The following is a 115,343-nucleotide window of genomic DNA, read 5'->3' on the forward strand; positions in this document are numbered from 1 at the left end:
CAATCAGAGCAATATTGTGCGCTGACGCCGAATCTCTAGCCGGGTCGAAATACTGAGAATGCGCATCGATGGAGAACCCGCCGGCGCCAACAACATGAGGCCCGTCATCAACGTGAAAGCGCTTGGCGCCAAATGCCTCGCTTGCCGGGTCCTTGCCAAACCAGAGATCGTCATCTCCCTGGTCGGCAATATCTCCCACCACATAGGCGAAGGGTCCGGTCGCTGCACCAACGGCGGCCTGCTGTTTGGACGGCAACTTGGTCACGACATCATTCTCTGCCGCACCAACAAAGACGTGCCCCTTCCCCACCCCAAGATCCTCTGCGCGATCAACTCCGACCCCGGGACTTCCCACCAGAACAATGTCGTCGACTCCCGGGATTCCCCCATCGTGCTGCGTTGCTGCACCTACGGTTCGCGACCCGTACGAATGCCCAATCGCTGTGAAGTGAGGGTCCCCACTCTCATTCGTGGCAAGCATTCCACTCATGAACTCATTGAGAGACCTACCCCCTGCCTCCGCATTCTCCTCGCCTGAGACAGCCAAACTACGCAAACCGTCTGGCGCCTGCGGTGCGTCGTATCCAAGCCAGACGATTGCCGCACTGGAAGAATCGTGATACCGGGCCCCTTTGGCGGTATCAAGGGCACGCTTAAGATCATTCTTCGCGAAATCTTCATCCAGGGATGTATTCAACCCAGGCACATATGTCGATACGTTCCTAGCCGTATCCGGGTTGCCATACGAGACAATCGCCCTGCCGTTTCCCTCATCGCTGATTCCGAGCAGAAACATCGGTGGCTCCCCCGGCTTCGGAGCCGCCTGCAACTGCCGATCGATCTCCCGCAGCCCCGCCAGCTGCGTCACCGACCGGTCATCATCCCGCCCCTCCAGCTTCCCGATCAGCAGCTGCAGGTTGTCCCGGTTCGCCGCGTCCCTCACGACCGCCGGGATCCCGTCCAGGTTGCCGATCCGGTCCGGATACACCGCCAGGTACTCCTCGCGCTGTTCCTGCGTCAGGCCCGCCCACCAGGCGTGCCGTTCGGCCGGGGTCGCGTCATGCGGGATGCCGTTGCTCAGGTACGACCGCGCCGCGTCCCGGACCGCCGCCGCGTCCCCCGCCGCGTCCTTCCACGTCGCGGCCGGGACCTTCAGGCCCTCCTCGGCCTTCAGGCGTCGCAGGATCCCCGCGTACCGCCAGTCGATCTCGGCCGCCGCCCTCACCGCCCCCACCACCCGGTCCGCGATGTCCTGCGCCTTGGCCGTGTGGGGGTTGGGCGCGACCAGCCCTGATGGCGCGACCAGCCCCGGCAGCCCGCCCGACGACGCCGTACCGCCCCGGAGCGGCTTGCCGTCGATCAGTCCCTCGCCGGCCGCCGGGTACGTCACCGAACCGTCCGGATGCACCGTGAACTTCAGGCCGGCCGCATCGTCCAGCGCATCCGCCAGCACCCGCTGCTGCGCCCTCATCTCGTGGGCCAGGCTGTTCAGCGTCGTACGGAGCAGCCCGCACTCCGTGTACACGTACTGGAAGTTCCGGCTCAGTTGCCGCAGTCGCGCCACCGCCGAGTCCGCTGCTTCGCCCTGCTGCGTCTCGCGCAGCCCGTTCAGGAGCTGCTTGTCGATCCGGTCGCGCGCCGCGTCGGCCCGGTTGCTCGCGCGGCCCCAACCGTCGGCCGCCCCTTCCAGTTCGGCGCACTTCAGGTCCCGTAACGCCGCCCAGGTCAGTCCCCCCGTCTTCTTCACTGCGCCCCTGCCCTGCCTGCCGCCGGCGCGAAGGACGACCTCACGGCCTCGTTCGTCGCGCCCTGGATCCGTGCGACGGCCCGCAGTTTGCCCGCGAGGCTCGCGCACTCGCCCTGCGCCGCCGCGATCCGCCGCTCCCACGACGTCCGTACGGTGCCGAGTTCGGCCAGCGCCGACAGGTCACCGGCCCCCGCCGTCAGCCCTTGGTGCGCCAGCGCCAGCTCAGAGGGCACGGGACCCAGGTGCGTACGCAGCGCCTCCGCACCCCCCGCGGCCCGCAGCCACGGCCCGTCGCTGTGCCTCAACTGCTCCCGACCGCCACCACCACCACCCGGACCCACCGGTCCCCCCGGTTCACTCAGCCCCTGCACCCCAGCCACACCGCTCACCCCGCTCCTCGATCATGGAGCGGCACTGTGCCAAACCCGGCGTAGGCGACACGCCGGGCCAACCTCCGCCGGAGCCCCCCGCCCCGGCCCCCCAGGGGCACCACCACCCCGGCATTCACCCGAACGCGCGACGAGTCGATCCGGGAGTGCCATCCGGCCGCGGAACCAAGGTGATCCCCCGCAACGTCCACCACCGCGTCCCCAGGATCGCGCCGCAGCAAGAAGGACCGCACCATGACCGCAACCCGCTACCTCTACCTCGCCCGCCACGGCGAGGCGTCACCGGACGAGACCGAGCTGACGGCGAACGGGCGGCGTCAGGCGGCGCTTCTCGGCGAACGGCTCCGGGACAGCCCTCTTTCCGCGATCCATCACGGACCGCTTCCTCGCGCCGCGCAGACGGCCCGGCTGGTCCGCGACCAGCTCGACGACGTCCCCCTGTACGCCTGCGAGCCGGCCGGGGACTACCTCCCGTACCTCCCGCAGCGGGACGAGCTCCCGCCCGGGTCGGCGGACCGGCTCATGGCGTTCGTCGAGCAGTTCCCCGCCGAGGAGCGCGAGCACGGCCCGGAGCTGGCCCGCGCCGCGACGGCACGCTTCACCGGGCCCGTCGAGGGCGACGAGCCCCGCCATGAACTGGTCGTCACCCACGCGTTCCTGGCCGCCTGGTTCGTACGGGACGCCCTCGACGCCCCCGCCTGGCGCTGGATGGGCCTGAACCACTCCAACGCGGCGCTGACCGTGATCCGTTACACGCCCGGCCGGCCGGCTGCCGTGGTCATGGTGAACGACATGGGGCACCTTCCGGCCGACCTCCGCTGGACCGGCTTCCCGCCGGAGCTCCGCCTCTGACCCCGTTCGAGCTCGGCACAGCGGATGGTCGCCCCTCGGTCCCCCGGACGGATGGTTTATCGAGCCCTGTGTACCCAGCACGGGTGGGCGCACAGCGGAATTCGTGACCATGCACCACGTGACCTCCCTCCAGCGCAATGCATCGCGCACCCGCCGGTTGTTGCTGATGACCGCCGGACTCACCGCAGCCGCCCTCGTCTCGTCGCTGCCCGCCGGACCGCCGGCCCGGGCCGCCGCCCCCGCCCCTCCCGTACCGCCCCGGCCCACGACGGCCGCCGAGACCCGCACCGCCGCATGGCTGGACGCCCACGGGAAGGGCGCGGGGGCGGCCGATCGGTTCTTCCGGGACCTGCCCAAGGGAGGCGACCTGCACAATCACCTCTCCGGTGCGGTGCGGACCGAGTACCTCATCCAGCTCGCCGCCGACGACGGCCTCTGCATCGACACCACCCTGACCGCCGTCGCCCCACCGTGCGGCCCCGGCACCCGGCCGGCCGCAGACGCCCTCACGGATGCCGGGTTCCGGCAGGCCGTCATCCGCGCCTGGTCCATGCAGGACTTCCCGCAGGGAGAATCGGGGCACGACCACTTCTTCGCCACGTTCGGCAAGTTCGGTGCCGCGACGGCACACACGGGAAAGCTGCTGGCCGACGTGGCCGGCTCCGCCGCCGTACAGAACCAGTCGTACCTGGAAACCATGGTCACCCCCGTCGCGGCTGCCACGAGAGAGCTGGCTACCGACATCGGATGGGATCCGGACCTCGCCGCCCTGCACCGCGAACTGCTCGCCGGAGGCCGGCTGGACCGGCTCGTCACCGCCGCCGAGCAGGAGTCCGACACGGACGACGCCGAGTTCCGCGCGACCGCGCACTGTGGGAGCAGCCGCCCCGGTCCGGGCTGCCGGGTCACGGTGCGCAGGATCTTCCAGGTGCTGCGCGACAACCCTCCGGAGTACGTCTTCACCCAGATCGCCCTGGGACTGCGCCTGGCCGAACGCGACCCGCGCTTCCTCGCGGTGAACCTGGTCCAGCCGGAGGACGCCGAGATCTCCCTGCGCGACTACCGCCTCCACATGCGCATGCTGAACTACCTGCACACGGTCCACCCGCACGCCCACATCACCCTGCACGCCGGCGAACTGGTGCCCGGCCTGGTGAAGCCCGAAGACCTGACCTTCCACATCAATGACGCCGTACGCACAGGGCAGGCCGAGCGGATCGGGCACGGCGTCGACCTCGTACACGAGGACAACTGGCCTCGTCTCGCCCGTGAGATGGCCAGCCGGCAGATCGCCGTGGAAGTGCCGCTCACGAGCAACGCGCAGATCCTCCAGGTGGAGGGCGAGGAACACCCGTTCCCCGTCTACCGGGCCTTCGGAGTTCCGGTGGTGCTGGCCACTGACGATCCCGGTGTTTCACGCACCGACATCAGCCATGAGTACCGCCGCGCGGCGCGCACGTACGGGCTCGGCTATCCCGAACTGAAGGACCTGGTCCGGGCGTCTCTGGAGTACGCCTTCCTGCCGGGCCGCAGCCTGTGGCGACCCGACCCCGTCCGTCGGGGCTTCAGGCCGGTCGAGGAGTGCCGGGTCCTGGACTCGGCACGCTGCGAACGACTGCTCGTAACCAGCCCGAAGGCGCGGCTGGAGGCCCGCCAGGAGCGGTCCTTCCGGATGTTCGAGGCCCGGTACGGGGGCTGAAACACCCCGACTCGGGGCGGGGAGGCAGCCCCGGCACGCCTCACGCCCCGCATCCGACCCACAGCATCACCGGCCGGCCGCCCGCTGGTGAAAGAATCCGATGATGACCTCATCCTCAGAGACGATCGACGCGTCCGTGGCCGGCACCTGGAAGCTCGGTGACCTGACGGTCAACCGGATCGGCTTCGGCGCCATGCGCCTCCCGCAGAACGGGCCGGCCCTGGCACGCGGCGATTCCAGCGACCGGGGCCGGGCCATGCGTGTCCTGCGCCGTGCGGTCGAGCTCGGCGTGAACCACATCGACACCGCCGCCTTCTACTTCTCACCCCTGCGGTCCGCCAACGAACTCATCAACAGCGCGCTCGCCCCGTACACCGAAGATCTGGTCATCACGACGAAGGTCGGGCCCGGACGTGACCCCTCCGGTGCGTGGCTTTGGGCAGACCCGGACCAACTGCGCGGGCAGGTCGAGGAGAACCTGCGCCAGCTCGGCCGCGACCACCTCGACGTGGTGAACCTGCGCATCGCCCGCAGCCACACGTCCTCGTCCGTCGCCGAGCACTTCGGCGCACTGGCCGAGCTGCGTGAGGCCGGGCTGATCCGCCACCTGGGCATGTCCAACACCTCGCCGGAACAGCTCGCCGAGGCCCGGGCCATCGCACCCGTGGTCTGCGTACAGAACATGTACGGCATCGGCTCCCCGCCCGAGCACCACGCCCTTCTGCGCCACTGCGGGGAGCAGGGCATCGCGTTCGTGCCGTTCTACGCGATCGCCGGTGCCGGGCGCGAGGCGGGGGCCGGCACCGCCGCCGAGAGCGAAGCGGTGCTCACGGTCGCACGCAACCACGGCGCGACGCCGACCCAGGTGCGCCTGGCGTGGACCCTGCACCAGGGACCGCACGTGCTGGCCATCCCGGGCACCGGCAACCCCGACCACCTGACCGAGAACGTGGCCGCGGGTGCGCTGCAGCTGACGGCCGACGAGCTGGCCCTGCTCACCGTATGACCGGACAGATCCTCCGCTGGAACTTCTTCATCGGCGGCCATCTGAGCACATCCGTCCCCGTACGCCTCGTCGAACGCACGGTCGAGGGGCAGCTGGTGTGGCTGGAGACCGGCACCCCGATGTGGCGTACGGAGCTGCCCGGCCGCGCCCACCTCAGGGACATCCCCCCGCACGACCGTCCCGCCGGGGGCTACCCGGCGAAGGCCGACCGGTGGCCCCTGGGCAGCGCCCTCATCCACCAGCCGGCCGGGGCGGACCACGCGGTGTTCTGGTTCTTCGGGCGGCGGCAGAAGTTCCGCGGCTGGTACGTGAACCTCGAGCACCGCGTCCACCACGGCGAGGACATCGACGTCGCCGACCACGAACTCGACATCAACGTGGCGCCGGACCGCACCTGGCAATGGAAGGACGAGCGGTCGTTCGCCGAGAAGACGGGGCACCCCGCCTACTGGTCGGCCGACGAGGCGGCAGCGATCCGCGCCGAGGGCGAGAGGATGGCCGGGTTTGCCGAAGCGGGAGCCTTCCCGTTCGACGGTTCCTGGTGCGACTTCAGGCCGCCGAAGCACTGGACGACCCCGACCCTCGCCGCGGCCCCGACCCGGACCGTCCTGTGATCCTGCGGGAACCTCGAGCCCCTTCCCCGTACGTCACCTGATGAAGCGTCGGCCGAGAGCCACCGGCGCACTCACGGCTCTCGAACAGCGCATACGAACACTCCACAACCGGCGAACGCTGCAACCGCACCCGTAACCCATGGCCACCGTCGTTGCTAGCGGTCACATAGCGTGATACACAGAGTAACCATGCATATGCGCTCAGATCTCCGCACGAGCCGCAGGTCAGGGCGGCCACCCCGGTCAAACGTGCGAGATCCGGGTAAAGAGACACGGGAAGGCGTCGTGCTGAGCCGGATTCATCAGCGAAGATAGAGGGCGACCCGTGTCGTACGGCACGGGCGGCGAACTACCCATCAGGGGCGGTGACTTACATGATCCTGGCAGCTGAAAAGGGCGACATCACCACCATCATCGGCGGAATCGCCCCGAACTGGGGGCCGTTCGGGACCCTGGGCAACGAGGCACGCATCATGATCGAGGTGGTGATGGCGGTAGCCATCCTGCTCTGCCTCGGCATCGCGATCTGGGGTGCGGCGAAGCAGCGCATCGGTGCGACGGCCCTGCGCGACACGTTCAGCGCGGAACAGGGCAAGGGCCTGATCGTGGCGGGCCTCACCGGAGTCTTCATCATCGGCTCCCTCGGCACCCTGTTCACGATTGTGTACGGGATGGCCGTCTGACCTGCTCGCCGGCCTCCCTGCCCCCGGGCTGTCCCGCCCGCCCCACACCACCCGTCCGTCGTGCCCACCGGCAGAGGTTGCGTCCCCTGATGTCGAGTCACCACACCGCGCCCACGCGGGAACCAGCACAGCTACCGTCGTACTACGCGGAACTGCACACGGCTGAGGGGGCGTACGCGGCATGAGCCAGGGCGACGATCGCGGATACGGTGACGAACCGGGCGGCCGTACGGATGATGCGTACAGCACGCTCGGCGGCACGCGCCAGACCCGTACGCGGCTTCCCGGCGGTGACGAAGGCGACGGCTACGGACGCCGGCCCGCCCGGAACTCCCGCTCCCTGGTCATGATCGTGGGCGTGGTCGTCCTCCTCATCGCTGCTATCGCGTTTGCGAACCAGGGCGGGAACGGGGACGAAGGATCCGGCGGCAGCGGAAAGGAACCGGCCGCCGCCGGCACCGGACCCACGGCTGCGACGGGCACGAAGCCGGTACAGGGCAGGAACGGCACGATCGCGTCGGGCTTCGCGCATGACGAGCAGGGGGCGCAGAGCGCGGCGGCGAATTACGCGGTGGCGCTTGGGTCTGCGGGAATGTTCAACAAGGACAGCCGCCACAAAATCGTCGATGCGATCTACACCTCGAAAGCTTCGGCCAACCTGACAGGCCCTCAGGATGCGGCGTATTCAGCTGATTTCCTGGCCAAGCTGGGCTTGGACCCTGAAGGCAATGCGCCCCAGGGCAGCACATTTGTATCGCGGACGATCCCTGTAGGCACCAAGGTGACCAGCTATCGGGGAGACACAGCCACGGTCGAAGTCTGGTACACGGGCTTGATCGGTATGTCCGGGCAAGAATCAACGGACCCTGTGAGTACCTCATGGAAGACCTGGACCGCCGAGCTGGCCTGGGCCAATGGCGACTGGAAGATTGTGAGTGACACGCAGAAGGACGGTCCTGCGCCGGTCCCCGGTGATGTCGCTGCTTCCAGTTCGGACGAGATCAGCAAGGCCGTTGAGGAGTTCGGAGGCTTCACTTATGCCAGGTAGCCGTCCGCTTCGTATGCGCTCGCTCCTGTCCGTGGTGGCGGCGCTGCAGGCAGCTTCTGTACTCGTTGCAACCCGAGCTGCTGCCGCACCGTCCCCGACCCCCTCACCGAGCGAAAGCAACAGTCCCTGCGACCTTCTCATTGGCCCGGCCAAGGAATACTGCGTAGATGGCGACTCAGCCCGCGGGGGCCGCCGCGCTCCCACCGTCACCGACGACGCCCTCGACCCCCTCTCCTCCCTGGCCCGCGGCTGCGCCGACGCCGCGTCCTGGACCGTCGGCAAGCTCAGTGAGGCCGTGGAGGGCACCGCCACCGTCGACTTCACGAACCAGCGGTTCCTGCAGCAGTACGCCGTCGTCTTCGCGGCCTCCACCATCCTCACGCTCGTCCTGTGGCTCCTCGCCGTGGCCAAGCGCGCGATCCGCGGCGTTCCGCTGACCACCGCGATCTCCGAGGCCATCGGCTTCCTCTGGCTGACCGTCCTGGCCTCCGCGTTCACTCCGCTCATCCTCTACACCGTCGTCTCCGCGACCGACGGCGTGACGGAAGGCATCGCGACCGCCACCGGCGGCCAGACCGACGTCTTCTTCGGTTCGTTCGCCGAGGCGCTCAAGAAGGGGACCGACATCGGCGGCGGCCCGATCATGCTGATCGTCGTCTCGCTCGTGTCGATCCTCGCCGCCGGAATCCTGTGGCTGGAGCTCGTCATCCGGGCCGCCCTGCTCTACGTCGGAGCCCTGCTGGGCGTCGTCGTCTACGCCGGGCTCGTCGACAAGAACATGTGGGGCCACGTCCGCCGCTGGGCAGGCATCATGATCGCCGTGATCATGGTCAAGCCGGTCATCGTGATCGTGCTCGGCCTGGCCGGTGCGCTCTCCGAGGACGACGGCCCGAACGCCATGTCCGCGGTCGTGTCCGGGCTGGCCATCATCCTGCTGGCCATCTTCGCGTCCGCCATGATCTACCGCTTCGTCCCCGGTTTCGGCGACGAGATCCAGGGTGCACGTACCAACCGCAAGCAGGCCACCGACGGCTCCCAGGCCGCCGCGCTGATCAGCTCCCCGGCCGCGCTCGTCTCCCAGGGGATCAAGACCCACAGCGGACGCGGCGGCGAGGGCGGTGGTGGAGGCGGCGGTGCCCGCCCCTCCAACCCCGCCAGCGGCGGCGTGGCCGCGCACAGCTCCCGCGGTTCGGGGAGCGGGGTCGGCGGCGGATCTGTCCCCTCCGCCGCACCTCCGCCCCGCAGCGGGTCCGGGCCCACCTCCGGAACCCCCCACGGCAGCCGCTCCTCGCGAGGCGGCGGTTCAGGCAGCACAGGTAACACGAGCACAGGAGGTGGAGGGCGTTGACGACCCAGTCCCACACGATCGCGCCCCGCCGTACGTATCTCATCGGCCGCGCCAGGCCGAACGCGATCGTCGGCAAGAACCGTGAGACGGGCGAGATCGCGCTGATCATCGTCGGCGCGTTCCTCGGCATGATGAGCGGGCTCCTCGTCCCGGTCCTCTCCTTGCGGATCGTGGCCCTCATGGGCTTCCCCATGCTGGCCCTGGCAGTCGTGTACGTCCCCTTCAAGGGCCGCACGTTCTACAAGTGGTTCGAGATCAACCGCAGCTTCAAGCGCACCCTGCGCCGCGGTACGACCTACCGTTCCCCCGCCATGGAGGCGGGTGTCAGCGCAGACGGGCGTGAGGTGGAGATCGGCCCGCCGCCCGGCATCGGCCGGATCAGCTGGCTCGCCGCGCCGTTCGGGCCGGACGAGATCGCCGTGCTCCTGCACGCCGATCGCCGTACCGTCACCGCCGCGATCGAGATCGAGGGCCCCGGGGTCGGCCTGCGCGACAGCGAGGACCAGGAGGCCCTGGTCGACAGGTTCGGCACCCTGCTCAAGCATGTGGCCAACGGCGACGGCTTCGTGACCCGCATTCAGATGCTGGCCCGGACACTCCCCGCCGACCCCGACGCCCACGCGAAGGATGTCGCCCAGCGCGGCGACAAGGCCGCGCCCGGCTGGCTCCAGGAGTCCTACGACCAGCTCCAGTCGATGGTCTCCACCTCCAGCGAGCAGCACCGCGCCTACCTCGTCGCCTGCATGCACTACAGCCGCGATCTGGCCGCAGAGGCCAACGCCATGGCCCGTGCGGTCCGCCCCCAGGGCCGCCGCAAGCTCGACCGCGACGCCGGGCTCGCCGTCGTCATGGCACGCGAGCTCACGGACATCTGCGCACGTCTCGCCGAGGCGGACATCCGGGTGCGCCAGCCGCTCGGCCAGAGCCGGCTGGCCTCGCTCGTGCACTCGATGTACGACCCGGACCACCCGATGGACCACATCCAGGCCATGACGAAGCGCAACGCCTGGCCGGCCGAACTGGACGCGGTCGAACCCACGTTCCTCCAGGCCAAGACCCGTGAGTCGACGACCCGCGCCCCCTGGTGCCATGCCACGGCCTGGGTGAAGGAATGGCCGATGACGCCGGTCGGCGTCAACTTCCTGGCCCCCCTCCTCGTCCACACGCCCGACGTCATCCGTACGGTCGCGGTCTGCATGGACCTCGAGCCCACGGAGGTCGCCATCGAGCGGATGCTTACGGAGAAGACGAACGACGAGGCCGAGGCGAGCCGCCAGGCCAAGATGAACCGCACCGTCGACCCGCGCGACATCGCGGCGCACGGCCGGCTCGACCAGCGGGGTGAAGATCTGGCGAGCGGTGCGGCCGGGGTGAACCTGGTGGGGTACATCACCGTGTCGTCCCGGTCGCCCGAAGCCCTCGCCCGCGACAAGCGGACGATCCGGGCCTCGGCCGGCAAGTCGTACCTGAAGCTGGAGTGGTGCGACCGTGAACACCACCGCGCCTTCGTGAACACCTTGCCGTTCGCCACCGGCATCCGCCGCTGACCACCAACCGAGAGGCAGGGCAGTCACGCCATGCGAGACCCGCTGTCCGCGTTGTCGGATGCCTTCACCGCTTTCCTGTTCGGGAAGGTGGAGACGACCCGGCTGCCGGTCCGTACGTCGACGGGCCAGGCCCAGGCCGTCTACCTGCCGACCGCCGCGCCCGGCCTCGGCGACTCCGGCGTGATCATCGGGCGTGAGGTGTACTCCGGCAAGGGCTACATCTACGACCCCTTCCAGCTGTACGGCCAGCAGCTCCCCGCCCCGCACTGGCTGGTGCTCGGCGAGTCCGGCAACGGCAAGTCCGCGCTGGAGAAGACGTACGTCCTGCGCCAGCTCCGCTTCCGCGACCGCCAGGTCGTCGTCCTGGACGCCCAGGGCGAGGACGGTGTCGGCGAGTGGAACCTCATCGCCCAGGAGCTGGGCATAACCCCCATCCGGCTGGACCCGACCGCCGCGCTGAACGACGGGATCCGCCTCAACCCGCTCGACCCGTCGATCACCACGACCGGCCAGCTCGCCCTGCTCCGCACGATCATCGAAGTCGCCATGGGCCACGGCCTCGACGAGCGTTCCGGCTTCGCACTCAAGGTCGCCCACGCGTACGTGAACGAGACCATCACTGAGCGCCAGCCGGTCCTGATGGACATCGTGGAACAACTGCGCCATCCGAAGCCCGAGTCCGCCGAGGCGATGAACGTCGACATAGACGACGTACGGGCCTGGGGCCTGGACGTGGCCCTCGTCCTGGACCGGCTGGTCGACGGTGACCTGCGTGGCATGTTCGACGGCCCGACGACGATCGGCATCGACCTCGACGCACCGTTGATCGTCTTCGACCTCTCGCACATCGACCGCAACTCCATCGCGATGCCGATCCTGATGGCGATCGTCGGCGTCTGGCTGGAGCACACCTGGATCAGGCCCGACCGCAAGAAGCGCATCTTCCTGGTCGAAGAGGCCTGGCACATCATCAACTCGCCCTTCGTGGCACAGCTCTTCCAGCGCCTGCTGAAGTTCGGACGACGGCTCGGGCTGTCCTTCGTGGCGGTGGTCCACCACCTCAGCGATGTCGTCGACGGGGCCGCGGCGAAGGAAGCGGCGGCCATCCTGAAGATGGCCTCGACGCGGACGATCTACGCGCAGAAGGCCGACGAGGCCAGAGCGACGGGCAAGGTGATCGGCCTGCCCAGGTGGGCGGTCGAGATCATTCCGACGCTGACCCCGGGCATCGCCGTCTGGGACGTCAACGGCAACGTACAGGTCGTCAAACACCTGATCACCGAGGCGGAACGCCCCTTGGTGTTCACCGACCGTGCGATGACCGAGGGTTCGACGTCCGACATGCTCCCCGAGGACGTACGGGCCGCGGAGCTGGAGGCGGAGCAGCGGGCGGCGCGGATCGAGCACCAGCACCGGCTGAACGAGTCGTCCGAGTCAACGGTGGCATGACATGGCACGCCAGGCACCATCCCGTACGGAGCGCGGCGGCGAGGGACAGGGCGGCATCCCGGACGGCCTGCTGATCGGCCTCCTGGCCTTCCTTTCCGGGCTGACCGTGCTGGCCTGGACGGCCACGGGGCTGGCCGGTCTGTTCGCGCACGGGGCCTGGCCGACGGGCGTCACGTTCACGCGGACGCCGCCGGCCCTGCGCGCGCTGGCCCTCGAACCGCAGGACCTCCCGGCGGCCTGGCCCGGCACACCGGCGGGCGAGCTCTCCGGGTACGGCTTGTTCTGGGGCCTGTTCATAGGCGAACTGATGGTGCTGGTGGTCCTGACGGTGTTCGCCGTGGGGGTGGTGGCCCGCTGGCGGATGGTACGGAAGCGGAGGACCGCGGCGGCCGGCACGTACGAGCCCGAACGCGAGGCCGTTCGCCACGCGGAACCCGAGCCCGAGCCGGTCCGTCCCGTCGCACCGGCACCCGTGTTCGTCGAGGCGGCCCCCGCCCCCGTACGCGCGTACGAGCACGAGCCCGCTCCCGCGTCCGTCCCCTCGCCCCGCACACCCCTCCTCGTCTACGGCACCGCCGCCACCCGCCGCCCCACCGTCGTCCAGGCCATCCGGGAAGCCGACGGCCCGGCTCTCGTCATCACGTCCGACCCCACGGTCTGGGCCGAGACGAAGGACGCCCGCAGCAAGCTCGGCCCGGTCCTCGTCTACGACCCGGGCCATCTCTGCGACACCCCGGCCCGCCTCCACTGGACACCCACCGCCGGCTGCGAGGACCCCGCCACCGCAGCCGCCCGGGCCGCCGCCCTGCTCGCCCCGGTCCGCCCGTCGGCCAGGGCCGACAGCTCCATGGCCGACACCGCCGAAACGCTTCTGCAGTGCTGGCTGCACGCCGCGGCCGTGGACGGCCGCCCCTTCCGCCAGGTCCACCGCTGGGCCTCCGGAGGCAGCGCCCATGAACCGGTGCGCCTGCTCCGTACCCACCCCAGGGCCGCCTCCGGACTCGCCGGACTGCTGGAGTCGGCGCTCACCGCGTACCCCGAACGCCGCGAGAGCGCACAGGAACTGACCGTACGGGCCTTCGCGGCGCTCTCCTCGGTCCACATCCGCGAGGCATGCACACCCAACCGATCCGATTCGCTCGTACTGGAATCTTTTGCGCGTGAGGGGGGAACGCTCTTTGTGGTCGGCGAACCCATCGAGGATCCTCGCCACCGTCCCGGTGCGATGCCCCTGCTCACCGCACTCGCCTCACACGTGGTCGAGCACGGCCGCCGCATGGCCGCACGGTCAACCGACGGTCGGCTCGACCCACCAATGACCCTCGTCCTCGACGACGTCGCAGCCGTGGCTCCGCTTCCCCAGCTCCCGGAGCTGCTGTCGACCGGCGAGGACCAGGGGATGCCGACCCTGGTCCTGCTCCGCTCACAGGAACAGGGCCGGGCCCGCTGGACACAGGGACTGCAGCTCCCCGGCACCGGCATCCGCTGAGCCCGCCGCCTGAGGCCGCTGGGCCGCTAAGCCCGCTCGATCACGAACTCCATTTCGCGCGCGGCCGGATCGTCCGGCGCGGGCACGGTGCGCCCCGACGGCACGAAGCCGAACCTCCGGTAGAACGCCGCAGCCCGGGGGTTGTGCTCGTGGACGTACAGCCGCACCCGCTCGACACGGGGCGCGGACAGCGACCAGGCCCAGTCGACAGCCGCCCCGAACAACGCGTCGGCCACCCCGCCGCCCCGCGCCTCGGGCCGCACGAACACCCCGACCACGTGCGCCTGGTCGACCTCGGCAGCCTCCCCGAAGCGCACTTCCTGCGCGGGCCGCTCCACGAGCACCGACGCGGTACCCACCCACCGGCCGTCGGGGGCCTCGGCGACGAACTGCCGGACCTGCACACCGTCGGCGGCATCCGTCGTCCGCTGCTGCCAGAACGTGTCGGGCATGGCCAGCGCATGCTCGTACGTCTCCGCGAAGGCGACCGAAGCGACGGGATCCTGCAGGGCGGCCAGCCGGATCTCCCTGGCCAGGGGCCAGTCCTCGGCCCTCACCGCTCGTATGACGTGTTCCATCCGGCGATGGTGCCCCGCCGCATGCGTCCGGGCAAACGGGATACCACCGTCACCTCAGCCGTCCAGTGCGAAGGCGTTCTTGGCCCGCGTGACGGACTCCTCGGAGGCCGGGCCGCCGGGGTTCTCGGTGGCCAGGTCCTGGTTGAGGGTGACGAAGGGCCGCATCCGCTCCTCGTAACGGGCGTACGCGGCGGCATGGTCACCGTGCGCCCGGGCCAGACTGTCGGCCAGCACATGGGCGCCGACGAGAGCCAGGCTGGTTCCCTGCCCGGAGAGCGGGGAAGGGCAGTAGCCGGCGTCGCCGAGCAGGGCCACCCGGCCCCGCGACCAGTGGTCCATACGGATCTGCGCCATGGCGTCGCAGTAGAAGTCGGGCGCCTTTTGCGCGGCCTCGGCCAGGCGTGGCCCCTCCCACCGCAAGGACGCGAGCCTGTCCACCACGATGCGCCGGAGAGCGCCGGTGTCATGGGCGAGCGGACCGGACTCGAAGCCGAAGGCGATCCTGAGCTCGGAGTTGTCACGTACGGGCATGATGCCGAAACCCACGTCGCCGTCGCTCAGCCACATCTGCCAGTTGTCCAGGTCAAGGAAGTTGGCCGCGCTGAACACCGACAGATAGCTGCCCAGATGGTGCACGAAGCGTTCCTCAGGGCCGAAGGCCAGACGCCGTACCGCCGAGTGCAGACCGTCGGCACCGACCACGAGGTCGAAGCGACGGGACGGCCCGTGCGCGAAGCCGACCTGGACACCGGACCCGTCCTCGTCGAGCGCGGTGATGCTGTTGCCGAAGAGGTACTCGACGCCTTCCTGCGTGTGCGCGTGCACGAGCTCCACCAGGTCCTCGCGCAGCAACTCGATGTCGTCGCTGTCGAGCCGTCCGCTGCTGAAGGTCGCCTCCGTGGACCGGTCGACCTCCCGGCCCTCCGGGTCGAGGACCGACATCCCCCGCATGCGGGTACGGAGCTGCCTCGCCCGCTCCAGCAGGCCCATCCGCTCGACGACGTCGAGCGCGACACCCCGCACATCCACGGCCTGCCCGCCGGCGCGGGGACCCGTCCCGCGTTCGACGACGGTGACCCCGAAGCCGTGGCCACGCAGCCGGTGGGCGAGTGCCGGACCGGCGATGCCGCCGCCGGAAATCAGAACAGTCCGCATCAGAAGCTCCTCTCGTACGGTGTACGCACCGGAACGTACGCCGTACGCGCGATCGCTTCAACTGGGCTCATAACCCCTCTGTACTAGGGCAGTTGCCCATCGCTCCCCATCCTCGCTGCTACCCTCTGCACTAGTACAGGGGAGAGAGGTACGAGAGCGTGACGAAGCCCACAGCCGCGAGGGAGGAGCCGCCGTACCTGCGCATCGTCGCCGAGATCCGGCGGCGTATCCGCGACGGCGAACTCGCCCCCGGGGACCGGGTCCCCTCGACCCGTCAGATCGCCAAGGACTGGGGCGTCGCACTCGCCACCGCAACCAAGGCCCTGACCACCCTGCGCCTGGAGGGACTGGTCGAGGCCCGGCCGAGGACCGGCACGGTCGTCGCCGCGGCAGCTCCTCTCACACCGCCCCGCAGGCGTCCCGCAGCTGCCCCGTCCTCCTCGACGCCGGCCTCCTCCGCCCCGTCCGACGATCAGGAACTGACCCTCGAGCGCATCGTCCGCACCGCCGTCGCCATCGCCGACACCGAAGGGCTCCCCGCGCTCTCCATGCGCGGCATCGCGGCCCGGCTCGGAGTCGCCGCCATGACGCCCTACCGGTACGTGCCCAGCAAGGACGATCTGGTCCTGCTCATGGCCGACGCCGCATTCGGCGAGACGTTCTACCCCGCCGACGTTCCACAGGGCTGGCGTGCCCGAGCGGAACTCGGCGCGCGGACCCTGTGGGCCCTGCACCGCAAGCACCCGTGGCTGGCCCAGCTCGACTCCCTCACCCGCCCCCTGCTGGTGCCCAATCTGATGGTCCACGGCGAATGGTCCCTGAGCGCCCTCGACGGCCACGGCCTTGCGCCCACCCAGCTGTTCGACATCCACGTACTGCTCTACAGCCACGTCCAGGGCCTGGCGGTGCACCTCGAGCGGGAGGCGAACGCCGCGGCCACCACGGGCCAGTCGGAGGACCAGTGGATGGACAGCCGCGCCCCCACCCTCCAGGGCCTGGTGGACTCCGGCCGCTTCCCGACCTTCGCCAAGGTCGTCGGGGCCTTCGAGGACGGCTACGACCTGCGCCTCGACACACTCTTCGAACTCGGTCTCCAGGCCCTCCTCGACGGACTCACTCCCGTCATCGAAGGACAGTCCGGCCACCAGGAGTAACGCCCCGCCCCGGCCGCCCCGCGCGTCGTACCCCGGTACTACGCCGGCATCCGCGTCCCGCCCCCGGTCCGACGACCCACAGGCAGCCCGCTCCGTAGCGTCAGCCGCATGATCAGGGCATACGAACTCAGCAAACGCCACGGAGACACCACCGTCGTCCAGGACCTCGACTTCACGGTCCGGCCCGGCACCGTCACCGGCTTCCTCGGGCCCAACGGCGCCGGGAAGTCCACGACCATGCGCATGCTCCTCGGCCTGGACGCCCCCACCCGCGGCCGTTCAACGGTCGGCGGGCGCGCGTACGCCACCCACAGCGCGCCCCTCACCGAGGTCGGCGCCCTGCTGGAGACCCGATCCGTCCACCCCGGCAGGACCGCCTTCAACCACCTCATGGCGCTCGCCCACACCCACGGCATCCCGCGCCGCCGCGTCGAACACGTCCTCGACCTGGCCGGCCTGACCGCGGTCGCCCACAAACGCGTCAAGGGCTTCTCGCTCGGCATGGGCCAACGGCTCGGCATCGCCGCCGCACTCCTCGGCGACCCGGCCACCCTCATCCTGGACGAGCCCGTCAACGGCCTCGACCCGGAAGGCGTGCTCTGGATCCGCAACCTGCTCAAGTCCCTCGCCGTACAGGGCCGCACGGTGTTCGTCTCCTCGCACCTGATGAGCGAGACGGCCCTCACCGCAGACCACCTGGTCGTCATCGGACGCGGCCGGCTCCTCGCCGACACCACGGTCGCCGACTTCGTGGCCACGGCGGGCGGCGCCTCCGTCAAGGTCGTCACCCCACAGGCCCCGGCGCTGCGCGCACTCCTCGGGGGACCCGGCATCGACATCACCCCCACCACGGGCGCGGAACCCGGACACCTTGAGGTCCGCGGCACCGACGCGGCACACATCGGCCGCCTCGCCGCCGCACACTCCATCCCGCTGTACGAACTCACCCCGCACACCGCCTCCTTGGAGCAGGCCTTCATGGACCTCACCCAGGAGTCGGTCGAGTACCGGATCACCGCCCCCGAACCGACGGGAGTCCCCGCATGACCACCGCCCCCGCCACCACCCAGGCGTACCGCGTCACCCCGGCCCGGGTCCTGCGCTCCGAAACGCACAAGCTCCGGACCCTGCGCTCCAGCTGGATCACCCTGGGCTCCGCCGCCGCCCTCGTCCTGTCCGTCGGCATCATCATGGGCACGACCTACACGTCCGACGGCGGCGACTCGGACGTCGACACGGTCATCCTGGTCCTCTTCGGCTCCACACTCGGCACGCTCTGCACGGTGGTGCTCGGCATCCTGGTCACCGCGGGCGAGTACTCGACCGGCATGATCCGCGCCTCGCTCACCGCCGTACCCACCAGACTCCCCGTCCTGTGGGCCAAGGCGGCGGTCTTCAGCGTCACCGTCTTCACCGTCATGGCCGGCACCGCACTCATCACCTTCGCCGCAGCCCAGATCTTCCTCCACGACACCGACCAGGCCGCCTCCCTCACCGAACCGGCCGTGCTCGGCGCGGTGCTCGGCAACGCCGCCGGAACCACGTTCCTGAGCCTGATCGCCCTGGGGCTCGGCTCCCTGATCCGCTCGGTACCGGGCGCGATCGGCGCCTTCATCGGAGGCGTGATGGTCCTTCCGGAGGTCCTGACCATGCTCCCGTACGACGCGGTCGAAACCGCCGTCCGCTACTTCCCCACCCAGGCCGCAGGCGTCCTCGGCTCCTCCACCCCGCTCCCCGACGCCGCGCCCGTCGGCGGAGCGCTGCTCGCCCTCGTGCTGTGGTGCGCGGCAACCCTCGGAACGGCAACCCTGCTCCTACGACGCCGAGACGCATGACGCCCGTGAGACCGGAGGCGAGGATGTACGGGTGACGGACGACGACGACACGAACCGGCTCGCGGGCCCCACCCCGCTCACCGGGCACATCCAGCGCCTGCTCCAGCGCGTCCGCGCATACGACCGGCGCCGGCCCACCGTCTGGAACGGGCTGACGGCGGCGTTCTGGGTGCTCTTCGCCGTACTCGACATCTCTTCGGGCGGCTGGCGCACCGTAGCCGTCGACCCGGACGTGCCCGCGCCGCTGGTGCTCACGATGAGCGTCGCGTTCTCCGCCCCGCTGCTGTGGCGCCGCAGCCATCCTCTGGCCGTGCTCGTGTTCATGGCCCCGTTCTCCCTGGTCAACGTCTGGACGGGGGCGGTCATCCAGGCCGCTTTCCTCCAGGAGATCGTGGTGTTTAACATCGCGGTCCGGCTGCCGCTACGCGCCCTGGCCTGGTCGGGCGCCATCGTGATCACCCCGCTCGTGATCGCCTCGGGCCACTTCCCGGACGGCTGGGACCGGCTCTTCCTCCCGCATCTCTGGGCGTTCGCGTTCGCGGCCCTGCTCGGCATCGTGGTCCGTACGCGCAAGGAGTACACCGAGGCCCTCGTCGACCGCGCCAACCGCCTGGAACTCGAACGCGACCAGCAGGCCCGCCTCGCGGCAGCCGCCGAACGCACCCGGATCGCCCGGGAGATGCACGACATCATCGGCCACAACCTGTCCGTCATCACGGGCCTCGCCGACGGCGGCTCCTACGCCGCGGCCAAGAGCCCCGAACGGGCCGCCCAGGCCTTGGACGCCATCGGAACGACGAGCCGTCAGGCCCTCTCCGAACTCCGCCGACTGCTCGGCGTCCTGCGCGACCACCCCGCCGATGCCGACCGTACCCCGCAGCCCACCCTGGACGACATCGACGCCCTGCTCGCGGGAGTACGGCGAGCGGGCCTCCCGGTACGTCTTCACCGCCGCGGCACACCACCGCCCGAAGCACTCACCGCAGGGCGGCAGCTGACGGTCTACCGGGTGGTGCAGGAGGCCCTCACCAACACGCTGAAGCACGGCGCCACACACCCGGGCCTCGCGGCGGAGGTCACCCTGACCTACCGGGCGACGGAGCTGGAGGCCCTGATCACCGACAACGGAACCCCGCGACACGAACCCGTCCCGCCCGACGGCACCGCGCAGGGAATCACCGGGATGCGCGAACGCGCTTCCCTCTACGACGGCACACTCGAAGCGGGCCCGCCCACCACATCCGGCTGGCAGGTACGGCTCCGGCTCCCTCTGGAGGACTCCCCCTCGTGACGACCGTGCTCATCGCCGACGACCAGGCGATGCAACGCTTCGGCTTCCGCATGCTGCTGGAGAGCCAGGACGACATGACGGTCGTCGGCGAAGCCGCCAACGGCCACGAGGCCCTCCAACTCGTCGCCCGGCACCAGCCGGACGTCGCGCTGATGGACATACGAATGCCCCTGCTCGACGGCATCGAAGCCACCCGGCGCATCGTCAGGGCCGGCGCCCCCACCCGCATCCTGATCGTCACCACGTTCGACCTGGACCGGTACGCGTACGACGGGCTGCGCGCAGGCGCCAGCGGCTTCCTGGTCAAGGATGCCCTGCCGGAGGAACTCCTCTCCGGCATCCGTGCCGTGGCCGGCGGTGACGCGGTGGTCGCCCCGAGCCTGACCCGCCGGCTCCTGGACGCGTACGTACAGCATCTGCCGTCCGCCCCCGGCGGACCCGCCACCCAGGACCCGCGGATCGCCGCACTCACCGGGCGGGAAAGGGAAATCCTCACCGTCATCGGGCAGGGCTGGAGCAACACGGAGATCGCCGAACGCCTCCACCTCGCCGAATCGACCGTGAAGACGCACGTCTCGCGCATCCTCGCGAAGACGGGAGCGAGAGACCGCGTCCAGGCGGTCATCCTCGCCTACGACACGCACTTGGTGACCGCGGCCTGACCACCCGAAAGGGTTTTGAACGCAGGAAAGCCCCGTGCCACAAGGGCACGGGGCTTTCCCGGAATAATTGTTCGGCGGCGTCCTACTCTCCCACAGGGTCCCCCCTGCAGTACCATCGGCGCTGAAAGGCTTAGCTTCCGGGTTCGGAATGTAACCGGGCGTTTCCCTAACGCAATGACCACCGAAACACTATGAAATTAACCAACACCGGATGAAAACACGGCCGTTCGTTATTTCAGAACTAACACAGTGGACGCGAGCAACTGAGGACAAGCCCTCGGCCTATTAGTACCAGTCAGCTCCACCCGTTACCGGGCTTCCACATCTGGCCTATCAACCCAGTCGTCTACTGGGAGCCTTAACCACTCAAGGTGGTGGGAATACTCATCTCGAAGCAGGCTTCCCGCTTAGATGCTTTCAGCGGTTATCCTTTCCGAACGTAGCCAACCAGCCATGCCCTTGGCAGGACAACTGGCACACCAGAGGTTCGTCCGTCCCGGTCCTCTCGTACTAGGGACAGCCCTTCTCAATATTCCTACGCGCACAGCGGATAGGGACCGAACTGTCTCACGACGTTCTAAACCCAGCTCGCGTACCGCTTTAATGGGCGAACAGCCCAACCCTTGGGACCGACTCCAGCCCCAGGATGCGACGAGCCGACATCGAGGTGCCAAACCATCCCGTCGATATGGACTCTTGGGGAAGATCAGCCTGTTATCCCCGGGGTACCTTTTATCCGTTGAGCGACAGCGCTTCCACAAGCCACTGCCGGATCACTAGTCCCGACTTTCGTCCCTGCTCGACCCGTCGGTCTCACAGTCAAGCTCCCTTGTGCACTTACACTCAACACCTGATTGCCAACCAGGCTGAGGGAACCTTTGGGCGCCTCCGTTACTCTTTAGGAGGCAACCGCCCCAGTTAAACTACCCATCAGACACTGTCCCTGATCCGGATCACGGACCTAGGTTAGACATCCAGCACGACCAGAGTGGTATTTCAACGACGACTCCACAACCACTGGCGTGGCCGCTTCAAAGTCTCCCACCTATCCTACACAAGCCGAACCGAACACCAATATCAAACTATAGTAAAGGTCCCGGGGTCTTTCCGTCCTGCTGCGCGAAACGAGCATCTTTACTCGTAGTGCAATTTCACCGGGCCTATGGTTGAGACAGTCGAGAAGTCGTTACGCCATTCGTGCAGGTCGGAACTTACCCGACAAGGAATTTCGCTACCTTAGGATGGTTATAGTTACCACCGCCGTTTACTGGCGCTTAAGTTCTCAGCTTCGCACACCCGAAAGTGCACTAACCGGTCCCCTTAACGTTCCAGCACCGGGCAGGCGTCAGTCCGTATACATCGCCTTACGGCTTCGCACGGACCTGTGTTTTTAGTAAACAGTCGCTTCTCGCTGGTCTCTGCGGCCACCCCCAGCTCAGGAAGCAAGTTCCCTCACCAGTGATGGCCCCCCTTCTCCCGAAGTTACGGGGGCATTTTGCCGAGTTCCTTAACCATAGTTCACCCGAACGCCTCGGTATTCTCTACCTGACTACCTGAGTCGGTTTAGGGTACGGGCCGCCATGAAACTCGCTAGAGGCTTTTCTCGACAGCATAGGATCATCCACTTCACCACAATCGGCTCGGCATCAGGTCTCAGCCTTAATGTGTGACGGATTTACCTGCCACACGGCCTACACCCTTACCCCGGGACTACCACCGCCCGGGCTGGACTACCTTCCTGCGTCACCCCATCGCTTACCTAATACAAGTCTGGTTCATCGGCTCCACCACTACCCTCAACTCCGAAGAGATCGGGCCGGCTTCACGGACTTAGCATCGCCTGATTCAGTATTGGGCGTTTCAAAGCGGGTACCGGAATATCAACCGGTTGTCCATCGACTACGCCTGTCGGCCTCGCCTTAGGTCCCGACTTACCCTGGGCAGATCAGCTTGACCCAGGAACCCTTAGTCAATCGGCGCACACGTTTCTCACGTGTGTATCGCTACTCATGCCTGCATTCTCACTCGTGAACCGTCCACAACTCGCTTCCGCGGCTGCTTCACCCGGCACACGACGCTCCCCTACCCATCCCAGCCCCCGTTGGGGGTATGTGCTGGAATGACACGACTTCGGCGGTACGCTTGAGCCCCGCTACATTGTCGGCGCGGAATCACTTGACCAGTGAGCTATTACGCACTCTTTCAAGGGTGGCTGCTTCTAAGCCAACCTCCTGGTTGTCTCTGCGACTCCACATCCTTTCCCACTTAGCGTACGCTTAGGGGCCTTAGTCGATGCTCTGGGCTGTTTCCCTCTCGACCATGGAGCTTATCCCCCACAGTCTCACTGCCGTGCTCTCACTTACCGGCATTCGGAGTTTGGCTAAGGTCAGTAACCCGGTAGGGCCCATCGCCTATCCAGTGCTCTACCTCCGGCAAGAAACACACGACGCTGCACCTAAATGCATTTCGGGGAGAACCAGCTATCACGGAGTTTGATTGGCCTTTCACCCCTAACCACAGGTCATCCCCCAGGTTTTCAACCCTGGTGGGTTCGGTCCTCCACGAAGTCTTACCTCCGCTTCAACCTGCCCATGGCTAGATCACTCCGCTTCGGGTCTTGAGCGCGCTACTAAATCGCCCTATTCGGACTCGCTTTCGCTACGGCTTCCCCACACGGGTTAACCTCGCAACACACCGCAAACTCGCAGGCTCATTCTTCAAAAGGCACGCAGTCACGACTGCATGTGCAAGCACATACAGCGACGCTCCCACGGCTTGTAGGCACACGGTTTCAGGTACTATTTCACTCCGCTCCCGCGGTACTTTTCACCATTCCCTCACGGTACTATCCGCTATCGGTCACCAGGGAATATTTAGGCTTAGCGGGTGGTCCCGCCAGATTCACACGGGATTTCTCGGGCCCCGTGCTACTTGGGTGTCTCTTAAACGAGCCGTTGATGTTTCAGCTACGGGGGTCTTACCCTCTACGCCGGACCTTTCGCATGTCCTTCGCCTACACCAACGGTTTCTGACTCGTCTCACAGTCGGCAGACCATGAAAAAGAGATCCCACAACCCCGCATGCGCAACCCCTGCCGGGTATCACACGCATACGGTTTGGCCTCATCCAGTTTCGCTCGCCACTACTCCCGGAATCACGGTTGTTTTCTCTTCCTGCGGGTACTGAGATGTTTCACTTCCCCGCGTTCCCTCCACACTGCCTATGTGTTCAGCAGTGGGTGACAGCCCATGACGACTGCCGGGTTTCCCCATTCGGAAACCCCCGGATCAAAGCTTGGTTGACAGCTCCCCGGGGACTATCGTGGCCTCCCACGTCCTTCATCGGTTCCTGGTGCCAAGGCATCCACCGTGCGCCCTTAAAAACTTGGCCACAGATGCTCGCGTCCACTGTGCAGTTCTCAAACAACGACCAGCCACCCATCACCCCGCCCTCACAGGCGAGTTCACTGGGGCCGGCAACCGAAGATCCAGACTCAACGAGCCCGTACCTTCAGATACCCAACAGCGTGCCCGACCCGATCAACAAGTTCTTATTTTCCACGCCGAAGCAGTACTCATAACAACCAGCCAACCGTGCCGAATAGTCAACGTTCCACCCATGAGCAACCACCGTCGAACATTTGCCGACGAAATGGTCTCTGGATTCCCCGAAGAGAACCTAGATGCTCCTTAGAAAGGAGGTGATCCAGCCGCACCTTCCGGTACGGCTACCTTGTTACGACTTCGTCCCAATCGCCAGTCCCACCTTCGACAGCTCCCTCCCACAAGGGGTTGGGCCACCGGCTTCGGGTGTTACCGACTTTCGTGACGTGACGGGCGGTGTGTACAAGGCCCGGGAACGTATTCACCGCAGCAATGCTGATCTGCGATTACTAGCAACTCCGACTTCATGGGGTCGAGTTGCAGACCCCAATCCGAACTGAGACCGGCTTTTTGAGATTCGCTCCGCCTCGCGGCATCGCAGCTCATTGTACCGGCCATTGTAGCACGTGTGCAGCCCAAGACATAAGGGGCATGATGACTTGACGTCGTCCCCACCTTCCTCCGAGTTGACCCCGGCAGTCTCCTGTGAGTCCCCATCACCCCGAAGGGCATGCTGGCAACACAGAACAAGGGTTGCGCTCGTTGCGGGACTTAACCCAACATCTCACGACACGAGCTGACGACAGCCATGCACCACCTGTATACCGACCACAAGGGGGGCACCATCTCTGATGCTTTCCGGTATATGTCAAGCCTTGGTAAGGTTCTTCGCGTTGCGTCGAATTAAGCCACATGCTCCGCTGCTTGTGCGGGCCCCCGTCAATTCCTTTGAGTTTTAGCCTTGCGGCCGTACTCCCCAGGCGGGGAACTTAATGCGTTAGCTGCGGCACCGACGACGTGGAATGTCGCCAACACCTAGTTCCCAACGTTTACGGCGTGGACTACCAGGGTATCTAATCCTGTTCGCTCCCCACGCTTTCGCTCCTCAGCGTCAGTAATGGCCCAGAGATCCGCCTTCGCCACCGGTGTTCCTCCTGATATCTGCGCATTTCACCGCTACACCAGGAATTCCGATCTCCCCTACCACACTCTAGCTAGCCCGTATCGAATGCAGACTCGGGGTTAAGCCCCGAGCTTTCACATCCGACGTGACAAGCCGCCTACGAGCTCTTTACGCCCAATAATTCCGGACAACGCTCGCACCCTACGTATTACCGCGGCTGCTGGCACGTAGTTAGCCGGTGCTTCTTCTGCAGGTACCGTCACTTGCGCTTCTTCCCTGCTGAAAGAGGTTTACAACCCGAAGGCCGTCATCCCTCACGCGGCGTCGCTGCATCAGGCTTTCGCCCATTGTGCAATATTCCCCACTGCTGCCTCCCGTAGGAGTCTGGGCCGTGTCTCAGTCCCAGTGTGGCCGGTCGCCCTCTCAGGCCGGCTACCCGTCGTCGCCTTGGTAGGCCATTACCCCACCAACAAGCTGATAGGCCGCGGGCTCATCCTTCACCGCCGGAGCTTTTAACCCCGTCCCATGCAGGACAGAGTGTTATCCGGTATTAGACCCCGTTTCCAGGGCTTGTCCCAGAGTGAAGGGCAGATTGCCCACGTGTTACTCACCCGTTCGCCACTAATCCACCCCGAAGGGCTTCATCGTTCGACTTGCATGTGTTAAGCACGCCGCCAGCGTTCGTCCTGAGCCAGGATCAAACTCTCCATGAATGTTTTCCCGTAATCGGGAGAGCACCATAAAAGAGCGGGACAACCAACCGGAATAGGGCTGGTCATCCACAGCGTCCTCGCTGATGTTGCCTACCCGCCACATGGGCCAGTAGGACTTCAAAGGAACCACCAACCCACCGAAGTGGGCCGGGGTATCAACAAATTTGGCGTTGACTTTTGGCACGCTGTTGAGTTCTCAAGGAACGGACGCTTCCTTCGGTCCCGTTTCACCGGGGCCCTCCGGGCGCTTCCCTTCGTTCTTGCGTTTCCGACTCTATCAGACTCTTTCGTGTCCGATTCCCGGCCGAAGCGGGCCCCCTGCGAAGCAGGAGAATTGTTACTGCGCTTTCCAGTTCTTCGCTTTCGCGTTTCCCTTTCCGGCGAGTCCGACTCTATCAGATCCTTTCGGGCCTGATTCCCAGTCAGTGGGGCTTGTCTTCCCGGCTGTTGGGCCGTTCCGACGCTCAAACTCTAGCGGGTTTCCTCCGCGGCTCATAATCGAGCTTTCGAATTGAATTTCGGCATACCGAAATTCTCCCCGGCGGGAGATCGTGCTGAGTTTGGTTGCCGCATTCGCGGCGGGATCGGCTGCCTCGGGACCGTTCCGGCTCCGTGGCAACTCGGAGAACCTTACGGATCGGGGCGGAGCGTGTCAACCCCCTCCCCTGGGGGCCCGTCGGACCCATCAGTCCAGGTCGGTGAGCCGGCCGCCCGCGTCCGGCTGGGCGTGTTCCACACGGCGCAGGAGGCGGATCAGCATCTCGCCCAGGACCCCGCGCTCGTCTCCCGAGAGGTCCTGGAGAAGGTCCTCCTCGAAGTCGGTGGCCATCCGCATCGCCTCGAGCCACTTCGTCCGGCCCTCGTCGGTCAGCTCGACGATGACGCGCACCCTGTTGTTCTCGTCCCTGTCCCGGGTGACCAGGCCTTCGCCCGCCATCCGGTCGATTCGGTGGGTCATCGCGGCCGGTGTGAGACCGAGTCGCTTCGCCAGCTCGCCGGGGCCGAGCCGGTACGGGGCGCCGGCCAGGACGAGGGTCTTGAGGACCTCCCACTCGGCATTGCTGATGCCGAGGGCGGCGACCTGCCGGCCGTACGCGACGTTCATCCGGCGGTTCAGCCGGCCCAGCGCGGAGACGACCTGCTCGACCTGCGGGTCGAGGTCGCGGAATTCGCGCTGGTAGGCCGCGATCTGCTCGTCGAGGCTCGGCTCCTGGAGCTCGGGCTGCTCGGGGGTGTCAGACATGGCGGGCAGTATCGCACGCTCCCCATCGCCGTCGAAGTCCTTCTATGTGTAGCGTTAAGGTTCTAATTTTAGTGCTAAAGTCTACGAGTCTGTGTTCTTCAAGGTTCTTCGAAGTCTGAGGTAGGTGAGTGTGACCAGGGAGATGGGTGCAGCGCTGCGGCGGATCCAGGTGGGGAGCGCGCTGAGCGCGTTCGGCCTCGGGTTCACCGTTCCGTATCTGTACGTCTACGTGGCGCAGGTCCGGGATCTTGGCGCCGGTACGGCAGGTGTCGTTCTGGCTGTCTTCGCCATGGCAGCGTTGGGGGTTCTGCCGTTCACGGGGCGGGCCATCGACCGCCGCGGGCCGCTGCCCGTACTGATCGTCGCCGCCGGCCTGGCGGCCGTGGGTGCTGCCGCGCTGGGTGTGGCGGGCAGCGTGACGACCGCAGTGCTGTCGGCTGCCGTCCTCGGAGCCGGTACGGCGGTCATGCAGCCGGCACTCGCCACGATGCTGGTGTGGTGCTCGAGCACGACCACCCGTACCCGCGCCTTCGCCACACAGTTCTTCCTGCAGAACCTGGGCCTCGGCGTCGGCGGGCTGGTCGGCGGGCAGATCGTCGACGTCGACAAGCCGTCGAGCTTCACCCTGCTCTTCCTGATCGAGGCGGTCATGTTCGTCGTGCTCGCGGTGGTCGCGGCCACCGTGCGCATGCCCCGTACCCCGTCCATCTCCGGTGCCCGGCCCACCGACGGCTCCGCCCCCGGGTCCGGACTGCGGGTCCTGCTCTCCCACAGGGCCATGGTCCAGCTGTGTGTCCTCGGCTTCGTGCTCTTCTTCGCCTGCTACGGACAGTTCGAGTCCGGGCTCGCGGCCTACGGCACCGAGGCGGCCGGGATCGAACCGTCGACCCTGGGCATCGCGCTGGCCGCCAACACGGCCGTCATCGTCGTCGCACAGTTCGTCGTGCTCCGTCTGGTGGAGCGTCGGCGGCGCAGCCGGGTCATCGCGTGGGTCGGTCTGATCTGGGCGTTCGCCTGGATCGTGGCCGGATACGCGGGCCTGGGGCACGGCAGCCGGACCATGGCCACGGCCGCGATGGTCTCGACGTACGCCCTGTTCGGGCTCGGTGAGTCGATGCTGTCGCCGACGGTGGCGCCGCTCGTCGCCGACCTGGCGCCCGAGGCGATGGTCGGTCAGTACAACTCGGCGTTCGCCCTGGTGAAGCAGTTGGCCCTGGCGGTCGGACCGGCCGTGGGCGGGCCCATGGGGGCGACGCTGCACGGGCTGTACATCGTGACGTTCGTGCTGTTCTCGCTGGGCATCACCGTGCTGGCCCTGAGACTGGGCCGGCAACTCACTCCCGTACAGGACAAGCCGTCGCTCGTGGCGGTGCCGTCGCGGGTGGTGGCGGTGTCACTCCCGGAGGGCGGGCCGGTGACCGCTCCCGCGACCGCTCACTGAGGAAGCGCGAACTCGCACCAGACCGCTTTGCCGCCGCCCGGTGTGCGGCGGCTGCCCCAGGACGAGGCGATGCTCGCGACGATGGAGATGCCGCGTCCCGCCTCGTCCGCGGGTTCGGCTCTGCGGCGGCGCGGCAGGTGGTCGTCGCCGTCCGTCACCTCGATGATCAGGCGGCGGTCCGTGCGGCGCAGGCCCAGACGCATGGGCGGGGTGCCGTGCTGGAGCGAGTTCGCGACGAGTTCGCTCGCGGCGAGCACGCCCAGGTCGCAGAGTTCGACGGGGAACCGCCAGGAGGCCAGGACCCCGGTGGCGAAGGCGCGGGCCCGGGGAGCGGCTTCGACGCCGCCGAGCAGATCGAGCGAGGCGTTGTGGAACAACTCCGCGTTCGTCCCCGTGCGGGCGGGGTGCTGCACCACCAGGACCGCCACGTCGTCGTCGTGCTCGGCGGTCACCCCCAAGGAGCGGATCAGCCGGTCGCAGACCACCTGGGGCGACCCCTTGGCACCGGACAGCGCGCGCTCCAGGGAGGCGACGCCCTCGTCGATGTCCTCGCTGCGGCGCTCGACCAGGCCGTCGGTGTACAGCACGGCGGTGGAGCCGGGCGGCAGGGCGATCGTCCCCGAGGTATGAACCCAGCCGCCGGTGCCGAGCGGCGGGCCGGTCGGTTCTTCCGCGCGGTGCACCGTGCCGTCCTCGTCGCACACGAGGATCGGGAGGTGGCCGGCGGAGGCGTAGACGAGATGCCCCTCGTTGGGATCATGGACCGCGTAGACGCACGTGGCGATCTGGCTGGCGTCGATCTCGGACGCGATGACGTCGAGGAGCTGGAGCACCTCGTGCGGCGGCAGGTCCAGGCGTGCGTAGGCGCGGACCGCGGTGCGCAGCTGACCCATGACGGCGGCGGCACGGACCCCGCGCCCCATCACGTCGCCGATCACGAGAGCGGTGCGGCCCGCGCCGAGGGTGATGACGTCGTACCAGTCGCCGCCGACCGCCGCGTCCGTGCCACCCGGCTGGTACGTCGCGGCGATCCGCAGGTCGTCGGGCTGTTCGAGGTCCTGCGGGAGCAGGGAGCGCTGGAGTGTCACGGCGGTTTCGCGGTGGCGGCGTTCGCTCGCACGGAGCCGTTCCGCCGCTTCGGCGTGGTCGGTGACATCGGTGGCGTAGACGAGCACGCCCTCCTCACCCGGGGCGCTCTTCGTGTGCTCGGGATAGCCGGCGGCCACAGGTGTGCAGGTCACGGTGTACGAACTGCCGCCCTGGACCTTTCGGGACTTCACCGTGCGGGGCGTGCCGCTGCGCAGGACCTGGTCCATCAGGGGCAGCAGGCTGAGCTCGGTGAGCTCGGGCATGGCGTCCACGGCGCGCACGCCGCGGGGGCGGGGGCCGAATGTCGCCGTGTAGGCGTCGTTGACGTACGTGATGCGGTGCTCGGGGCCGTGCAGCAGCGCGACCGGGGCGGGGAGCCTGCCGAGGATGTCGCGGGCCGAGAGGGTTTCGTGAGCGGCGCCCGGGAGCGTGGCAGCGGGCGTTTCCGGTGTGTTGTCCGGCGGCGTGGGTGCGCTCTTCGGCCGGGCGGACTCGGCGCGGGCGGCGGGTACGGAACTGTGGTCGTCCCGCGCGGCGGTTCTACGCTGCGTTCCGGGAAGGCGGGCGCTCCAGCGCGTGAAGTTCACGGAATTTCTGGCCTCGTGTGTCGGTCTGGTCCGCTCGGGCGAGCTGCTTCTTCTACCGGTTTCTGTGCCGGTTCTTCTGCCGGTGCAGGGGCATCCGGGGCCGGACCCCCGGGAAGGCGCAGCCGGGCCTCTTCGTGCTGTCGATCGTCGCTTTCGGTCACTGTAGGTGACTGTCGGCCGGGTCACTCTGTGCAGGTGTGGGCCCACCTATGGTCACACGCCCAGTGTGACCGACCGTACTGACAGTTGTGGTTCGGCTGTCCGTCCGGTGGCTGAACTGCGGCCGTCGTACGGCGGCAGAACCGCTGTCCGCAGTGGTCGGAGGGCCCGGCCCCCGTGGGGCCGGGAGATCAACCGGATGTCTTCGGCGGACTGTCGTCCTTCGGCGGGTTGTCCTCGGGACGTGTCCGGTTTCCCTCGCTTCCGGGGTGCCCCGGGTGGGCGTGGCCGCCGGCCGCGAGGGCGAACTCGGCGCGTGGGTGTTCGAGCGAGCCGAGGGAGACGATCTCGCGTTTGAAGAGTCCGGCCAGGGTCCATTCGGCGAGGACGCGCGCCTTCCGGTTGAAGGTGGGCACCCGGCTGAGGTGGTACGTGCGGTGCATCAGCCAGGCCGGGTAGCCCTTGAGCTTGCGGCCGTAGACGTGGGCGACGCCTTTGTGCAGCCCCAGCGAGGCGACGGATCCGGCATAGGAGTGCCGGTAGTCCTTGACCGGTCGTCCGGCGAGCGTGGCGACGATGTTCTCGGCGAGGACCTTGGCCTGCCGTACCGCGTGCTGGGCGTTCGGCGCGGTCTCCCTGTCCGGCTCGGAGGAGGTGAGGTCGGGTACGGCCGCCGCGTCACCGGCGGCCCAGGCGTGCTCGACGCCCTCGACGGAGAGCGCGGCGGTACAGCGGAGCCGGCCGCGCCCGGTGAGGGGCAGGTCGGTGGCGGCGAGGAGCGGTGCGGGCTTGACGCCTGCCGTCCACACGAGCGTGCGGGTCGGGAAGCGGGAGCCGTCGCTGAGCACCGCGACCCGGCCCTCGCAACTGTCGAGACGGGTGTCGAGGCGTACGTCGATGTTGCGGCCCCGCAGTTCCCGGACGGCGTACTTCCCCATCGCCTCTCCGACCTCGGGCAGGATGCGGCCGGTGGCCTCGACCAGGATCCATTTCAGGTCCGCGGGCTTGATGTTGTGGTAGTACCGCGAGGTGTAGCGGGCCATGTCCTCGAGCTCGGCGAGCGCCTCGACGCCTGCGTAACCGCCTCCGACGAAGACGAACGTGAGGGCGGCGTCGCGGATGGCGGGGTCACGGGTGGCGGAGGCGATGTCCATCTGTTCGATGACGTGGTTGCGCAGGCCGATGGCCTCCTCGACAGTCTTGAAGCCGATGCCGAAGTCGGCGAGGCCGGGGACCGGCAGGGTGCGCGAGACGGATCCGGGCGCGACGACGACCTCGTCGTACGGGATCTCGACGGCGCCCGTGCCGTCCTCACCGGTGGCGAGGGTCGTCACGGTCGCGGTGCGCTTGGCGTGATCGATGCGCTCCGCCTCACCGATGACGATCGTGCAGTCCTTGAGGACCCGACGGAGCGGTACGACGACGTGCCGGGGTGAGATCGAGCCGGCCGCCGCCTCGGGCAGGAACGGCTGGTACGTCATGTAGGGCTCGGGCGTGACCACCACGATCTCGGCATCGCCGCTCTTCAGTCTCTGCCGCAGCTTCCGCTGGAGACGCAGAGCCGTGTACATCCCGACGTAGCCACCGCCTACGACGAGAATGCGCACACTTGGCCGGGTGCCGGGGGTCGTCCGCCGGGAATCTGGAGCCATCACCATCCCATGACGCAACGGAGTCCGGTGTTTGTCCACAGGCCCGACAAATTGTGTGACCGGAGGTCTTCGATCACCGGAGGGCGCCCGCGCGCCGGGCATTTCGACAAGCGTGCAGGTCAGGCAGGTCGGGAGAGCCTGGGAAGAGGGGGTGAATCAGGGGCCAACCGGTCCTTGCTCCGATCGGGGGGCGCTCCATGCGGAACTACCCCCTTCTGAATTGACCCGGGCTCAACTATGTTCGTACCCCGTCGGGGTGTCGGATTCGGACGATGATCCGCACAACGACTGACACGGCGGGGAAGTCTCCGGGGGGAGACGTCATAACCGGGGGAAGTTATGCACATTCAGGATTTGCATGGGCAGACCGCTGTCGCCTCTTCTACGGAGGGCCACGGGCGGCTGACTGCGGTAGGAGCGGTGGGAACGGTCGCTGCGGTGGGGAACACACCCCGCTCGGCGCCTCTCCGCGTGGACGCACAGCGCAATCTGGAACACGTCCTGCGCGCCGCACGTGAGGTGTTCGGCGAGCTGGGTTACGGCGCGCCGATGGAGGACGTGGCGCGGCGCGCCAGGGTCGGGGTCGGCACGGTCTACCGCCGGTTCCCGAGCAAGGACGTGCTGGTACGACGGATAGCCGAGGAGGAGACCTCCCGGCTGACCGATCAGGCGCGGACGGCTCTGGGGCAGGAGGAGGAGCCCTGGTCGGCGCTCTCCCGTTTCCTGCGGACCTCCGTGGCATCGGGTGCGGGGCGGCTGCTGCCTCCGCAGGTCCTGCGGGTCGGGGCCGACGCGGACGAGCACGGCACGGCCGGCCAGGGCGAGACGCGGGTCCCGCACCAGCGGCAGGGAGTGGGCCAGGCCGATCTCCGGGTGGTTCCACCGCGTCCGTCGGCCGAGGAGGAGTTCGACGACGACTCGGGTGCGGCCGAGCTGCTCGAGGTCGTGGGCAGGCTGGTCGACCGGGCGCGTGAGTCCGGTGAGCTGCGGGGCGATGTGACGGTGGCCGATGTGCTGCTGGTGATCGCCACGGCGGCTCCGGCCCTGCCGGATCCGGCTCAGCAGGCCGCGGCTTCGGCACGGCTGCTGGACATCCTGCTGGAGGGTCTCCGCTCCCGTCCCGCGTAGGCATACGGCCGGTGTCCGTCCAGCACTCCGTCCGGCGCCGGACGGACACCGGTACGCCCGCATCCGCACCCGACGACCGGGGGTAGCAGTCGTCGGCGCTTCCCCCCGGGGTGACGCCGCGGCCCCTGTTCAGCAAGAAAGCCCCGGACGAGTGGTTGACGGGGCTGAGGGTCCGTCGCGACGACGCCCTGTGGCACGCTTGCCCGGTATTCGGGTCCGAAGCGCATACGGGGGCTTCCGCGATGAGCGGTGACGGGCAGCAGGAAGAACCGTTCGACGATATCGCTGCCGCAGGCGGTGGCACGGAGACCGGTGTGCCGTCCGGTCACGTGCCGGGCCAGGCAGGCTCCGGAAACCGCGAGGACCGGCAAGGGCTCGCCGAGGGCGGCACTGTCCTGCCCGGTCCCTGGCCGGCACGGCCCGACGTCACCGCGGGCCCCGGGACGGATCTTTCTACAGGAATCGAAGCGGGGCACGCAGCGGGAGACGAAACCGTCACCGCTACGGAGACCGACGCGGCGTTCGCCGTGCCCCTGCAGCGTGAGGGCCGCGGCAGTTCCGCCGAACTCGCGCCGTCGGACGCCCAGTTGATCCAGGGCATGCGGACCGGCGACGACCGTGCGTACGAGGAGCTGTTCCGCCGGCACTCGGGAGCCGTACGCCGGTACGCCCGCACCTGCTGCCGCGACGCGCATACCGCCGACGACCTGACGGCCGAGGTGTTCGCACGGACACTTCAGGCGGTCCGCGGCGGGAAGGGACCGGAGGAAGCGGTCCGGGCGTACCTCATGACCGCTGTCCGCCATGTCGCCGCCGCCTGGACGAAGAGCGCGAAGCGGGAGCATCTCGTCGAGGACTTCGCGGTGTTCGCCGCACAGGCCACGCGTTCCTCCGAGCTCTCCGACGCCGACACCCTCGATCTCGGTGCCGATGTGATGGCCATGCACGAGGCGGACCGGTCGATGGCGATGCAGGCGTTCCGCAGCCTGCCGGAGCGCTGGCAGGCCGTGCTGTGGCACACCACCGTGGAGGAGGAGTCGCCGAGCGAGATCGCCCCGCTGTTCGGGCTGTCGGCCAATGCCACGGCGGTCCTGGCCGTCAGGGCACGCGAAGGGCTCAAGCAGGCCTATCTGCAGGCGCACGTGAGCGAGACCCTGACGTCCGGGGGAGACTGCGCGCAGTACGCCGACCGGCTCGGTGCCCATGCCCGGGGCGGCCTGCGGACCAGGGCCGAACGGGGGCTGCGCAAGCATCTCGACGCGTGCGCGAAGTGCCGTATCGCCGCAGGTGAACTGGCCCATGTGAACGCGGGGATTCCGGCACTGCTCCCGGTCGCCTTCATCGGCTGGTTCGCCGCCGGCTACGCGGTCAAGGCCGCCGGCATCGTGGCGGGCGGGGCAGCCGGTGCGGCCGGTGCCGGAGCCGCCGCGGCGGCGACGGGCAGCACGGCGTCCGGCGGCGCGGCCGGCGGTGCCGCGGCCGAAGGGCTCGGCGCGCCGGCGAAGGCAGGGATCGCTGCGGCGGTCGCCGTGGCGGCCGCGGCCGGACTGGTGTGGGCGCTCGTCGGTGACGACCGGCCCGCCCCGGAGACAGCGCCGCCGGCGAAACCGCCGGCGGCCGCTCCGGCGGTGCCCGCGCCAGCTCCCCCCTCGAAGCCGAAGCCTCCGGCACCGGCCGCACCGGCACCCGAAGCTCCCCCGGAGCCGACGCCCACGCCGAAGCCGGAACCCACACCCACGCCCACACCCACGCCGGAGCCGCCGCCCGCTCCGAAGCCCACACCCACTCCCGAGCCCGCCCCGCCGAAGCCGCCGGCACCGGAGCCTCCCCGGCCACCGGCTCCCGAGGTCTACCGGGTCAGCGAGTTGACGTACTCCGTCTTCGGCGACCACAGCGAGCCGGAGATCGTGCTGGGTGAGAGCCGGGGGGCGGTCTGGCAGCGTTCCGGGCTGTCGATCGGCTCCACGACGTACGCCCACGGGGTGACCGTCCACCCGCGCTCGTCCTTCACCGTCCGGCTGAACCGCGAGTGCAGCACCTACGAGGCGATGGCCGGTGTCGACGATCTGACCAAGTGGACCGGCGCCATGCGCTTCTCCGTGTTCAACGGCGACGGTGCCCGGTTGTGGCAGTCGCCGGTGATGCGGGGCGGTGACCCTGCCGTCGCCATGCGCGTCGGTATCGGCGGCCGGCGGACGATCCGGCTCGTCGTGGAGCCCACGGAGCCGTTCGGCGCGGCGGCACTGGCCGACTGGGCGAACTCGAGGATCAGCTGTCGCTGAGCTCCTCGGTGATGCCGGTCAGGAGTTCCACCGCCTCCTGCGGGGTCAGGGCGCTGCCTGCGGCGCGCTCCTCGTCGTACAGGAGAGGCCCCAGCTTCTCGCGCAGCTCCTCCAGCACCTCTGCCACCTCCGCCTCCTCCAGCACCGACCGCGGACCGCCGCCCCGCCAGGTGCGGGAGGCCGCGAGAAGGCGGGCCGCCGCCGCGTACTGTCCGAGCCGCGGCAGTGTGATGCCCGCCGCCTCCCCCAGATAGGCGGTGAACACGTTCGCGCAGCCGGCTTCGACGGCCATGCGGAGGCCGTCGGTGATGCCGCGCAGTCCGACGGCGGGCCCGCCTGACGGTTCGTACACGCTGATGCGGGCCGACAGGCACAGGAGGGCTGCCGCGAACTGCGGGGGCGGGCCGTAGACCTGCGCGCCGCGCGCCGAGTCGGCGAACCGCCGCGCCGCCGGGATCTCCCCGGCCGCCAGCGCGATCGAGGCCCGCAGGAAGTTCACGAAGGCGTGGGCGTCCAGCACGTGCTGCCGTTCGGCTTCGGCCTCCGCCTCGTCCAGTCCCTTCCTGGCCGCGTCCAGGTCACCGGTCAGGTAGTCGAGTTCGGCGAGGCGGCCGAGCAGGAACGGGGCCTCCGCATGGGCTCCGACCTCCCGTGCCAGCTCCAGCGCCTCCTGATAGGCGACGCGGGACTCGTCGTACCTCCCCCGCATCATTCCCGCCTCCGCGGCGGCGCTGGCGACCTGGGCGCGCAGGTAGCGGTCGCCGATGCGTCGGCTCAGTGTGCGCAGCTCGGCGAGGTCCTCGTCGATGCCGGTCATGCCGTGCGGTGCGTCGACGAGCATGTGGGTACGGAACATCAGGGTGACGCCGTACTCCCAGTCGCCGCCGTACTCACGGGTGTTGGCGACGGTCGCGTCGAAGTGCCCGCGCACGTCCTCCGTGAACTCGCCGCGCATGTACGAGGTCAGCGGCCAGAACAGCCCCGGGAAGCGGGCGGCCTGCGGGCCGCCGGATCCGAAGGCCTCGGTCACACACCTCACCAGTGCGTGGATCTCTTCGTCGTCCCGGGTCTCCGCGACTGCCTTGGTCTCCATCGTGAGGAAGAACCGCAGCATGTGCAGGTGCTTGCGGGGCCAGTAGCGGGGGTCGGCCGGATCGTCCGGGTCCTCGCCGAGTCCGGCGGCCCGGTCGGCCCAGGCCGCACCCTCGTTGCGGAAGTTGCGCAGCCACCAGAACCAGCCCATGTTCAGGACGAGTCGCAGCGCGTCCCGCTCGGAGGGTTCGGTGGCTACCGTGCGGTGCAGGGCCGCGCGGATGTTGTCGAGGTCCGCCTCCAGCCGGCTGATCCACGGGAGTTGTGCGCCGGAGCGGAGCAGGGAGTCGGCCTTCTCGGCCAGTGCGGCGAAGCACGCGGTGTGTGCCGCCGCCGCTGCGGCCCGTACGTCCGGTGTCTCGGCGGCGCGCTCGGAGGCGTACTCGTGGATGGTCTCCAGGAGGCGGTAGCGCATCTCGCCGGCGTCGGTGGGGGTCGCGACGACGAGGGACTTGTCGACGAGCGCACCGAGCAGGGACGCGGCGTCCGGGCTTCGGGTCACCGCCTCGGCGGCGCTCAGGTCCCAGCCGCCCGCGAAGACGGAGATCTGCCGCAGGACGGTGCGCTCGCCCTCCGAGAGGAGGTCCCACGACCAGTCCACGACCGCCCGCAGGGTCTGCTGACGGGGCAGAACGGTGCGGCTGCCGCTGGACAGCAGACGAAAGCGGTCGTCCAGGCGGTCCGCGATCTGGCGCGGCGTGAGCATTCTCAGCCGGGCGGCCGCCAGTTCGATGGCGAGCGGAAGCCCGTCGAGCCGCCGGCAGATCTCCGCGATGACCTGGGAGTCCTCGGCGTCCTTTCCTTCCGTCCCCTCGTCGGGACGGAAGTCGGGCCGCACCGCGCGGGCCCGTTCGGCGAAGAGGCGGTGGGCGGGGTGCGGGGGCAGCGGACCCACGGGGCGCACGGCCTCGCCCGGTACGCCGAGTGGTTCGCGGCTGGTGGCGAGGATGCGCAGCCGCGGGCAGTGCGTGAGGAGGGTCTCCGCGAGTGCCGCCGCCGCGTCGACGACGTGCTCGCAGTTGTCGAGCACGAGGAGGAACGGGCGGTTCCGCGACCGGTGGGAGAGGTGTTCGACGAGCCGTTCGGTGGGGTCCGCGGCCGCGGTGGGCCGGTCGTGGGCGCTGTCCCGCAGGAGGGTCGTCTCGCGCAGACCGAGTGCGGAGAGCACGGCTCCGGGTACTGCGGAGGGGTCGTCCAGCGGGGCGAGTTCGGCGATCCAGGCGCCCTGGCCCGCCGCGGACTCCTCGGCCAGCCTGGTCTTCCCCGAGCCGCCCGGGCCGGTGAGGGTGACGAGGCGGGCACGGGTCAGGTCGGCGCGGATCGCCAGGAGTTCCGGCTCCCGGCCGACGAAGGAGGTGAGCCTGGGACGGAGGTTGCCCTCCGGGGGGTGCGGGTGGGCCGGAGCTCCGAGGGCTGAGGGCCCCGCGTGGTCGAGGAGCTCCCGGTGCAGGGCGGTGAGTTCCGGTCCCGGGCCGGTGCCCAGGCCGTCCGCCAGGGCCCGGCGTGCCTCCTCGTACGCGACGAGCGCGTCGGCCTGTCTTCCCTCGGCGCGCAGGGCACGGAGCAGCTGCGCGTGCAGGGGCTCGTCGTAGGGGTGGGCGGCTGTGAGCTCTCTGAGCTCGGGTACGAGGCCTCTCGGAACTCCGCGCCGGAGATCGGCCTCGATGCGCTGCTGGATCGCCGCCATCCGGTCGGCCTCGGCCCGTATCCCGTGGTCGCGCTCGCGGAGGTCGGCGAGCGCGGGTCCGCGCCACAGGGCGAGCGCGGCGCGCAGGGTGCGGGCCGCGGACTCGGGGTCGCCGGAGTCGAGTTCGGCGGCTCCCTGGCGGGCCAGCCGCTCGAAGACGTACAGGTCGACGTCGTCGCGGCCGGCTTCGAGGCGATAGCCGCCGGGGGTGCCGGTGACGGCCGCCCGGCCCAGGGCGCGCCGCAGCCTGCCGACGAGGGCCTGGAGGGCGGCCGGCGCGTCGTTCGGGGGATCACCGGCCCATACGTCGTCGACGAGCGCGGCGACGGAGACGGGGCGGCCGGCGCGCAGGGCGAGAGCGGCGAGGAGGGCGCGCAGCCGCGTACCGCCTACGGGCAGCGGGTCGCCTTGCTCGTCGCGCGCCTCCGTGGCGCCCAGGATCAGGTACTGCACCGGCCCATTGTGCCGGTGCGGGTCTTCCGGAGCGCGGGGCTTTGTCCTCGAACGCCCGACGAGTCGGCCCGCGGCCCGGTCCGCGGGCAGTCCGAGGGCCCGACGTGCCGGGCCCTCGGTGCCTGGTCCGCGGCCGTCGTGCGGCGCCTCGGTCGCCGGTCCGCGGGCCCACGTGCGGCCCTCGGTTGCCGGTGTTACGGCTGGAGCGTCCTGCGGGACGGGACCACGCCGCCGGCGACTGCCCGTTGGCGCGGGGCCGCCGTGCCCGTCCAGCAGGTGCCCCGGCGGGTGACCAGGCGGCGGAGCCAGAGTTCCGTGGAGGCCAGGTCGGCCAGGCCGTCCAGGGGAAGCGGTTCGCCTTCGGACGCCGCACGCAGCGCCTTGCGTACGACGCGGGCCTCGATCAGGCCCGCGTCGGCGAGCAGGGGTGCGTCGAAGAGTGCGATCAGGTCCGGGAGAGCGGCGCGCAGGCCGAGGCGGCCCGCCGCGGCCGAGGTGGCCTGGGACGGGGTGCCCCAGCCGGGCGGCAGGTCGTGGATGCCCGCGCCCGCGAGCACCCTGCGCAGGATCGCGGCCCGGGCTCCCGGCTGGACGCGCAGCGATTCGGGCAGAGCCCTGGCCGCCCGTACGACCTGGTTGTCGAGGAACGGGGCGTGCAGCCGCTGGCTGCGGATCTCCGCGGCCTGTTCCAGGATCCGGTGGTCGGCCGCGTGCCGGGCCAGTGCCGCGCGGGCGCGGGCCTCTCCCGGGCGCTGCACCGACGTCGGTCGGATCGCCGCCTCCTGCAGCCGGACCGCTACTTCCGCGAGCGCCTCCCCGGTGAGCCAGCGTGCGGCCGGGCCCGGACGGGACCAGGCGAGGGAGGCGAGGGAGGCCTCTGCCGGGGTGTCGAGGTCGGGCGCGTAGCGGTTGGCGTCCGGCAGCAGGCCCGCTGCTGTTTCGAGGCCGGTGCGGTACGAGGTGCGGGCGAGCCGGCGGGCAGCGCGGTAGACGGTCAGCGGGACGAACAGGGAGTGCGCGGAGGGCCCTTCGGCCTTGGCGAGGGCCGCGACGGGGCGCAGCAGGTGGCGTCTGCGCCGGTCCATGAGCAGGTCGGCCAGGCGGGCCGGGTGGGCGTCGAGTACCTGCCGGGCGCCATGGCCGACGAAGTGGTCGGCGCTGCCCGCGGCAAGGCGGCGGCGGTGGCGCTCGGCAACGACGAGGGAGGGGGCGGGTTCGTCGGTGAGCGGGCCGCTGTCCAGTGCCGCGTAGGGCAGGGCCTCCTCGCCTGCCGCGACGACCACGTGGTGCAGGCGGGGGTTGGCGGCGATGACGCGGGCGCGTTCCAGCTCGTCCTCGCGGCCCTTCGTGGAGAGGTCGTTGAACGTGACCGCCAGCAGGCGCTCGCCGGCCCCGGTGCCGTGGCCGAGGACCGTGCCGGGCAGCCCGGGGAGTCCGGCGGCCAGCAGGGCGAGGGTGGCGGAGGCGCTGCCTCCGGAGAGGTCGGAGCCGATGCCGGGTACGGGCGCCCCGCGGGCGGCGCGGCGTTCGGCGGGTCCCATGCCGGGGACGGGTCCGGGGTCGGGCGGCATGGTCTCCGGGGCGTGGCGCGGGGCGGTCAGCCGGGCGCGTACGGCTTCGACGAGCGCGTCCCGTACGCCCTCGACGGCGCTGACCGGGTCGACCTGGGGCGCCGCAACGGCGAGGGACGCCACCGCTTCGTATCCCGTGATCTCGCGGGAGCCCTCCCGGAGGATGAGCGCGTGGCCCGGCGGGACCCGCTTCACTCCGGCGTACGGCGTGCCGTTGCCCAGGGCTTCCGGTGTCTCCGGACAGGCGAGCAGCGCGGCCAGGTGGCCGATGTCCAGCTGGGCCTCGATGAGGTCGGCCAGCGGAAGGGCGGCGGTCGCGTACGCGGTTCCGTCGGCCCAGGGCGTGTGGAAGACGGGGCGCGCTCCGGCGATGTCGCCGGCGACGGTGATGCGGCGGCCGATCTGGACGACGGCCGTGTAGCTGCCGGGCCAGGCGGTGAGATGGCGCAGCGCGCCGCCGCGGGCGGCGAGCAGTCCGACGCGGAGCTGCTCGTCGGTGGCCCCGCAGCAGCCGAGGACCGCGAGGCGGGTGGTGGGCGCGCCCTCCTGCGTCGCGACCTTGATGATGCGGATCTCGTCGGGGCGCCAGTCGCCGACGGCCCAGAGCGGATCCGGGTCGCCCCACAGGAGTTGGGAACCCACGGGGTGGACGGTTCGTCCCTCGCCGTGGTTGCCGACCGCACCTACGGTGCCGAAGCTCGCGGCGATACTGCTCCACCCCACCAACCAACGCATCGCCGCCTCCACAGGCTGTGGACGAACCGGCGTACCAGGACACGCGCACGCCGCTGCGGGACATGCTGCCACGACAAAGGCGCCCGGGAGGGGGTACGGACAGCGCACGCCGGAAGTGCATGCGCCCCTGGCAAAGGCCCGGCGGTGTCCGTGACAACCGAACCGGTGCTTCCGGGAGTTGTGGTGTCCGGCCCCGGAACCGGGCCGCGCCCCGGCCGCTCCGTAGAACGGATGGAATCCGGCCATAGCCGGACCGTTCCCCAACGCGTCGGCCGAGCGGCGTTATTCGGCCATTCTCTGATCGCGACACAACCGCGCGTTTCGCCTACGGGGGCCTCGCGGACGGTCCGGGATCACATCGGCCGGCGCATCCCCCCGGTGCGCCGGCCGACCTGTCGCGCCCCCCGACCGGCTGCCGTTCAACACACGGTCCGGGAGGTGTTCGCCACCTCCCGGACCGGTTCGCCGCCCGCGGGGATTGGGGCGGCGGTCTCCCCCAGCCCGCTGAGTCCAGTGCAGCGGGCCGACCCACGCAGCACCAATGGAAGCGCTCCCGTACCGGCCGGACCAGAGCGCACGGCCGGGCGCACGGCCACACACCAGGAGCACGGCGGACACCTCCGCGGCCGCGTCCCGGGCCCGCGCGGCGCGCCGCCCGCCCCCGGGCGCGCATCCGTCGCCGGGGCGGACAAGGACCGCCCAGTCCGCCCGCACGCACAACATTCCCGCCATACGGACGTCTGCCCCTTAACGGTAGGGATGCGGCGAACTACGCTGGGTTTACTGATGTTCTCGGCAGGGCGGCATATTCCACGGGGCTCGGCCAAATGCGTGTGCGGTCGGAGTGCCCGGGACCGTACCTGGGGAGAACACGGTACGAATGCCGCGCGCCTCACGGTGACGCGGCTGCCGTCTGTGTGTCGAGGGGTGGCGCATGTCCAGGGAGCAACGCGGGCCGAACGAGAAGCTCGGCACGGTTCTCGCCCTCGCGGGAATCAGTAACGCCGGGCTCGCCCGGCGGGTCAACGACCTCGGAGCGCAGCGCGGTCTGACTCTTCGCTACGACAAGACCTCGGTGGCCCGCTGGGTCGCCAAGGGCATGGTGCCGCAAGGTGCCGCGCCCCATCTCATCGCGGCGGCGATAGGGGCCAAACTCGGCCGCCCGGTGCCGCTGCACGAGATCGGGCTCGCGGACGCCGACCCGGCGCCGGAGGTCGGTCTGGCCTTCCCGCGCGATGTGGGCGAGGCGGTGCGGTCGGCGACGGATCTGTACCGGCTGGATCCGGCCGGGCGCAGGGGCGGCGGAATCTGGCAGTCGCTGGCGGGTTCCTTCGCCGTGAGCGCGTACGCGACGCCCGCGTCGCGATGGTTGATAACCCCCGCCGATCCGTCGGTCGCGCGGGACCCGACGGCGGCCGAGGCCGCGATCCTCGGCGCCCCGGGCGCACCCGGGGCGCAGGGCGGGGTGGCCGCCCAGCCGGGCCCGGACGCGTCGTCCGACGTGTCGCCCCTGCGCGTCGGCCACAGCGATGTGGCCAAGCTGCGCGAGGCTGCCCAGGACGCCCGCCGCTGGGACTCCAAGTACGGCGGAGGGGACTGGCGTTCCTCCATGGTCCCGGAGTGCTTACGGGTCGACGCCGCACCTCTGCTCCTCGGCTCGTACAGCGACGAGGTGGGCCGGGCCCTCTTCGGCGCATCGGCCGAGCTGACCCGGCTCGCGGGGTGGATGGCGTTCGACACCGGCCAGCAGGAGGCCGCGCAGCGCTACTACATCCAGGCACTGCGGCTCGCCCGGGCCGCCGCCGACGTACCGCTGGGCGGATACGTACTGGCGTCCATGTCCCTGCAGGCCACCTACCGCGGCTTCGCCGACGAGGGCGTGGACCTGGCGCAGGCGGCGGTCGAGCGCAACCGCGGTCTCGCCACCGCGCGGACCATGAGCTTCTTCCGTCTCGTGGAGGCCCGCGCCCATGCGAAGGCGGGCGACGCACCGGCTGCGGGGGCCGCGCTGAAGGCGGCGGAGAGCTGGCTTGAGCGTTCCCGGGCCGGCGATGCCGATCCGTCGTGGCTCGGTTTCTACTCGTACGACAGATTCGCCGCCGACGCCGCCGAGTGCTACCGCGACCTGAAGGCCCCGCGGCAGGTGCGGCGCTTCACGGAGCAGGCCCTGTCCAAGCCGACGGAGGAGTTCGTCCGCTCCCACGGGCTGCGGCTCGTCGTGTCGGCGGTCGCGGAGCTGGAGTCGGGAAACCTGGACGCGGCGTGCGCGGCCGGTACGCGGGCGGTGGAGGTGGCCGGGCGCATCTCCTCGGCGCGCACCACGGAGTACGTACGCGATCTGCTGCACCGCCTCGAACCGTACGGGGACGAGCCCCGTGTGGCCGAGCTCCGGGAACGGGCCCGGCCGCTTCTGGTGGCCCCGGCATAGGCGGAATGCCGTGACGCCCCGGTATGCCCGGACCGGGGGACGGCTGCGGGACCACGACTCGCCACGCCCCCGCCTCCCCTGGTTTGAGCCCGTTGTCAGTGGGTCAGTGCACTATCGGGGTGGGAGGTGGCGTGATGACGCACGCGGCGTACGACTGCGATGTGCTGGTGATCGGCGGCGGGATCGTCGGTCTGTCGACCGCGTACGCGCTCACGCGCACCGCGCCCGGCACCCGGGTCACCGTGCTGGAGAAGGAGTGGGGGCCCGCCCGCCACCAGACGGGACGCAACAGCGGGGTGATCCACAGCGGCATCTACTACCCCCCTGGCTCCCTCAAGGCACGCTACGCCGTGCGCGGCGCCGCGGAGATGGTCGACTTCTGTGCGCGTCACGGCATCACGCACGCCGTGACCGGAAAGCTGATCGTCGCGACCGACAGCGGCGAGCTGCCCCGCCTGCACGGCCTGGTCCAGCGAGGGCGGGAGCACGGACTGCCGGTCCGGGAGCTCGGCCCCGCCCAGATCGCGGAGTACGAGCCGCAGGTCCGCGGGCTCGCGGCGATCCGGGTCGGGACGACCGGGGTGTGCGACTTCGGGGCGGTGGCCGCACGGCTCGCGGCAGAGGTGAGCGTGGCGGGCGGGCAGGTCCGGCTCGGGGCGGAGGTCGTCGCCGTCGACCGGCGCCCCTGGGGTGTCGCCGTGCGGACGGCCGACGGGCAGGTGGTCCGCGCCCGGGTGCTGGTCAACTGCGCGGGGCTGCACAGCGACCGGGTGGCACGGCTCGCGGGCGACGACCCCGGGGTGCGGATCGTGCCGTTCCGCGGGGAGTACTACGAGCTGGCGAGGCCGGAGCTGGTGCGCGGCCTGGTCTACCCGGTGCCGGACCCGGCGTTCCCGTTCCTCGGGGTCCATCTGACCCGGGGCGCCGACGGCACGGTCCACGTCGGGCCGAACGCGGTGCCGGCACTGGCCCGTGAGGGGTACGGCTGGCCCGTCGTCCGCCCCCGTGAGCTGGCGTCCACCCTGAGCTGGCCGGGTTCCTGGCGGATCGCCCGGCAGCACTGGAGGTACGGGGCGGGCGAGGTGCGCAGATCCCTGTCGAGGAAGGCTTTCACCCGGGCTGTCCAGCGACTGCTGCCCGAGGTGACGGAGGACGATCTGCGGCCGTCCCCGGCCGGGGTCAGAGCTCAGGCGGTGCTGCGGGACGGCACGCTGGTGGACGACTTCCTGATCCGCGAGGCACCGCACACCGTGCACGTACTGAACGCGCCGTCGCCCGCCGCCACGGCTTCGCTGCCCATCGGGAGGGAGGTGGCGCGACGGGCCCTGCTGCGGGCACGCGCGACGGGATGGAAGCCGCCCGCCGTAGAATCCGGTCATTGTGTCTGAGCCTGTGAACCCCACCCCCGAGACGCCCGGCCTCCCCGCGGACGCGGATGCCGAGGCCCGGCGCGCAGCATCCTTCGAGCGGCAGCGCAGACTCCGTCAGGAGCCCCGCTTCCCCGGCGGACCCGCTGCCGACCCGGCAGGATCGCACCACGAGCGCCGCATCCGCAGCTTCCAGCCGCGCCGCAGCAGGGTCACCGCCGGCCAGGAGGACGCCCTCCAACGGCTGTGGCCGAAGTGGGGCCTGGACATCGACGGCCTCCGCGTCCTCGCCCTGCCCGAGCTGTTCGACGGCCTCCCGGTGGTCCTGGAGATCGGCTTCGGCATGGGCGAGGCCACCGCGCAGATGGCGGCCGACGACCCCGCCACCGGCATTCTGGCCGTCGATGTGCACACGCCGGGCCAGGGCAATCTGCTCGGTCTCGCCGACCGGGCAGGGCTGTCCAACATCCGGGTGGCCAACGGTGACGCGATCATCCTGTTGCGCGAGATGCTGGAGCCGCAGGCGCTGGACGGGCTCCGGGTGTACTTCCCCGACCCCTGGCCCAAGAAGCGGCACCACAAGCGCCGGCTGATCCAGCCCGAGTTCCTCGACCTGGTGGCACAGCGGACGAAGCCGGGCGCGGTGATCCACTGCGCGACGGACTGGGAGCCGTACGCGGAGCAGATGCTCGAAGTGCTGACGGCCCACCCCCTGTTCGAGAACACGCAGGCGGACGGCGGCTTCGCGCCACGGCCCGAGTTCCGGCCCCTGACCCGCTTCGAGGGGCAGGGCCTGGACAAGGGGCACGTCGTACGGGACGTGCTGTTCACCCGTCGCTGAGCCGGCGCGCGTACTGACGTGTTCCCGGCCGCCCCCCGATCGCCCGGGCCACCCGTGATCGCCCCGGCCGCCCCTGACGCCCCCATCGGCGCCGGTCGGCGCCGGTTGCTGCCGGGGGTCGCTGATCAGCCACTGAACGGTGCCGGGCGCTGCGCACCATGGCCAGGTGTCAGTCCCTCTCGTTAGGGTCATCGGGTGTCCGAGGGGTACGAGCAGCACCAGCAGCCGGCCGTCCCGGTTCTCGAGGAGCAGCGGCTCGACGAGTTCCTGGGCGCCGTCCCGGAGCGCGGCCAGTGGCGGTACCGGCCGCGTCGCGTCGGCATGGTGTGGCGCAGCAAGGCGTTCCGCGCCGGTGCGGTGATCGTCGTGCTCGCTCTGTGCGGCCTGCTGATCCTGTCCATGGTCCGCGAACAGACCGGCACCGAGGGTTTCCTGGTCGGGCTGGGACTGGCCGTCCTGCCCGTGCCGCTGCTCATGGCCGCGTTCCGCTGGCTCGACCGGGTCGAGCCGGGCCCCTGGCGCAATCTGCTGTTCGCCTTCGCCTGGGGAGCGTGCGCCGCCGCGCTGGTGGCGATCATCGCGAACACGTTCGCGACCCGGTGGATCGCCACGGCCACCGCCGACCCGGCGAGCGCCGACACCCTGGGGGCCACGGTGATCGCCCCGGTCGTGGAGGAGAGCGCCAAGGCCGCCGCCGTCCTGCTGATATTCCTGTTCCGCAGGCGGGAGTTCAGCGGTGTCGTGGACGGGATCGTGGTCGCCGGGTTCACCGCGACGGGGTTCGCCTTCACCGAGAACATCCTCTACCTGGGCAACGCCTTCGGCGAGGACCAGGAGCTGGGCACCACGGGCCTCGCGTCGGTGACGGCGGGGACCTTCTTCGTGCGGGTGGTGATGTCGCCGTTCGCGCACCCCTTGTTCACGGTGCTCACCGGTATCGGCTTCGGGGTCGCGGCAGTGGCCGCGCGGCGCCACCGGGTGCGCCGGATCCTGCTGCCGGTCCTCGGCCTGCTCCTCGCCATGGGCATGCACGCCCTGTGGAACGGCTCGTCGGCCTTCGGCCCGTACGGCTTCTACGCGGTGTACGGGGTGTTCATGGTGCCGGTCTTCGGCCTGGTGACCTGGCTGGCCGTCTGGACGCGCCAGCGCGAACTGCGCACCCTGGCCACCGAGCTGCCCGTCTACGCGGCGGCCGGCTGGCTGACTCCCGCCGAACCACTGTCACTCGCCTCGATGCGGGCCAGGGGCATGGCCCGCGACATGGCACGGCACTGGCACGGAACCTCCGACCGGGCCCGGGGCAAGGCCGCGGCACAGGCGGTCGCGGAGTACGAGGCGTTCGCGACCTCCCTGGCGGTGCTGCGCCGGAGAGCCCGCCGCGACACACCCGGTCCGGACTTCGCCGAGCGCGAGCAGGAGCTTCTGCACCACCTGTGGCAGCGCCGGGAGGTCGCCGGCCCCGCCCTCACGTACGCGGCCCACGCGACGGGCCGGTTCCGCGCCCTGCGCCCCATGGCCCCGGTCCCGTCCCCCCGCAGGTTCCCGCAGGAGCCCGCTCCGTATCCGCAACAGCAGCTCCCCGCACCGCACCGGCACTACGGCGGGTACAACCCGTATCTGCACGACGGCCACCGGCGGGACAGCCGCCCACCCCCCGCGTAGCCCGGCGGATGAGGTGTCAGGCGGATGCTTCGGTGAGGTCCGCGAGGTCCTTGTCCGTCAGCCGCAGGTCTGCCACCGCCACCAGTGCGGGCAGCTGCCCGACCGTGCGGGCGGACGCGATCGGCGCGGCGACGGTCGGCCGGGCGGCCAGCCAGGCCAGCGCGATCGTGGCGATCTCCGCGTCGTGCTCCTGGGCCACCCTGTCGAGCGCGGCGAGCACCTTGCGTCCGCGCTCCGACTCCAGGTGCCTGGCCGCGCCGTCGGCCCGTGCGCTCTCGACCGCTGTGCCGGACCGGTACTTACCGGTGAGGAAGCCGGAGGCCAGTGCGAAGTACGGGACGGCGGCGAGGCCCGCCTCGGCTGCCGTGTCCTGGAGCTCGCCCTCGTAGGTGTCGCGCGAGACGAGGTTGTAGTGCGGCTGCAGCGCGACATAGCGGGCGAGGCCCTCGCGCTCGGAGAACTCCAGGGAGGCCCGGAGCCGCTTGGGGCTGATGTTGGAGGCGGCGATCTCGCGCACCTTGCCTTCCTTCACCAGCTGGTCGAGCGCGGTGATGATCTCCTCCACGGGGACGGTCTCGTCGTCGAAGTGCGTGTAGTAGAGGTCGATGTGGTCGGTGCCGAGCCTGCGCAGCGAGGCCTCGGCGGCGCCCTTGATGGTCGCGCCGGCGAGCCCCTTGAACTCGGGGTGGGCGCCGACCTTGGTGGCGACGACGATGTCGGAGCGGTTGGAGCGCGACGCGAGCCACTTGCCGACGAGCGTCTCCGACTCGCCGCCCTCGTTGCCCGGGGCCCAGGCGGAGTACGAGTCGGCCGTGTCGATGAAGTTGCCGCCGGCCGCGGCGTACGCGTCCAGGACGGCGAAGGACCCGTCCTCATCGGCCGTCCAGCCGAAGACGTTGCCGCCGAGTGCGAGCGGGAAGATCTGGAGGCTCGAGGAACCGAGTGTGCGGAGTGAAGTCATACCTGGAACAAACCAGTCCGCTCAGGCGACTATTCCGATGGATGCGGACCACGGGCAGACCGGCAGCCCTGACGTCGGGGGGAGCGCCAGGGCCGCCGGAGTTCAGGTGGGCCGTCCGACGGGGTTCGGATGGGCCGTCCGCCCGCGCGAACGCTCGGCGGAGAACCGGCGAGGGCTCGGCGGACACACCGCGGAGCCCTCGGACCGGGAGAACTCAGATCGAGAGACCCTTGCTGCGCAGCCAGCTCATCGGGTCGATGCCCGAGCCGTCCGCGGTGTGGACCTCCAGGTGGAGGTGAGGGCCCGTCACATTGCCGGTGGCGCCGACGCGGCCGATGGTCTCACCGGTGGTGACCCGCTGGCCGGCGGTGACGTCCATCGAGGACTGGTGGCTGTACGAGACCTCCGTACCGTCGTCCAGCTCGATGACGGTGTGGTACCCGTACGAACCCGACCAGCCCGCCGACTTCACCGTGCCGCTGTGCACGGCCTTGATCGGGGTGCCCGTCGGCGCCGCGAAGTCGAGACCGGTGTGGTAGCCGGAGGACCACATCGAACCGGCCTGGCCGAAGGTCGAGGTGATCGTGTACGAGGAGGTCGGGAGCGCGTAACTGGCGGCGAGCTTGGCGAGGCGCTCGGCCTCTGCCTTCTTCTTCGCCGCGAGCTCCGCGGCCTTCTTCTCGGCGGCGGCCTTCGCCTCGGCCTCGCTCTGCTGCTTCGCGGCTGCGGCTGCGGCCGCTTCGGCTGCTGCCTTCTCCTCGGCGGCCTTGGCCTCGGCCTCGGCTCCGGCCTGCTGCTGCTCGGCCTGCTGGAGGATGCGGGCGCGCAGCGCCTCACCGGCGTTGCTCGTGCCCTGCTCGGCCTCGGCGGCCGTGATGCCGGCCGTGGTGAGCGGGGAGGCCACGGCGACCGTGCCGTTGTCCGCCGAGTCGTCCGACATGAACGCGCTCACACCGGGCAGGGACTTGGCGTCGGGGAGATTGTCCGCGATGGAATCGGGAAGAGAAATGGAGACCGGCGGCTTGCTCTGCGCAGTGGCCATGCCACCCGCGCCGACGGCCGCGATGACGCCGACACCGAGGACGGTGGAGCTACGGGCGAGGCCGCGCTGCTTGGCTACACGGTGCCTGCCGCGTACGGGACGGATGGACTCCTCGGTGGGGTTCCATTCCTCCCACGTCCTGTCCTCGTCACCGACGGTGTCGGACCTGAAGGGTGACGGGGCCTCGGGGGCAGGCTGATTGGACGCCACGTGGGCGCACTCCTTTCCTTCCTTCTCGCCTACCGGGTTAGCTGACGGGTTCGGAGCAGGAAGGTCTCCTACGGGCCCCTCTGCCTCTCACGAGACACAGGTGTCCGATTCACCCCATGTAGGTGGTTCCCCGGTTTCCTTGCGGAATTCGGCGCTCGCGCACGGTGCCGCCTCTTGCGACGACTGGGACAACCGCGCTGCGTTATCGAACGTTAATAGACACCCGGGTCCGATTCCAAGCTGTTCCCGTTGATCATTCACAGCTTCGACATGGACTTTCAGGGGATTAACGGTCCGAAACGGGCGAGTTGAGTATTCCCCGTCGGAGCACCAGTTTCTGACGTTGCGTCACATGTTATGCGGAGCGGTGTCCTTCGACTACGCACCGTGGCAACGACTCATCCATCGCCCCGCCCCACGATCTTCACAGTCGTCCGCCGCTCCGGCTGCCCCCGCGCGGGCCGGCCGACCGCGAGCAGCGCCATGTCGTCCACGGCGCGGCCCCCCGTGTGCAGCCGCACGTCGTCGGTGAGCGCCGAGAGCAGTTCGTCGGGCCCGGGGAAGATCCGGCCGCGCAGCCGGGCCGCCGGGTCGTAGAAGACCCCGTCGGCGTCCCGCGCCTCGGAGAGACCGTCCGTGAACACCAGGAGCGTCGCCCCGGCAGGCAGCTCCCACTCGTCCGACCGGTCCGGCCACACCCCCAGGTCCATCCCGATCGGCAGCGCGGGCACGGTCGGCGCGAGCACCTCGAGCGCCCCGTCCGCGTGCAGCAGGATCGGTTCGGGGTGACCACGGTTGACGATCCGCAACCTGCCCGAACCCGCCGGGATCTCGGCGAGCACCGCGGTGACGAACCCCTCCATGGAGTCGAGCCCGCCGCGTTGGGTCCCTTCCCGCGCCAGCGCCCTCTCCAGCCGCTGCGCCACACCCTCCAGCGACAGCTCCTGCTCGGCGGCCTCCCGGAACGCCCCGATCACCACGGCCACCGCCTCCACGGCGGCCAGCCCCTTGCCCCGTACGTCCCCGACGACCAGCCGCACCCCGTGCGGGGTGTCCGCGACGGCGAACAGGTCACCGCCGACGAACTCGTCCGCCTGCGCCGCCTCGTACCGCGCCGCGACCAGCAGCCCGCCGATCCGCTCGTCCGGCGTCGGGAGCACCGCGCGCATCGCGGTCTCCGCGATGACCCGGGCCGAGGCCAGCTGCTCGTTGCTGCGCCGGACGACGCCGTTGATCACGAGGGCGAGCACGGAAACGGTGACCAGGGTGAACAGCTCGGTGACCGGGGCGACGTCCGAGATCGTGTCGTCGTACAACCGGATGGCCAGGACCGTCAGGATCGCGGCCGCGGCCGTACGGATCGTGCTCGCCAGCGAGAAGAACGGCGCGGCGATCAGCGGGGCCGCCGCGAACAGGGGGATCGCACTGACCTCGGGCGGCGTATTGAGGTCGAAGACCACCCCGGCCGCGATCATCAGTGCGGGCAGCAGACGTACGAACTGCCGGGTGCGGGCACCTCCAGCAGCTCCGCCGCGCCACCTCTCCCGCTTCCCCACCTGTGCACTCCTGCCCGGTCCGCCCACGGCTGCGGACGGTACCGCGCTCCACCCAGGCTGGCCGGAGCCGCGCCGTGAGGCGACTCGTCGTCGGCCAAAGGGAGGAGCGCCGAGCGCCGCGCCCCCATGGTCAGTCGGAGAGCTTGCGCTGCGCGTAGATCGTCAGTGCATCCCGTACGAAGACGGCGGTGCCGTCTCCGTACCGATCGTAGTTCTTCCCGAAGCGGGGATCGGCGACGTACATGTCCCCGAGCCCGATCACGTACGACCGGGTGGCGGGCGTGGTCACCGACAGCCACTCGCAGTGCCGCCGCGCGATGTCCTGCACCGGCTCGTCGGACGGGTCCATGCCCGCCGCCCTGGCCTGCCCGTAGTCACGGGCGATGGCCTCGTGCGCGGCCTGGAAACTGTCGCGCTCCGCCCGGCTGAGCGAACGCCACCACCGGTCGCCCTTCTCGTACGCGTCCCGCCCCCAGCGCTCGGTGACCTCCTGCTCGTACACCGTGTGATCGAAGCCGTCGAACACTTCTTCGGCCATGAGTTCTCTTCCCTCCTCGGTCTTGTGGAGAGTGGTCCGCACCGAGGCGATCTGCCGCCCGATGCGCTCCCGCTCCTGCTCCAGCAGTCGCAGATGGGCCCGGAGCGCCACCGACGTGTCCCGCTGCCCCTCGAGTACGTCCTTGATGGCGGGCAGCGAGAGACCCAGCTCCCGCAGCAGCAGAATGCGCTGCAGCCGGACGAGGGCGTCCTGGTCGTAGTAGCGGTAGCCGTTGGACCCGATCCGGCTCGGCGCGAGGAGACCGAGATCTCCGTAGTGCCGGAGCGTGCGGCTCGTGGTGCCGGCTCTTCTGGCGATTTCCTGGATGGACCACTCCATGCCGAGAACGCTAGATCTTTACGTTGCGTCAAGGTCAAGCACGGCAGCCGCGGCATACGGAGGCATACGACAGAGGCCCGGATCCTCGAAAGGATCCGGGCCTCTGTCTTTCAGTAGCGGGGACAGGATTTGAACCTGCGACCTCTGGGTTATGAGCCCAGCGAGCTACCGAGCTGCTCCACCCCGCGTCGTTGTGAGTGCAACACTACGCCATCCGGGACGAGGTCCTGACCATTTACCGCTGCGCCCCCCGTACCGGCTCCACGGAGGCATCGGCCGCAGGCGGCAGGGTGCGTATGCCCCCGTGGCCACGGGTGGGCCGGAGTGCGCGACTCCACAAGCGGCGGGACGCTGGATCCATCAGTCCTGCGGTGTCCGCTTCCGCTTGCGACCGAGGTTGCCGGAGCGCCCGGCGCAAACCCGCACCGAAGGCCCGGCACAGGCGGACCGGGCGGGTGCGGCACACGCTTCGGCAAGGAGACGGTCATGGACGGCACCACACTCGAAACGATGCGGACCGAACTGCGCGGCCCCGTCATCGGCCCGGACGACCCGGAGTACACACAGTCCCGCACGATCTACAACGCCATGATCGACAGGAGACCGGCGGCCGTGGTCCGGTGTCACGACACGGCGGACGTCATGGCGGCCGTCGACTTCGTGCGCACGCACGGCCTCGAGGTGGCGGTGCTGGGCGGGGGACACAGCGGACCCGGTCTCTGCCTCGTCGACGACGCCGTCACGATCGACCTGTCGCCGATGCGCGGCGTACGCGTCGACCCGGCCACCCAGACCGCGCAGGTCGACGGCGGGGCGAAGCTGGGCGATCTCGACCACGCCGCCCACGCGTTCGGCCTCGGCACCCCGGCGGGCATCATGTCCACGACGGGTGTCGGGGGCCTCACCCTCGGCGGCGGACACGGCTACCTCACCCGCAAGTACGGCCTCACGGCGGACAATCTGGTGTCCGCGGACGTCGTCCTGGCCGACGGCGGCTTCGTCACGACGAACGCGAGCGAGAACGCGGACCTGTTCTGGGCGCTGCGCGGCGGCGGCGGGAACTTCGGCATCGTGACGTCGTTCGACTTCGAGCTGCACCCCGTGGACACCGTGGGGGTCGGCATCACCGTGTGGCCGCTGGACCTCCTCCCCGACGTCATGCGGTGGTACCGCGAGTTCCTGCCGCAGGCGCCCGACGACCTGTACGGCTTCTTCGCGTCGATGACCGTCCCGCCCGCGCCTCCGTTCCCGGAGGAGCTCCACGGACAGAAGGTGTGCGGCGTCGTCTGGTCCTCGACGGCGGACCCGGAGGCCCTGGGCGACACCCTCGCGGTCGTGAACGAACCGGGCAAGCCCGCCTTCCACTTCACGACGCCGATGCCCTACCCGGCGCTGCAGGCCATGTTCGACGAACTGATCCCCACGGGCCTCCAGTGGTACTGGCGCGGCGCCTTCTTCGACCGGATCACGGACGACGCCGTCGACGTGCACGCCAGGTACGCCGAAGCACTCCCCAGCGGCCTGTCGACCATGCACCTCTACCCCGTCGACGGGGCCGCGGGCCGTGTCGGGGCCGACGACACCGCATGGGCCTACCGCGACGCCGTGTGGTCCGGTGTCATCGCCGGCATCGATCCCGACCCGGACAGCGCGGAAGCGCTGCGGCAGTGGGCCGTGGACTACTGGGACGCGCTGCACCCGCATTCCATGGGCGGCGCGTACGTGAACTTCATCGGTGCGGGCGAGTCCCCGGACCGGGTCCGGGCGACCTACCGCGGCCACTACGACAGGCTCGCCGAGGTCAAGCAGGCCTACGACCCGCACAATCTCTTCCACGCAAACCAGAACATCGAGCCCAACCCGGGTCACTGACCCTCACACCGACCACGGCAATACAGAGGGAAAGCCGTGCTCCGAGGGTTACAGTCTGCATGCACCGCATGATGATCCGGCCGCCCCCGGAGCGGCGCGACACCGGAAGCGGCACATCGTCGTCGTACCGGTCGGGACCAGTCCGGCATCACACCATCGGCTCGGTCACGGGGCTCTCACCGCACACCTACGTACAGGACACTCCATGACCGACATGCCCGCACGCACGACGCAGCGGCACTCCAACGGCACGGCCGCGGACACGGGCGCGCAGCTCGCCGCCCCGGGCACGGCTGCTCCCCTGCCCTCTCCGCAGTACGCCGGCCTGTTCATCGAGCCCGATCTGCCGCCGCTCCTCGACGAACCCGAGTGAGCGACGGGCCGGGCGGTCCGAGGCGCCGGACGAGTAGCGGGCCCGGTGAGCGACGGCGCCGATGAGCGAAGGCGATGAGCAACGGGGCCGGCTGATCGGCAGGGCCCGATGAGCAAGGGCCCGAGTGACCGGCCGGGCCGTGTGGTCGTTGGAAGACCATGCGCATCCGAATCGCCGTCGTCGCCCTCGGAGCGGCCCTCCTGTTCGCCGCGTACCTGTCGAACATCCCCTCCGAGGCCGAGACCGAAGCGGCCTGTCAGCGTGCCCTCGACAACACGTCGACCGCCACTCTCCGGCCCGACATCTGCCTGGACGTGTCCGCCGACACCTACCGGACCTTCCTCCTGATGTACGCGTTGCGGGCGGAAGGCCTCGACTAGGGCCTGCCCACACGCGCCGCCAGGAAGTCCTCCCACGTCCGCGTGCCCGTATCGGCACCTTCGAGGGACAGGTTCCCGCCGGCACGGTGACGCCGGCTCGCGAGCCGCGCGCGCCGCCGGGTACAGGGGCGGGCCCCGGTACCGGACCCCGATCTCACGCGCCGGCGGGAGATCGTCGACGCCTTCTTCGCCACCGCCCGTGACGGCAACTTCGACGGCTCGTCGCGGTGTTGGACCCCGATGTCGTCCTGCGGTCCGACGGCGGAGGCGCGCAGGCCCGCCACACGGTCGTCCTCACCGGGGCGCACACCGTGGCCTCGCAGGCGCTCACCTTCGGCCGGCTGTCCCCGTTCGCACGGCCCGCGCCGGTCGACGGAGCGGCAGGGGTCGTGGTCGCCGCGCACGGGAAGCCGCTGTCGCTCGTGGGTCACCGTCACGGACGGCCGGATCGTCGCCACGACAACGCGATGAAGGTAAGTCGGCCTGGATCCGCCGTCAATGCACTGGACAAGAGGAGTTCCCGCAGGCCTCGCGCTCGCCGAGGAGGGCCAGTTGCGTACGCCACCGACGCTGCCGCTCGCCCGAGGCGCCGGGAAGGACGAAGCGCCCCGACCGGCCGAAGCCGATCGGGGTGCTGAGCAGCAGGCCGGAGGGGTTCCCTCGCCCTGCATCAGGTACGTCGTGCGGGAACAGCTACTTGAGGTGGACGAGGCCGTCAGTGGTGACGGCCGGGCGACCGCTCGTGCCGACGACGACGATCTTGATCGTGTGCTTGGCGGTCGTGGTCCAGGTCTTGGTCCAGATCGCGTCGCGGTACTTGGTGGTGGAGGACTTCAGGTCGACCGTGGCGGTCTTGACGCCGTCGACGTAGACGTACGCCTGGCCGGAGGTGGAGGCACGGGAGACCACCCAGGCCGCCGACTTGCCGGTGAAGGTCCAGGTCAGGCTCGCGTTCTTGGACGAGCTGGAGTAGGACCTGCCGCCGAGGTAGCTGGTGGAGGACTTGGTGGTCCAGGTGCCGGACCTGGCTGCGGTGGACTCCTGCAGGATCACCGGGGTGCCCGTGGCGGTGGCGGTGGCGCTGTTTCCGGCTCGGTCGTAGGCCGTCATGCTCCAGGCGGTGGCCACTGCGGACTTCGCGGTGTGGGCGGCGCTGTAGGTGGTCGGGCCGTACGTCCTGGCCACGGGGGCGGTCAGCCGGACCTCCTTCAGCGCGGCGCCGTCAGTTGCCTTCCAGCTCAGGGTGAGCGGGACGGAGGTGGTACTGACGGTGCCGGTGCGCAGGGAGAGGGAGGGCTTGGTGGTGAAGGTGGGGACGGTGGTATCCGCGACGACGGTCGCGGCCGCTGTCGTGGCGGTCATGCCGGACTGGTGGACCGCGCGGACGGCGACCTTGTGGCTGCCCACGGCGAGGGTCGCCTTGGCGGAAGTCGCGGTACCGGCCGCGGTGGCCGCCACCTTGCCGTCGACGAGCAGCTCGAACTTCGAGATCAGCGAAGCCGGTGTGGTGGCCGACCAGTTCACGGTGACCGCGGCCTTGGCGTAGTACGTCGTCCCGGACAGAACTGAACCGGTGACGGACGTGATCGCCAGACCCGTGACCGGGCCGGCGGCCCAGGAGCGGATGGTGCCGAGCTGGGTGTAGAGGGCGTTGCCGGGGCACTGGGTGTTGTAGCCGTCCCGATGACCGTGGATGACCGGGAAGGTCAACTGATCGCCCTTGGCCCAGGACTTGCCGAAGTAGTTACGGCCACTGTCGCCCGCGGTGAGTGTCGCCGTACCGGCGGGGTTCACGCCGTACTGGCCGAGCTTCCACGCCGCGATACGCGCCACCGAGACCGTCGCGGCCTGCGGCGGAGCGGCATCGGTGTAGGTGCCGAGTACGGAGATGCCGGTCGTCTCGGCGTTGAATCCGTAGGCGTGCGCGCCCATCACGGGCCTGTCGATGCCACCCTTGCGGCCCTCGTAGATCTGGCCGCACCTGTCGACGAGGAAGTTGTATCCGAGGTCTTTCCAGCCGAGCTGCTTCACGTGGTAGGCGTAGATACCGCGCACGACCGCCGGACCCTGCTCGCAGGTGTAGGTGTTGGACTCGGCGGTGTGGTGCACCACCACGGCCTTGACCTTCTCGCCGGGCAGATAGCCCGGCTCCTCCGGGCTGATCGACTCGTCCGCACCCCAGCCGGCGCGGGAGGTGACCGGCGGCTGCGGCGCGGTGGACGGCGGCGCGGGCGGCACCGTCACCGTCGGCGTGGGGCTCACGGTTTCGGAGGCCGAAGGCGACGGTGAGCCGCCGGGTGTTTCCGACGCGGCCGGCGGCTCGCTCACGGAAGGTTCGGTGGGCGGCTCGCTGCTCGCCGGAGCCGAGGGCTCGGTCGTGCTCTGCGTCGGCTCACCGGAGTCCGACGGCGAGTCGGTGGGCAACGGCTCATCGGTCTCCTCGACGGCGAACGCCGCAGGCGCCATGCCCGTGACCTTGCCGCTGCCGGGGTCGACCATGTCCAGACGCAGGCCCGCGGGGAGCCCCGAAGTCGACCCGCCCGAACGCACGCGAGCCTCGACACCGTCGGAGGGGCCGACCCAAGCCGGCTCGGTGCCGCCGCGTGCGGCACCGTTTTCGCCCTGACCACTGTTGCCGTCAAGGCGCAGCCAGCGCGACCACTGCCCCGACCCGACCGACCGCGTACGCACCTCCACCGCGCCAGGGACGTGCGCTGCCGGATCGGTCCACGTCACCCCCAGCATGCTGAACGGCTCCGCGTCCCGCTGCTCCAGGGTGGCGGACCGGCCGTCGTCGCTCGTTGCCAACTGCTCCGTGTCGGCTCGGGCCTTGACGGGTCCCGGCCTTCCATCCGGTTGGACACCATCGCCCGTACTGCCGGTGACTCCTTGGAAGACAAGCACTCCGGCCAGCCCCGCAACGGCCGTAGCCGCCGTCACCCCTATCCGACGCCGCTTCACGCAGCCCCACCCCCCGACTCTCCCCGGACCGCACCGATCTTCACACCCCGGCTCCTTGGGATCCGAGCCGCATGGAACCTACCGGTAGCGGACCACATCGAGCTTTGGCTATGAGTGGAACATTGACACCATCTTGGGAGATGTACGGAGATTCACTCCCCGACGGGGGAAGGTCAATTCATCAATGATGGGAACTTTCAGGGCAATTCACTATCAACAATATGAGCAAGATCACTCGATTGCTGCCGGGTGGCGCCCGTCGATCTTGCCACCACTTGCTGCGGTCGCGGCTCCTCTCCTCCTCATCGCGTTCGCCACAGCACCGCACATGCGGTGTCTCTGTGAAGGCGTCGGAGAAGAGGCAGACGTGACAGCGCCCGGAGGGACCGCCCGAGCGGGTGATCGTGAACGTCGGGTGGTGTCACGAGGTCGAGAAACGCGAAGAGCCCCGACCGGCCGAAGCCGATCGAGGCGCTAAGTAGCAGGTCAAAGGGGGTTTCCCCGCCCTGCATCGCGTAGGCCGTGTGGGACTCGAACCCACAACCAACGGATTAAAAGTCCGCTGCTCTGACCAATTGAGCTAACGGCCCCTGAGCGATCACCCCCCGAGCATAGCCCGCCCGGGCCCGGCAGCCGATCGGGTATCGGGTGCCGGGCCCTGTCGTGCTGCGGTCTGGGGGATCAGCCTCCCGTTTCCTCCGGAATCGCGGCCTTGTGGTCGGGACCGGACTGTTTGAGGAACCAGTGGCGGGCGGAGGCCAGCCACCAGGTGGCTGCGAAGCCGAGCACCACCAGTACGGCCAGCGGGGCGTAGTTGAAGGTCTCCCGGGTGACGGGGGACACCTGGGGCAGCATGAACAGCACCGTGATCACCGCGACCCAGGCCACCGCGACGATGCCGATGGGGCGGGACCAGCGGCCCAGGTGCCAGGGACCGGGGGTGAAGTCGTCGCCGCGCAGCAGGCGGAGCAGGGTCGGGATGACGTACGCGATGTAGAGGCCGATGACCGCGATGGACGTCACGGCGGCGTACGCGGTGACGTTGATCAGGTACGGCAGGCCGAGCACCAGGGCGCCGAGCGCCGCCAGCCAGACCGCCGCCACGGGGGTGCGGGTACGGGGACTGACCGTGTGCCAGACACGGGAGAAGGGCAGGGCCCCGTCGCGTGAGAAGGCGTAGATCATGCGGCTGTTGGCGGTGACCGAGGCCATGCCGCAGAACAGTTGGGCGCCGATGACGACGAGCAGCAGGAGCTTGCCGGTGGTGGCGCCGAGCGCGTCCAGGAGGATCTGGGCGGGCGGGGCGCCGGTCGGGGAGTTCAGGGCGCCGTCGTACGACTGGATGGCGAAGGTGAAGCCGAGCAGCAGCACGAAGCCGGCGATCCAGGAGGTCCAGATGGACTGGACGATGCCGCGCGGGCCCGCCACGGCCGCGTCGTGGGTCTCCTCCGTCATGTGGGCGGAGGCGTCGTACCCGGTGAAGGTGTACTGGGCCATCAGCAGGCCGATCATCACCACGTAGAAGCCGCTGCCCCAGCCGGTGTTGTCGACGAACTCGGTGAAGACGAACGACGCCGACCGGTGCGAGTCCGGTACGAAGGTGAGAGCGCCGACGATCACGGCGACACCGACGACGTGCCACCAGACGCTGATGTTGTTCAGTACGGCGACGATGCCGACGCCGAAGGTGTTCAGCAGTCCGTGCAGGATCAGGATCGCGGCGAACAGCAGGATCGTGCGGCCAGGCGTGATCTCGAAACCGAACTGGAGGTTCAGGTACGCCCCGAGGAAGGACGCCGCCCCGAAGTCGATCCCTGCGGTGACGGCGACCTGGCCGAGCACGTTGAACCAGCCGGCGAACCACGCCCATGCCGCCGCCGAGCGCGGTGGGGCGAGGCGGTGGGCCCAGAAGTACAGGCCGGCGGACGTCGGGTACGCCGAACAGATCTCCGCCATCGCCAGGCCGACGAACAGCGTCATCAGGCCGACGCCGACCCAGCCCCAGGTGATGACGGCCGGGCCGCCGGTGTTCATGCCGAACAGGTACAGCGTCAGGCAGCCGGAGAGCACGGAGATGATCGTGAACGAGACGGCGTAGTTGGAGAAGGCGGACATCCGGCGCGCGAGCACCTGGGTGTAGCCCAGCTGGGCCAGCCGCTCCTCGTCCGTGGTGGGGGCGGCGGGCCCCGATGGGACATCGGGTGGGGGCTTCGTGACTGCTGCTTCGTCGTTTGTCATGCCCCCAGCGATGCCCTCGCCGGGGGCACGGCATGCGCCCTTCGCCCCGCCCGTTGCCCGGCTAGAAGATCGTGGGATAGGTGTTCCAGCCCGGACCCACCTTGGCCCGCGCCGCGAACGTGCCCGTCCCCGTGCCCTTGTACCGCCAGAGCACCCCGGCCTTGTCCCTGGCGAACAGATCGTTCACGCCATCGCCCGTGACGTCACCGACCGCCGCGAGCGCGGTGTACTGCTGCCAGCCAGAGCTGATCCGCACCTTTGGGGCGACCCTGCCCTCGCCCGTTCCGGCATAGCGCCACAGCACCCCGGCCTTGTCGCGAACCAGCAGGTCACCGAAGCCGTCGCCGGTCAGATCGCCCGCTCCCACGACCGTGAGCCCGTTCCAGCCGACCCCGATCTGGGTACGGGCCTTCAGCCTGCCCTTGCCGTCGCCCGGGTACAGGAAGAGGTAGCCCGTGGACTGCTGGCGGGCCAGCAGGTCCGGGATCCTGTCGCCGTTGATGTCACCGGGCGCGAACAGGTCGTACGTCTTCCAGCCGACACCGATCTGCACGTACTCCCTGGGAAGGTCGTTGCCGTCGTCCCCACATGTGCCGTCCAGCCGCATCAGCGTGCCCCCGTCCTTCGCGGCCAGGTAGTCGTTGCACCCGTCACCGTCGAGGTCGCCCGTCGGAAGGATCCTCTTCGCGGCCGTGTCCTCGAAACCCCAGTAGGCGTTGAGCGGACCGACCGTGCCGGGGAGCTTTCCGCGGCGCTGCCCGAGCATGCCGTCCTCCACGGCGACGAAGAGATCGCCGAGCCCGTCCCGGCCGAAGTCCCGCCATGCGGCGGCGCCCCGGCTCAGGGCGACCTCGCCGCTGCGGACCAGCGCGGCACCGTGGCCGTCGGCCGGCTGCACGGTCAGTTTCCAGCCGTAGCGGCCGTTGACGGCAAGAGGGCCGCCGTCGGTGCGGCCGTCCCAGTTCGCCGAGAGCATGCCCCGCACCTCGCCCCCCGTGACCGTGCGAACCACCTTCCCGGTCCGCAGGTCCGTGAACACGGCCGCCCAGGAGGCTGCGGGCTTGGAGAGATTCGCCTCGTACATCCAGGGATGCTCCCGGCCGGGCTGGCCCGCCCAGGACTCCCCGCCGGCCGACAGCGGCTGGGTAGGTACCCCGGTCGGCACGATGTGCACCCGCTGCCCGGCGTCCACGTAGGCGAGGTGGCCGCCGTACTTGTCCACCGTCCACGCCACCCGCCGCTGCGGGTTCTCCGTCGCGGGCAGGTCCGCGACCACGCGAGTCACCGCCGCACCTGACGCCGCCGAGGACACCAGGTCGGTCAGCACCAGCTTTCCGGCCGCCTTGTCGTGGCGTACGAGATATCCGTCCCCAAGCAGGGCTTCTCCGACGGGTACGGCGATCGACTTCCCTGTCGTACGGTCGAGAATCCCGGCGCCGCCGGAGGGTCCGCACGTCCAGTACAACCAGCGTCCCAGTGCCTGGAGTTCGCTCGGTGCGCAGCCCGAGCCGAGGTCGACCGTCGCCGTCGTCGAGCCCGTGGCCAGGTCGTACGAGGTCACCGTGCCCGGCTTCGTCCCGGCGCTCCACAGCGTTCCGGCCCACAGGGCGGACGCCACGGGGCTCCGGGTCAGGATCTTCTGACCGCCCAACCGGTAGACGATCTGCTGGTTCGACGCGGCATGCGTATAGACGGCGTAGTCGCCGTCGGTGTCCGTGAGCGTTCCACCGGACAGCCCTGTGCGGACCGAACTCCCGCGTTCCCGTATCTCGTCGCCGGCGCCCGACTCCAGCCGGATCAGTACCACCGGCTTGCCGTCGCCGGTGCCGTGGATGGCGTGACAGTCGGGATCCTCGGGTCCGCATTCGCTCACGAACGAGATGGACGACCCGGACGCGGGTCCGTAGGAGGGGGTTCCCTGGACCGCGAGCTCTCGCTCCGTGCCATTACGGAGCGTTGTCGGACGGGTCACGGCGGTCAGCCTGCCCGCCGACAGGCCGATTCCCTCCAGGTCCATCGGCAGTGCGGCAAGGTCGATCACACGGGTCGGCTCGGGCACCCCGTCCTGACCCTCGACGATGCGGTACACCCCCCACGTGGTGTCCGACGCATAGCCGGTGGCTCCGCCGACGACCACAGCGGAACCGTCCTGGGCAGCCGCGATCTCCGTCCTGGCCTTAGCGAGCAGCTGACGTGAGGGACCGCCGTCGAGCGGTGTGGCCATCAGGGAGACGCTCCCCTTGTTGTGCAGCAGCCAGTCGCCGACGACAGCGAGGTGGTAGCCGCTGCGCTCGGTGGGCGCCGGTGCGGTGAGGACCCTCGGAGTGGCACCGATGTCGGACCGGGGAACCACGCTGATCGTCGAGTCGGCGCCGTACGAGTACCAGACCACGTACCGGGGCGTCAGAAGGTAACCGGGCGCGGTCCCCTGTATGCGGGCGGAGCTGCCGGCCATGTGCGCGGTTCCGAAGTCGACCATCGCCATCTTGGCGACCCCGTCGTGCACGTAGCGCAGCAGGACGCCGCTCTCGTCGCCTGTCGCGGCGGTCTGGGCCGCCCCCGCGTATCTGGCGCCCTCGGGGAGGCCGGTGACCGTACGGTCCCGCGTCGTCCCGTCGGCCCGTGTGTCGAGGAGGTGTGCCTCGGTGGCCGTCGTGCTGGTCGTCCCGTCGGCTTCCGTGGTCACCAGTTTCACGGCGACGACCGTGTGCCCGTAGACGCCGGCGAAGGTGAGCCCCTCGGGGATCGGCACGAACGTCGTGGTGCCCGCCACCATGTCGCGCAGCTCGACCTCGTCCGCCCACTGATAGGCGATCGTGTCGGTACCGGTCCCGTACACCTTCATGAGGATGCCACTGCCCGTCGGGCCCGCCGGAACGTGGGCACCGTCGGAGAAACGCGTCCAGCGATAGCCGGAATTGGCGGACGGGCGGTTGAAGACGCCCAGCTCCCCCACGGCGTCGGCCTCGCGGGCGCCGCCGGTGGCGACGAGGTTGAAGGGCTGCACGGAGCCGCGCAGCGTGGCCGGCACCACCACGGGGTCGGCCGCTGCGGCCGTCGCGGCCGGGACGGCGTTCTGTACCGCCCGCGGTGTGCCGGCAGCAGCCGCCGGCAGGCCCGCGGTGACGGAAAGTACGAGCGATGCGGCGATGACGCCGGAGCTGAGGGCACGGTGGGCCACTCGGGTTCCTCCCCTGGACTGATGAGCACGCAGGCATGGGGAAGAAGGAAAGCCGTCATCGGAACCGAACCGTTCCGGACGCACTCGGCCGCCCGGACCTGCCCCCGGCGCGTAGCCCCCCACGCGAGTGGACGGATCCTAACAGGATCTTCACAGAGCCGGCCGGGCCATTTCGAACCCGTTCAACGCCGCAGGGCCCGTACGACACCGGAGTGTCGTACGGGCCCTGCGGATCAGTCGGTCAGCGACGGTCAGCCGTTGCGCTTCCAGCGCGGCTTGTCGTCGCGGCGGCCGAAGGTACCGGTGCCGGTACCCGTGCCGGTGCCACCGCGGTGGCCGGCCGGACGGTCGGAGCCACCACCGGAGCGGAAGCCGCTCGAGGGACGGTCGTCGCGGCGGTCACGGTTGACCGGACGGTCGCTGCTGCCGGAGCGGAAACCGCCGGAGGGGCGGTCGTCACGACGGTCGCGGTTGAACGAGGGGCGGTCGTTGTCGCGGTTGAACGCCGGGCGGTCGTTGTCACGGTTGAACGCCGGGCGGTCGTTGTCACGACGCTCGAAGGAACGGCCGCCGCGGTCGTCACGACGCTCGCCGCCACCGGAGCGGAAACCGCCCGAGGGACGCTCGTCACGACGCTCGCGGAACGCCGGGCGGTCGTTGTCACGACGCTCGAAGGAACGGCCGCCACGGTCGTCACGACGCTCGCCGCCACCGGAGCGGAAACCGCCACCGGACGGACGGTCGTTGCTGCTGCGGAACGACGGGCGGTCGCTGTTGCCGCGGTAGCCGTTCGCGCCGGACGGGCGGCCACTGCGCTCGCCGACACGGTCGTTGCCACCGCGGTATCCACCGCGGTCGCCACCACGGTCGTCACGACGGCCGTAGTTGCCACGGTCGTCACGACGGTCCTCACGGGGCGCCGGCTGCTCCGGCACGGCCGCGGCGGCCAGCAGAGCGGCCTCCGCCTCGGCGGCGACCTCGGCCACCGCTGCCTCCGGGTCGTCCCCACGCTCGCGGGCGGCACGGGCGACCAGGCGGTCGGCCTCCTCGCGCAGCTCGACGGCACGGCGCTGGACGCGCTCCAGCTGCTTGGTGAGGTCGGCCGCCTCGCGCTCGGCCTGCTTGGCCGCGTTGTTCGCGGAGTCGGCCTGGACCTCGGTCAGCGAACGGGCACCGGTGATCTCGGCGACCTCCGGCTCGAAGACGCCCGCGCCCTGCACGATGTGACGCGAGGCGTCGACGCCCGCGTCCTCCATGAGGCGGAAGATCTGGCGACGCTGGTGCGGCAGCGCCAGCGAGACGACGACACCGGACTTGCCGGCACGGGCGGTACGGCCCGAGCGGTGCAGGTAGTCCTTGTGGTCGCCGGCCGGGTCGACGTTCAGGACGAGGTCGATGCCGTCGACGTGGATGCCTCGCGCGGCGACGTCGGTGGCGACGAGCGCGTTGACGAGGCCCTTCTTGAAGTCCTCGAGCACACGGGTACGGGCGCCCTGCGTCATACCGCCGTGCAGCGCGTCCGCCTTCACGCCGGACTCGATGAGCTGCTCGGCGATACGGTCCGCGCCCAGCTGGGTGCGGACGAAGATGATCGTGCGGCCCTTACGGGCGGCGATCGCGGAGGTGACCGGCGCCTTGTCCTTCGGCTTCACGACGAGGACGTGGTGCGACATGGTCGAGACGTTGCCCTGGGCGCTGTCGACCTCGTGGGTGACCGGGTTGCTCAGGTAGCGCTTGACGAGCGTGCCGATCTCGTTCTCCATGGTGGCGGAGAAGAGCATGCGCTGGCCGCCGCCGGGGATCTGGTCGAGCAGCTCGGTGACCTCGGGCAGGAAGCCCAGGTCGGACATCTGGTCGGCCTCGTCGAGGACCGCGACCTGGACGTTCGCCAGGGAGCAGGCACCGCGGTTGATGATGTCGCGCAGACGGCCCGGGGTGGCGACGAGGACGTCGACACCGCGCTCCAGCGCGTAGATCTGGTTGCTCATCGACGTGCCGCCGCAGACGACCTTCATCTTCAGGCCGAGGACGTCGCCGTAGGGCTGCAGTGCGTCGGCGACCTGCATCGCGAGCTCACGGGTCGGCGTGAGGATGATCGCGCGGGGCTTCTTCTTCTCGGTGTGACCGCCGGCCAGCGTGGCCAGGGTCGGCAGACCGAAGGAGAGCGTCTTGCCGGAGCCGGTACGGCCGCGGCCGAGGATGTCCTTGCCGGCCAGGGCGTCCGGGATGGTCGCCGCCTGGATCGGGAAGGGGGCGGTCACACCGTTCTGCGCGAGCTTGCGGACGATGCCGTCGGGCAGTCCGAGCGAGGCGAACGTGATGGTCGGCTCGGCGTCGGCGGCGTCCTCGACGACCTCCGCGGCCTCGTCGGAGAGCTCGGCGTCGGCGGCGGGGGCCTGGATCTCGGCGGGAGCGTCCACGACGGCCACTGCGGCCTCGGGAGCCGCGGCCACTACGGCCTCGGCGAGCTCCACGAGCTCGTTGTTCTCGACGTTCTCGGGCATGACGGTGTGGTCAGAACTGGAAATTGACATGCGAAATGCGAAACCTTCCGGAGTCTCGGCACGCGCCCGTAACTCCGTGTTTTCGCAATTTCGACCGCCTCAATGCGGTCCAGCCACGGCAAGGGAGAGTACGCGCCACACGGCGCTCTTCTGTGTCGGCGCCGGGCAATGGGATCAAACGATCTACTACCATACGCACCCTCCCCCACTTTGCGCAAGCCGGGCCCCCTCACACCGGCGCGACCTGCGGTGATACCTCCGGAGTGGGCCACACCTCCACCCGGTCGCGCGCACCCGTCGCATCGTTGCGGGAGTGCGCGGCGGGCGAACCGGAGGGCTCCTCCGGTGGCTGAGAGGGCTCCGGATCGGGAGCGGGCGGAGGCTCCTCCGGAATCACCGGCGGGGGCGGCGGTTCGCCGGGCCCCGGGGTGCTGGGCTCCGGGGTGGGCAGGTGCCCGCCCCCGGACGGCGCCGGGGTACCGGAACCGGGTACCGGACGGATATCCCCCGGGGTCGCCGACGGGGCTGCCCCGGAGGCACCCGGGGACGCCTTGCGGGCGGCGTGACGCTCGGACTGCGCCCCGGCGTGGCCGCCGCCGAGGCCGGCCCGGCCCGAGCCGGGCACGGTGTCACCGCCCGGTTCGGCCGACGCCCCCTTCTGGCCGGCCGGGCGCGACGGAGCCGGTTTCCCGGCGTCCTCACCGACGCTCATACAGCCGGTGGACGCGGCGATCGTCAGCGCGGTGACGGCTGCCCAACGGACAGGGGCGGACAACTGGCGCACGGGATGGCACCTCCGGGCGGGAGACTGCGGAGCAGGGACAGGTCGGGGGCGCTGTGTCCAACTCCCCCGACCCCGCCGGGGACACGCACGGACACAACACCCGCACACGGCCCGGGCGCTCCCGGGCCGGTCAGCTGCCGAAGCCCTCCGCGCCCGCGAAGCCGCCCGAGCCCCCCGCGAGTTCCGCCCCCAGGAACACGGCCCCGAGGCCCACCAGCAGGGACGCCACCACATTGGCCGCAGCCAGAAAGCCCCGGCCGGTCTCGGCCAGCCGCAGCGTCTCGTACGAGAAGGTCGAGTACGTCGTCAGCGCCCCACACAGCCCCGTACCCAGCAGGGCATACGTATGTGCGGATACGGCGGCCCCCGTCAGCACCCCGAGCAGCAGGCTGCCCGCGGCGTTGACGGCGAAGGTCCCCCACGGGAACACGTACGGCAGCCCCGCCCCGTGCCGGGCCTGCACCGCACGGTCCGTCAGATAGCGCAGCGGCGCACCGACGGCGCCTCCGACGACGACCAGCAGCCAGTTCACGAGGCCCGCCCGTCCACCAGGATCCGCGTGAGTGCGGACGCCCCCCACACCGCTCCGAGCGCCGCCGCGACCGTCGCCGTCGCGTACGCCGTCGCCACGAGCACCTCCTGACGCACCAGCAGCTTCGACACGTCGGCGGCGTACGTCGAGAAGGTGGTGAATCCGCCGAGCACCCCGACCCCGAGGAACGGCCGCACCAGCGGATGCGTGACCGTCCCCCGCTCGGCGACCAGCACCATCAGCACCCCGATCAGGGCACAGCCCGTCACATTGACGACGAAGACCGCCCAGGGGAACGCCCCCTCGTCAGCCGGCCAGGCCAGGGACGCCGCGTACCGGGCCGTGGCGCCCAGCGCGCCTCCCGCCGCGATCACCGCCGGGACCCGCCACCCGCCGGGTCCCTCGGTCTCCGCACGCTGCGCGGGTACGCAGAGGTCGACGTCCGGGTCGATGGCCGGTCGCCGGCCGGGTTCCTGTGCGCTCACCCGTAGCCCAACGCGTGCAGCCGCTCGTCGTCGATGCCGAAGTGGTGGGCGATCTCGTGGACCACCGTGATCTCGGTCTCGGCGACGACGTCCTCGCGCGACTCGCACATCCGCAGGGTCGGCCCGCGGTAGATGGTGATCCGGTCCGGCAGCACCCCCGCGTACCACTCACCGCGATCGGTGAGCGGCGTGCCCTCGTAGAGCCCCAGCAGATCGGGATCCCCGGGCTCCGGTTCGTCCTCGACGAACACCGCGACGTTGTCCATCAGCCGCATCAGCTCCGGCGGGACCCGGTCAAGAGCCAGACTCACCAGCTCTTCGAACTCCTCGCGCGTCATCTCCAGCACCCCGCCATTGTCACGTACGACCGGCCGTGGCGGGCAGGCCGCACCGGACCTGATCGGGCGGAGCGCACGGGTGGGCAGCCACCCGCCCGGGCCACCCCTCCCAGCGGGTCCGCATGTACGGCGCCCGATCGGGGCATACGGGCCCAATGGCCCGCGACCCGTTCCGCGCCGCAGTCGTCCGCATCCGGCACCACTACCGCGCCCGCTCCACCGCCCCCGTCAGCACGCTCGCCGCCGCCCCGCACCCGTACATGCGCGTGCTCGGCCTGCTCGCCGTCGTCGTGATGGGGGCCTGGCTGGGGCTGCTGATCGTCGGCAGCGTGCGTACGCCGGTGGGGCCCGTGGACACCACGATGACCCTGCGCCCCTCACTCAGCGGCGGCACCAAGATCAACGTGTCGCCGCTCGGCGCCCTGGAGCTGAACTCCCACGTCGCCCCGGTCCGCCTCGACGTCGATGTCGACCAGCTGGACCCGGAGCGCTCCCAGGCGCTGGTCAAGCACCCCGAGCGCCTCGCCGGCCTCCAGGACGAGGTCACAGGGGACGTCGCCGCCGGCACCCGGGAACTCGCCGTCCGCTCCTGCGTGGCCGTGGTCTCCGGTGCCACCGCGCTCGGCCTCGCCGTCTACCGCCGGCCGCGCCGCGCACTGGCCGCCGGAGGGCTCGCACTGGCGCTCCTGGCCGCGTCCGGCATCAGCGCGTACGCCACCTGGAATCCGAAGTCCGTCCTGGAGCCCAAGTTCTCCGGGCTGCTCTCCAGCGCCCCCTCGGTCGTCGGTGACGCCCGCTCGATCGTCACCGAATTCGACGTCTACCAGCAGGAACTGGCCCGGCTCGTCACCAACGTCACCAAGCTGTACGACGCCACGTCCACGCTCCCGGTGTACCAGCCGGACCCCGCCACCATCAGGGTCCTGCACGTCTCCGACGTGCATCTCAACCCCGCCTCCTGGCACATCATCGGCTCCCTGGTCGAGCAGTACGAGATCGACGTGATCATCGACTCGGGCGACACGATGGACCACGGCACCGCAGCCGAGAACGGCTTCCTGGACCCCGTCCGCGACCTCGGCGCGCCCTACGTGTGGGTGCGGGGCAACCACGACTCCACCGTCACCCAGGCCTACATGAAGGGCCTCGAGAACGTGCACGTCCTCGACGAGGGCAGCGCCGTGAACGTCGGCGGACTGCGGATCGCGGGCACCGGCGACCCTCAGTTCACCCCCGACCGCTCCCGCCCCACCGGCGGAAGGGCCGCCGAGGAGCTGGCAGGGATCCGGCTCGCCTCCGCGCTCCGCGACCAGCAGCGGGCGGGCACCCCGGTGGACATCGCGGTGGCCCACGACCCGAACGCGGCGCGGCAGACCGACGGCACCGTCCCCCTCGTGCTCGCCGGCCATGTGCACCACCGGGTGAACGAACTGCTGAAGTTCGGCACGCGGCTGAAGGTCGAGGGATCCACGGGCGGCGGCGGGCTGCGCGCCGTGCAGAACGAGAAGCCCGAGAAGGTGCGCGCCTCGGTGCTCTACCTGGACCGCGCGACCCGACACCTGCAGGCCTGGGACGAGATCACCCTGGGCGGTCTGGGCCTCACGACGGCCGAGGTCAGCCGCCATCTCCCGGAGGAGAACCTGGCCGATCCCTCGCCCTCCCCGACGGTCTCCAACACCTCCCCGTAAACCGTTTTGGCGATACCTCCCCGCATCCCATATGCTTCTCACGTCCCCGACGCGCTGGAAAGCGCGCAGGTGGGCCCTTAGCCCTCATCGTCTAGTGGCCCAGGACGCCGCCCTTTCAAGGCGGTAGCACGGGTTCGAATCCCGTTGGGGGCACGCTTTACTGTGTGCGAGACTTGTCTCGCACATTGCTTGGTCCTGTGGAGCAGTTTGGAGTGCTCGCCACCCTGTCAAGGTGGAGGCCGCGGGTTCAAATCCCGTCAGGACCGCTGCAGCCCGTATGAGCTGCGTGGCTGGGTAGCTCAGTTGGTACGAGCGATCGCCTGAAAAGCGATAGGTCGCCGGTTCGATCCCGGCCCCAGCCACCACCCGAAGGCCCCGTCCGATGGACGGGGCCTTCGCCGTTGTCAGGCCCTAGGCCACTTCCTCTTCCTTCCGTACGTTGCGCCGACGCCACGCCTGCGCCCCGAGGAACAGCAGCGCCACCGACGCCACGACTCCCAACGCCACTGCGTCGGGCACCCGCCGGCCGATGTTGCGGGCCCACTGCTCGACGGCGAACGAGTCGTCGACGTCCAGCAGTCCCGGCAGCGCGGTCGTCCCGTCGTACATGAGGAAGAGCACCCCGAGCCCGATGAAGAACAGGCCGGAGAGCAGGGACGTGCTGTGCAGTTCGAAGCGGCCTGCGCGCAGGGTCCGGCCGCGCAGCCAGGCCCGGCGGCCGAGGTCGAAGCGTTCCCAGAGCAGCGCGAGCACGAACAGCGGAACGGCCATGCCCAGCGCGTAGACGGCGAGCAGCAGCCCGCCGTAGACGGGGCTGCCGCTGACGGCCGCCACGGTGAGGACGCTGCCCAGGATCGGGCCCGCGCAGAAGCCGGCCAGCCCGTAGACCGCGCCGAGGGCGTAGACGGAGAGCGCGGTCGTGGGGCGGATCCGGCCGCTGAGGGCGGCGATCCGGCGGGAGGCGAAGCCCAGGCCCACGATCTGTGCGAGGCCGAGTCCGATGATCAGCCAGCCCGCGCCGAGGACCAGGGCGTCGCGGTGCCCGTAGAAGAGCCGTCCGGCGTACGAGCCGGCGGCGCCTAGCGGTACCAGGGTGGTGGCGAGGCCGGTGTAGAAGATGCCGGTGCGCGCCAGGAGCCGTGAGGCGGAGTCGACGGAGTAGGCGAAGAAGGCCGGGAGCAGCAGGGCGCTGCACGGGCTGACCAGGGCGAGCAGCCCGCCGAGCAGGGCCGCGAAGTATCCGATGTCCGGCGTCACTTCGCGGGGTCCCCGGCGCTGCCCACATTGGCGGCCTCGGCCGCTGCCGCTTCGATGGCCTGGGTGAAGACGGCCATCGGCTGGGCTCCGGCCACCGGGCGGCCGTTGATGAGGAACGACGGGGTGGACGTGGCGCCGATCCCGTACGCCTGTTCCTGGTCCTCGCCGACCGCGTCCGCGGCGGCCTTGCTGTCGGTGTCGCGTACGAAGCGGTCGAGGTCCTTGACGCCGGCCTGCTGGGCGAGGGCCTTGAGCCGGTCCTTGCCGAAGCCCTTCTCCTTGGCGCCCTCGGCGTACGCGGCCCGGTGGAAGGCCCAGAAGCGGTCCTGCTGTCCGGCCGCCCAGGAGGCGCGTGCGGCGGCCTCCGACTCCTTGCCGAAGATCGGGAAGTTGCGCCACTCGATGCGCAGGGTGCCGTCGGCGACGTACTTCTTGATCAGTACGGGTTCGGTGTCGCGGGCGAACTTCCCGCAGTAGCCGCACATGAAGTCGGCGTACTCGATGAGGACGACGGGGGCGTCGGTGCGGCCCTGGGCCAGCTTGTCGCCCGCGTCGCGCCGGGCGAGTTCCGCCAGCTCCGCGTACATGTCGGCGTCCGGTTCCGAGGTCGTGCCGACGGCTGTGGTGCCGGAGGCGGTGCCGTCGGGGGCGGTGGCCCGGTAGGAGACGAAGCCGAGCAGGCCTGCGGCGAGGACGACGGCGGCCCCGAAGGCGAGCGGCTTCCTGGATGTCTGGCGGGTGGGCGTGGGCATGCGGCACTCCGTGCTGGTGCGTGGGGGTTCTGCGGGAGAGGAAAGAAGGGGAGGCGGGTACGCCTACACCCTCAGCACGGAAAGCTCGACGGGTGTGGGTGTGGCGGGACCCGGACCGCGTACGGCGAGCCGCACCGGCAGCGGGACCCGGGCCCGGTCGGTGACGGCGGGCAGGCCCACCGCGGCGGGGCCGGGCGCCTGGTCGTGCGGAGCGCGGGTCCGGGCGGGGAGGACGGGGTCGGTGCCGCCGTGGTCCCGGCTCCCGTCGCAGCCCGGTATGCCCGTGTTCCCGGCGGCGGCCACGGCCGGGACGGTGCCCGTGCCGGCCGTGGCCGCCGCGGGTGCGCAGAGCAGCCCCAGTACGACCGCGAGCACTGCCGACAGGCAGCACCACCGCGCACGGGACATGGGACCGCCTCGGTCGAGGGAGGGATGATCAGTTGCCCGAAATGGTACGTGCTGTGATCCGGCGCGCCCTCTCGGTCACCTGCGCGACGCGATCGGCCACCGGCGTGCCGGAATCCGGGTGGGAGCCCGCCCCCGGGGGGCCCATGAGACGCGTTCGCGTGAAATGCGTTCGCCACTCTTCGCGCCCGGGTGAGATCCTGGGATCCGTATGTCTACTTCCTTTGCCGATCTCCAGTCCCAGCTCGGGCAGCTCTCGCTCCGCGACGCGCACCGGCTCGGCCGTCGTCTCGAGGGTGCCCGCCGCATCCGTAAGCCCGAGGACCGACAGTCCGTGCTGGACGAGATCGCGGCCGAGGCCGGAAAGGCAGCCGGGCGGCTCGCAGGACGCGCCGCCCGGATGCCGGTCCTGTCGTACCCGGAACAGCTCCCGGTCAGCCAGAAGAAGGACGAGATCCTGGAGGCGATACGCGACCACCAGGTCGTGATCGTCGCGGGTGAGACCGGCTCCGGCAAGACCACGCAGATTCCCAAGATCTGCATGGAGCTGGGGCGCGGCGTCCGGGGCATGATCGGGCACACCCAGCCCCGCCGGATCGCCGCCCGTACGGTCGCCGAGCGGATCGCCGACGAGCTGAAGACCCCGCTCGGCGAGGCCGTCGGCTGGAAGGTGCGCTTCACCGACCAGGTGAACCCGGACGCCACCTTCGTGAAGCTGATGACGGACGGCATCCTGCTGGCCGAGATCCAGACGGACCGCGAGCTCCTCGCGTACGACACGATCATCATCGACGAGGCCCACGAGCGGTCGCTGAACATCGACTTCCTGCTGGGCTATCTCGCCCGGCTGCTGCCCAAGCGCCCCGATCTGAAGGTCGTCATCACCTCGGCGACCATCGACCCGGAGCGCTTCGCCAAGCACTTCGGCGCGGCGCCGATCGTCGAGGTCAGCGGGCGTACGTACCCGGTCGAGGTGCGCTATCGCCCCCTCCTCGAGGAGGACAGCGAGGATGCCGACCGCGACCAGATCACCGCGATCTGCGACGCCGTCGACGAGCTCCATTCGGAGGCGCCCGGTGACGTCCTGGTCTTCCTCTCCGGCGAGCGGGAGATCCGTGACACCGCGGACGCGCTGAACAAGAGGAATCTCCGGCAGACCGAGGTGCTCCCTCTCTACGCTCGTCTGTCGCACGCCGAGCAGCACCGCGTGTTCCAGCGCCACACGGGCCGCAGGATCGTTCTGGCAACGAACGTCGCGGAGACGTCGCTGACCGTTCCCGGCATCAAGTACGTGATCGACCCGGGCAACGCCCGGATCTCCCGCTACAGCCACCGCACCAAGGTCCAGCGGCTGCCGATCGAGCGGGTCTCGCAGGCCAGCGCCAACCAGCGCAAGGGCCGCTGCGGCCGTACGTCGGACGGCATCTGCATCCGGCTGTACTCCGAGGACGACTTCCTGACCCGTCCGGAGTTCACCGACCCGGAGATCCTGCGCACCAACCTCGCCTCCGTCATCCTCCAGATGACCGCGGCCGGCCTGGGCGACATCGAGAAGTTCCCCTTCATCGACCCGCCGGACCACCGCAACATCCGCGACGGCATCCAGCTGCTCCAGGAACTGGGTGCGCTGGATCCGGAGGAGAAGGATCCGAAGAAGCGGCTCACCCCGCTGGGGCGCAAGCTCTCCCAGCTGCCGGTGGACCCGCGGCTGGCCCGCATGGTCATCGAGGCCGACACGAACGGCTGTGCCCGCGAGGTCATGGTGATCGCCGCGGCGCTCTCCATCCAGGACCCGCGCGAACGGCCCTCGGAGAAGCAGACGCAGGCCGACCAGCAGCACGCCCGCTTCAAGGACGAGACGTCCGACTTCCTGGCGTTCCTGAACCTGTGGCGCTACATCCGGGAGCAGCAGAAGGAGCGGGGCTCCTCCAGCTTCCGCCGGATGTGCAAGCAGGAGTACCTGAACTTCCTGCGCATCCGTGAGTGGCAGGACATCTACGCGCAGCTGCGTACGGTCGCCAAGCAGATGGGCGTCCAGATCAACGAGGAGGACGCGCCCGAGCAGTCGGTGCACACCTCGCTGCTGGCCGGCCTGCTGTCGCACATCGGGCTGAAGGACACCGAGAAGAACGAGTACCTCGGTGCCCGCAGCGCCAAGTTCGCGATCTTCCCGGGCTCGGCGCTCTTCAAGAAGCAGCCGCGCTTCGTGATGTCGGCGGAGCTGGTCGAGACGTCCCGGCTCTGGGCGCGGGTCAACGCCAAGGTCGAGCCGGAGTGGATCGAACCGCTCGCCCAGCACCTGCTGAAGCGCACCTACAGCGAGCCGCACTGGGAGAAGGACCAGGCGGCGGTGATGGCGTACGAGCGGGTGACGCTGTACGGAGTGCCGATCGTCGCCCAGCGCAAGATCAATTTCGGCCGTATCGACCAGGAGGCGTCCCGCGATCTGTTCATCCGGAACGCCCTGGTCGAGGGTGACTGGCGTACGCACCACCAGTTCTTCCACGACAATCGCAAACTGCTCGGCGAGGTAGAGGAGTTGGAGCACCGCGCCCGGCGCCGCGACATCCTCGTGGACGACGAGACGCTCTTCGATTTCTACGATCAGCGGATCCCGGAGCACATCGTCTCCGGCGCGCACTTCGACTCCTGGTGGAAGCACAAGCGCCGGGACGAGCCGGACGCCCTGGACTTCGAGCGTTCGATGCTCATCAACGAGAAGGCCGGCACCGTCACCAAGGACGACTACCCGGACTCCTGGCGACAGGGGAAGCTCAAGTTCCGGGTGACGTACCAGTTCGAGCCGGGCGCGGACGCCGACGGCGTGACCGTCCACATCCCGCTCCAGGTGCTCAACCAGGTCACCTCGGAGGGCTTCGACTGGCAGATCCCGGGGCTGCGGGAGGAAGTGGTCACCGAGCTGATCCGCTCGCTGCCCAAGCCGATCCGCCGGCACTACGTCCCCGCCCCGAACTACGCGGACAAGTTCCTGGACCGGGCCGTACCCCTGCAGGAGCCGCTGCCGTTCACCCTGGCCCGCGAGCTCCAGCGCATGGTCGGCGTCCCGGTCACGGCCGACGACTTCGACCTGTCCCGCATCCCGGACCACCTGAAGATCACCTTCCGGATCGTCGACGAACGGCGCCGCAAGGTCGCGGAGGACAAGGACCTGGAGGCGCTGCGGGTCCAGTTGCGCCCCAAGGCCCGCCAGGCCCTCTCCGAGGCCGCCGCGGCGACCGCGGGGCCCTCCGGTGAGTCCATCGAGCGTGCGGGCCTCACGGACTGGACGATCGGCACCCTGAACCGGACCTTCGAGACCCGGCGGGCCGGCCAGCCGGTCAAGGCGTACCCGGCGCTGGTCGACCAGGGCGCGACCGTTGCCGTACGGCTCTTCGACACCGAGGCCGAGCAGCAGCAGGCGATGTGGCGGGGCACCCGGCGGCTGATCCTGCTGAACATCCCGGTGAACCCCGCGAAGTTCGCCTCGGACACGCTCAGCAACCAGCAGAAGCTGGCCCTGTCCCGCAATCCGCACGGCTCGATCCAGGCGCTCTTCGACGACTGCGCGACGGCTGCCGCCGACCGGCTGATCGCCGCGCACGGCGGCCCCGCCTGGGACGAGGCGTCCTTCCGGAAGCTGTATGACAAGGTGCGCGCGGACCTCGTGGACCTGACCGTGCGCACGATCAAGCAGGTGCAGCAGATCCTCGCGGCCTGGCAGGCCTGCGAGCGCCGGCTGAAGGCCACGAACAGCCTGGTCCTGATCAACAACGTCACGGACGTACGGGACCACCTCGCCCGCCTCGTACCGCCCGGGTTCGTCACCATGACCGGGCTGCGCAGGCTGCCCGACCTGATGCGCTACCTGGTCGCCGAGGACCGCCGGCTGCAGCAGATGCCGACGAACGTCCAGCGCGACACCACGCGCATGGAGAAGGTCCATGAGATGCAGGACGAGTACGCCTGGCTGCTCGAACAGCTGCCGCAGGGACGGCCCGTGCCGCAGGACGTCCTGGACATCCGCTGGATGATCGAGGAGCTGCGGGTGAGCTACTTCGCGCACGCCCTGGGCACGGCACAGCCCGTCTCGGACAAGCGGATCGTGAAGGCGATCGACGCCGCGGCACCGTGAATCGGCCCGTTTCCGCGCCGTGACGGAGCCGCCACCACGGGTGAGTTCGACCTGGCCCTCCGACCTCCTGTACAGTCTGTTTTCGCAGCCAGCCGCAAGGCAGCCGCGAAAACCTGGTCCTGTGGAGCAGTTTGGAGTGCTCGCCACCCTGTCAAGGTGGAGGCCGCGGGTTCAAATCCCGTCAGGACCGCATATGACGAAAGCCCGGATCCTCTGGATCCGGGCTTTCGTGCGTCTTGACGTCGGCACCTGTCGCGGGTACCCCCATAGAACAGAGACTGCCCCTGTTTCCCTCGGTGCGGGGCGGTCCGGCCCACGGGGAGGTCGCACGCATGTCTGCGCCCGCGGCACGGCACGAGACCCGCGCGCTGCTGCGCGCCCATCTGGCGGCCGCATCCGGCTACCGGCACATCACCCGTCACTGCCCGATCTGTTATCGCCTGCTGCGGCTCGCCATGGAGCCCGTGACGGCCCCACAGGCGCCGCACCCGGACCCGGGGAGCGGCAATGCCCCCGAACCGACCGGCACGTCCGAGAACGCAGCCGAAGCCCCCGGAAGGAGCGCCGCACCGGCACCTCCGCCGCCCGCCCCACCGACGCCCGCAGGGGGTGCTCCGGGGGCCGGGGGGGGGGAACGAGGACCGACACGATGACGAAGGACCCCGCGCGCCCTGACCGTCGGCCGCCGACATCCGCCTCCGGGCCGTGAAAGGCCTTTAGTTGGCCGGGCGCGCGGTTGGCAAGACAGGGTCGGTGTGACGGGAGTCACCGAACGAGTTTTGAGAAGTGGGCACTTTACTCCCTTCCTACAACTAGCGAATTTAATATGTGCAATTGCACTGCGCATGAGGCACATCCCGGACCGTTCCGTCCGAGCTGCCCCACGACGTCCGGGACCCACCCGAACAGGCCCGAACAGGCTCGCCCACAGTCGTACGCCGGCCCCCGGAAACCGACTCGTCGGCCTGTTCGGGCATCGACGGGGCGTCAGGGGGGCAGACGGGCACAGGAGACGGACAGGGGGCGGGCAGGACGGCGGACGAGCCGGGGCGCGGGGATGCCGGGCAGGCGGGGCGGCTCCGCGGGCGCCGAGGGCCCGCAGGGCACAAAAAAGATCGCGCTGGACCCGGCGGAGTCCAGCGCGATCGAACGACGCACCCTTATTGCGCAGGTATGACGCCCGTTGGGGCAGGCGTCCGTCGTGTGGAGCTATAGGTGGGCACTGTGGGTTGGGGGACCCGGCAGTAGCCCTGTTATGGCTGCGGCGGCAGGGGTGTGTCAGGCCTCGCTGCGCTGCTGCGGAATACCCGCAAGCAGTGCGCGGACCTCTGCCTCGCGGTACCGGCGATGTCCACCGAGCGTGCGGATGGACGTGAGCTTGCCAGCCTTTGCCCACCGGGTGACCGTCTTCGGGTCCACGCGGAACATCGTGGCAACCTCAGCCGGGGTCAGCAGCGGCTCGGCATCAGGGGTGCGAGCGGTCATGAGCGGCCTCCTCGGGAGAACCGAACCATCTCGGTTCTTTCCTCTAAATTCTGCACCTTGACCCGCGTTGCCCGAAATGGCGGACGCGGGCCGAGTCGGTTATAGGACGAACGGCTTGTCCTCGGCACTACAACTACACCATCCGTCCAGCCACGTCGGCCAAACCGATGGAATTGCCCTCCCAGGTGTTCATCAGCGACGGAAGCCGATGGACCATGCCATAGCGGACAGTCACGCCCCAGTAACGATCAGTCACAGGGCGACCAGGAGTCATCAGAAGTCGTCAGACCCCCCATGAGCATGTAATGCCAAGTATTTCGCCCAAAGTTGGGCGAACAGAGTCCTCCCCGGACTCCTTGTCCTATTTTGGCATGAGGAGTAGGGAAGGGCGCAAGGGCCCCGTAAGTGCCGTCCGTCACCCTTGAGGCAAAGGCCCGGTTCGGGACGTAGGTCCTGGGCCTCCGGAGCGGCCTCCCACCTCGTGTGTCACACGCGTCACACAGGCTGCGGGTTCACGGCTCGTCAGTTCCCGTCAGGGCATCCCCGTTCACCTCCGCCCGGCACCCTCGGCATCCGCCTATGCCGGACACCTCACGGGATGTCTCTTCCCTTCCGATCACACCGCTATGCGACAGTTCGCGGGATTTCACACAACTTCGGAGTCGTCAGTTGGCGGACTGCCGGTCGCGGACCGCCCGCCACCGCTCGGCGAGACGTCCGTACGCGACACCGGCCGCGTCGCTGTCGCCGGCCTTCAGCGCCGCGATGCCCTCGGCCACATCCGCCGCCGACCGGTCGGCGGCGAGCTGCTCACGGGGCAGCGCGTGCACCAGGCCTCCGTAGTCCAGTTCCACCAGGGCGCGCGGATGGAACTCCTCGAGCCAGCGGCCCACATCCACCAGGCCCTCGGTCAGCGGCCCTTCGTCGACCGTCTCGCGCAGCGTCCTGAGCGCCCGCGCCAGCCGACGCCGCGCCTGCACCATCGGCGTGCGGTAGCGCAGCAGGGGCTGGGCACCGTCGGCGTCCGCCTCGACGTACTCGCGCTCCTCGTCGTCGAACAGGACGAACCAGCGCACCGGGACGTGCCACACCGTCGTCCGGATCCAGGGACGGGCGTCCGGGTTCCGCTCCGCCCACCGCTCGTAGTCCGCGATCGCCTGCCCCCGCACCACCGGGGGAAGCACCGCGTCCAGCACCGTGGCGGGAAACAGCCCCCCGAGCTCCTCCAGCGCCAGCCAGCCCCGCATCCGGGTCCGCCACGGACAGACGCAGACCGCCCCGTCCAGCTCCGCCACGAAGGCGTCCCCGCTCTCGTGCACGGGCACCCCCACCGGCGGGGTGGACACCAAGCCCGCCAGCGAGCGACGCAGTTCGTCCTGCGCCGTGGGGAGCACGGAACGCTGCGCGTAGCGCGCCCAGTGACTGCGTTCGGGCTCCCGGAAGGCGGCGAGCGGCTCGTACACCCGCAGGTAGGACGTGTAAGGGACGAGCACTGAAGACACCACCGACATGCAGCAAATCGTGTCACGCCGGTACTCCGCCAGGGGGTGATCCTCGGCACTGGAACAGATCTGCGTGTCCCGAGGACTTACGCTCTTGCCCAGTCGGACCGGCACGGCCGGTCCGACTGGGGCCCTCCCCACCTTCAGGAGGGTCTTCCGCCGCTTCGTACTTGGGAGTCACCACAGTGACCAATCTGACCGACGGCGTCCTGCACACCCTGTTCCACTCGGATCAGGGAGGCCACGAACAAGTCGTGATCTGCCAGGACCGTGACAGCGGCCTCAAGGCCGTCATCGCCCTCCACTCCACCGCCCTGGGTCCCGCCCTCGGCGGCACCCGCTTCTATCCGTACGCCTCCGAGGAGGAGGCCGTCGCGGATGCGCTGAACCTGTCGCGCGGCATGTCGTACAAGAACGCCATGGCCGGCCTGGACCACGGTGGCGGCAAGGCCGTCATCATCGGCGACCCGGAGACCGTCAAGTCCGAGGAACTGCTCCTGGCCTACGGCCGTTTCGTGGCCTCGCTCGGCGGGCGCTACGTGACCGCCTGTGATGTCGGCACGTACGTCGCCGACATGGACGTCGTCGCCCGGGAGTGCCGCTGGACCACCGGCCGCTCCCCCGAGAACGGCGGCGCCGGGGACTCCTCCGTCCTCACCGCGTTCGGTGTCTTCCAGGGCATGCGCGCCTCCGCCCAGCACCTGTGGGGCGACCCCACGCTGCGCGGCCGCAAGGTGGGCGTCGCGGGCGTCGGCAAGGTGGGTCACCACCTGGTCGAGCACCTGCTCAGCGACGGCGCCCAGGTCGTCATCACGGATGTACGCGAGGAGTCGGTACGCCGGATCACCGACCTGCACCCCGAGGTCTCCGTGGCCGCGGACACCGCCGCGCTGATCCGTACCGAGGGACTCGACATCTACGCCCCGTGCGCACTCGGCGGAGCGCTGAACGACGACACCGTGCCCGTCCTCACCGCCAAGGTGGTGTGCGGCGCGGCCAACAACCAGCTCGCGCACCCGGGTGTCGAGAAGGACCTCGCCGACCGCGCGATCCTGTACGCACCCGACTACGTGGTGAACGCCGGTGGCGTGATCCAGGTCGCCGATGAGCTCCACGGTTTCGACTTCGACCGGTGCAAGGCGAAGGCTTCAAAGATCTTCGACACCACGCTGGCCATATTCGCACGTGCGAAGGAGGACGGGATTCCGCCGGCCGCCGCGGCCGACAGGATCGCCGAGCAGCGCATGGCCGAGGCCCGTCGCCGCTGACGCTTCGCCCGATTCACCCGACGGCCATCGGCCCGTCATCGGCCTGTGCAGTGCCGGTGACGGGCCGGTGGCTGCCCGGTGCCCTGCCGGTACGCCGGACGGGGAGACAAGGCTCACGCCGGTCGGCGGGTCGGCCGTCCGCAAGAGGTTAAAATCGCGGTTGACCAGCGAGGACGGGCTCCTCGGTGGTCCTGTACCGAGGCACGTGATGCGGGCGGCGTACCGTATGGCCGAGGAAGCAGGTACGGTTAAAGCCACGGGCGCGGTCTCTCAGCCGAGAGTCCGTCCTGAAACATGAACGCGTGTCAAGACTCTGGGGCCGTCGAGCCCCGTCACCGAGGGGGTCGAGCCATGGGGCGCGGCCGGGCAAAGGCCAAGCAGACCAAGGTCGCCCGTCAGCTGAAGTACAGCAGCGGCGGGACTGACCTGTCGCGTCTGGCCAATGAGCTGGGCGCATCACCTTCGAGTCAGCCACCGAACGCTGAGCCGTTCGAGGACGACGACGAGGAAGATGACCCGTACGCACAGTACGCGGATCAGTACAACGACGACGAGGACGCGGACGAGGACGACCAGTCCGGTCCGTCGTCACAGCGCCGCGGCGCTTGACCTCGCGCTGACACATCAACCCGGTCCGGGCCTGCCCGGACCGGGTTCTGTGCTGTCCCGGTGCGGACGGGTGGGGCCGGCCCCGCCTCACGCCGGTCCGGAGTGTGCCGGACCGGCGTTCGTGGCGTTCTACCGTGCGTAGCTGCCGGTCAGTTCGGCGCCCGAGGTGTACGCGCCGCGGTCGGTGATCTCACCCGCGACCCAGGAGTCGACACCCCGGTCGGCCAGGGTCGTGAGCGCGGCGTCCACCGAGTCGGCGGGAACGATCGCGATCATGCCGACACCCATGTTGAGCGTCTTCTCGAGCTCCAGCTGTTCGACCTGTCCGGCCTTGCCGACCACGTCGAAGACGGCGCCGGGCGTCCACGTCGAACGGTCGACCGTGGCGTGCAGCGAGTCCGGGACGACCCGGGCCAGGTTGTTGGCCAGGCCGCCGCCGGTGACGTGGCTGAAGCCGTGCACCTCGGTCGTACGGGTCAGCGCCAGACAGTCCAGGGAGTAGATCCTGGTGGGCTCCAGGAGCTCCTCGCCGAGCGTCCGGCCGAACTCCTCGATCTCCCGGTCCAGGGCCCAGCCGGCCCGGTCGAAGACCACGTGGCGCACGAGCGAGTACCCGTTGGAGTGAAGACCCGACGACGCCATCGCGATCACGGCGTCACCCTTACGGATACGGTCCGGGCCCAGCAGCCGGTCGGCCTCCACCACACCCGTGCCCGCGCCCGCGACATCGAAGTCGTCGGGGCCGAGCAGACCCGGGTGCTCCGCGGTCTCGCCGCCGATCAGCGCGCAGCCTGCCAGGACGCAGCCTTCGGCGATGCCCTTCACGATGGCCGCGACACGCTCGGGGTGCACCTTGCCGACACAGATGTAGTCGGTCATGAAGAGCGGTTCGGCACCACAGACGACCAGGTCGTCCACGACCATGCCGACGAGGTCGTGGCCGATCGTGTCGTACACGCCCATCTGCCGGGCCAGATCGACCTTCGTGCCCACGCCGTCGGTGGCGGACGCGAGCAGCGGGCGCTCGTAGCGCTTGAGTGCCGAGGCGTCGAAGAGGCCGGCGAATCCGCCGATGCCCCCCAGGACCTCGGGGCGCTTCGTCTTCTTCACCCACTCCTTCATCAGCTCGACGGCGCGGTCACCGGCTTCGATGTCGACGCCCGCCGCCGCGTAGGAAGCACCTGTTGTCTCAGACATTGCCTGGGATCTTTCGTGTGGGAATACGGGGCTGGTGGGGAGGGAGCCGGTCGGTCCGGATCACGGACGACGCAGCGCGTCGGCCGCCGCGGTCGCGGCGGGGCCGGCCGCCAGCTCGGTCTCCAGCAGCTGCTTGCCGAGCAGCTCCGGGTCCGGGAGCTCCATCGGGTATTCACCGTCGAAGCAGGCGCGGCACAGGTTCGGCTTGTCGATCGTCGTCGCCTCGATCATCGCGTCGAGCGAGATGTACGAGAGCGAGTCGGCACCCATCGAGGTGGCGATCTCGTCGACGGACATGCCGTTGGCGATCAGTTCGGCGCGGGTCGCGAAGTCGATGCCGAAGAAGCAGGGCCACTTCACGGGCGGGGAGGAGATCCGGATGTGGATCTCGGCGGCGCCCGCCTCACGGAGCATCCGGACCAGAGCGCGCTGGGTGTTGCCGCGGACGATCGAGTCGTCGACGACCACCAGGCGCTTGCCCTTGATGACTTCCTTGAGCGGATTCAGCTTGAGGCGGATACCCAGCTGGCGAATGGTCTGGGACGGCTGGATGAAGGTCCGGCCGACGTAGGCGTTCTTGACCAGTCCGGCACCGAAGGGAATTCCGCTCGCCTCGGCGTAGCCGATGGCCGCGGGAGTGCCCGACTCCGGCGTCGCTATGACCAGATCGGCCTCGACAGGAGCCTCGGCCGCCAGCCTCCGGCCCATCTCGACCCGGGAGAGGTAGACGTTGCGCCCGGCGATGTCGGTGTCGGGGCGGGCCAGGTACACGTACTCGAAGACGCAGCCCTTGGGCTTCGCTTCTGCGAAGCGCGAGGTGCGCAGGCCGTTCTCGTCGATGGCGACGAGTTCGCCCGGCTCGATCTCGCGAACGAAGCTGGCACCGCAGATGTCGAGGGCGGCGGACTCGGAGGCCACCACCCAGCCACGCTCCAGGCGACCGAGCACCAGAGGGCGGATGCCCTGCGGGTCACGGGCTGCGTAGAGGGTGTGCTCGTCCATGAAGACGAGCGAGAAGGCGCCCTTGACCTCGGGGAGCACCTTTGCGGCGGCCTCCTCGATGGTGAGCGGCTTGCCGTCCTCATCCGTCTGGCCGGCGAGCAGCGCGGTCACCAGGTCGGTGTCGTTGGTCGCTGCCACCTGGGTGGCACGGCCGTCCTTGCGGGGAAGGTCGGCGACCATCTCGGCGAGCTGGGCCGTATTGACCAGGTTGCCGTTGTGACCCAGGGCGATCGAGCCGTGCGCGGTGGCACGGAACGTCGGCTGCGCGTTCTCCCACACCGAGGCACCGGTGGTGGAGTAGCGGGCATGACCGACCGCGATATGGCCCTGGAGGGAACCCAGAGACGTTTCGTCGAAGACCTGCGAGACCAGTCCCATGTCCTTGAAGACCAGGATCTGGGACCCGTTGCTCACTGCGATGCCCGCGGACTCCTGTCCACGGTGCTGCAGGGCATACAGTCCGAAATAGGTGAGCTTGGCGACCTCTTCGCCCGGAGCCCAGACACCGAAGACGCCGCAAGCGTCCTGGGGGCCTTTCTCTCCGGGGAGCAGGTCGTGGTTGAGTCGTCCATCACCACGAGGCACGGCACCGAGTGTAGGCGAGATCGACCACCGGTCCGAATTGGGGAAGCGCCGCACACGGCCTGCGGGAGCACCGCGGACGTGGCGGGAACGGGTTCCGACGGGCCGTTCCGGGTGACACCCAGTGATCACACGGAGTGATCACGGCCGGTACGCCGGAGAGCCTCTCCGTGGGCGGGGGGCAGTCGGCGCCCGGATGAGCGGCTGGTTACCGGCCGGTTCGGGCGGGCCGTCGAGAGGGCGGCGCACGGCCCTGTCGTGGCACTCGGTGAGCCGGGCCCCGGTGCCGGACGGGCATCGGCCGCCCACTCGTTTCGTGGTGAGCCTCACACTCGGGGGCCGCGGTCGAGGGGCCCGCGGGGCGATCCGAAGAGCCTGGAGCGGATCCGCACGAGGGCCAGGGGGCCTTCCCGATGCCACGTGACGTGCCCGGGCTGCGGCGGGGACGACGTCCCGAGGTCCGCGCGGCGGCGCGGGCGACGGCGAGGGTCCCTTCCGGGAGTCCACGTGCCGGCCCGGGCGGCACGTGGCCCCTCCTGTTCGCAGTGCGAGACCGGCGTCCGCAGTACGAGACCGGCGTTGACAGGCTCATGGCCCGTTGGCAGGCTCCTGCCTCATGCAGCCCTCCGGTGATCTTTCGGTCCCGCTTGTAGAGCGCCGCCACGTCGATCTGGGACGTGTCGCGAGCGCCATCTGTCGCTGCGCCTGAGCCTGCCGCACTTCCGGGCCTCGCGCCCCGGCCCCGTACTTCCGGGGCGCATGAGCCGAGCCCGCTCCTCCTCCCGCTTCTCCCTTTCTGCCCGCTCATGGCCGGGTGCGTTCCCGCACGCCCCCGCCCCTGACGGGACCCCCGTCGCGTTCGTCCACCTCGTGCGTCCTGTCCCGACCGGCGCCCGGGGCCCGCCCTGGAGACTTCATGCCCCCTCGCGATTCGAATACCAGTTCCCTTCGGCGATCCGCCTCACCACTGAGCCGTCGCGCCTTCACCACCGCGGTGGGCGCTACCGCCGCCACCGCGGCCGTCGGGGTGCAGGCCGCCTCACCGGCCGCGGCGGCTTCCGGGCCGGCTTCCGGCGACGCGGTGCGGGAGCAGCCGTTCCGTGCCGCCCGCGGCAAGCACTCGCGGCGGCCCAACATCCTGTTCATCCTCGGGGACGACCTCGGCTGGGCGGACCTCTCCTCGTACGGGGCCCCGCACATCCGGACTCCCCACCTGGACAGGCTCGGCCGCCAGGGGGTCCGGTTCACGGACGCGTACGCGGGGTCCGCCACCTGCTCCCCCACCCGGTTCAGCCTCTACACGGGGCGCTATCCGGGACGTACGAAGGGCGGACTCGCCGAGCCCATCGCGGACAGGTCCGTGGGCCTCGAACCGACGCACCCGACGCTCGCCTCGCTGCTGCGCGGCGCCGGCTACTCCACCGCGCTGATCGGCAAGTGGCACTGCGGCTATCTGCCCGACTACAGCCCGACCAGGTCCGGCTGGGACGAGTTCTTCGGCAATTTCGGCGGGGCGCTCGAGTACTACTCCAAGCTCGGGCTCGGCGGTGAGTACGACCTGTACGAGGGCGACGCCGAGTACAAGGACCTGCGCTACTACACCCGGATCCTGACGGAGCGCGCGAGCGAGTACGTCCAGCGGGACCACGACGCGCCCTGGCTCCTCAACCTGAACTTCACCACTCCGCACTGGCCGTGGATCGCGGACGGCGACACCGAGGAGAGCGCCGAGATCGTCCGGCGCATCAAGGCGGGCGACACCAGCGCGCTGTGGAACGCCGACGGCGGCTCGGTCCAGAAGTACACCGAGATGGTCGAGGACCTGGACCGCTCCGTCGGCGAGGTGCTGAAGGCCCTGAAGCGGTCCGGCCAGGAGGAGGACACCCTGGTCTTCTTCGCCAGTGACAACGGCGGCGAGCGCTTCTCCTACAACTGGCCGCTGTCCGGCAACAAGAGCTCGCTCCAGGAGGGCGGCATCCGTGTCCCCGCGGTGCTGCGCTGGCCCGCCCGGATCGACGCTCACCAGGTCAGCGACCTGCCCGTGTTCTCGCCCGACTGGACCGCGACGCTCCTGGAGCTGGGCGGCGCCCGGCCTGACCCCGCCTATCCGCTGGACGGCATCAGCCTCGCCGGGTACCTGCTGCGCGACGAGGAACCGAAGGAGCGCGACCTGTTCTGGCGGGTGCGCGGGGAGCGGGCGCTGCGCCGCGGTGACTGGAAGTACTACCGGGGGAAGGCCGGCACCGACCAGCTGTTCGAGCTGGCCGACGACCAGCGGGAACAGGCGAACCGGGCGGCGGCCGAGCCGGAGCTGCTGGCCGAACTGCGGGCGTCGTGGGAGAGGACGAACGCCGGTCTGCTCCCGTATCCGACGGGTTCCTGATCCCGCGGTTCGCTCGGGATCAGCCCTTGGCCGCCGGGGCCGACGCGCCGAGTCCCTTGCCGTTCTCCGCGGTGAGGGACAAGGTGCGGTGCCCGATCGTGTACGTCGTCTTCCCCTTGAGGACACCGAGCAGCGTGCGCTCCAGCTCCATCTCGGGCCCCGGGCACATCTTCCGCGTGGAGGAGAGCGGGCCGAAGGTGATCGAGGAACCGGTGACCTTCGCCCTGCCGTGGAAGGAGTTGCAGCCGAGGCTGCCTTCCACGGAGCCGTCCTTGCCGAAGGTGAGGTGTGCCCTGCCCTCCGTACCCGCGGGCAAGGAGGTGGCGGTGCTCCCGGATACCAGCCCGGTGACCTTCCAGGCGGTTCCGGTCAGCGGGGCCGAGGGCTGCGCGGTGAGGGCGATGGAGTCGCCCTCGGCCGTGGTCAAGGTCAGGGCCCTGTCGGCGCCCCGGCCCGTGACTGCCGCCTTGAGCTTGCCGCTGAAGGTGCGGCCCATCGCCTTCTCGAACTTCTGGAGATCCTCCTCGCAGCCCATCTCGGTGGTGGTGCCCTCCCCGACGGTGACCGTGTCGCCGTCGATGCGGACGTCCGCGGTGAAGCGGTTGCAGCCCAGATTGCCGCTCGCCCTGCCCTGGGAGTCGATCTCGACGTGGGCACCCGCTGGAGCAGCGGTCTTCTTCCCGCCGACGGTGAGGGAGGACACGCTCCAGTGGACACCGGTGACGGGCAGTTCGGTCCGTACGGTTCCGCTGCCGTCTCCGGATCCTGCTCCGGAGCCCGACTCCGTACCGCAGGCGGCAAGGGTGAGGACGGCCAGGACGCTGACAGCCATACGTTGTTTGTGCATGGCCATGGGACGGATCGCGTAGCCGATCCGGTTCCCCTCAGCCCATCAGTGGGAGCAGATGGGCCAGATCGGCCCGCTCACCACTGGCCCCGACCTGCGCATCGTGGAGCGCCCGCGCCCACTGGGTACGGCCGGTGGCGAGCCGGATCCAGGTGAGCGGATCCGTCTCCACGACATTGGGCGGGGTACCACGGGTGTGCTTGGGGCCACCGATGCACTGGACGACCGCGAACGGCGGGACGCGCACCTCGACGGACCCGCCGGGCGCCTTGTCGGCGAGTGCGTCGGCGAGCAGCCGCGTGCACGCGGCGAGCGCCTGACGGTCGTACGGGATGTCGAGGCCGGTCGCCCGGTGGAGGTCGTCCGTGTGCACGACGAGCTCGACGGTACGGGTGACCAGGAAGTCGCCCAGCCGCATGGTGCCCGCCCGGGTCGTCACCAGCCGCTCGGGCACCGCGGCGGGCACCAGCTCCCCGAACCTGGTGGCGGTCAGTTCGTACAGCGCGTCGAGGTCGGGCCATTCCTCGGCCAGTGCCCGGGTGGCGTCGGCGATCGCCCCGGCGCGCCCGGCCGTGGAGAGCGGCCACTCCAGCAGGGTGAGTCCGGGCTTCGGTCCGCCGGCCGGTTCGGGCAGCTCCAGGCTGTCGCTGACCCGTCCGAGGGCCATCGTCATGTGCGCGGCCAAGTCCCGTACGGTCCACTCGCCCAATCGGGCCGGCAGGGCCAGCTGTTCGGGCGCGAGACCGCGAACGGCTTCCCGCACGTGGCCGAACTGGGCCAGGACCGCGGTCAGGGTCCTGGAGTAGTCGTACGCGCGCATGCGCTTCTTGGCCGGTGGCATGGGAGCGAGACTAACCGGCGCCTGTGACAACGACCGCTGGTCGTTCTCGGATCAACTCCGGGCGAAGTCGGCCTTCTCGGGGAAGGTGACGCCGGTGCAGCCGCGGCGTTCGGTCGCTTCGTCGACGTATGCCCGGAACAGTGCTTCCAGCCGGTCGGCGACTATTCGGTCGTACGGGTAGGCCACCCACATCACGTGCACGGCGGGCCGGCCTCCGCAGACGGAGGACGCCCACCAGACGCCGCTGGAGTCGGTGCCCGCGGTGCCCGGGGCAAGCTCGGCCGGCCTGAGAGTCTCGTTGCTCAGAAGCCCTCGCGTCCCGTCTCCGACGTACGTCTCGGTCTTCACCCACCAGGGGGAGTACTTCAGTACGTCCTCCAGCTTCTGCGGGTCGTCCGCGGTCTTCGCGTAACCGGGGTAGATCCTCCGGGTCTCCTTCTCCCCGACCGCCAGCACGCAGGCGTCATGGTCGCCGGCCCTGCCCGCAGGGGCGGCCAGCGACCGGTCGGGGAGCTGCTCGCGGCCCTCCGCGGTCAGGAAGCGCCGGTACCAGGCGCAGGTGCCGCCCGTGCTCGCCGGGGCGCCGAGCTCCAGCTTCGGCTCGGCCAGTGTCGCGGGAAGCTCGGGGAGTTCCGCCGTGCACCCCGTCCGCCCGGCAGCCCGGACCGCCGCCTGACGCGCCAGGCCGGCGAGCGTGCGGCGGTCCTCGGACGTGACGGGCTCGTCGTACCGGGCGACGGCGGTCGCCTCCATGGAGGAGACCGCGCCCCCCTTCGCGCACAACGCCCGGGCCGTCACCTTGTACTCGTCGTAGTCGCCCAGGCGCCCGTCTCCGAGCGGGTGAGGGAGCGCGTGGCGCACCACGAGGGCCGGCTCGTCGGCCGTGTACCGGGAGCGGAAGGGCCGGTCGGACTCTTCGTCGATCTCGGTCTCGTCCTCCTCGGACTCCTCGGCGTCCGGGTCCGCCGCATGCCGGACGAGGGCCAGCGAGAAGTGCCCGTACGTCGTCCCCGGATCGCCGACCCGGTAGACGAGACAGCCGCTGGACCGCTCGTCGGTGTCGGCCTCGTGTTCGTCGGAGAGCTCGACCCGGTTGACGCCGCCGTTGAGCCCGAGGACGGGGTCGGGATCGATGAGACCGCCGCACGCCGCTGTGATGCGTTCACGGCTCTCGGACCGGTCGCGGAGGTCGATCAGCTCCAGGGCGAAGGCCCAGACACTGAGGCCGATGCCGGCCACGGCGAGCACGCACAGCAGCTTGTTGGAGGCGTTCCCCCAGGGCCCGCGGTCGGGCCATTCCCTTGCAGCACCGCCCTGTTGCGCACTTCCCCGCTCGTCCACCGTCGTCCCCCCGTACATCACAACGTGTAACGATCGCCAAGCTATCAGCCGCTGCTGACAGCCTCGTCCGCGACGAACGCCTCGCCGTTCGCCGGGATGCCGAGGCCCCGCCAGGTGAAGGGAACCCCGCGGCCCACATCGAGGTCCGGGTGGTCCATCAGCTGGAAGTGCACATGCGGTTCGGTCGAGTTGCCCGAATTCCCGCACAGGGCGAGCTGCTGTCCCACCCGTACGGTGTCCCCCGCCCTCACCTGGAGCGAGCCGCGCCGTAGATGGGCGTACACGGCGTACGTACCGTCGCCGACGTCGAGCACGATGTGGTTGCCGACGATCCTGCCCGCGCCGGCCATGTCGCGGACGGACGCCTCGACCAGCATCAGATAGGCGAGCGCCGGGCCGGAGTTCCGGCTGAGGTGGTCGCGCTGCCCGTCGCTCGCGTGCACCACGGTGCCGTCCGCCACCGCGAGGACCGGGGCGCCGAACGCGGGGAAGTCCTGGTTGCGGCGGACGACGGGCCACAGCCACCGGAACGGCGGGCGTACGGGGACGCCTTCACCCTCCGGGTCGGCCACGATGTCGATCGCGTACGTCTGTCCGTAGCCGTGCGTACCGTGGCTGGGCACCTTGTCCGCCGGACTGTTGAGCGCGGTCCACCGGCCCGTCACCGGCGGACCGACCTCCACCGGCGGGCCCGCCTTCGCCAGCTGCGCTGGGCTGCGACGGCCCACGGTCAGACCGATGACGACCGCCATGCCCGCGGGCACGAACGTCAGCCCGTAGGGGACGAGCGGATCCGCGAGGACGCTCACGAGCACCAGGGCGAGGAAGACGATCCAGCAGCAGCGGTAGAGGATCATCACTGCTTTGCGCACGGGCATGACGCTTCCCCTCATCAGGTGTGGTCCGGCGCCGGTCAGGGCCGGGCGGCCGTCAGGACCACCAGCAGCGGCACCACCCGGGCCGCCGGTACCTCGTAGCGCCCGCGCCCCGTCGTGTGCAGCCAGCCCGCGCCGGTCAGCAGGCGCAGGTGGTGGTAGATCTGACCGGTCGTGCCTGTCTCGGCCAGCTCGGCCAGCTCGGCAGCGGTACGCCGGCCGCCGAGGATCTCCCGGAGCAGCCGCAGTCGTACCGGATGGCCGAGCGCGGCCAGCGGTTCGGCGGCTTCCGCCCAGTCGGGGCGGTCCTCGTCCGAACCGAGGAGCCCTGCGGTGAGTGCGCCGTACTGCCACTCGTACCGCTCACCGGCCGGCAGCCGTACCGCGCCCGTGAACAGCACCCCGCCGGCGGCGGCGGCGTCCCCGAGCCGGCCGAGCTGGTCCTTCAGCCCGTCCAGCGCCCAGAAGTCGCCGTCGCCCAGACTCGGCGACCCGCCGCCGTCCGCAGCGCCCTCCAGCACCGTCAGTCGGCGCTCCAGCTCGGCGACACGCTCCTCAAGCTCCACAGCACACACCTTACGTAATTACGTAATAGTCATCAACGGGTCTCGGGCAGGAACACCGAAGCCCCCGTCCGGTCGACCCGGACGGGGGCTTCGGTACAGGCGGAACTCAGGCGAACAGACCCTCCAGGGTCCCCTCGTGCGCCGTACGCAGCTCGCTCAGCGGAATGCTGAACTCGCCCTGGATCTCGATCTCGTCGCCGTCCACGACACCGATCCGGGCCACGGGCAGACCCCGAGCACCGCACATGTCGTTGAAGCGGAGCTCCTCGCTGCGCGGAATCGAGACGATCGCGCGCCCCGCCGACTCCGAGAACAGGAAGGTGAACGCGTCCAGACCGTCCGGCACGACCAGCCGGGCACCCTTCCCTCCGCGCAGGCAGGACTCGGTGACCGCCTGGATCAGGCCGCCGTCGGAGAGGTCGTGCGCCGCGTCGATCATGCCGTCGCGGGAGGCCGAGATCAGGATCTCGCCGAGCAGCTTCTCGCGGCCCAGGTCGACCTTGGGCGGCATGCCGCCGAGGTGCTGGTGGATGACCTCGGACCAGGCCGAGCCGCCGAACTCCTCGGTCGTGTCGCCCAGCAGGTAGAGCAGCTGGCCCTCTTCTGCGAAGGCGACCGGCGTGCGCCGGGTGACGTCGTCGATCACACCGAGCACGGCCACGACCGGCGTCGGGTGGATCGCCGTCTCACCGGTCTGGTTGTACAGCGACACGTTGCCGCCGGTGACCGGGGTGCCGAGCTCCAGGCAGCCGTCCGCGAGACCACGGGTGGCCTCGGCGAACTGCCACATGACGTCCGGGTCCTCGGGGGAGCCGAAGTTCAGGCAGTCCGAGATGGCGAGCGGCTTGGCACCGGACGCGGCGACGTTGCGGTACGACTCCGCCAGCGCGAGCTGTGCGCCCGTGTAGGGGTCGAGCTTCGCGTACCGGCCGTTGCCGTCGGTCGCCATGGCCACACCCAGGTTCGACTCCTCGTCGATCCGGACCATGCCGGCGTCCTCGGGCATCGCGAGCACGGTGTTGCCCTGCACGAAGCGGTCGTACTGGTCGGTGATCCAGGACTTGGAGGCCTGGTTCGGGGAGCCGACCAGCTTGAGGACCTGCTCGCGCAGCTCCGCGCCGTCTCCCGGACGGGCCAGCTTGCCGGCGTCGTCCGCCTGCAGCGCGTCCTGCCAGGAGGGGCGGGCGAACGGCCGGTGGTACGTCGGGCCCTCGTGGGCCACGGACCGCGGCGGTACGTCCACGATCTGCTCGCCGTGCCAGAAGATCTCCAGCTGCGAGCCCTCGGTCACCTCACCGATGACGGTGGCGATGACGTCCCACTTCTCGCAGATCTCCATGAAGCGGTCCACGTGCTGCGGCTCGACGATCGCGCACATGCGCTCCTGCGACTCGCTCATGAGGATTTCCTCGGGCGAGAGGGAGGAGTCGCGCAGCGGCACGGTGTCCAGCTCGACGCGCATACCGCCGGAGCCCGCGGAGGCCAGCTCGCTCGTGGCGCAGGAGAGCCCGGCGCCGCCGAGGTCCTGGATGCCCGCGACGAGCTTCTCCTTGAAGATCTCCAGGGTGCACTCGATGAGGAGCTTCTCCTGGAACGGGTCGCCGACCTGGACGGCGGGGCGCTTGGTGGGCTTGGTGTCGTCGAAGGTCTCCGAGGCCAGCACGGAGACGCCGCCGATGCCGTCGCCGCCGGTGCGGGCGCCGTACAGGATCACCTTGTTGCCGGGGCCGGAGGCCTGGGCCAGGTGGATGTCCTCGTGCTTCATCACGCCGATGCAGCCGGCGTTGACGAGGGGGTTGCCCTGGTAGCAGGCGTCGAAGACGACCTCGCCACCGATGTTCGGCAGGCCCAGACAGTTCCCGTAGCCGCCGATGCCCGCGACGATGCCCGGCAGGACCCGCCGGGTGTCGGGGTGGTCGGCCGCACCGAAGCGCAGCGGGTCGACGACCGCGATCGGACGGGCGCCCATGGCGAGGATGTCGCGGACGATGCCGCCGACGCCGGTGGCAGCGCCCTGGTAGGGCTCGATGTACGAGGGGTGGTTGTGCGACTCGACCTTGAAGGTGACCGCGTAGCCCTGACCCACGTCGACCACACCGGCGTTCTCGCCGATGCCGACGAGCATCGCGTCGTTCTCGGGGATCTTCTCGCCGAACTGCTTGAGGTGGACCTTGCTGCTCTTGTAGGAGCAGTGCTCGGACCACATCACGGAGTACATGGCGAGCTCGGCGCCGGTGGGACGGCGGCCCAGGATCTCGCGGATCCGGGCGTACTCGTCCTCCTTGAGGCCGAGCTCCTTCCAGGGCTGCTCGGCGTCCGGGGTTTCGGCCGCGTGCTTGACCGTGTCCAGGCTCATGCGTTGACCAGCTTCTTGATGATCGAGGTGAAGAAACCGAGGCCGTCGGTGCCGCCGGTGCCGATCAGCGGCTCCACGGCGTGCTCCGGGTGCGGCATCAGACCGACGACGTTGCCCGCGGCGTTGGTGATGCCGGCGATGTCGCGCAGCGAACCGTTCGGGTTCAGGTCGGCGTAGCGGAACGCGACGCGACCCTCGGCCTCCAGCTCGTCGAGCGTGTGCTCGTCGGCGGTGTACCGGCCGTCCACGTTCTTCAGGGGTACGGAGATCTCCTGGCCGGCGCTGTAGTCCGAGGTCCAGGCGGTCTCCGCGTTCTCCACCCGCAGCTTCTGGTCGCGGCAGATGAAGTGGAGGTGGTTGTTGCGCAGCATCGCGCCGGGCAGCAGGTGCGCCTCGGTCAGGATCTGGAAGCCGTTGCAGATGCCGAGGACCGGCATACCGGCCTTCGCCTGCTCGATGACGGTCTCCATCACCGGCGAGAAGCGCGAGATGGCGCCCGCCCGCAGATAGTCGCCGTAACTGAATCCGCCCGCCAGGATGACCGCGTCGACCTGGTGGAGGTCCTTGTCCCGGTGCCAGAGCGAAACGGGTTCGGCGCCCGCGATCCGGACGGCCCGCAGGCTGTCCCGGTCATCGAGCGTGCCGGGGAAAGTGACGACTCCGATACGAGCAGTCACTTCGGCTCCTCGGACTTCTCGTCCGCCTCGATCTTGACGACGAAGTCCTCGATGACGGTGTTGGCGAGGAAGGTCTCGGCCATCTCGTTAATACGGGCGAGGGCGGCATCGTCGACCGGCCCCTCGACCTCGAGCTCGAAACGCTTTCCCTGACGTACGTCCGCGATTCCTTCGAAGCCGAGACGGGGCAGTGCGCGCTGCACAGCCTGTCCCTGCGGGTCGAGGATCTCCGGCTTGAGCATGACGTCGACTACGACGCGTGCCACTGGCACTCCCGGTGGTGTGGTGCGGCTGTGTCTCCGAGGGGTTCCCCAGATCCCCGCGGGTCCACTCAGCGTACCTGGCCAGAAATTCTACGCGGGTAGATATCGGATGGCCCGGATCACGCCGAGATATCGACCGCGACAACATGCAGGGAAAGCCCTGGGAAAAATCTTCACCCGGATTGCACGTGGACACGCTGGTGTAATTGGCTGGGCTTCACAATGCCGCTCCCACCGCTGTACAAATGATTACGGGGGAAAGCACCATTGCCCCGGAACAGTCGACACCAGTCGATCCGCATCCGCCTAGCAGCCGGAAGGCCCGGCATCAGCGCATGTCAGACGCGCCGATGCCGCAGGAAAGGACCGATATCCGTGGCTCAGCGCGTAGTGGTCACGCTCTCCGACGACATCGACGGGGGAGAAGCGGCGGAAACGGTCACCTTCGCCCTTGACGGGAAGTCGTACGAGATCGACCTCAATCCCGTCAACGCAAAAAAACTGCGGAAGGCGCTGGCCCCGTACATGTCGGCCGGCCGAAAGCAGACAAATGCCAGTAAGCATGGCAAGACCCCGGTGTCGTACCACCACACATCCCTCGCGCCCGACCCGGCGGCCGTGCGCGCCTGGGCCCGCTCGCACCGGATGGAGGTGCCGGCCCGCGGCCGGATCCCCAAGAAGGTCTACGAGGCGTTCCAGGCCGCCAGTTGAGAGTTACTTCCGGAACGTCCCGTTCCGGAACGATCTTCTCGGCTCCCCGGCGGAACACCCCGGGGAGCCGACTTGCACAACACCCCTGCAGGTCGGCTAGAGTCTGGAGCACGCCGAAGGGCAAGGCCGAAAGGCCGGGCCTCACGCAGCGTGCGGGTGTAGTTCAGTAGTAGAACATCCCCCTTCCAGGGGGAAGGCGCAGTGTGCAATTCCTGTCACCCGCTCTTCACTGCCTTGCCGGACCACTCCTGTGGATCAGGTACAGTAGTGACCGCTCCACCGGTGAAAGCCGAGTGGCAGCAATGCGGACGTAGCTCAGTTGGTAGAGCGCAACCTTGCCAAGGTTGAGGTCGCCAGTTCGAACCTGGTCGTCCGCTCTTGTTCAAAGGCCCCGATCGATATCGATCGGGGCCTTTGTCGTATCCATTGTCGACCCATGACGTTTGTCATGAGCAGTGATGACAGCGCGCACTGCTCGCCGCCCTGATCCGGCGGAAGTCTTGGGCCATGACCAGCGACGACTTTCTCCTCCCCGGCGCGGCCATCGAAGCGCGCGAGGTCCGGCGGTGTTACGCCGGCGGCTTCGAGGCCGTGAGCGGGATCTCCTTCTCCGTGGCGCGTGGCGAGCTCTTCGCCCTGCTCGGGACCAACGGCGCGGGAAAGACCTCCACCGTCGAGCTGCTGGAGGGACTGGCCCGCCCGGACAGCGGCACCGTGCGCGTACTCGGCCACGATCCGTACGGCGAGCGCGCGGCCGTCCGGCCCCGGACCGGAGTGATGCTCCAGGAGGGCGGCTTCCCGTCCGACCTGACGGTCACCGAGACCCTGCGGATGTGGGCGGGCTGCACGAGCGGAGCCAGGCCGCCCCGCGAGGTCCTCGACATGGTGGGCCTCGGTGGCCGGGCCGGCGTCCGGGTCAAGCAGCTCTCCGGCGGGGAGCGGCGCCGTCTCGACCTGGCACTGGCCCTGCTCGGGCGCCCGGAGGTCCTCTTCCTGGACGAGCCGACGACGGGGCTCGATGCCGAGGGACGGCGCGACACCTGGCGGCTGGTGCGGGAGCTGCGGGACGGCGGCACGACCGTCCTGCTGACCACGCACCACCTGGAGGAGGCCGAGGCGCTCGCCGACCGGCTGGCGATCATGCACCAGGGGCGGATCGTCACCTCGGGCACGATCGCCGAGGTGACGGCGGAACGTCCCGCCCGGATCCGCTGCGAGCTCCCCGAAGGGGTGACAGCGGCACAGCTCCCGCTGACGCTGCGGGCGGCGGCCGACGGCCGGCGCATCGACATCCGCACCCACGGTCTTCAGGAGTCCCTCCACGAACTGCTGGTCTGGGCCCGGGAGTCCGGCGTACCGCTGCACGGGCTCGATGCCCGTTCCGCCTCGCTCGAAGAGGCGTTCCTGGATATCGCGAACACGCACGCACAGGCGGAGAGGGTGGCGGCGCCATGACGAGCACCACGACGACGGGACGGCTGGGCGCCCTCGGGCGGGCCGAGCTGTCCGCACTGACGCGCACGGTGCAGACCGCCCAGCTCACCACGCTGCCGGTGTTCTTCGTGTCGATCCTGGGCTCCGGGCTCTTCGTACCGCTGGAGGTCCTCCCGGACCGTGCCGCTTCGCTGTGCGAACTGCTCCCGATGACAGGGGTGATGACGCTCGTGCGAGCCGGCTGGCTGGGCGACGGGGAGGCCTACGACCTGCTCGGGGCGGCGCTGACCGCACTGGCCTGGACGGTGTGCGGGGTGTTTGCTGTGCAGCGCCGGTTCCGCTGGGATCCGCGACGATGAGCCGGCCGCAGGACAGTGGGACACGGGCGGCGACACACGGGGACGGGAGCACCATGGCCAGGGAGAAATCGGGCGGGGACCCGCTGTGGGCGCGGCTGTCCGGACGGCGGGCGCTGCGGTCCGCCAGGACCGACACCGCGAAGGTCGAGCTCTACACACGCTTCACGTTCCACGCGATGGCCGGTGCCGAAGCCGGTGCGCTCGCCTTTCCGCAACTGTTCGCCGAACGGCAGCCCGCGGGTGTGTGGCTGTTCCTTCTCCTGCTCGCGCACTCGGTGGTCTGTGCCGTCCTCACCTCCAGGGCCCTCGACTGGCGGCTGGGCCGCAGGGAGCGTCCCGTATCGCTGATGGCGGCCACCGCCGCACTGTCCGGTGCGGGCGTCCTGGCCCTTCTCCTGCTGCTCGACACCGGGGCGATCACCAAGGAGGACGACTTCGGGCTGCTGATGATGGGGATCCCCGCCTTCGGCGTGGCGACCCTGGTGCTCGGTCTGCGGACGACGCGAGCGCGCGTGTACGCGGTGCTCGGCGCCCCGACGGCGACAGCCGTCGCCACGGCCGCGCTGGGGCTGGGCCTGCGGCAGACCTGGCTGAACTTCGTCGGGGTCGCGGCCGCCGGTTCGTTCCTCGCCCTCACCTACGTCTTCTCGGCCTGGCTCGTCGGCGTCGTCCGGGAACTCGACGCCTCGCACGAACTCCGGACCCGCCTCGCGGTCGCGGAGGAACGGCTCCGGTTCGGACGGGACATGCACGATGTGATGGGGCGCAACCTCGCCGTGATGGCGCTGAAGAGCGAGCTGGCGGTCCAACTGGCCGAGCGGGGAAGGCCGGAGGCCGTCTCGCAGATGGCCGAGGTGCAGCGGATCGCGCAGGAGTCGCAGCGCGAGGTCCGCGACGTCGTACGCGGCTACCGGGAGGCGGACCTGCGCATCGAACTGGAGGGGGCGCTGGGCGTGCTGAAGGCCGCGGGCATCGACTGCGAGATCCATGGGCTCGACGACGGTCCGATGCCACTCCCGCAGGACCTCCAGTCCGCGCTGGGGTGGGTGGTACGGGAGGCGACGACGAACGTACTGCGGCACGGCGATCCCCGGCGGTGCACCATCCGGCTCGCCACGACGGAGCCGTCCGGGGCGAGCGGTTCGCCCGGCGGTCCCCGGCCTCCTCGACCGGGAGAGGTGGTGCTGACGGTGCAGAACGACGGCGCACCCGAACCGGCCGGCGTCCGGGGTGAGGGAGGGGACGAGGACGGGACCGGGCCCGGTACGGGCATCGGCTCCCGGCCGGGGCCGCCCCGGACAGCGGGCGGTTCGCCGGCCGGCTCCGGCCTGGTGGGCCTGCGGGAACGGCTCGCCGCCCACGGCGGGACGCTGGAAGCGGGCCCGGTGCCGGGCGACGGCTGCTTCCGGCTGACCGCGCGGATGCCCCTGCCCGCTCCGGGCACGGACCACGACCGGGACTCCTCCGCCCCCGCAGGCTCCTCCGGTCCGGACGGGGTGGCCGCGTGATGACCGGACAACGACCGGCCCCCATCCGGGTCCTGCTGGCCGAGGACGAGCACCTGATCCGCGGCGCACTCGCCGCGCTGCTCGCCCTCGAGGACGACATCCTCCTGGTCGCCGAGGCCGCGACCGGACCCGAGGCGCTCGCGATGGCCATGGCGCACCGGCCGGACGTCGCGGTCCTGGACCTGGAGATGCCGGGCGCTGACGGTGTGAAGGTCGCCACATCCCTGCGCACCGGACTGCCCGGCTGCCGGACCATGATCGTGACGAGCCACGGCCGGCCCGGGCATCTGAAGCGGGCGCTCGCGGCGGGCGTCCGCGCCTTCGTCCCGAAGACGGTCAGCGCCCGCCGGCTGGCCGAGATCATTCGTACGGTGCACGCGGGAAACCGCTATGTGGACCCCGAGTTGGCCGCCGACGCCATCTCCGCCGGGGACTCCCCCCTGACCGCGCGCGAGGCCGAGGTGCTGGAACTCGCGGCGGACGGTGCGCCGGTCGCGGAGATCGCGGAGCGGGCGTCGCTGTCCCAGGGGACCGTGCGCAACTACCTGTCCTCTGCGGCGTCCAAAGTCGGTGCCGAGAACCGTCATACGGCGGTGCGTCTCGCACGGGAGCGCGGTTGGGTATAGTTGGCAGCGCGCCAAGGCGCATGCGAACGTAGCTCAGCTGGTAGAGCGCAACCTTGCCAAGGTTGAGGTCGCGAGTTCGAACCTCGTCGTTCGCTCCGTGCAAGAAGGCCCCGGTCCTCGTGACCGGGGCCTTCTGCTGTCACGACCAGCGGGTGCCGGTCAGGAGCTCGTACGCGTCCAGGTACTTCGCCCGGGTCGCGTCGACGATGTCCTGCGGCAGTGCCGGGGGCGGCTGCTCGCTGTGGCGGTCCCAGCCGGACGCCGCCGAGGTCAGCCAGTCACGCACGAACTGCTTGTCGTACGAGGGCTGCGCCTTGCCCGGCTTCCAGGTCGCGGCGGGCCAGAAGCGCGAGGAGTCCGGGGTCAGCACCTCGTCCGCGATGATCAGCTCCTCGCCGCCGTCCGCGGTGGGTGCGAAGCCGAATTCGAACTTCGTGTCCGCGAGGATGATGCCGCGCTCACGCGCGATGTCCCGTGCACGGCCGTACACGGCGAGCGTCGTCTGCCGCAGCGCGGCCGCCGTCTCGGCGCCGACCTCGCCGACGACCTCCTCGTACGACACGTTCTCGTCGTGGTCCCCGACCGCGGCCTTGGTGGCGGGCGTGAAGATCGGCGCCGGGAGTTCGGAACCGTCGACGAGCCCCTCGGGAAGCGCGAGCCCGCAGACCGTACGCGACGCGTTGTACTCGACCAGGCCGGACCCGGTCAGATAGCCGCGGGCGACGCACTCGACCGGGACCATCCGCAGCGACCTGCAGATCAGCGTGCGGCCGGCCCAGTCGGCGGGAGCTCCGGCGGGGAGCTCCGCGGACAGGACGTGATTCGGCACGAGGTCGGCGAACTGGTCGAACCACCACAGCGACAGCTGGGTGAGCACCCGACCCTTGTCCGGGATCTCGGTGGGCAGGACCCAGTCGTACGCGGACATACGGTCGCTGGCGACCATGACGAGGTCGCCCGCCTCGTTCCGGTACAGGTCGCGCACCTTGCCGGTGTGCAGGTGGGTGAGCCCCGGCACCTGCACGGGCTCGGGCTTTTCTACGAAACCGGACACGCTGCCTCCGCGTAGGTTGATCCAGGAGTCGCTCCGATTGTCCCGCATGCGAACGGGCCACGACGCCACGGGTCCGCCTCGGTCGTGGGCGCGGGCCGGAGACCCGCTCAGTCGCGCTTGCAGATCCGGTCGAGCAGGTTGGCCGTGGCCCGCTGGATACGGGTGTCCACATGGCCCGGGCGGTCCAGCGCCGGTGACCAGGCGAAGGTGCCCGACGCGAAGACGAGCGCGCCGGACGGGGCCCGGTACAGCGACGTCTCCTGATGCCGCGTGGCCCCGTCGCCGTCCCGGTAGGGGGAGTGCGCGAGCAGGATGCGGCTCTCGTGCTCCGGCAGCGACGTACGCGGGAAGTAGCGGTCGGCCTCGCCGGCGACCAGCCCGTCGATCTCGTCGCCCTCGGCCGCTCCGGTGGCCTCCCAGAGCCAGTGCTCGGCGTTGCGGACGACCAGCGGGTGGGCTTCGGGTACGCGGCCCGCGTACTGGATGCCGAGCAGCTGCTGTTCGGCGCGGTCGACCTCGCGCCACAGCGCGGACTTGCCCGGCCCGCTGCGCTTGCGGCAGGTCAGGAGGCGGTCGGGAACGCCCGACGGGGACGGGGAGAGACCGACCTGCCAGTACATGGTGTTCGCGGAGAGGAAGACGAGCGAGGTGCCGGTGTCGCGGGCACGCTCGGCGGTGCGGCGCATGGGCACCGACCAGTACTCGTCGTGGCCGGGGAAGACCAGGCCGCGGTAGCGGCTGGGGTCGACACGGCCGGCGTGCAGATCGCGGGCGTCGGCGTACGCGAGGTCGTAGCCGTAGCGCTCGGCCCAGCGGATGAAGTCGTAGGCGTGGCCGACGTGCAGGGGCAGTCCCGCGCCCGCGTAGGGGCGGTCGAAGGAGATCGTGCCGGCGGCGTCCTCCTCGCCCAGCAGCCGGCCCTGTTCGTCCCAGGCGTGATAGAGGCTGGCGCCGGTGCGGCCGTCCTCCGGGTAGAGGTTGTACGCCTGCCAGGTGATGTCCGGGAGCAGGAGCAGCAGATCCGCGGGGTGGTCGTCGCGGACCGTGAAGGGGATGTGGGAGCGGTAGCCGTCGGCGGTGGTGAGGACCGCGACGTACGCGCCGACCGACCAGTAACTGGGGATCTGCAGACGCCAGGAGAGCCACCAGTGGTGGCAGGAGACCGTGCGGTCGGCGGCGAGCGGGGCCGGCTGGACGATGCCGGACAGCCGCGGGCTCGTGGTGATCTTGGCGGCGCCGTCGCCCGCGTAGTGGCCGATGCGGTAGATGTCGACGGAGAACTGCTGGGGCGGGTCCACCGTGATGTGGAAGTCGATCGCCTCGCCGGGTGCCGCGGCGCCGGGTGACACGAAGCCCTTGATCTGACGGTGCACATCGTCGGCCGCCCGCGTGCCGCCACCGGCCCCGCCACGGCCCAGGTCGGGATCGGCGTACCAGGGGACGACCTGACCGGTGTCGTCGAAGTAGTTCTCGCTGCCGCGCAGCCACGGCAGCGGGCCCTGCCCGAAGGGGTCGCTCACCGCGTGCGCGAGGGCACCTGATTCCCATCGCCGGATCTGCTCGGCCCCCATGTCGCTCCCCTCCCTCATCCCCCGGACCACACTGGTGCGCCGGATGTCAGCGCCGGTCCCCAGCACATCACATAACGCATGCACTCCGTCACCGTTCGTCGCGAATTGACGTGAACGGAACGGAACCTTCCGGATGTTGGAGACGTGGGGGACACAGGAGACACATGGGTGTACTGGGGGACCGACGCGTATACAGACCTGCACCGGCGTTACGCGGGACCTCGCGTAACGAGGCGCCGTTCACACCAGCCGTACGGGCTTGTCGGTGCGGACTCCCACCCCGGAGAGCCACGAACGCAGAGGCTCCGCGTCGCCGTCCTCCACGAGGCTGAGGACGGGAGCACCCAGGTCCGACCTGCGTCCGCCGTCGACCAGCAGCGCCGGTCCGTCGAGCCAGTCGAGGCCGGGCACCGCCCCCGCCGTGTCCACGGCCGCGCAGCAGACCATCGCCACGACGTGGTCGGCCAGCAGCTCCGCACCCGTACGCGGCGGCTGGAGCGGGAAGAGCGGGAGCGGCACGGGGCCCCAGAGGTCGAGGGGGTCCGGATCCGCTCCGGCCTGCGCACCGTCCACCGGGCCGCCGCTCCGGGGCGGTGGCGCCGCCCCCGCCTCGTCGCGGGCCACGGCGGCACCGATCCCGGCGGCGAGCTCCTCGGCGTTCCCGCCGGGCGCGGCCAGGTGGTCGATGACTCGGGCCAGCGTCGGCACCGCGGTGCCGGCCGACTCGGCGGCCGGGGCGCGGTGCACGCCCGCGGACACGCTGGTGGACACGCCCAAGGAGTCGAGCACCCGGTGGAGCCGGGCAGCCTCCGTACGCCACTTCCGGTCGACGACCTCTTCCGGATACTGCTGCCAGTCGACCGGGGACCAGTCGGGGCCGCTCTCCGCGGGGCCGCCGTGGAAGAGCCGCGCGGCCAGCAGCGAAGCCGCTTCGTCGGCCACACCCGGCTCCTCCAGAAGATCGCAGGCCGGGCGCTCCCCGAGCCGGGAGGTGAAGCCCTCCGCCAGCCGGTCGCGCCGGGAGAGCTCGGTGAGCGCGGAGACGACACCGGCGTCCAGCCGGGAGGGCCAACGGCCCATCCGCCAGGCGGGCAGCGCGACCCGGGTCAGCAGGCGGTCCCAGCCCGCGTAGGCGAGGCCGACCTGCTCCTGGGCGACGATCCGCAGCCCGTAGTCCACCCCCTGGGCGCGCACCGAAGCGGCGGCGGCGACGCAGCGCTCCATCTCGGCCGCATGACCGCGACAACCGCGCAGCAGCAGCCTGGCGATCCAGCCGACGAAGGCGGCCGGCACCCTGCGCACGGCCCCCTGGCCGGGAACGGAGGCATCGGCGACCGCGGCATCGAGTCCGCGTACGAAACGGCGGGCAGCGGCTATGTCGGGGTGCGCGGACGGACCGGTCCCCGCGACGACCGGAGCCAGCACCGCCCGCAGCTCGGCGACCCGCATCCACCACAGGAAGGGCGAGCCGATCACCAGCACGGGAGCGGCGGGCACCCGTCGGCCGCGCCGGTCACGGGACAGCCCCTTGGCCAGGTCCGTGACCCCCTGCTGGGCGGCGGGGTGCGTACGGTCCTCCAGCCAGCTGTCGCAGTCCGGTGTCAGGGCTATGGCGGAGGGCGCCGGGACGTCGAGCCGGTCGGCCAGGTCGCGGACCAGCCGGTAGAGATCGGGGGCCGCCTCCTCGGTGAGCGGCACGGTCGGACTCACCGCGGGCCGCGCCCGCGCCACCGCGGCGGCGACCGCGACGGCGAGCAGCAGGACGACGACGGCGCAGACCGTCACCGCCCAGCGCACCGCGTCCCACGTACCGCCGCCGATGTGGCCCTGTGCGTTGGCGACGAGCAGCACGACGGCCGCAGCCGCGGGCAGGATGGCCACGGCCACGGCTCTGCTGCGGATACGCATCAGAGCCAGGGCACGGGCGCGCGCTGAATGCGCACCCAGCTCCTCAACCGAACCGGTACCGGACACGGCCTGACGTCACCCCCTCTGCCCCCGCGACGGTGTTGGTCACTCCCCCACTGTGGCACCCACCACTGACATCGCAATGCCGGTGGGCCAAGTGCCGGAACGCCTGCGCCGCACCCTAGTTGGGGCCTCGGCGGGCGTCATCCGGATAGCCCAGTCGTCACCCGATGGAATGGCTTTGGGCAAAGCTGCTGACGCGCCGGTGCACAAGGGTCCGCTGTGACGGGTGGCGCTCTGCCGGGACTCCTGGCGGTGCTTCCCCGAGGTGGCCGCACACACCTGTGCCCGGCCACCTCGGGGAAGTGGCCGGGCACAGAAGCACGTAGGAACGGACGGGGACCGGGACGGGACCGGGACGGCAGGGCCGTCGGGCCTCAGGCCTCCTCGGCAGCCTTGCGGGCGATGTCCGTACGGTGCTGGGAGCCGTCGAGCCGGATCCGGCCGAGGGCCTTGTAGGCGCGCTCACGGGCCGTCGAGAGGTCCGATCCGGTCGCCGTGACGGAGAGCACGCGCCCTCCGGCGCTGACGACCGCGTCGCCCTCCTGCCGGGTACCGGCGTGCAGGACGAACGCGTCCGGGGCATCCTTCGCCGCCACATCCGCGAGACCCTCGATCGGGTCACCCGTGCGGGGGGTGCCCGGGTAGTTGTGCGAGGCGATGACCACGGTGACGGCAGCGTCGTCGCGCCAGCTCAGCGGGGGTACGAGGTCCAGGGTGCCGTTCGCGGAACCGAGCAGGACACCGGCCAGCGGGGTCTTCAGCCGGGCCAGGACCACCTGGGTCTCCGGGTCGCCGAAACGGGCGTTGAACTCGATGACCCTTACTCCGCGCGAGGTGATCGCGAGGCCCGCGTACAACAGCCCGGAGAAGGGCGTACCGCGGCGGCGGAGCTCGTCGACGGTCGGCTGGAGGACGGTCTCCATGACCTCGTCGACCAGCTTCGGGTCGGCCCACGGGAGCGGGGAGTACGCGCCCATGCCACCGGTGTTCGGGCCCTCGTCGCCGTCCAGGGCGCGCTTGAAGTCCTGGGCGGGCTGCAGCGGCAGTACCGTGGTGCCGTCGGTGATCGCGAAGAGGCTCACCTCGGGGCCGTCGAGGAACTCCTCGATGACCACACGGTCGCAGGCCAGCGCGTGGGCGCGGGCCTCTTCGACGTCGTCGGTGACGACGACGCCCTTGCCTGCCGCGAGACCGTCGTCCTTGACGACGTACGGGGCTCCGAAGGCGTCGAGCGCCTCGTCGATCTCGGCAGCCGTCGTGCAGACGTAGCTGCGGGCGGTCGGGACGTTGGCACCGGCCATGACGTCCTTGGCGAACGCCTTGGAGCCCTCCAGCCGGGCCGCCTCGCGCGAGGGGCCGAAGCAGGGGATGCCGACCGCGCGCACGGCGTCGGCGACCCCGGCGACAAGCGGTGCCTCCGGGCCGACGACCACCAGCTCGGCGCCCAGCTCGGTGGCGAGGCGCGCGACGGCTTCGCCGTCGAGTGCGTCGACCGGGTGCAGTTCGGCCACCTCTGCGATTCCGGCGTTGCCGGGGGCGCAGTACAGAGCGGTGACATCGGGGTCGAGGGAGAGAGAGCGGCACAGGGCGTGTTCGCGGGCGCCGCCGCCGATGACGAGGACCTTCACGGGTGCAGCCTAACCGCCGGGGGCCGGGCGCCTCGACGGGCGCCGCTCCGTGGACACGGTCGGCGACAGGGGCCCCTACTCGTTGTTGAACTCCTCGACGACCGTGGCTCCCAGTTCGCGGACGATCAGATCGTGCCCGGAGAGCGCGGAGTCGACCAGGTCCGGATCGTCGGCCTCAGCCGTGTCGTCCTCGGGGGCGACCGAGCGAGGCGGCTCGGGCGCGGCCCTGGAGTACCCCTGCTCGGACTGCCCCGGCTGCCCCGACCGCTGAGGCGGGGACGAGGGCTGCTGGGCCGGCTGCGAGGACTGCTGGGCCGGAGCCGGACGGGACTCGTACGACTGCGACTGCGCCTGCGGGGCGGCCGGGGGCTGGTAGGGGGCGGCCGGAGGGCGGCCACCGCCGCCACCGGTCTGCGGGGGCATGCCTCCGCCACCTCCGCCACCCGACGGGTCGACGACGGCCTCGACCCGCCACTGGGCGTTGAACCGCTCGGCGAGAGCCTGCTTCAGCACCTCTTCGCTGCCGCTGCTCGCGAAGTTGTCCCGGGCGCCCGCGCTGAGGAAGCCGATCTGCAGCGTGGTGCCGTCGAATCCGGTGACCTGTGCGTTCTGGCTGAGCAGGATCCAGGTGAACCGGCGGCGGTTCTTCACGGCCTCCAGGATGTCCGGCCACATGTGCCGTACCTGGCCGACGCCCTGCGCCATGTCCTGTCCACCCGGCGCGGGTGCTGCCGGCGGCGCGACGGAGGCAGCCGGGGCGGGGGCGGAGGTTGGGGGGACCGTCTGCGGAGGCGGTGTCTGACCCGGCGCGGACGCGGTCGGCCAGCCCCCGGGACGACGTCCCGTCTCCGCTGCGGCGCCTCCGGCCGTTCCGGCTCCCGCGGCGGCGGGCCATGCCCCCGGCCGCTGACCGGCGGCCGGTGCTTCTGCCGGGGGCGCTTCCGCGGGTGCCTGGTGGACCGGCGGCGCGACAGCCGGAGCCTCCGGGACGGCGGGAGCGGCCGGGGCTGCGAAGGGTGCGGCTGCGGGGCCGCCGTCGGGTGCCTCGCCGCGTACCGCCGCACGGGCTGCGGCAGGCCCGCCGCCCGGCAGTCCGGCACCGGCCGGCGCATGGGCCTCCGGCCCGGGGACGTACCCCACGGCGGGACCCGTGCCGGCCGTCGCGAAGGACACGCCGCGCTCCAGCCGGTCCAGCCTGGCCTGGAGCGAACGCTCGTCGTCGAAGGCCGCGGGCAGCAGCACCCGGGCGCAGATCAGCTCCACCTGAAGCCGCGGGGAGGTCGCCCCGCGCATCTCCGTGAGCCCCTCGTTGACCAGGTCGGCGGCGCGGCTCAGCTCCGCGGCGCCGAAGACGGACGCCTGGGCCTGCATCCGCTCGACCACGTCGGCGGGCGCGTCGATGAGCCCCTTCTCGCCCGCGTCCGGCACGGCGGCCAGGATCACCAGGTCGCGCAGCCGCTCCAGCAGATCCGCGACGAAGCGCCGTGGGTCGTTGCCGCCCTCGATCACCCGGTCCACGACCTCGAAGGCCGCCGCCCCGTCGCCTGCGGCGAAGGCGTCCACGACGGAGTCCAGCAGGGACCCGTCCGTGTAGCCGAGCAGCGAGGTCGCCATGGCGTATGTCACACCGTCATCGCCCGCGCCGGCCAGCAACTGGTCCATGACCGACATCGAGTCGCGCACGGATCCCGCACCCGCGCGCACGACGAGGGGCAGCACACCGTCCTCGACGAAGCTGTTCTCCTTGCCGCACACCTCGGCGAGATAGCCACGCAGCGTCCCGGGCGGAACCAGCCGGAACGGGTAGTGGTGCGTACGCGACCGGATGGTGCCGATGACCTTCTCGGGCTCCGTGGTCGCGAAAATGAACTTGAGGTGCTCCGGAGGCTCCTCGACCACCTTCAGCAGGGCGTTGAACCCTGCCGGCGTGACCATGTGCGCCTCGTCGATGATGTAGATCTTGTACCGGCTCGCCGCGGGCCCGAAGAATGCCTTTTCCCGCAGGTCACGGGCATCGTCCACACCACCGTGGGACGCGGCGTCGATCTCGATCACATCGATCGAACCCGGTCCGTTGCGCGCGAGGTCCTGGCAGGACTGGCACTTTCCGCACGGCGTCGGCGTCGGACCCTGTTCGCAGTTCAGACAGCGGGCGAGGATGCGCGCGCTGGTCGTCTTTCCACATCCGCGCGGCCCGCTGAACAGGTACGCGTGATTGACCCGGTTGTTCCGCAGGGCCTGCTGCAAGGGGTCAGTGACATGCTCCTGACCGATGACCTCGGCGAAGGACTCGGGGCGATAGCGGCGGTAGAGCGCAAGGGACGACACACATACGAGGTTATCGGGGCGGACCGACAACCGGCCCCGCTCCGGGCACACCATCGGCGGGACACCACACCCCCGGGCACGCAAGGGCCCCCCACGCACCCGCCAGAGCCAACCTACCCTTGCTGCCTTCCGGCCCTGGGGGAGTTCAGTCAGATAGCGCCACGTGAGGGGCTGACGCCCACCTTAACCGATCCCCGCCCCCCGAAGTCCACCCACCCGGCCCCCGGGCCCACTCCGGGACCGCTCGGAACGATCTCCGGGGGAACGTGTTCGCGAGCACTCCCCAACGTCTTGTATTGTTTGCCGCGGAGGATTCGCCTAGTGGCCTAGGGCGCACGCTTGGAAAGCGTGTTGGGGGCAACCCCTCACGAGTTCGAATCTCGTATCCTCCGCCATTGCTCTCACCGGGCAATACGTCGAAGGCCCCCACCGCTTGCGGTGGGGGCCTTCGACGTTGCCTCAGCCCTCGTTGTCCTGGTCTGTGTCCACAGGGGCTGTTTCCGGGGCTCCCCAGATCGCGGCGCCGATCTTTCGGGCCCCTCCTTCAACAGATGGTCGGGGATGTGGAGGTACCGCGCCCGCATGCGCGCGGCCCCGCCCGGTTCCCATCCGATCAAGCGGGTCAATCAGCACGCCACCGCACTGCGTCGCCTCATGACAGACCTGTCGGCTCCCGAACTCAGCCAGTTGGTCATCCGCCTCACGGCCGACGTGCAGGGCGAGGCGTGCGAGACCACGGTTGTCAACTACTCCGCACTTCCCCCGTAGGCGCCGCCGGCCCTCGTGCTGCGATATCCGACGACCGGTCGCAGCATGGACCCATGGCAGCGGCGCCGATTGTCGTGCACCGGCCGTCCCCCACGGGCGGCCGACGGGTGACCGTGCGTCGCGCTGGACGAGACGAGATCCTCGGCCTGGCCCATTCGGATCGCGACTTCGTCGTGTTCCTCGAAGGCGCGGGAATCCTCGATCCGGCGCTGATCGTCGACGATCCAGTGTGGGTTGAGTGGCGCGGCGGCCACGCCCACGAGTGGGATGCAGCCTAAGCCGAGGTGAGGGCACCGTGGCATGCCCGTGCGCAGCGGACTTGGAAGCCGTTACGTCGCCGACGCAGTAGGACTTTCTCCACCTCATCAAGGCCCGCGCACGGCGCGGGCGCGCGACGCCTCTGCGGCGCGGCCTGCCTCCTGTTCTGCGCCCCGACCGGCCCCGCCCGGCGGCGCGCCAGTGGCAGCGGGCATGAATTGGGAGATCCCTGCTGTGGCTGGGGCGGCCGGCTCCCGTTACCAGGGCCCGAGGAGTCGGCTCGCTATTCGTTCACGACATTGAAGGCGGCGACCAGGAACCCTTCGCCGCATACCAGGACGGAGCATTCCGAATCCGGGGGGATGGTCCGCGTCCGGGCCGGGCGTGTCAGCCTTCGGGCATGCCACCGTCCGCTGTAGAGAATGGGCATGATTCTCAAGCATCCGTCCGACCGCGGAGGCTCGCGGAGCAAGCCGTTTGAGAGGCTGGCCGAGAATGCCTCACGGTTCACCAGTTCAGCAGCGTTCTTCGTGATCTGCCTGATCCTGGTCGCCGTGGCTGTCACGTTGCACGTGATCGGCGTGCCGATCACGTGGCTTCTGTTCGTGGGCGATGCAATGTCGGCGGTGACCCTGCTCCCGGTGGCGCTGCTGAAGAACTCCGAGCTGTGGGCCGAACGCGCCGTCCAGCGCAAGCTGGACGCCATCGCAGCAGCCGTGCTGGAAGGGCAGGAGGGCGGCGGCCCTGGAGAAGCCCACCCGAAGCTACGGTCCACCCTTGGCAGGGAAGAGAACTCCTGATGCGCCCGGTTCGGCACAGCCCTCATGGCCATGGGCCGCTTCTTCCTCTTCGGTACAGCCTGCCTCATGCTCGGTGCGCCGGGCGTCATCGGCCGCTCGGGAGCCGGGTCACGGGAGCTTCACCGGCTGCGCCCGACGGCGTCTCTGGGCGGCCGTAGCGCAGCCGGTATGACCGCCACCGACCGATCCATAGAGCTACGGATCCGAAGGCCTTAGATCACGGCACGGACAGCGACCTTCGGCCAGCATCCGCAGGGCAAGGGTCCCGCCACCGTTGCTCGTTGTCCTGTTTCTTTGTTCAGTTCGCTCGTGTCCACCGGGGTTCACCGCCCTGCGCCTGCCGCGAGAGGCTCGGTCGGACGTCGACGCGATCCGCCTGATCCACGACGAGATCGAGAGCCTCCTCCGCGGCCCGCACAGCGACAACCCCGCGTACCCGGCAACTCGCAGGGAGTCCGAGCCGGCGATACGTACCGTCGGCGCGACGGGCCGTCCGCGACGGGCCGCGGTCATCCCGCTTTCGGCGCGGACGTACGGGCGTAGTGTCCGGCGATCTCGTCGCTCGTCGTGAGCCACACGCCCGGGTGGTTCGCGACGTATTCCAGCGCCTGGTCCAGGTACTTGAGTCGAAACGCCTGGCCGGTGACGAATGGGTGCAGAGCCAGGGCCATGACCCGGCCGCTGTCGGCCGACTCGGCGTACAACTGGTCCAACTGGTCCTTGACGACCTGCACGAAGTCCGGGCCGCTGAGGGCGTGCGCCGTGAAGAGGCCCAGGTCGTTGAGTTCGAGCGAGTACGGCACGCTCAGCATGCCGGGCACGTTCAACCGGTACGGCTGGTCGTCGTTGGTCCAGTCCAGGACATAGTTCAGGCCGAGGTCGGCCAACAACGAGGGGGTGCGGAACGTCTCGGTGAGCGCCGGGCCCAGCCAGCCGCGCGGGCGCCGGCCGGTGGCCTTCTCGATCGTCTCGACGACGTGGGTCAGGTAGGCGCGTTCGTCGTCGGCCACATCGGTCTGCAGGGTCGAGTTGTTGCGCCCATGGGCCAACCAGGCCCAGTCCCGAGCCCGTCCGGCCTCGATGATCTGTGGGTAGTGGTCGACGACATCGGAGTTGAGCAGCACACTCGGCCGGACGCCGTGACGGTCGAAAGCCTCGATCATCCGCCAGATGCCCACGCGCGGCCCGTAGTCGCGCCAGCCGAAGTTCAGGGGGTCCGGCAGCAGACCCGCGGTGGCCTGGTTGATGCTCGTGGACGGCGTGCCGACGAGGAAGTGTTCGACGTTCAGGCCCACGTAGAAGGCGACGCGGGCGCCGTCGGGCCAGCGGATCGGCTCGCGCTCGACGATCGGGCTGTAGTCGTACAGTGCGTTGTCCATGGCGATCTCTCCTGTAGTCGGTGCTCGGCGTGAGCCGATGCGGTGGGGTGTCGTATGTCGGGCAGCACCGGCAGGAGGGGCGAGGCGGACAGTGTCGGTGTCCGTGACCTCGGTGTCCGTGTACATGATCATGTCCGTCCCTCCCATTCCTGGTGCGCCCTGCCGGTGATGACACGACTGTGCTCCCGAACGCTTCGGAGTCGCTGAGGGGTCGCTGGGGGTCCCCTTGGAGCGCTTACCGGCTCCGCTGGGTACGGTTGCCCGATGCGGTACGGAGTCTTGGGTCCACTGGTGGTGTGGGGTGCCGAGGGAGAGCAGGTCAAGGTCCCCGAGGCGGGGGTCCGCGCGCTGCTGGCCGACCTGCTGACGCATGAGGGGCGCACGGTCTCCGCCGACCGGCTCGTCGACGATCTGTGGGGCGACGACCCGCCCGCCAAACCCGCCAACGCGCTCCAGACCAGAATCTCCGTGCTGCGCCGAGCCCTGGGACGCGACCGCGTGGTGTACCAGGCACCCGGGTACCGACTGCTCCTGGACCGCGCCTGCACCGCCGACGCCGATCTGGACGCGCACCGCTTCGCGGCTCTGGTGGACCGCGCACGGGCCGAGACCGATCCCCGGGCGCGGGCCGGGACCCTCGCCGAAGCACTCGCCTTGTGGCGGGGACCGGCGTACGCCGATCTCGCGGACGAGGAGTTCGCCCGCCCCACCGCTCAGCGCCTGGAGGAACTGCGCCTGGTCGCCGTCGAAGAACACGCGCGCGCCCGTCTGGAATCGGGTGAGCACGCGGTGGTCGCGGCGGAACTCTCCGGCCTGGTTGCACGGCATCCGCTGCGTGAGCAGCTGCGCGCCGTGTACGTGCAAGCGCTGTACCGGGCCGGTCGGCAGAGTGAGGCACTCGCCTCGTACGCGGACCTGCGCGAATGCCTGGCCGACGAGCTGGGATTGGATCCCGGCCCCGAACTCTCCGCGCTGCACGCGGCGATCCTGCGCCAGGACGAATCGATACCTCCGTCCTCGCCCGCCGTCGCAACGGCGCCGTCGCACATCAGGACGCCGGAAGTGCGCCTGCCCGTGCCGCTGACCCCCCTGATCGGACGCGACGACGCCGTCGGCGCCGTCGGCGCGATGCTGGAGCGCGCTCGCCTGGTGACCTTGACCGGATCGGGCGGCGTGGGCAAGACGCGACTCGCCCTGGAGGCGGCGACCCGGTTCGCCAAGGAGGCGGCGAGACACGTTCCCGATGGTGTACGACTGGTCGAACTCGCCGGGCGCAGCGGAGGAGTGGCCGACCTCGCGCAGGTGCTCTGCGACGTGTTGGGGATCCGCGACGACGACACCGGACCTCTGAGCGATCGCTCGACCCCGGACCGGCTCGTGGCGACGCTGCGCGATCGGCGGGTCCTCCTGATTCTCGACAACTGCGAACACGTCGTCGAAGCCGCTGCCGAACTCGCGGGGCGACTCCTGGCCGGCGTGCCCGGGCTACGGGTACTGGCCACCAGCCGCGAGCCGTTGGCACTCGCCGGCGAAGAGGTGTTCCAGGTCGAGCCATTGCGCCGGAGCGACGCTGTTCGGTTGTTCGCCGAACGCGCCGCCGCGTCGGCCCCGAGCTTCTCCGCGGCGACGGCGACCGGCGAGACGTGGGCGCTGGTGGCAGAGGTCTGCCTGCGGCTGGACGGGATACCTCTTGCCCTCGAACTGGCCGCCACGCGCGTGCGTGCCTTGGGAATGGCCCAGTTGGCAGCTCGTCTGGACGACCGCTTCCGCCTGCTGAAGTCCGGAGCGCGCGGCACCCCCGCACGGCAGCAAACCCTCCGCGCCATGATCGACTGGAGCTGGGATCTGCTCCCTGGTCGCGAACGCATCGTCCTGGGCCGACTGGCGGTGCACCGGGGCGGATGCACTCTGGAAGCCGCCGAGGCGGTCTGCGCGGGGCCGGGAGTGGCCTCCGGAGAGGTCGTCGACCTGCTGACCCGCCTGGTCGAGAAGTCGCTGGTCGTCATGGTCGACGGCATCGGCACAGCAGCCCCCCGCTATCGCCTGCTCGAATCCGTCGCGGCCTACGCGAGCGAGCGACTGGCCGAGAGCGAGGACGTCGAGAGCGTCCGGGACCGACACCTGGAGTACTACGTCGGCCTCGCCGAATGCGCGCGACCGCGCCTGCGTGACGGTGGCCAACGCGAGTGGCTCGACCGCTTGGACGCCGAGTCCGCCAACCTGCACGCAGCGATCGGCGCAGCCGTACGCCACGCCTCGGTCGGCGCCCGAGACGGCACTGACCGGGCCGCGCGGCTCGGCTCGGCCCTGGCCTGGTGGTGGCTCCTGCGCGGCCGGCCGAACGAGGCCCGTCGTCATCTGTCCAGGATCCGGGACGTTGTCCCCACATCGGTCGAACTACGCCTACTGCACGATGCGTTCACCCTGCTGACCGGAGAGCGTCCGACTTCCCCGGCAGCTCCGGTCCCGGGTGCGGCCGACCCGGTGGTGGTGGACGCCTCAGCACTGTGGCTGTACGCGCACGGGCTGTTCCACGCGGGTGATCCGGCCGGCGCGGAGGCGGTCGACGAGCAGGCCCTGCTCCTCTTCGACGCCGACGGCGACCGGTGGGGCACGGCTGCGGGTCTCGCGCTACGCGCGATGTGCGCACTGCTGCGTGGTGATCTCGTCGCCGTACGCGAGGACGGCCTGCGCAGCGCCGAGCTCTTCCGTGCCCTCGGTGATCGCTGGGGTGAGGCCCAAACCGTGCAGCCGCTCGCCGTACTGGCCGAGATCAGGGGTGAGCACGCCGAGGCGACGCGCCGCCACCAGGAGGGCCTGCGGCTGGCCCGCGAGCTCGGCCTGGAGGCCGAGGTCTCCGCGCGCCTGTCGGGACTGGGCCGCTTGGCCCTGCTCGAACACGAGTGGGAGCGCGCCCGCACACTGCATGAACAAGCACGGCAATCAGCCGTCGCGCAGGGCTACAAATACGGCGAGATTCACGCGCTCATGGGTTTGGCGCTGGGAGCTCGGCGCTCGGGCGATCTCGACGCGGCCGAGGGGTATCTGGTGCATATGCGAGATGTCGAAGCATCCTCACCTGCCGGCCGGCACCTGATCGAGGCGGAGCTCGGCTTCGTCGGCGAACTGCGCAAGGACGCGGCCGACGCCCTGGCCCACCACCTGCGCGGCCTGGCCATCGCGCGCTCGCTGGGCGAACCGCGCGCGGTGGCCCTGTCCCTGGAGGGAATGGCCGGCGCAGCGTCGCTCGGATCCACAACGCCGGCGGCCGAGCGGGCAGCCCGGTTGCTCGGCGCCGCCGACGCGGCCCGGCGCAGTGTCGGTGCCCCGTTGCCGCCCGCCGAGCGCATCGACGTCGACCGCATCACCGCGGTCACGACGGCGACGCTCGGCCCGACGGCCTTCGCCGCCGCCTACGTCCGAGGCACCACGCACAACCCCGAGCAGGCAGCCCGACTCGCTGCCGAGACACCACTCACCTCTCCCTGAACCTCCACGCGCTCCCCGGCCCGGCGCCGCAGAGGGGGCACGAGACTTCCAGGACCGCGTCGTGCCCGGCACCATTGAGGGCTCGTCCTGTCCGGGCAGGGTCTTGTCGGGGGCAACCCCTCACGAGAGCTCCATGGGCCCCCTATTTTCGCTACGGCCGTTTCGTTTACCGCAGTGGGGGGGGCTTGCCGACAATTACGCAACACCCGTATCGACAACTTTCGGCGGGGGTGAGGCGGCCTTCGTCGAGGTCTTCTCCGAGGCGGCCCTGTTCGAGCAGGCCCTCCGGCCGGGGCCGCTCAGAGGGTGAGGGACAGCCCCCTGGTCACCCGCTCCGCCGATGCGAGCAGCTTCTCCCGTACCTGGCTGGTCCGGTACATCCGGTCCGACCGGAAGGAGATGCCGAGCGAGCCGACCTTGTCCCCGCTGTACACGGGCACCGCGATGCAGAGCGTGCCGAGGGAGTACTCCTCGCGGTCCATGACGACGGGGACGGGCAGCGAGGATTCGAGCTGTCGCACGAGCTCCTCCCGCCGCGTGATCGTGCGGGGCGTGAGATCGGCGAGGTCGTGCCTGGAGAGGTAGTCGCCGCGCGCCTCCTCGTCCAGCTCGCGCAGGACGCACTTGCCCAGTGCCGTGGCGTGGCCGGCGTCCTCGAATCCCACCCAGAGGTCGACCCTCGGCGTCTGCGGCCCGTCGACGATCTCCGCGACGCGGATCTCGCCCTCCTCGTAGAAGGTCAGGTAGGCGGCGGCCGACACATCGTCCCGCAGCGAGGCGAGTGCGGGGCGGACGCGCGTGAGCAGCTCCTCCGCGTTGCTTCCCGCCTTCGGTTCGAACAACTCGTCGCCCATGACGTACCCGTCGTCGTCCAGCTTCCTCAGGAAGCCGTCACGGGTGAGCGCGGGCAGCAGCTCGTGCGCGGTGGACAGCGGCAGCCCTGCCTCCCTCGCCAGCTGTTCCGCGGGGACACCGCCCTCGTGCGCTCCTGCCGCTTCCAGCAGGCGGAGGGCCTGCTGGACAGAGGCGACTGGCGTGGGGCCTACCTGATCACCCATTCCACCAGCTTGTACCCGGTACCGCCGCGCGGCAATATATCCCGGATCCGCCCGGTCCGGAACGCCGGGACGCGCGCCTCAGTCCTCACCCTCCAGGTTGCCTTCCGTCTCCAGGAAGACCTGGCGCAGCGCCTCGAGCACGGCCGGGTCGGGCTTCGCCCACATGCCCCGGGACTCGGCCTCCAGGAGGCGTTCCGCGATGCCGTGGAGGGCCCAGGGATTGGCCTGCTGGAGGAATTCGCGGTTGGTCGGATCCAGGACGTACGTCTCGGTGAGTTTGTCGTACATCCAGTCCGCGACCACGCCCGTCGTCGCGTCGTACCCGAACAGGTAGTCGACTGTGGCGGCGAGCTCGAAGGCGCCCTTGTAGCCGTGGCGGCGCATCGCCTCGATCCACTTCGGGTTGACCACCCGGGCGCGGAAGACCCGGGACGTCTCCTCGACGAGGGTGCGCGTGCGGACCGTCTCGGGTCGGGTCGAGTCGCCGATGTACGCCTCGGGGGCGGTGCCCTTCAGCGCGCGTACGGTCGCGACCATGCCGCCGTGGTACTGGAAGTAGTCGTCGGAGTCCGCGATGTCGTGCTCACGGGTGTCGGTGTTCTTCGCCGCGACCGCGATGCGCTTGTACGCGGTCTCCATCTCGTCCCGGGCCGGGCGCCCGTCGAGCTCACGGCCGTAGGCGTAGCCGCCCCACACCGTGTAGACCTCGGCGAGGTCGGCGTCGGTGCGCCAGTCGCGGGAGTCGATGAGCTGCAGCAGCCCGGCACCGTACGTTCCCGGCCGGGAACCGAAGATGCGGGTGGTGGCACGCCGCTCGTCGCCGTGTTCGGCCAGGTCGGCCTGGGTGTGGGCCCGTACGAAGTTCCGCTCGGCGGGCTCGTCGAGGGAGGCAGCCAG

The 115,343-nt window shown here is 70.1% G+C and carries 85 protein-coding genes, 10 tRNA genes, 3 rRNA genes, 1 other RNA gene, 2 pseudogenes and 1 riboswitch (2 of these 102 cut by a window edge); of the genes and pseudogenes, 49 read left to right on the plus strand and 52 right to left on the minus strand.

Going from position 1 to position 115,343, the window contains the following annotated elements:
* Together OG844_RS25610 and OG844_RS25615 are read right to left on the minus strand one after the other, a co-directional pair.
* Positions 1-1,747, minus strand: the 5' portion of a protein-coding gene (locus tag OG844_RS25610; protein WP_406393393.1) for an alpha/beta hydrolase. 44 nt of this gene lie to the left of the window's left edge; only the first 1,747 of its 1,791 coding nucleotides appear in the window; it begins with the start codon at positions 1,745-1,747; its stop codon lies off the left edge, out of view.
* Positions 1,744-2,052 carry a hypothetical protein gene (locus OG844_RS25615; RefSeq protein ID WP_406393394.1) on the minus strand — a complete coding sequence of 103 codons (309 nt, stop codon included), beginning with the start codon at positions 2,050-2,052 and terminating at the stop codon, positions 1,744-1,746. Before OG844_RS25615 ends, OG844_RS25610 begins: the two co-directional genes overlap by 4 nt.
* A gap of 318 nt (positions 2,053-2,370) precedes the next feature.
* Between OG844_RS25615 and OG844_RS25620 the strand changes: the two genes are divergently transcribed.
* The 10 genes from OG844_RS25620 (at position 2,371) to OG844_RS25665 (ending at position 13,871) form a co-directional block, all read left to right on the plus strand.
* Positions 2,371-2,988, plus strand: coding sequence for a histidine phosphatase family protein (locus OG844_RS25620; RefSeq protein ID WP_406393396.1), 618 nt, complete (start codon positions 2,371-2,373; stop codon positions 2,986-2,988).
* 109 nt (positions 2,989-3,097) lie between these two features.
* Positions 3,098-4,687, plus strand: a complete 1,590-nt coding sequence (locus OG844_RS25625; protein ID WP_406396253.1) for an adenosine deaminase — start codon at positions 3,098-3,100, stop codon at positions 4,685-4,687.
* Positions 4,688-4,787: 100 nt separating this feature from the next.
* Entirely contained in the window at positions 4,788-5,693 is a 906-nt protein-coding gene (locus OG844_RS25630; RefSeq protein WP_406393398.1) for an aldo/keto reductase, read from the plus strand.
* Complete coding sequence (locus tag OG844_RS25635) at positions 5,690-6,307, plus strand: DUF402 domain-containing protein (RefSeq protein WP_406393400.1); 618 nt, start codon at positions 5,690-5,692, stop codon at positions 6,305-6,307. Before OG844_RS25630 ends, OG844_RS25635 begins: the two co-directional genes overlap by 4 nt.
* Positions 6,308-6,681: 374 nt before the next feature.
* The gene (locus tag OG844_RS25640; RefSeq protein ID WP_014047394.1) at positions 6,682-6,990 is read left to right on the plus strand and encodes a hypothetical protein; all 309 of its coding nucleotides are present in this window, start codon (positions 6,682-6,684) and stop codon (positions 6,988-6,990) included.
* A gap of 181 nt (positions 6,991-7,171) precedes the next feature.
* Complete coding sequence (locus OG844_RS25645; RefSeq protein ID WP_406393401.1) at positions 7,172-8,038, plus strand: hypothetical protein; 867 nt, start codon at positions 7,172-7,174, stop codon at positions 8,036-8,038.
* Positions 8,028-9,386 (plus strand): hypothetical protein, encoded by a 1,359-nt coding sequence (locus tag OG844_RS25650; RefSeq protein ID WP_406393403.1) that lies wholly within the window; start codon positions 8,028-8,030, stop codon positions 9,384-9,386. Before OG844_RS25645 ends, OG844_RS25650 begins: the two co-directional genes overlap by 11 nt.
* Positions 9,383-10,933 (plus strand): SCO6880 family protein, encoded by a 1,551-nt coding sequence (locus OG844_RS25655; RefSeq protein WP_406393405.1) that lies wholly within the window; start codon positions 9,383-9,385, stop codon positions 10,931-10,933. The genes OG844_RS25650 and OG844_RS25655 overlap by 4 nt, the downstream gene beginning before the upstream one ends.
* Before the next feature lie 30 nt (positions 10,934-10,963).
* Entirely contained in the window at positions 10,964-12,382 is a 1,419-nt protein-coding gene (locus OG844_RS25660) for an ATP-binding protein (protein WP_406393407.1), read from the plus strand.
* Between the two features lies 1 nt (position 12,383).
* Positions 12,384-13,871: a type VI secretion protein gene (locus OG844_RS25665; RefSeq protein ID WP_406393409.1), complete on the plus strand. Its 1,488-nt coding sequence runs from the start codon at positions 12,384-12,386 to the stop codon at positions 13,869-13,871.
* Between the two features lie 26 nt (positions 13,872-13,897).
* On the opposite strand, the gene OG844_RS25670 is transcribed toward OG844_RS25665, so the two are convergent.
* The gene (locus tag OG844_RS25670; RefSeq protein WP_406393411.1) at positions 13,898-14,449 is read right to left on the minus strand and encodes a GNAT family N-acetyltransferase; all 552 of its coding nucleotides are present in this window, start codon (positions 14,447-14,449) and stop codon (positions 13,898-13,900) included.
* 54 nt (positions 14,450-14,503) lie between these two features.
* Positions 14,504-15,604 carry an FAD-dependent monooxygenase gene (locus OG844_RS25675; protein ID WP_406393412.1) on the minus strand — a complete coding sequence of 367 codons (1,101 nt, stop codon included), beginning with the start codon at positions 15,602-15,604 and terminating at the stop codon, positions 14,504-14,506.
* A 158-nt stretch (positions 15,605-15,762) separates the two neighbouring features.
* On the opposite strand from OG844_RS25675, the gene OG844_RS25680 reads away from it, so the two are divergent.
* From OG844_RS25680 to OG844_RS25700, 5 genes are all read left to right on the plus strand, one after another.
* Positions 15,763-16,758 (plus strand): GntR family transcriptional regulator, encoded by a 996-nt coding sequence (locus OG844_RS25680; RefSeq protein WP_406393415.1) that lies wholly within the window; start codon positions 15,763-15,765, stop codon positions 16,756-16,758.
* Between the two features lie 108 nt (positions 16,759-16,866).
* Positions 16,867-17,805, plus strand: a complete 939-nt coding sequence (locus OG844_RS25685) for an ATP-binding cassette domain-containing protein (protein ID WP_406393417.1) — start codon at positions 16,867-16,869, stop codon at positions 17,803-17,805.
* Positions 17,802-18,593, plus strand: a complete 792-nt coding sequence (locus OG844_RS25690) for an ABC transporter permease (protein ID WP_406393419.1) — start codon at positions 17,802-17,804, stop codon at positions 18,591-18,593. Before OG844_RS25685 ends, OG844_RS25690 begins: the two co-directional genes overlap by 4 nt.
* A 31-nt stretch (positions 18,594-18,624) precedes the next feature.
* Entirely contained in the window at positions 18,625-19,884 is a 1,260-nt protein-coding gene (locus OG844_RS25695; protein ID WP_406393421.1) for a sensor histidine kinase, read from the plus strand.
* Positions 19,881-20,546 (plus strand): response regulator, encoded by a 666-nt coding sequence (locus OG844_RS25700; RefSeq protein WP_406393423.1) that lies wholly within the window; start codon positions 19,881-19,883, stop codon positions 20,544-20,546. The genes OG844_RS25695 and OG844_RS25700 overlap by 4 nt, the downstream gene beginning before the upstream one ends.
* A gap of 69 nt (positions 20,547-20,615) precedes the next feature.
* Here OG844_RS25700 and rrf read toward each other — a convergent pair.
* The 4 genes from rrf to OG844_RS25720 all read right to left on the minus strand — a co-directional run bounded on the left by rrf (position 20,616) and on the right by OG844_RS25720 (position 27,008).
* Positions 20,616-20,732: ribosomal RNA gene (gene rrf, locus OG844_RS25705) — 5S ribosomal RNA — on the minus strand.
* A 79-nt stretch (positions 20,733-20,811) separates the two neighbouring features.
* A 23S ribosomal RNA gene (locus OG844_RS25710) occupies positions 20,812-23,936 on the minus strand.
* Between the two features lie 303 nt (positions 23,937-24,239).
* A 16S ribosomal RNA gene (locus OG844_RS25715) occupies positions 24,240-25,765 on the minus strand.
* The 16S, 23S and 5S rRNA genes sit together here, the layout of an rRNA operon.
* A 685-nt stretch (positions 25,766-26,450) precedes the next feature.
* Complete coding sequence (locus OG844_RS25720) at positions 26,451-27,008, minus strand: MarR family winged helix-turn-helix transcriptional regulator (RefSeq protein ID WP_383183230.1); 558 nt, start codon at positions 27,006-27,008, stop codon at positions 26,451-26,453.
* A gap of 142 nt (positions 27,009-27,150) precedes the next feature.
* Here OG844_RS25720 and OG844_RS25725 point away from each other — a divergent pair, with 142 nt between their 5' ends.
* Positions 27,151-28,449 (plus strand): MFS transporter, encoded by a 1,299-nt coding sequence (locus tag OG844_RS25725; RefSeq protein WP_406396254.1) that lies wholly within the window; start codon positions 27,151-27,153, stop codon positions 28,447-28,449.
* On the opposite strand, the gene OG844_RS25730 is transcribed toward OG844_RS25725, so the two are convergent.
* Both OG844_RS25730 and OG844_RS25735 read right to left on the minus strand, forming a co-directional pair.
* The gene (locus OG844_RS25730) at positions 28,443-30,125 is read right to left on the minus strand and encodes a SpoIIE family protein phosphatase (protein WP_406393424.1); all 1,683 of its coding nucleotides are present in this window, start codon (positions 30,123-30,125) and stop codon (positions 28,443-28,445) included. The genes OG844_RS25725 and OG844_RS25730 overlap by 7 nt on opposite strands.
* Before the next feature lie 350 nt (positions 30,126-30,475).
* The gene (locus tag OG844_RS25735; RefSeq protein ID WP_406393425.1) at positions 30,476-31,891 is read right to left on the minus strand and encodes an NAD(P)/FAD-dependent oxidoreductase; all 1,416 of its coding nucleotides are present in this window, start codon (positions 31,889-31,891) and stop codon (positions 30,476-30,478) included.
* Between the two features lie 384 nt (positions 31,892-32,275).
* On the opposite strand from OG844_RS25735, the gene OG844_RS25740 reads away from it, so the two are divergent.
* Both OG844_RS25740 and OG844_RS25745 read left to right on the plus strand, forming a co-directional pair.
* Positions 32,276-33,064 (plus strand): TetR/AcrR family transcriptional regulator, encoded by a 789-nt coding sequence (locus tag OG844_RS25740; protein ID WP_406393427.1) that lies wholly within the window; start codon positions 32,276-32,278, stop codon positions 33,062-33,064.
* A 242-nt stretch (positions 33,065-33,306) separates the two neighbouring features.
* Positions 33,307-35,346, plus strand: a complete 2,040-nt coding sequence (locus tag OG844_RS25745) for a sigma-70 family RNA polymerase sigma factor (protein ID WP_406393428.1) — start codon at positions 33,307-33,309, stop codon at positions 35,344-35,346.
* Here OG844_RS25745 and OG844_RS25750 read toward each other — a convergent pair.
* Positions 35,333-38,578, minus strand: coding sequence for an ATP-binding protein (locus tag OG844_RS25750; protein ID WP_406393429.1), 3,246 nt, complete (start codon positions 38,576-38,578; stop codon positions 35,333-35,335). The two genes, OG844_RS25745 and OG844_RS25750, sit on opposite strands and share 14 nt — an antisense overlap.
* Positions 38,579-38,772: 194 nt before the next feature.
* The gene (locus OG844_RS25755) at positions 38,773-40,884 is read right to left on the minus strand and encodes an asparagine synthase-related protein (protein ID WP_406393430.1); all 2,112 of its coding nucleotides are present in this window, start codon (positions 40,882-40,884) and stop codon (positions 38,773-38,775) included.
* 934 nt (positions 40,885-41,818) lie between these two features.
* Between OG844_RS25755 and OG844_RS25760 the strand changes: the two genes are divergently transcribed.
* The 4 genes from OG844_RS25760 (at position 41,819) to OG844_RS25775 (ending at position 47,182) form a co-directional block, all read left to right on the plus strand.
* Positions 41,819-43,312 carry a sporulation protein gene (locus OG844_RS25760; RefSeq protein ID WP_406393432.1) on the plus strand — a complete coding sequence of 498 codons (1,494 nt, stop codon included), beginning with the start codon at positions 41,819-41,821 and terminating at the stop codon, positions 43,310-43,312.
* A gap of 131 nt (positions 43,313-43,443) precedes the next feature.
* Entirely contained in the window at positions 43,444-44,700 is a 1,257-nt protein-coding gene (gene lhgO, locus OG844_RS25765) for an L-2-hydroxyglutarate oxidase (protein ID WP_406393434.1), read from the plus strand.
* Positions 44,693-45,520 (plus strand): tRNA (guanosine(46)-N7)-methyltransferase TrmB, encoded by an 828-nt coding sequence (gene trmB / locus OG844_RS25770; protein ID WP_406393436.1) that lies wholly within the window; start codon positions 44,693-44,695, stop codon positions 45,518-45,520. The genes lhgO and trmB overlap by 8 nt, the downstream gene beginning before the upstream one ends.
* Positions 45,521-45,715: 195 nt before the next feature.
* Positions 45,716-47,182 carry a PrsW family intramembrane metalloprotease gene (locus OG844_RS25775; RefSeq protein WP_406393437.1) on the plus strand — a complete coding sequence of 489 codons (1,467 nt, stop codon included), beginning with the start codon at positions 45,716-45,718 and terminating at the stop codon, positions 47,180-47,182.
* Positions 47,183-47,198: 16 nt separating this feature from the next.
* Here OG844_RS25775 and OG844_RS25780 read toward each other — a convergent pair whose 3' ends face one another.
* The 5 genes from OG844_RS25780 to OG844_RS25800 all read right to left on the minus strand — a co-directional run bounded on the left by OG844_RS25780 (position 47,199) and on the right by OG844_RS25800 (position 52,016).
* A complete protein-coding gene (locus tag OG844_RS25780) occupies positions 47,199-48,143 on the minus strand; it encodes an aldo/keto reductase (protein WP_406393438.1) in 945 nt (314 codons plus the stop codon).
* 214 nt (positions 48,144-48,357) lie between these two features.
* Entirely contained in the window at positions 48,358-49,395 is a 1,038-nt protein-coding gene (locus OG844_RS25785; RefSeq protein ID WP_406393440.1) for a M23 family metallopeptidase, read from the minus strand.
* Between the two features lie 11 nt (positions 49,396-49,406).
* Positions 49,407-49,559, minus strand: a riboswitch (cyclic di-AMP (ydaO/yuaA leader).
* 234 nt (positions 49,560-49,793) lie between these two features.
* The gene (locus tag OG844_RS25790) at positions 49,794-50,951 is read right to left on the minus strand and encodes a PP2C family protein-serine/threonine phosphatase (RefSeq protein ID WP_406393442.1); all 1,158 of its coding nucleotides are present in this window, start codon (positions 50,949-50,951) and stop codon (positions 49,794-49,796) included.
* A gap of 130 nt (positions 50,952-51,081) precedes the next feature.
* Positions 51,082-51,828 (minus strand): MerR family transcriptional regulator, encoded by a 747-nt coding sequence (locus OG844_RS25795; RefSeq protein WP_406393444.1) that lies wholly within the window; start codon positions 51,826-51,828, stop codon positions 51,082-51,084.
* Positions 51,829-51,942: 114 nt separating this feature from the next.
* Positions 51,943-52,016, minus strand: a tRNA-Met gene (locus OG844_RS25800).
* Between the two features lie 298 nt (positions 52,017-52,314).
* Between OG844_RS25800 and OG844_RS25805 the strand changes: the two genes are divergently transcribed.
* From OG844_RS25805 to OG844_RS25815, 3 genes are all read left to right on the plus strand, one after another.
* On the plus strand, positions 52,315-53,700 hold the full coding sequence (locus OG844_RS25805) for an FAD-binding oxidoreductase (RefSeq protein ID WP_406393445.1): 1,386 nt from the start codon (positions 52,315-52,317) through the stop codon (positions 53,698-53,700).
* Positions 53,701-53,905: 205 nt separating this feature from the next.
* Complete coding sequence (locus OG844_RS25810; RefSeq protein ID WP_356423651.1) at positions 53,906-54,073, plus strand: hypothetical protein; 168 nt, start codon at positions 53,906-53,908, stop codon at positions 54,071-54,073.
* A 158-nt stretch (positions 54,074-54,231) separates the two neighbouring features.
* The gene (locus OG844_RS25815) at positions 54,232-54,453 is read left to right on the plus strand and encodes a hypothetical protein (RefSeq protein WP_406393448.1); all 222 of its coding nucleotides are present in this window, start codon (positions 54,232-54,234) and stop codon (positions 54,451-54,453) included.
* On the opposite strand, the gene OG844_RS25820 is transcribed toward OG844_RS25815, so the two are convergent.
* The 10 genes from OG844_RS25820 to OG844_RS25865 form a co-directional block, all read right to left on the minus strand.
* A complete protein-coding gene (locus tag OG844_RS25820) occupies positions 54,450-54,890 on the minus strand; it encodes a hypothetical protein (RefSeq protein ID WP_406393449.1) in 441 nt (146 codons plus the stop codon). The two genes, OG844_RS25815 and OG844_RS25820, sit on opposite strands and share 4 nt — an antisense overlap.
* Before the next feature lie 256 nt (positions 54,891-55,146).
* Positions 55,147-57,366 (minus strand): N-acetylmuramoyl-L-alanine amidase, encoded by a 2,220-nt coding sequence (locus OG844_RS25825; protein ID WP_406396256.1) that lies wholly within the window; start codon positions 57,364-57,366, stop codon positions 55,147-55,149.
* Positions 57,367-57,930: 564 nt separating this feature from the next.
* Positions 57,931-58,004: transfer RNA gene (locus tag OG844_RS25830), tRNA-Lys, on the minus strand.
* Between the two features lie 91 nt (positions 58,005-58,095).
* Entirely contained in the window at positions 58,096-59,652 is a 1,557-nt protein-coding gene (locus OG844_RS25835; RefSeq protein WP_406393451.1) for an amino acid permease, read from the minus strand.
* Between the two features lie 61 nt (positions 59,653-59,713).
* Entirely contained in the window at positions 59,714-62,833 is a 3,120-nt protein-coding gene (locus tag OG844_RS25840; protein WP_406393452.1) for an FG-GAP-like repeat-containing protein, read from the minus strand.
* A gap of 251 nt (positions 62,834-63,084) precedes the next feature.
* On the minus strand, positions 63,085-65,367 hold the full coding sequence (locus OG844_RS25845; protein WP_406393454.1) for a DEAD/DEAH box helicase: 2,283 nt from the start codon (positions 65,365-65,367) through the stop codon (positions 63,085-63,087).
* Positions 65,368-65,566: 199 nt separating this feature from the next.
* On the minus strand, positions 65,567-66,121 hold the full coding sequence (locus OG844_RS25850) for a hypothetical protein (protein WP_406393455.1): 555 nt from the start codon (positions 66,119-66,121) through the stop codon (positions 65,567-65,569).
* A 130-nt stretch (positions 66,122-66,251) separates the two neighbouring features.
* Positions 66,252-66,653, minus strand: a complete 402-nt coding sequence (locus tag OG844_RS25855) for a fluoride efflux transporter FluC (protein ID WP_406393457.1) — start codon at positions 66,651-66,653, stop codon at positions 66,252-66,254.
* Positions 66,650-67,138: a FluC/FEX family fluoride channel gene (locus OG844_RS25860; protein ID WP_406393459.1), complete on the minus strand. Its 489-nt coding sequence runs from the start codon at positions 67,136-67,138 to the stop codon at positions 66,650-66,652. Before OG844_RS25860 ends, OG844_RS25855 begins: the two co-directional genes overlap by 4 nt.
* Positions 67,135-67,485, minus strand: coding sequence for a metallopeptidase family protein (locus tag OG844_RS25865; RefSeq protein ID WP_329208828.1), 351 nt, complete (start codon positions 67,483-67,485; stop codon positions 67,135-67,137). Before OG844_RS25865 ends, OG844_RS25860 begins: the two co-directional genes overlap by 4 nt.
* A 146-nt stretch (positions 67,486-67,631) precedes the next feature.
* On the opposite strand from OG844_RS25865, the gene OG844_RS25870 reads away from it, so the two are divergent.
* From OG844_RS25870 to OG844_RS25885, 4 genes are all read left to right on the plus strand, one after another.
* Complete coding sequence (locus tag OG844_RS25870; protein WP_406393460.1) at positions 67,632-69,164, plus strand: metallophosphoesterase; 1,533 nt, start codon at positions 67,632-67,634, stop codon at positions 69,162-69,164.
* Between the two features lie 80 nt (positions 69,165-69,244).
* A tRNA-Glu gene (locus OG844_RS25875) sits at positions 69,245-69,317 on the plus strand.
* A 38-nt stretch (positions 69,318-69,355) separates the two neighbouring features.
* Positions 69,356-69,430: transfer RNA gene (locus OG844_RS25880), tRNA-Asp, on the plus strand.
* Between the two features lie 22 nt (positions 69,431-69,452).
* A tRNA-Phe gene (locus tag OG844_RS25885) sits at positions 69,453-69,529 on the plus strand.
* A 46-nt stretch (positions 69,530-69,575) separates the two neighbouring features.
* Here the strand turns inward: OG844_RS25885 and OG844_RS25890 are convergent.
* The 3 genes from OG844_RS25890 to OG844_RS25900 all read right to left on the minus strand — a co-directional run bounded on the left by OG844_RS25890 (position 69,576) and on the right by OG844_RS25900 (position 71,581).
* Complete coding sequence (locus OG844_RS25890; protein ID WP_406393461.1) at positions 69,576-70,421, minus strand: cytochrome c biogenesis CcdA family protein; 846 nt, start codon at positions 70,419-70,421, stop codon at positions 69,576-69,578.
* Positions 70,418-71,173, minus strand: coding sequence for a DsbA family protein (locus OG844_RS25895; RefSeq protein ID WP_406393463.1), 756 nt, complete (start codon positions 71,171-71,173; stop codon positions 70,418-70,420). Before OG844_RS25895 ends, OG844_RS25890 begins: the two co-directional genes overlap by 4 nt.
* Before the next feature lie 63 nt (positions 71,174-71,236).
* On the minus strand, positions 71,237-71,581 hold the full coding sequence (locus OG844_RS25900; RefSeq protein WP_406393464.1) for a hypothetical protein: 345 nt from the start codon (positions 71,579-71,581) through the stop codon (positions 71,237-71,239).
* Between the two features lie 208 nt (positions 71,582-71,789).
* On the opposite strand from OG844_RS25900, the gene hrpA reads away from it, so the two are divergent.
* From hrpA to OG844_RS25915, 3 genes are all read left to right on the plus strand, one after another.
* Entirely contained in the window at positions 71,790-75,710 is a 3,921-nt protein-coding gene (gene hrpA, locus OG844_RS25905) for an ATP-dependent RNA helicase HrpA (protein WP_406393465.1), read from the plus strand.
* A gap of 115 nt (positions 75,711-75,825) precedes the next feature.
* Positions 75,826-75,900, plus strand: a tRNA-Asp gene (locus OG844_RS25910).
* A 142-nt stretch (positions 75,901-76,042) separates the two neighbouring features.
* Entirely contained in the window at positions 76,043-76,363 is a 321-nt protein-coding gene (locus OG844_RS25915; RefSeq protein WP_406393466.1) for a DUF6274 family protein, read from the plus strand.
* A gap of 625 nt (positions 76,364-76,988) precedes the next feature.
* Here the strand turns inward: OG844_RS25915 and bldC are convergent.
* On the minus strand, positions 76,989-77,195 hold the full coding sequence (gene bldC / locus OG844_RS25920) for a developmental transcriptional regulator BldC (RefSeq protein WP_003949541.1): 207 nt from the start codon (positions 77,193-77,195) through the stop codon (positions 76,989-76,991).
* A gap of 665 nt (positions 77,196-77,860) precedes the next feature.
* Positions 77,861-78,706, minus strand: coding sequence for a hypothetical protein (locus tag OG844_RS25925; RefSeq protein ID WP_406393468.1), 846 nt, complete (start codon positions 78,704-78,706; stop codon positions 77,861-77,863).
* 176 nt (positions 78,707-78,882) lie between these two features.
* On the opposite strand from OG844_RS25925, the gene OG844_RS25930 reads away from it, so the two are divergent.
* Positions 78,883-79,965, plus strand: a complete 1,083-nt coding sequence (locus tag OG844_RS25930; RefSeq protein WP_406393470.1) for a Leu/Phe/Val dehydrogenase — start codon at positions 78,883-78,885, stop codon at positions 79,963-79,965.
* 351 nt (positions 79,966-80,316) lie between these two features.
* A complete protein-coding gene (locus tag OG844_RS25935) occupies positions 80,317-80,574 on the plus strand; it encodes a DUF3073 domain-containing protein (RefSeq protein WP_033296941.1) in 258 nt (85 codons plus the stop codon).
* 129 nt (positions 80,575-80,703) lie between these two features.
* On the opposite strand, the gene purM is transcribed toward OG844_RS25935, so the two are convergent.
* Positions 80,704-81,771: a phosphoribosylformylglycinamidine cyclo-ligase gene (gene purM, locus OG844_RS25940; RefSeq protein WP_406393472.1), complete on the minus strand. Its 1,068-nt coding sequence runs from the start codon at positions 81,769-81,771 to the stop codon at positions 80,704-80,706.
* A 60-nt stretch (positions 81,772-81,831) separates the two neighbouring features.
* Positions 81,832-83,358 (minus strand): amidophosphoribosyltransferase, encoded by a 1,527-nt coding sequence (gene purF, locus OG844_RS25945; RefSeq protein ID WP_351169975.1) that lies wholly within the window; start codon positions 83,356-83,358, stop codon positions 81,832-81,834.
* Positions 83,359-83,971: 613 nt separating this feature from the next.
* Between purF and OG844_RS25950 the strand changes: the two genes are divergently transcribed.
* The gene (locus OG844_RS25950; protein WP_351169978.1) at positions 83,972-84,064 is read left to right on the plus strand and encodes a putative leader peptide; all 93 of its coding nucleotides are present in this window, start codon (positions 83,972-83,974) and stop codon (positions 84,062-84,064) included.
* A gap of 207 nt (positions 84,065-84,271) precedes the next feature.
* Positions 84,272-85,738 carry a sulfatase gene (locus OG844_RS25955; protein ID WP_406393474.1) on the plus strand — a complete coding sequence of 489 codons (1,467 nt, stop codon included), beginning with the start codon at positions 84,272-84,274 and terminating at the stop codon, positions 85,736-85,738.
* 19 nt (positions 85,739-85,757) lie between these two features.
* Here the strand turns inward: OG844_RS25955 and OG844_RS25960 are convergent, their stop codons facing one another.
* The 8 genes from OG844_RS25960 to purS form a co-directional block, all read right to left on the minus strand.
* Complete coding sequence (locus tag OG844_RS25960) at positions 85,758-86,585, minus strand: META domain-containing protein (protein ID WP_406396257.1); 828 nt, start codon at positions 86,583-86,585, stop codon at positions 85,758-85,760.
* A 37-nt stretch (positions 86,586-86,622) separates the two neighbouring features.
* Positions 86,623-87,426, minus strand: coding sequence for a sterol carrier family protein (locus OG844_RS25965; RefSeq protein ID WP_406393475.1), 804 nt, complete (start codon positions 87,424-87,426; stop codon positions 86,623-86,625).
* Between the two features lie 51 nt (positions 87,427-87,477).
* The gene (locus OG844_RS25970; RefSeq protein WP_406393477.1) at positions 87,478-88,767 is read right to left on the minus strand and encodes a hypothetical protein; all 1,290 of its coding nucleotides are present in this window, start codon (positions 88,765-88,767) and stop codon (positions 87,478-87,480) included.
* Between the two features lie 44 nt (positions 88,768-88,811).
* Positions 88,812-89,645: a M23 family metallopeptidase gene (locus tag OG844_RS25975; protein WP_406393479.1), complete on the minus strand. Its 834-nt coding sequence runs from the start codon at positions 89,643-89,645 to the stop codon at positions 88,812-88,814.
* A gap of 35 nt (positions 89,646-89,680) precedes the next feature.
* A complete protein-coding gene (locus OG844_RS25980; protein ID WP_406393480.1) occupies positions 89,681-90,208 on the minus strand; it encodes an ArsR/SmtB family transcription factor in 528 nt (175 codons plus the stop codon).
* Between the two features lie 106 nt (positions 90,209-90,314).
* Positions 90,315-92,564: a phosphoribosylformylglycinamidine synthase subunit PurL gene (gene purL, locus OG844_RS25985; RefSeq protein ID WP_406393481.1), complete on the minus strand. Its 2,250-nt coding sequence runs from the start codon at positions 92,562-92,564 to the stop codon at positions 90,315-90,317.
* The gene (gene purQ, locus OG844_RS25990; RefSeq protein WP_351169996.1) at positions 92,561-93,241 is read right to left on the minus strand and encodes a phosphoribosylformylglycinamidine synthase subunit PurQ; all 681 of its coding nucleotides are present in this window, start codon (positions 93,239-93,241) and stop codon (positions 92,561-92,563) included. The genes purL and purQ overlap by 4 nt, the downstream gene beginning before the upstream one ends.
* Positions 93,238-93,507 carry a phosphoribosylformylglycinamidine synthase subunit PurS gene (gene purS / locus OG844_RS25995; protein WP_406393482.1) on the minus strand — a complete coding sequence of 90 codons (270 nt, stop codon included), beginning with the start codon at positions 93,505-93,507 and terminating at the stop codon, positions 93,238-93,240. The genes purQ and purS overlap by 4 nt, the downstream gene beginning before the upstream one ends.
* A 372-nt stretch (positions 93,508-93,879) precedes the next feature.
* On the opposite strand from purS, the gene OG844_RS26000 reads away from it, so the two are divergent.
* The 8 genes and pseudogenes from OG844_RS26000 (at position 93,880) to OG844_RS26035 (ending at position 98,237) form a co-directional block, all read left to right on the plus strand.
* Positions 93,880-94,215: an Lsr2 family protein gene (locus tag OG844_RS26000; RefSeq protein WP_351170002.1), complete on the plus strand. Its 336-nt coding sequence runs from the start codon at positions 93,880-93,882 to the stop codon at positions 94,213-94,215.
* Between the two features lie 152 nt (positions 94,216-94,367).
* Positions 94,368-94,439, plus strand: a tRNA-Gly gene (locus tag OG844_RS26005).
* Positions 94,440-94,519: 80 nt separating this feature from the next.
* A tRNA-Gly gene (locus OG844_RS26010) sits at positions 94,520-94,592 on the plus strand.
* Between the two features lie 130 nt (positions 94,593-94,722).
* Positions 94,723-95,670: an ABC transporter ATP-binding protein gene (locus OG844_RS26015; RefSeq protein ID WP_406393484.1), complete on the plus strand. Its 948-nt coding sequence runs from the start codon at positions 94,723-94,725 to the stop codon at positions 95,668-95,670.
* Between the two features lie 41 nt (positions 95,671-95,711).
* A pseudogene (locus OG844_RS26020) lies at positions 95,712-96,008 on the plus strand (ABC transporter permease); the annotation flags it as partial.
* A gap of 53 nt (positions 96,009-96,061) precedes the next feature.
* Entirely contained in the window at positions 96,062-97,516 is a 1,455-nt protein-coding gene (locus tag OG844_RS26025) for a sensor histidine kinase (RefSeq protein WP_406393486.1), read from the plus strand.
* Positions 97,516-98,142, plus strand: coding sequence for a response regulator (locus OG844_RS26030; protein WP_406393488.1), 627 nt, complete (start codon positions 97,516-97,518; stop codon positions 98,140-98,142). Before OG844_RS26025 ends, OG844_RS26030 begins: the two co-directional genes overlap by 1 nt.
* 22 nt (positions 98,143-98,164) lie before the next feature.
* A tRNA-Gly gene (locus OG844_RS26035) sits at positions 98,165-98,237 on the plus strand.
* Between the two features lie 44 nt (positions 98,238-98,281).
* Here OG844_RS26035 and OG844_RS26040 read toward each other — a convergent pair.
* The 6 genes from OG844_RS26040 to ffs form a co-directional block, all read right to left on the minus strand.
* Positions 98,282-99,196, minus strand: coding sequence for a phosphoribosylaminoimidazolesuccinocarboxamide synthase (locus tag OG844_RS26040; RefSeq protein ID WP_406393490.1), 915 nt, complete (start codon positions 99,194-99,196; stop codon positions 98,282-98,284).
* A 107-nt stretch (positions 99,197-99,303) separates the two neighbouring features.
* Positions 99,304-100,767 carry a N,N-dimethylformamidase beta subunit family domain-containing protein gene (locus tag OG844_RS26045; protein WP_406393492.1) on the minus strand — a complete coding sequence of 488 codons (1,464 nt, stop codon included), beginning with the start codon at positions 100,765-100,767 and terminating at the stop codon, positions 99,304-99,306.
* 240 nt (positions 100,768-101,007) lie between these two features.
* A complete protein-coding gene (locus tag OG844_RS26050; protein WP_406393494.1) occupies positions 101,008-102,741 on the minus strand; it encodes a hypothetical protein in 1,734 nt (577 codons plus the stop codon).
* 371 nt (positions 102,742-103,112) lie between these two features.
* Positions 103,113-104,366, minus strand: a complete 1,254-nt coding sequence (gene purD / locus OG844_RS26055; RefSeq protein WP_406393495.1) for a phosphoribosylamine--glycine ligase — start codon at positions 104,364-104,366, stop codon at positions 103,113-103,115.
* A gap of 75 nt (positions 104,367-104,441) precedes the next feature.
* The gene (locus OG844_RS26060; protein ID WP_406393496.1) at positions 104,442-106,694 is read right to left on the minus strand and encodes a DNA polymerase III subunit gamma and tau; all 2,253 of its coding nucleotides are present in this window, start codon (positions 106,692-106,694) and stop codon (positions 104,442-104,444) included.
* A 79-nt stretch (positions 106,695-106,773) separates the two neighbouring features.
* Positions 106,774-106,870, minus strand: an RNA gene (gene ffs, locus OG844_RS26065) — signal recognition particle sRNA small type.
* 131 nt (positions 106,871-107,001) lie between these two features.
* On the opposite strand from ffs, the gene OG844_RS26070 reads away from it, so the two are divergent.
* Positions 107,002-107,089, plus strand: a tRNA-Ser gene (locus OG844_RS26070).
* Between the two features lie 64 nt (positions 107,090-107,153).
* Here OG844_RS26070 and OG844_RS26075 read toward each other — a convergent pair.
* A pseudogene (locus tag OG844_RS26075) lies at positions 107,154-107,308 on the minus strand (site-specific integrase); the annotation flags it as partial.
* Between OG844_RS26075 and OG844_RS26080 the strand changes: the two are divergent.
* The 3 genes from OG844_RS26080 (at position 107,277) to OG844_RS26090 (ending at position 108,520) form a co-directional block, all read left to right on the plus strand.
* Complete coding sequence (locus OG844_RS26080; RefSeq protein ID WP_406396404.1) at positions 107,277-107,462, plus strand: hypothetical protein; 186 nt, start codon at positions 107,277-107,279, stop codon at positions 107,460-107,462. The pseudogene OG844_RS26075 and the gene OG844_RS26080 overlap by 32 nt on opposite strands.
* A 53-nt stretch (positions 107,463-107,515) precedes the next feature.
* Entirely contained in the window at positions 107,516-107,740 is a 225-nt protein-coding gene (locus OG844_RS26085) for a hypothetical protein (RefSeq protein ID WP_406393498.1), read from the plus strand.
* A gap of 408 nt (positions 107,741-108,148) precedes the next feature.
* Positions 108,149-108,520, plus strand: a complete 372-nt coding sequence (locus OG844_RS26090; protein ID WP_406393500.1) for a low affinity iron permease family protein — start codon at positions 108,149-108,151, stop codon at positions 108,518-108,520.
* Between the two features lie 509 nt (positions 108,521-109,029).
* Here the strand turns inward: OG844_RS26090 and OG844_RS26095 are convergent.
* Positions 109,030-109,899, minus strand: coding sequence for a polysaccharide deacetylase family protein (locus OG844_RS26095; RefSeq protein WP_406393501.1), 870 nt, complete (start codon positions 109,897-109,899; stop codon positions 109,030-109,032).
* 264 nt (positions 109,900-110,163) lie between these two features.
* On the opposite strand from OG844_RS26095, the gene OG844_RS26100 reads away from it, so the two are divergent.
* Positions 110,164-113,388, plus strand: coding sequence for a BTAD domain-containing putative transcriptional regulator (locus OG844_RS26100; protein WP_406393503.1), 3,225 nt, complete (start codon positions 110,164-110,166; stop codon positions 113,386-113,388).
* A 299-nt stretch (positions 113,389-113,687) separates the two neighbouring features.
* Here the strand turns inward: OG844_RS26100 and OG844_RS26105 are convergent, their stop codons facing one another.
* Positions 113,688-114,446 carry an IclR family transcriptional regulator gene (locus tag OG844_RS26105; RefSeq protein ID WP_406393504.1) on the minus strand — a complete coding sequence of 253 codons (759 nt, stop codon included), beginning with the start codon at positions 114,444-114,446 and terminating at the stop codon, positions 113,688-113,690.
* A gap of 78 nt (positions 114,447-114,524) precedes the next feature.
* Positions 114,525-115,343: the final stretch of a cobaltochelatase subunit CobN gene (gene cobN, locus OG844_RS26110; RefSeq protein WP_406393505.1), read on the minus strand. The gene runs 2,784 nt beyond the window's last position; the window shows 819 of its 3,603 coding nt (coding positions 2,785-3,603); its start codon lies off the right edge, out of view; the stop codon is at positions 114,525-114,527.

This window comes from Streptomyces sp. NBC_00887 (genome assembly GCF_045207585.1).

Coding starts and splice junctions, on each gene's coding strand:
- OG844_RS25620 (WP_406393396.1), top strand. CDS start 2,371: ATGACCGCAACCCGCTACCTCTACCTCGCCCGCCACGGCGAGGCGTCA.
- OG844_RS25625 (WP_406396253.1), top strand. CDS start 3,098: ATGCACCACGTGACCTCCCTCCAGCGCAATGCATCGCGCACCCGCCGG.
- OG844_RS25630 (WP_406393398.1), top strand. CDS start 4,788: ATGATGACCTCATCCTCAGAGACGATCGACGCGTCCGTGGCCGGCACC.
- OG844_RS25635 (WP_406393400.1), top strand. CDS start 5,690: ATGACCGGACAGATCCTCCGCTGGAACTTCTTCATCGGCGGCCATCTG.
- OG844_RS25640 (WP_014047394.1), top strand. CDS start 6,682: ATGATCCTGGCAGCTGAAAAGGGCGACATCACCACCATCATCGGCGGA.
- OG844_RS25645 (WP_406393401.1), top strand. CDS start 7,172: ATGAGCCAGGGCGACGATCGCGGATACGGTGACGAACCGGGCGGCCGT.
- OG844_RS25650 (WP_406393403.1), top strand. CDS start 8,028: ATGCCAGGTAGCCGTCCGCTTCGTATGCGCTCGCTCCTGTCCGTGGTG.
- OG844_RS25660 (WP_406393407.1), top strand. CDS start 10,964: ATGCGAGACCCGCTGTCCGCGTTGTCGGATGCCTTCACCGCTTTCCTG.
- OG844_RS25665 (WP_406393409.1), top strand. CDS start 12,384: ATGGCACGCCAGGCACCATCCCGTACGGAGCGCGGCGGCGAGGGACAG.
- OG844_RS25670 (WP_406393411.1), bottom strand. CDS start 14,449: ATGGAACACGTCATACGAGCGGTGAGGGCCGAGGACTGGCCCCTGGCC.
- OG844_RS25675 (WP_406393412.1), bottom strand. CDS start 15,604: ATGCGGACTGTTCTGATTTCCGGCGGCGGCATCGCCGGTCCGGCACTC.
- OG844_RS25685 (WP_406393417.1), top strand. CDS start 16,867: ATGATCAGGGCATACGAACTCAGCAAACGCCACGGAGACACCACCGTC.
- OG844_RS25690 (WP_406393419.1), top strand. CDS start 17,802: ATGACCACCGCCCCCGCCACCACCCAGGCGTACCGCGTCACCCCGGCC.
- OG844_RS25720 (WP_383183230.1), bottom strand. CDS start 27,008: ATGTCTGACACCCCCGAGCAGCCCGAGCTCCAGGAGCCGAGCCTCGAC.
- OG844_RS25725 (WP_406396254.1), top strand. CDS start 27,151: ATGGGTGCAGCGCTGCGGCGGATCCAGGTGGGGAGCGCGCTGAGCGCG.
- OG844_RS25740 (WP_406393427.1), top strand. CDS start 32,276: ATGCACATTCAGGATTTGCATGGGCAGACCGCTGTCGCCTCTTCTACG.
- OG844_RS25745 (WP_406393428.1), top strand. CDS start 33,307: ATGAGCGGTGACGGGCAGCAGGAAGAACCGTTCGACGATATCGCTGCC.
- OG844_RS25755 (WP_406393430.1), bottom strand. CDS start 40,884: ATGCGTTGGTTGGTGGGGTGGAGCAGTATCGCCGCGAGCTTCGGCACC.
- OG844_RS25760 (WP_406393432.1), top strand. CDS start 41,819: ATGTCCAGGGAGCAACGCGGGCCGAACGAGAAGCTCGGCACGGTTCTC.
- OG844_RS25780 (WP_406393438.1), bottom strand. CDS start 48,143: ATGACTTCACTCCGCACACTCGGTTCCTCGAGCCTCCAGATCTTCCCG.
- OG844_RS25795 (WP_406393444.1), bottom strand. CDS start 51,828: ATGGAGTGGTCCATCCAGGAAATCGCCAGAAGAGCCGGCACCACGAGC.
- OG844_RS25805 (WP_406393445.1), top strand. CDS start 52,315: ATGGACGGCACCACACTCGAAACGATGCGGACCGAACTGCGCGGCCCC.
- OG844_RS25810 (WP_356423651.1), top strand. CDS start 53,906: ATGACCGACATGCCCGCACGCACGACGCAGCGGCACTCCAACGGCACG.
- OG844_RS25815 (WP_406393448.1), top strand. CDS start 54,232: ATGCGCATCCGAATCGCCGTCGTCGCCCTCGGAGCGGCCCTCCTGTTC.
- OG844_RS25835 (WP_406393451.1), bottom strand. CDS start 59,652: ATGACAAACGACGAAGCAGCAGTCACGAAGCCCCCACCCGATGTCCCA.
- OG844_RS25845 (WP_406393454.1), bottom strand. CDS start 65,367: ATGTCAATTTCCAGTTCTGACCACACCGTCATGCCCGAGAACGTCGAG.
- OG844_RS25870 (WP_406393460.1), top strand. CDS start 67,632: ATGGCCCGCGACCCGTTCCGCGCCGCAGTCGTCCGCATCCGGCACCAC.
- OG844_RS25895 (WP_406393463.1), bottom strand. CDS start 71,173: ATGCCCACGCCCACCCGCCAGACATCCAGGAAGCCGCTCGCCTTCGGG.
- OG844_RS25900 (WP_406393464.1), bottom strand. CDS start 71,581: ATGTCCCGTGCGCGGTGGTGCTGCCTGTCGGCAGTGCTCGCGGTCGTA.
- hrpA (WP_406393465.1), top strand. CDS start 71,790: ATGTCTACTTCCTTTGCCGATCTCCAGTCCCAGCTCGGGCAGCTCTCG.
- OG844_RS25915 (WP_406393466.1), top strand. CDS start 76,043: ATGTCTGCGCCCGCGGCACGGCACGAGACCCGCGCGCTGCTGCGCGCC.
- bldC (WP_003949541.1), bottom strand. CDS start 77,195: ATGACCGCTCGCACCCCTGATGCCGAGCCGCTGCTGACCCCGGCTGAG.
- OG844_RS25925 (WP_406393468.1), bottom strand. CDS start 78,706: ATGTCGGTGGTGTCTTCAGTGCTCGTCCCTTACACGTCCTACCTGCGG.
- OG844_RS25935 (WP_033296941.1), top strand. CDS start 80,317: ATGGGGCGCGGCCGGGCAAAGGCCAAGCAGACCAAGGTCGCCCGTCAG.
- purM (WP_406393472.1), bottom strand. CDS start 81,771: ATGTCTGAGACAACAGGTGCTTCCTACGCGGCGGCGGGCGTCGACATC.
- OG844_RS25950 (WP_351169978.1), top strand. CDS start 83,972: ATGCAGCCCTCCGGTGATCTTTCGGTCCCGCTTGTAGAGCGCCGCCAC.
- OG844_RS25955 (WP_406393474.1), top strand. CDS start 84,272: ATGCCCCCTCGCGATTCGAATACCAGTTCCCTTCGGCGATCCGCCTCA.
- OG844_RS25960 (WP_406396257.1), bottom strand. CDS start 86,585: ATGCACAAACAACGTATGGCTGTCAGCGTCCTGGCCGTCCTCACCCTT.
- OG844_RS25965 (WP_406393475.1), bottom strand. CDS start 87,426: ATGCCACCGGCCAAGAAGCGCATGCGCGCGTACGACTACTCCAGGACC.
- OG844_RS25975 (WP_406393479.1), bottom strand. CDS start 89,645: ATGCCCGTGCGCAAAGCAGTGATGATCCTCTACCGCTGCTGCTGGATC.
- purL (WP_406393481.1), bottom strand. CDS start 92,564: ATGAGCCTGGACACGGTCAAGCACGCGGCCGAAACCCCGGACGCCGAG.
- OG844_RS26015 (WP_406393484.1), top strand. CDS start 94,723: ATGACCAGCGACGACTTTCTCCTCCCCGGCGCGGCCATCGAAGCGCGC.
- OG844_RS26025 (WP_406393486.1), top strand. CDS start 96,062: ATGGCCAGGGAGAAATCGGGCGGGGACCCGCTGTGGGCGCGGCTGTCC.
- OG844_RS26030 (WP_406393488.1), top strand. CDS start 97,516: ATGACCGGACAACGACCGGCCCCCATCCGGGTCCTGCTGGCCGAGGAC.
- OG844_RS26045 (WP_406393492.1), bottom strand. CDS start 100,767: ATGGGGGCCGAGCAGATCCGGCGATGGGAATCAGGTGCCCTCGCGCAC.
- OG844_RS26080 (WP_406396404.1), top strand. CDS start 107,277: ATGCGCGCGGCCCCGCCCGGTTCCCATCCGATCAAGCGGGTCAATCAG.
- OG844_RS26085 (WP_406393498.1), top strand. CDS start 107,516: ATGGCAGCGGCGCCGATTGTCGTGCACCGGCCGTCCCCCACGGGCGGC.
- OG844_RS26090 (WP_406393500.1), top strand. CDS start 108,149: ATGATTCTCAAGCATCCGTCCGACCGCGGAGGCTCGCGGAGCAAGCCG.
- OG844_RS26095 (WP_406393501.1), bottom strand. CDS start 109,899: ATGGACAACGCACTGTACGACTACAGCCCGATCGTCGAGCGCGAGCCG.
- OG844_RS26100 (WP_406393503.1), top strand. CDS start 110,164: ATGCGGTACGGAGTCTTGGGTCCACTGGTGGTGTGGGGTGCCGAGGGA.
- OG844_RS26105 (WP_406393504.1), bottom strand. CDS start 114,446: ATGGGTGATCAGGTAGGCCCCACGCCAGTCGCCTCTGTCCAGCAGGCC.